Raw genomic sequence first — 113,643 nt, forward strand, 5'->3', positions numbered from 1 at the left:
CTCGTTGTTCTTCTTCATCGCTCGACGCCACTGCAGTCGCGGAGCCAGCGGAGATCCTAAGCAGGATGGTCGACGCGTCGATCGTCAGGGGTCAAGTCTTGCTTGACTCTTGGGGAAGCCCTTGTAGATCTAGCTGAGCCGCGAGCAGCGGCTGGGAACAGAGGGCCAGAATGAAATGACGGCCCGCAGAGGCCAGCCGTTGCGAGTCGACTCGGGCGCAGAGCTAGACAGAGCCATCGCTGACCTCATAGAACGACGAATCTCGGACCACCTGCGCCAGCACTGCGTCAATGACTACTGAAGTGAAGTCGGAGCCGATAGGTCTCTTGTCCTCTGGGAGTTCTTCGGACAGATGAAGTACATCGCGTCCATCCGTATACAGCCAATACCCGAAAGACCGAAAAGGCGGCCTTGGCCCCACCTGAAGGCCAACCACCGCCTCATAGAACGCGCGGACTTCCTCCATGAGCTGTCGCTGCAAGCGAAAGTTGTAGTGGGCGATTCCGTGTATTGGCATTGTGTTGTGCGACCTCGGCAGAATCAGCGCCCACCCGAAGACGAGCCCGGCAGCGGCGTGGCCACGACGATCTCGACGGCCTGCTGTTGCGTGAAGCCCTTCTTCAGCAGCGACTCGTAGAGGTTGTGCTTGAAGACGGCGATGCGTTCGGCAGTCTCGGGTTTCACCGCGGCAGCGAGTTGCGCCTCGACCATCGCGCTGGTCATCTGTGCCATTGCCGGAGCCATCGCGCCCATCGAGGCCTGCATCATCTGCTGCATGTGCTCGGGCGACATCGGCTTCGGTGCCGGCGGCGCAGGAGGGGCCATAGGAGCCGGTGGCGCGGGCGGCTGTGCGGCAGCGATCAGCGGGAGGGCGAATGCGGCGATCAGGACGAGACGCTTCATGTGACGCAACAGGACAAGTGGAAAGAGCCACAGCCTAGCCTGGCCATGTTGCTGAGATGCATGCATGACGCCCCATGAAAAAAGGCGGCCGGAGCCGCCTTTGTCGCGCTTCTTACTTGCTTACTTGCGTGCCGGCGGCACGTCCGTGCACGACCCATGCGCCACTTCCGCCGCCAGGCCGATCGACTCGCCGAGCGTCGGGTGCGGGTGGATGGTCTTGCCGATGTCTACGGCGTCAGCGCCCATCTCGATGGCCAGGGCGATCTCGCCGATCATGTCGCCAGCGTGCGTGCCGACGATGCCGCCGCCGACGATGCGGTGCGTCTCCTCGTCGAACAGCAGCTTGGTGAAGCCCTCGTCGCGGCCGTTGGCGATGGCGCGGCCGGAGGCGGACCACGGCAGCAGGCCCTTCTTGACCTTGATGCCCTTGGCCTTGGCTTCGTCTTCAGTCAGGCCCACCCAGGCCACTTCGGGGTCGGTGTAGGCCACGCTCGGGATCACGCGGGCGTCGAACTGGCTCTTGGCCAGCTTGTCGTCGCCCAGCAGTTCGCCGGCGATGACCTCGGCGGCCACGTGGCCCTCGTGCACCGCCTTGTGCGCCAGCATCGGCTGGCCCACCAGGTCGCCGATGGCGAAGATGTGGGGCACGTTGGTGCGCATCTGCACGTCGACCGGGATGAAGCCGCGGTCGGTGACGGCGACGCCGGCCTTGTCGGCGCCGATCTTCTTGCCGTTGGGCGTGCGGCCCACGGCCTGCAGCACCAGGTCGTAGAGCTGCGGTTCCTTCGGGGCACCCTCGCCTTCGAAGGTGACCTTGATGCCCTCGGGCGTCGCTTCGGCGGCCACCGTCTTCGTGTTCAACATGATGTTGTCGAAGCGCGGGGCGTTCATCTTCTGCCAGACCTTGACGAGGTCGCGGTCGGCGCCGGTCATCAGCGTGGGCAGCATTTCGACGACGTCCAGGCGCGCGCCCAAGGTCGAGTAGACGGTGCCCATCTCCAGGCCGATGATGCCGCCGCCAACGATCAGCATGCGTTTGGGCGCGGTGCTCAGTTCCAGCGCGCCGGTCGAGTCGATGACACGCGGGTCCTTGGGCATGAAGGGCAGGCTCACCGCCTGCGAACCGGCGGCGATGATCAGCTTCTTGAAGTTGACGGTCTGTGTCTTGCCCGTGCGCTCCTGGCCTGCGCCCGTGGTTTCCTCGACGCTCAGGTGGTTCGGATCGACCAGCGAGCCGTAGCCGCGGATCACCGTCACCTTGCGCATCTTGGCCATCATCGCGAGGCCGCCGGTGAGCTTGCCGACGACCTTCTGCTTGTGCTTGAGCAGCTTGGGCAGTTCGACGGTGGGCTCACCGAACTCGACGCCGAGGTCGGCGAAGTGCTTGACCTCGTCCATCACGGCCGCCACGTGCAGCAGCGCCTTCGACGGGATGCAGCCGACGTTGAGGCAGACGCCGCCGAGCGTCGTATAGCGCTCGACGATGGCGACCTTCAGGCCCAGGTCCGCAGCGCGGAAGGCGGCCGAGTAGCCGCCAGGGCCGCCGCCGAGCACGACCACGTCGAAGGACTGGTCGGCGCTGCCGGTGTAAGTGGCGGCCGCCGGGGCGGGAGCCGCCGCGACTGGCGCCGGAGCCTGGGCTGCAGGCGCGGCGGCTGCAGGAGCCGCTGCTGCAGCTTCGCCGCTGGCTTCCAGCGTCAGCACCACCGAGCCCTGCTTGACCTTGTCGCCGACCTTGACGCTGACTTCCTTGACCACACCGGCCGCGCTCGACGGGATCTCCATCGAGGCCTTGTCGCTCTCGACGGTGATCAGGCTCTGCTCGACCTTGACCGTGTCGCCGGCCTTCACCAGCACCTCGATCACGCCGACTTCATCGAAATCGCCGATGTCCGGCACCTTGACTTCAATCGTTGCCATGTCATCGGTCCTTTCAGAGGGCGATGCGGCGGAAGTCCGCCAGCAGCGACGCGAAGTAGACGTTGAAGCGTGCGGCGGCAGCGCCGTCGATCACGCGGTGGTCCCAGCTCAGCGACAGCGGCAGGATCAGGCGCGGCACGAACTGCTTGCCGTCCCAGACCGGCTGGGTGCTGCTCTTGCAGACGCCCATGATCGCCACCTCAGGCGCGTTGATGATCGGCGTGAAGTAGGTGCCGCCGATGCCGCCCAGCGACGAGATCGAGAAGCAGCCGCCGGTCATGTCGGCCGGGCCCAGCTTGCCGTCGCGCGCCTTCTTGGCCAGCTCGCTCATCTCCTGGCTGATCTGGAAGATGCCCTTCTTGTCGCAGTCACGGATGACCGGCACGACCAGGCCGTTCGGCGTGTCCGCTGCGAAGCCGATGTGGAAGTAGTTCTTCAGCACCAGCGTGCCGTCGCCGTCCAGCGAGGCATTGAACTCGGGGAACTTCTTGAGCGCGGCGACGGTGGCCTTGATCATGAAGGCCAGCATCGTGACCTTGATGCCGCTCTTCTCGTTCTCCTTGTTCAGCTGGACGCGGAAGGCTTCCAGCTCGGTGATGTCGGCGTCGTCGTGGTTGGTGACGTGCGGGATCGTGACCCAGTTGCGGTGCAGGTTGGCGCCGGAGATCTTCTTGATCCGCGACATCTCCTTGCGCTCGACCGGGCCGAACTTCTCGAAGTCCACCTTGGGCCAGGGCAGCAGGCCGGGGAAGGCACCGCCCGACGAAGCAGCCGCACCGGCTGCGGGCGCGGACGCCTTCTGCGCGGAGGTCTGGATGGCGCCGGCCATCACGCCCTTGACGAAGGATTGCAGGTCGCTCTCGACGATGCGGCCCTTGGCGCCGGAGCCCTTGACCTCGGCCAGCGGCACGCCCAGTTCGCGCGCCAGCTTGCGGATGCTGGGCGAGGCGTGGGGCAGCTTGCCGGTGGGAGCGGTCGGCTCATGGGCGGGCAGCGAGGCCGTCGGCGCAACGCGCTCGGCAGCCGGCGCGCTGGCAGGCACCGCCTGCGCGGGTGCGGGAGCCGGTGCCGCGGCAGCCGCGGCAGGCGCGCCGCCAGCCGCTTCGAGGACCGCCAGCAGCGAGCCCTTGCTGACCTTGTCGCCGACCTTGACCTTCAGCTCCTTGAGGACGCCGGCGTGCGAGGACGGGATCTCCATCGAGGCCTTGTCGCTCTCGACGGTGATCAGGCTCTGCTCGACCTTCACGGTGTCGCCGGGCTTGACCATCACCTCGATCACCGCGACCTCGTCGAAGTCGCCGATGTCCGGCACGACGATGTCGACCGTGCCGCCGCCGGCCACCGGTGCGGCCGGAGCAGCAACGGGCGCAGCAGCCACCGGAGCGGGTGCGGGCGCAGCCGCGGCGGGAGCCGGGGCAGCCGGTGCGGGGGCCGCAGCCTCGCCGGCCGTCTCCAGCACGAGCACCACGCTGCCTTCCTTGACCGTGTCGCCGACCTTGACCTTCAGCTCCTTGACCACGCCCGCCGCGCTGGACGGGATCTCCATCGAGGCCTTGTCGCTCTCGACGGTGATCAGGCTCTGTTCCACCTTCACCGTATCACCGGGCTTGACCAGCAGTTCGATGACGCCGACGCCATCGAAATCGCCGATGTCCGGCACCTTCACTTCAAGCAATGCCATGTTCTTGTCTCCGTAGAAACTCAGCGTTAGGCGCTGAACTTACGCGTAAAGCGGGTTGATCTTGTCGGCGTTGATGCCGTACTTGGCAATGGCGTCGGCCACCTTCTGCGCCGGCACCTTGCCTTCATCGGCCAGCGACTTGAGCGCGGCGACGACGATGTAGTGGCGGTTGATCTCGAAGTGCTCGCGCAGCTTGGAGCGGAAGTCCGAGCGGCCAAAGCCGTCGGTGCCCAGCACCTTGTAGGTGCGGCCGGCCGGGATGAAGGCGCGGATCTGCTCCGCGTAGTTCTTCATGTAGTCGGTGGACGCGATCACCGGACCCTGGACCTTGCTCAGTTGCTGCGTCACGTAAGGCACGCAGGCGAGTTCGGTCGGGTGCAGCAGGTTCCAGCGCTCGGCGTTCTGGCCGTCGCGGGCCAGTTCGTTGAAGCTCGGGCAGCTCCAGACGTTGGCGCCCACGCCCCACTCCTCTTCCAGCAGCTTCTTGGCCGCCTGGCTTTCGCGCAGGATCGTGCCGGAGCCCAGCAGGTTGACCGTGACGGCCGAGCCTTGCTGCGCCTCTTCCAGCAGGTACATGCCCTTGAGGATCTGCTCCTCGGTGCCGGCCTTCAGGCCCGGCATCGGGTAGTTCTCGTTCAGCAGGGTCAGGTAGAAGTAGACGTTCTCCTGGTTCTCGACCATGCGCTTCAGGCCCGAGTGCAGGATCACCGCCACTTCGTGCGCGAAGGTCGGGTCGTAGCTGATGCAGTTCGGGATGGTGGCGGCCAGGATGTGGCTGTGGCCGTCCTCGTGCTGCAGGCCTTCGCCGTTCAGCGTCGTACGGCCCGACGTGCCGCCCAGCAGGAAGCCGCGGGCCTGCATGTCGCCCGCCGCCCAGGCCAGGTCGCCGATGCGCTGGAAGCCGAACATCGAGTAGTAGACGAAGAACGGGATCATCACGCGGTTGTTCGTCGAGTACGACGTCGCCGCGGCGATCCACGAGGCCATGCCGCCGGCCTCGTTGATGCCTTCCTGCAGGACCTGGCCGGCCTTGTCCTCGCGGTAGTACATCACCTGGTCCTTGTCGACCGGGGTGTAGTTCTGGCCCGCAGGGTTGTAGATGCCGATCTGGCGGAACAGGCCTTCCATGCCGAAGGTGCGCGCCTCGTCGACGAGGATGGGCACCGTGCGCGGGCCGAGGTCCTTGTCGCGCAGCAGCTGCGTGAGGAAGCGGCCGAAGGCCTGGGTCGTCGAGATCTCGCGGCCCTCGGCGGTCGGGTCGAGCACGGCCTGGAAGGCGGCCAGCTCGGGCACCTTCAGGCTCTCGTCGGTCTTCGGGCGGCGCTTGGGCAGATAGCCGCCCAGTGCATTGCGGCGCTCGTGCAGGTACTTCAGTTCCTGCGAGCCCTCGGGCGGCTGGTAGAACGGCACGTTCGGCAGGTCCGCGTCGCTGACCGGGATGTTGAAGCGGTCGCGCATCTCGCGGATGTCGTCGTCCTGCAGCTTCTTGGTCTGGTGGGCGGTGTTCTTGCCTTCACCGATCTTGCCCATGCCGTAGCCCTTGACGGTCTTGATCAGCATGACGGTCGGCTGGCCGACGGTGTTCACCGCGCGGTGGTAGGCGGCGTAGACCTTCTGCGGATCGTGGCCGCCGCGCTGCAGGCGCCAGATGTCCTCGTCGCTCATCTTCGCGACCATCTCCAGCAGCTTGGGGTGGCGGCCGAAGAAGTTCTTGCGGACGAAGGCGCCGTCATTGGCCTTGAAGGCCTGGTAGTCGCCGTCGACCGTGTCCATCATGACCTTGCGCAGGATGCCGTCCTTGTCGCGAGCCAGCAGCGGATCCCAGTAGGAACCCCAGACGAGCTTGATGACGTTCCAGCCGGCGCCGCGGAACTCGCCTTCCAGTTCCTGGATGATCTTGCCGTTGCCGCGCACCGGGCCGTCCAGGCGCTGCAGGTTGCAGTTGACGACGAAGATCAGGTTGTCCAGCTTTTCGCGCGCGGCCAGGCCGATGGCGCCCAGCGATTCCGGCTCGTCCATCTCGCCGTCGCCCAGGAAGACCCACACCTTGCGCTTGCTCGTGTCGGCGATGCCGCGGGCGTGCAGGTACTTCAGGAAGCGCGCCTGGTAGATCGCCATCAAGGGGCCCAGGCCCATCGAGACGGTGGGGAACTGCCAGAACTCGGGCATCAGCTTCGGGTGCGGGTAGCTGGACAGGCCCTTGCCGTCCACTTCCTGGCGGAAGTTCAGCAGCTGTTCCTCGGTGATGCGACCTTCCATGAAGGCGCGGGCGTAGATGCCGGGCGCGCTGTGGCCCTGGATGTAGAGCAGGTCGCCGCCGTGCACGCCATCGTCGCCGTGCCAGAAGTGGTTGAAGCCGCAGCCCAGCATGGTCGCCAGCGAGGCGAAGCTGGAGATGTGGCCGCCGAGGTCGCCGCCGTCGTCCGGGTGCAGGCGATTGGCCTTCACGACCATCGCCATCGCGTTCCAGCGCATGATCGCGCGCAGGCGTTCCTCGATCTCGATATTGCCGGGGAAGCGCTCTTCCTGGTCCGTCGGGATCGTGTTGACGTAGGCGGTGGTGGCGCTGAACGGCACGTCAATGCCGGCCTGGCGCGCGTGATCGATCAGGGTATTCAGCAGGAAGTGGCCGCGGTCGCCGCCTTCCTCGCCGATGACGGCGGACAGCGCGTCCAGCCATTCACGGGTTTCTTGCGGATCGGCGTCGTTCGGGGCGGCGCCAAGGAACTCTGTCGGTTGGGCGGACATGGGTCGTCTCCTGCTTTTGGAAGGGCTCTCGGAAAGGTGCGCGGGAGTGTCTCACAAGTCTTCAGCACTTCCAAATGGCGCAAGTGATTTTCAAATTGTGAAATGAGGGAAGGTCCGCAGCGGGGTCTCCTCCATGCCGCTCGATAATTCAGTTATGCCTTTGTCGATCGATTTCCGCGGCGTCGCCCGCCGTCAACTGCTTCCCTTGCAGCGCATCGTCGCCGGCTGGTGGCGGCGCCAGTCCCCCGCGCGCCAGGACCGCTTCGCGACGCTGGGCCCGCTGATCTCCGTGCTGCTGTTCCTGGCGGCGATCATTTCCGCCTTCTGGTACCTGCGCAACGAGGAAATCGAACGCGAGACCGAGGCCGTCAAGCGCGACACCGAGATCGCCCAGCAGCAGATCCGCCTGCGCCTGATCGAGAACCAGGAACAACTGGTGCGGCTCGCCCGCGAGATCGGCACCCGCACCGTCGACACGCGCGAGTTCGCCGCCCAGGCCCGCGCGCTCGTCCGCGAGCGGCCCGAGCTGACCGAGGTCGACTGGATCGGCAACCACCGCGACCGCCGTGCCTACGTCAGCGCCGGCGGCTACCAGGACGACAGCCTGGTGCCCAACGAGAACAGCAGCGACCCCTCGCTGCCGCTGGCCAACCAGTCGAGCCCCCCCGAACTGGCCTTCCTGGCCGCCCGCGAGCGCCGCCAGCCGGTCTATTCGCTGCCCTTCGCCGACACCAGCGGCACGACGGTGTTCCAGATCCACGTGCCGCTGGTGGACCGCAGCGGCTTCTCCGGCGTGCTGATCGCGGAGTACAGCGTCGAGGCGCTGCTGCGCCATGCGGTGCCTTCGGAGGTGGCGACGCGGCATGCGATCGTCGTGCTCGACGGCCGCGAGCAGGTCGTCTCCAGCACCGTCACGCCGATGCCGGGCCAGCGCATCCAGCGCGCCTCGATCATCCACGACGTGCCGCTGGCACCAGCGCTGAACGGCCTGGTGCTGCGCGGCCAGGGCTACCGCACCTCGATCGGCCTGATCTCCAACACGCTGTTCTGGATGGTCGTCGCGCTGTCGGTGCTCACCGTCTGGATGCTGCTGGGCACCTGGCGCCACATGCGCCGGCGCCTGCAGATCCAGACCGCGCTGGCCAGCGAGACCAACTTCCGCCGCGCGATGGAGAATTCCATGCTGACCGGCATGCGGGCGATGGACATGGAGTCGCGTATCTCCTACGTGAACCCGGCCTTCTGTGCGATGACCGGTTTCTCCGAGGCCGAGCTGATCGGGCGCAAGCCGCCCTTCCCCTATTGGCCGACCGACCGCTACGAGGAGAACGCCCGCCTGCAGCAGCAGGAAGTGCAGGGCCGCAGCCCGGCCGGCGGTGCCGAGGTGCGCGTGATGCGCAAGGACGGCACGATCTTCGACGCGCGCATGTATGTCTCGCCGCTGGTCGACAGCAAGGGCAAGCAGAGCGGCTGGATGGCCTCGATCACCAACATCACCGAGGCCAAGCGCGTGCGCGACCAGTTGAGCGCCTCGCACGAGCGCTTCACGACGGTGCTGGAAGGCTTGGACGCCGCCGTGTCGGTGCTTTCGGTACAGCAGGGCGAGCTGCTGTTCGCCAACCGCTCCTACCGGCTCTGGTTCGGCGCCGATCCGGCCGGCCACGCCTTGCTGGCCGGCGGCCCGCTGGCGGCCCGCGCCAACATCCCCGCGGAGATCGACGAAGAGATCGACGACTACACCGGCCTGCCCACGCAGGCGCTGACCGAGGCCGGCTCCGACCCGCGCGAGGTCTACGTCGAATCGCTGGAGATGTGGTTCGACGTCCGCTCCCGCTACCTGCAGTGGACCGACGGGCGCCTGGCGCAGATGCTGATCGCCACCGACATCACCGTGCGCCGCCGCGCCGAGGCGCTGGCCGCCCAGCAGGCCGAGAAGGCCCAGGTCACCAGCCGCCTGATGACGATGGGCGAGATGGCCTCCTCGGTCGCCCACGAGCTGAACCAGCCGCTGACCGCGATCACCAACTACTGCAACGGCATGGTCAGCCGCGTGCGCGGCGACAGCATCCAGAAGGACGACCTGCTCTCCGCGCTGGAGAAAACCGCCAAGCAGGCGCAGCGGGCGGGCCAGATCATTCACCGCATCCGCAACTTCGTGAAGCGCAGCGAGCCGCAGCGCCAGGCCGCGCAGGCCGCCGACATCGTCGAGGACGCGGTGGAACTCGCCGGCATCGAGCTGCGCCGGCGCAGCGTGGCGATCCACACCTATGTGGCGCAGCGCCTGCCGCAGCTGATGGTCGACCCGATCCTGATCGAGCAGGTGCTGATGAACCTGCTGAAGAACGCCGCCGAGGCCATCGACAACGCCTCGCTGCCGGCCAGCCGCCGGCACATCGAGCTGCGTGTGGTGCCCAAGCACACCCCCGAGTTGGGCGGGCACATCGAATTCAGCGTCACCGACATGGGCCCCGGCCTGCCCGAGGAAGTGATCTCCCGGATGTACGAGGCCTTTTTCTCGACCAAGGCCGACGGCATGGGCATCGGCCTAGGGTTATGCCGGTCCATCGTCGAGTCCCACCAGGGCCGGATCCGGGCGGAGAACTTATACAATGCTTCCGCTATCGTGGGATGTCGGTTCGCCTTCACCATCCCGGTAGACATCTCCCGCGCCGACCCGGGCGGGGGCGCCCCCGCAGTGAACTTACAAGCGACACCATGAGCCTGATTCCGAAGAAGGGTAACGTCTACGTCGTCGATGACGACGAGGCCGTCCGAGACTCCCTGCAATGGTTGCTCGAGGGCAAGGACTACCGGGTCAAGTGCTTCGACTCGGCCGAATCCTTCCTCAGCCGCTACGACCCTCGCGAAGTCGCCTGTCTGATCGCCGACATCCGCATGGACGGCATGAGCGGCCTGGAGCTGCAGGATCGCCTGATCGAGCGCCGCAGCCCGCTGCCGGTCGTCTTCATCACCGGCCATGGCGACGTGCCGATGGCCGTGCAGACGATGAAGAAGGGCGCGATGGACTTCATCGAGAAGCCCTTCAAGGAAGACGAACTGCTCGCGCTGGTGGAGCGCATGCTGGACCAGGCCCGCAACGCCTTCAGCACGCACCAGGAAGCCGCCAGCCGCGACGCCCTGCTGTCGCGCCTGACGACCCGCGAGGCGCAGGTGCTGGAGCGCATCGTCGCCGGCCGCCTGAACAAGCAGATCGCCGACGACCTCGGCATCAGCATCAAGACGGTGGAGGCGCACCGCGCCAACATCATGGAAAAGCTCAACGCCAACACGGTGGCCGATCTGCTGAAGATCGCGCTGGGTGCCCCGGCGAAAGTCTGAATCTGAATCGTCCCCACGAGGCCGCTGAATGCGGCCTCGTTGCATTTCTGGAGTAGCTCTGATGACCGCACAACTGATCGACGGCAACGCCCTCAGCAAACAAGTCCGCGCCGAAGTCGCACAACGCGCCGCCGCGCTGACGGCCAAGGGCGTCAAGCCGGGCCTCGCGGTCGTCCTCGTCGGCGACAACCCGGCCAGCCAGGTCTACGTCCGCAACAAGGTCAAGGCCTGCGAGGAAGCGGGCATGCACTCGGTGCTGGAGAAGTACGAGGCGACGATGACCGAGGCCGAACTGCTGGCCCGCGTCGAGGCGCTGAACAACGATCCCGCCATCCACGGCGTCCTGGTCCAGCTGCCGCTGCCCAAGCACATCGACGACCACAAGGTCATCGAGGCGATCTCGCCGGCCAAGGACGTGGACGGCTTCCACGTCTCCAGCGCCGGCGCGCTGATGGTGGGCGAGCCGGGTTTCAAGGCCTGCACGCCCTACGGCTGCATGAAGATGCTGGAAAGCATCGGCATGAAGAACCTGCGCGGCAAGCACGCGGTCGTGATCGGCCGCAGCAACATCGTCGGCAAGCCGATGGCGATGATGCTCTTGCAGGCGGACGCCACCGTCACCATCTGCCACAGTGGCACCGCGGACCTGGGCGCCATCACCCGCCAGGCCGACGTGATCGTGGCCGCCGTCGGCAAGCGCAATGTGCTGACGGCGGACATGGTCAAGCCCGGTGCCGTCGTGATCGACGTGGGCATGAACCGCAACGACGAAGGCAAGCTCTGCGGCGACGTGGACTTCGACGGCGTCAAAGAGGTCGCCGGCTACATCACCCCGGTGCCTGGCGGCGTCGGCCCGATGACGATCACGATGCTCCTGGTGAACACGATGGAATCCGCCGAACGCACCGTCCGCTGAACGAGGAAGTTATGAGCCTGACCGACAACCCCCTGCTGTCCACCGCCCCGCTGCCGCTGTTCGGCTCGATCAAGCCCGAGCACGTCGCCCCGGCGATCACCGAACTGCTGGCCGCCGCCGACCAGGCGCTGACGGCCGCCACCTCGGCCGCGGTGCCGGCCGATTACGACGCCATGCAAGCCGCGCTGGACGTGCCCTGCGAGCGGCTTGGCGTGGCCTGGGGTGCCGTCGGCCACATGAACGCCGTGGCAGACACGCCCGAGCTGCGCGAGGCCTACAACTCGATGCTGCCGGCCGTCACCGAGTTCTACACGCGGCTGGGCGCCAGCGAAGATCTTTACGCCAAGTACAAGGCCATCGATGCCAAGCCGCTGAACGCCGCGCGCCAGCAGGCGCTGCGCCACGCGCTGCGCGACTTCGTGCTCGGCGGCGCCGAGCTGCAGGGCGAGGCCAAGGCGCGCTTCGCCGCGATCCAGGAGCGCAGCGCCGAGCTGAGCCAGAAGTTCTCCGAGCATGTGATGGACGCCACCGACGGCTTCGCCTACTACGCGACGCTGGAGGAACTGGCCGGCGTGCCGGCCGATGCCGTCGAGGCCGCGCGCGCTGCCGCCCAGGCCGAGGGCAAGGACGGCCACAAGATCACGCTGCACTTCCCCAGCTATTTCCCGGTGATGCAGTACGGTACCGACCGCAAGCTGCGCGAGACGCTCTACACCGCCTACGTCACCCGCGCCAGCGAGATCGGCGCCAAGCCCGAGCTGGACAACTCCGCGCTGATGCAGGAGTTGCTGATGCTGCGCCAGGAAGAGGCGCAGCTGCTGGGCCTGAAGAACTTTGCCGAGGCCTCGCTGGTCGCCAAGATGGCCAGCTCGCCCGAGCAGGTGCTGAGCTTCCTGCGCGACCTGGCCGCCCGCGCGCGGCCTTTTGCCGAGAAGGACCTGGCCGAACTGCGCGAGTTCGCCGCAGCCGAATTGGGTTTGAGCGACATGCAGTCCTGGGATGTGAGCTACGCCTCCGAGAAGCTGAAGGAGGCCCGCTACGCCTTCAGCGACCAGGAGGTGCGCCAGTACTTCACCGCGCCGCGCGTGCTGCAAGGCCTGTTCGACATCATCGAGCGCCTGTTCGACGTGAAGATCGTCGAGCAAGCCAATGCCGAGTTGTGGCACGAGTCGGTCAAGTTCTACCGTCTGGAGCGCAAGGGGCAACTGGTCGCCCAGTTCTACCTCGACCTCTACGCCCGCAACGGCAAGCGCCCCGGCGCCTGGATGGACGACGTGCGCGGCCGCTGGGCCAAGCCGGACGGCACGCAACAGACGCCCGTCGCCCAGCTGGTCTGCAACTTCACCTCGCCGGTCGGTGACAAGCCGGCGCTGCTGACGCACGACGACGTCACCACCCTCTTTCACGAATTCGGCCACGGCCTGCATCACATGCTGACCCAGGTCAGCGAGCGCGGCGTCGCGGGCATCAGCGGCGTGGAGTGGGATGCCGTCGAGCTACCCAGCCAGTTCATGGAGAACTTCTGCTGGGAGTGGGAGGTGCTGCAGCAGCTCACCGCCCACGTCGACACCGGCGCCCCGCTGCCGCGCGAGCTGTTCGACAAGATGACCGCCGCTAAGAACTTCCAGAGCGGCCTGATGACCCTGCGCCAGATCGAGTTCGCGCTGTTCGACATGCGCCTGCACGCCGAGCCCGGGACCGAGGCGCAGATCCAGGACGTGATCGACGAAGTCCGCCAGGAAGTCGCCGTGATGGTCCCGCCGGCCTTCAACCGCATGCAGCACAGCTTCAGCCACATCTTCGCGGGCGGCTACGCGGCGGGCTATTACAGCTACAAGTGGGCGGAGCTGCTGAGTGCCGACGCGTGGAGCGCCTTCGAGGAAGAAGGCGTGTTCAACGCCGCCACCGGCCAGCGCTACCTGCACAACATCCTCGAAGTCGGCGGCTCGCGCGACGCGATCGACAACTTCAAGGCCTTCCGCGGACGCGAGCCGACGATCGACGCGCTGCTGCGGCATCAGGGCATGGCCTGATCAGGCCAGGCGGGTGAAATCCATCCGCCAGTTGTTCTCCCAGCTGCGGCCGCCGTCGATCGAGTAGGCCTGGGTCCAGCGCGCCGCGTCCGTGCCCAGGCGCTCCCAGACGAAGCGCACCAGCGCCGTGTGCCCGCTGTCTTCCTCGATGCCGTAGAACTCGCCGCGGTCACCGCACCAGCCGCCGTGCACCGGCGGGTACAGCTTGCCGGTGCGGCTGTTGACCCAGTAGATCGCCCACTGCTTCGTCGCCATGTCCAGCGTGCGCATCGTCGCGCCGGCGAAGCCCTCGGACTCGCAACTGAGTTCGTCGAAGCTGATCTGCCCGCCCATGTGCGACCAGGCTTGCTGGACGCCGTGGAATTCGCGCCAATCGGTCGTGTTGCCCTGTAAGCGCGTCATCAGCCGGGTATTGCGCACCGCCCAGCGGCCGACGAGGAAATCGAAATCGCCAGGACGGCCGACGAAGGCGCGCGGTGCTGCATCGAGTTGCAAGGCCGAGCGCGTGGTGGGCTGCAGCCGCAGTACCTGCGGCGTCCAAGGCGCCAACATCGCCGCATCGAAGTCACCACGCACGCGCAGCAGCCAGACCGCATGCCGCTCGCCCTCGCGGACCGGCAGGCGCGGGAAGTTGTTCGGTGTCGGGTCGGTGATCCAGCGGCCGACCAGTTCGCCGTCCAGGTTCGCCGTCAGCACCGCGTCGATCGCGGTGGCGTCGGCCTCGGTCTGGATCACGCAATCGACGCAGACGAACATTCGCCCGGCTCCGCTCGCTTTCGGCACGGGCGCGCCGAAGGGCTTGAGCAGCAGCACGTCGTCCGAATTGATCATCGTCGCGTTGGCCGCGGTGCGATGCTGTTGCCACACCGGGCCGGTGTAGAAGCGCGCCAGCGCCTCGGGCCGCGCGGCCATGTCGAAAAAGCCGCGCAGCCAGACGAAGCGGTCGGGCCGGTCCATGTCGGTGAACAGGCCTGGCAGCGTGATGCCGCAGTCCTGCTGGGCCTCGATGAACTCGCGCTCGAACAGCGCGATCAGCTCGTCGCGGCGACCGGGGTGCAAGGTGTAGTTGCGCAGCTCGAAGACGGTGGGGGTGAAGCTCATGGCGGATCTCCTGGAAAAGTGGCCATGCTGATCTCCAAACCCTGACAAGGCCTGTCACCCTTTCCCGGCAGAATCGAGGAACGATGCAAGCCAGCCGCCTCCTCTCGATCCTGATGCTGCTGCAGGGCCGCGGCCGCGTGTCGGCCCAGGCGCTGGCGCGCGAGCTGGAAGTCTCGGTGCGGACGATCTACCGCGACGTCGATCGTCTCAGCGCCTCCGGCGTGCCGATCTGGGCCGACACCGGCCGCAACGGCGGCTTCCAGCTGCGCGAGGGCTGGCGCACCAAGCTCGACGGCCTGACCGCGCCCGAGGCGCAGGCGATGTTCCTCGCCGGCCTGCCCGGGCCAGCTGCGGACCTCGGCCTCGGCGAGGCGCTGGCTTCCGCCCAGCTGAAGCTGCGCGCGGCGCTGCCGCCCGAATGGCAGGACGATGCGCAGCGCGTCGGCACGCGCTTCCACCTCGATCCGGTCGACTGGTACCGCGACGCGCCGCCGGTCGACCACCTGGGCGTGATCGCCCGCGCCGTGTGGCAGGCCGAGCGCATCGCCATCCGCTACGACAGCTGGCAGGGCGAGACACCACGCCGCGAGCTGGAGCCGCTGGGCCTGGTGCTGAAGGCGGGCATCTGGTACGTGATCGCGCGCAGCTCGGCCGCCAGGCCGGCGCGCACCTATCGGCTGCAGAGCATCCTGGAACTGCAGGCCCTGGGCGAGCCGTTCAAGCGCCCGCGCAGCTTCGACCTGGCCGGCTACTGGCGCGAATCGACCCGCCGCTTCGAGGCCGAGCTGTACCGGGGCGAGGCGCGTCTCTCGGTCAGCGCGCGCGGGCTGAGATTGCTGACGCATGACTTCAGCAGCGCCGTCGCCGAGGCAGCACGGCGCAGCGCGAAGCCCGATCCCGAGCGCGAGGGCTGGTCGCAGCTGCGCATCCCCATCGAATCCGCCGAGCACGCGGCCGGCCAGTTGCTGCGGCTCGGCCCGGATGCGCTGGTGCTCGGCCCGAAGGACCTGCGCGAGCGCATGGTCGGCCTGGCGGCGCGGCTGGCCGCGCTGTACGCGTGAATCAGGCGCGCGAATCCTGCGGCGAGCGCGCCCGGAACCAGTCGGCGATGCCTGTCATGTGCGGCTCGAACGGCCCCGGCACGCTGAGGTTCAGCACACCGGCGCGCTGCGCGCCACGGTTCTCGAAATCGTGCGGCACGCCACCGGGCACCAGCACGAAGGCGCCCTTCGGGCAGTCGAACCACTGCACGTCGACGCGCAGGCTCATCACGCCCTCGATCACGTAGAACACGTCGTCCTCCGGGTGCTGGTGCGTGCCGGGCCCGCGCGTGTGCGGCTCCAGCCACCATTCGGAGATCGAGTACTTCGAAGCGGTCTCCGCCTCATCGGCCTTGAACACGGCCGCAAGCGGGCCCATCGGCCAGGCCCGGCCCTCGCCGGGCATCAGCACGATGGGACGGCGCGGCGGCGCATCCGGCGGCTGGCCGATCTGCGCCGCATAACGACCCAGCGAGCGCTGGTAGCGCGGCAGCAGCGGTGCCAGCGCGCCGATCGCCAGAGCCGCGGCTTCGCGCTCACGGCCGAGGTCGATCCAGGCCAGCGCGAGGAATCCGCGCAGCGCGGCGCTCAGCTCGTCGTCGGGCTGCTCGCGCAGTTCGGCCTCCAGCGCGTCCGCGGCGCGCTGCGGCTCGCCGAGGCTGCGCAGCGAACTGGCCCGCTGGATCACCGTGCGGCGGCGGCGCAGGCCCGTCACGCCGGCGGCCAGCGCGGCTTCGTACAAGGGCACGGCTTCGGCGGGGCGACCGGTGGAATCGAGTGCAGCACCCCGCTCGAACAGCGCGGCCGGATGACTGGCGCCCAGCTCGGCCAGCAGCACATCGAGGCCGACGATGAAGTCGCCCGGCGGCTGCGCGTCCAGCGTGGCCCAATGCGCTGCCAGGCGAGCTTCCCACGCGGGGTCAGGTGTTGCGATGTCGCCCATCAATCGCTCCTCGATCGATCCTCACAGGTCCAGCGCCGGCCGATGCTCCTCGCGCGACACGAACTGCCAGCGGCCGATGAACACCGCCGCCAGCAGCGCGCCGGCCATGATGCCCAGCACCACCTTCAGCGCCGACACCCATTCGGCCCCGAAGGCGCCGAACATGCTCGCCCGCACACCCTTGACGACCCAGGTGAAGGGCAGCCACGGGCTGATGCTGCGGAAGAAGGGGCCGTTCAGCTCCACCGGGAAGACGCCGCCGGCGGACGAGAGCTGCAGGATCAGCAGGATCAGCGCCAGCGCCTTGCCGGCGTCGCCGAAGGCGCGCGTCAGCACGACGATGATCAGCATGAAGGTGATCGAGGCCGCGCCGGTCATCAGCGCCAGCGCCGGCAGGTTCGCGACGTGGATGTGCAGCACCTGCATCAGCATGGCCAGCACGACCGCGCTCTGCATCAGCACGATCACGCCCGGCAGCGCCAGCTTGCCCAGCACCTGCGCCAGCGGCGAGGCGCCGCGCGCGCTCTCGGGCAGGCGCCGCATGTGGAAGACGAAGGCGGTCATCACGGCGCCCAGCCACAGCGTGATCGGCAGGATGTTGGGCGTAAAGCCGGTGCCGTTGTTGGGCACCGGCGCGTCGATCTCCACATGCGGCGTCACCGACGCCGCCAGGCCCTTCGGGTCGCCTTCGAGCCCGGGGGTGTCGGGCAGGGATTCGGCCAGCAGGTCGAGCCCGGCGACGAGCTGGTGGGCGCCGGTGCGCAGCTTGTCCAGGCCGCCATCCAGGCCCCGGGCGCCGCTGGCCAGTGCGGTGCCACCGGCCGACAGTTCGTTCAGCCGCCCGTCGGCCGGCAGCCGCGCGGTGATGGTGCCGAGCGCGCCGCCCAGGCTGTTCACGCCGTCGACCAGCGCCGTCACGCCGATGCCCATCTTCTGGCCGCCCTCGGCCAGCTTCACTTCCGCGGCGTGGGCCTGCTGCAGGCCCTGGCTCAGCAGCAGCCCGCCATCGGCCAGCTGCGAGGCGCCGGCCGAGACACGTTCGCCGACGAAAAGGATGTCCTTGCTCTCGTCGCGCATCTGCACGGCGCCCTCGGTCAGGCGCACGGCGCCCTTGTGCAACTCGTCCAGCCCGCGCACCAGCTCGGCACGGCCGGCGGCCAGCTGCGCGCTGCCGTTCTTCAAGGCCTGCAGGTCCTGCGCCGGCGGGCGGCGACTCTCGATCTCGCGCAGCGCGGCGCCGAGTTGCTTGACACCCTCGCCCAGCTGCGCCACGGCCGAGGCGTACTGGCCGCTGCCGCCGGCGACCTTGGCCGAGCCGTCCTTGGCCGTGGCGATCCCCTTGTCCAGCTCCAGCGCGCCGCTGCGCAGCCGGGCCACGCCCTCACGCAGCCGGCCGAGGCTCTGGCGCGCGCTCTCGCTGCTGCCGAGCACCAGCGACCAGCGCTTCTCGTTCAGGGTCTCGTTGACCTGGTGGCCCAGCTCGGCCGCGAAGCGCTTGGCCAGGCCCGCGCCGGTGTAGTTGTTGCCCTCGGAAGCGAACACGATCAGTTGCCCGCCGCCGCTGCGCAAACCCGGCACCGCGTTGGCGCTGAAGTCGCGCGGGATGATCAGCGCGAAGGCCGTGCCGCCGGCGCGCACCGCATCGCGCGCGGCGTCCTCGTCGCGCGAAACGACGAAGCCGAAGGTGCGCTTGGCCACCAGGCTGTCGGCCAGCTCCCGACCCAGGTTGACCTGCTGGCCCGCGTAGTCGAAACCTTCATCAAGATTGACGATGGCCACCGGCAGCGCGCTGGCGCGGCCGTAGGGATCCCAGACGCTGGACAGGTAGATGAACGCGTACAGCGAAGGGATCAGCAGGATGCCCAGCACCGAGATGCCGAGCTTCGGGAAGCGCAGGAACAGGCCTGCCTCCGCGCCAGCGATCGCCGTTGCATCCCGAAACAAGCGCATGGATCCCCATCAGAAAGAAGGCAAAACCGGCTTATCGCACAAATGGCGCAAGTCAGCAGGCCGACAGAATGGGGAAAAGGAACAGGGTCAGGTCTTGCCAGGTCGGATCAATGCCCGCCGCCAAGGTAGGCGGCCTTCACGGCCGGATCGTCGCGCAGCTTGGCTGCGGGCCCGTGGACCGAGATGCGACCGTTCTCCAGCACGTAGCCGTAGTCGGCCACGGCCAGCGCCGCGGCGGCGAACTGTTCCACCAGCAGCATGGTCACGCCCTGCTCCTTCAGCCGGCCGATGATCTTGAAGACCTCGTCGACGAGGATGGGCGCGAGGCCCATCGAGGGCTCGTCCAGCAGCACCAGCTCGGGGTTCAGCATCACCGCGCGGGCCATCGCAAGCATCTGCTGCTCACCGCCGGAGAGCGTGCCCGCCAGCTGTGTGCGGCGCTCCTTCAGGCGGGGAAACAGCTCCATCGCCTTTTCCAGGTCGGCATCGACGTCGCCCTTGGGCCGCGCGCCGGTGTAGCGCGGGAAGGCGCCCAGGCGCAGGTTGTCGACCACGCTCATCGTCGCGAACACGCGCCGGCCCTCGGGCGAATGCGCAAGGCCCAGGCGGGCTATTGTGTAGCTCTCCAGCCCGTCGATGCGCTTGCCGTTCAGCGTGATCTCGCCCGCGGTGGGGCGGATCATGCCGCTGACCGCGCGCATCGTCGTCGTCTTGCCGGCGCCGTTGGAGCCGATCAGCGTCACCACCTGGCCCTTGGGCACCTCGATGCCGATGCCGTGCAGGACCTGGACCTTGCCGTAGCCGGCGCTGAGATTCTTGATCGTCAACATAACTCGTTATCCCAGCGTCAAGCGGCCTGGCCGCCGAGGTAGGCCTCGATGACCTTCTCGTTGGCCTGCACCGCGGCGGGTTCGCCTTCCGCGATCTTCTGGCCGAAATCCAGCACCGAGACGGTGTCGCACAGGCTCATCACGACGTCCATGTGGTGCTCGATCAGGATCACGGTGACGCCGGTCTCGCGGATCTTCTTGATGATGGCCAGCAGCTCGGCGATGTCCGGCGCGGTGAGGCCGGCAGCGGGTTCGTCCAGCAGCAGCAGCTCCGGGTCCAGCGCCAGCGCGCGGGCGATCTCCAGCAGGCGCTGGCGACCGTAGGGCAGGTTGCGCGCCTCCTCGCCGGCCACGTCGGCCAGGCCTACGAACTCCAGCAGCGCCAGCGCGCGGGCAGCGTTCGCACGGCGCTCGCGCTTGAAGCCGGGCAGCGACAGCGCGACCTGCAGCAGGTTGGACTTGTACGCATGGTGCAGGCCGACCTGGACGTTCTGCAGCGCGGTCATCTCGCCGAACAGCTGCACGTTCTGGAAGGTCCGCGCGATGCCCGACAGCGCGATCTGCGAGGAACTGCGGCCGTTGACCTCGCGGCCCTTGAACGCGACGGTGCCGGCCGTGGGCATGTAGATGCCGGTCAGCACATTCATCATCGTGCTCTTGCCCGAGCCGTTGGGGCCGATCAGGCCGTGGATGGTGCCGCGCTTCACGTTCAGGTCGACCTGGTTCAGCGCCTTCAGGCCGCCGAACTGCATCAGCACCTGCTTCGCGTCGAGCAGGGTCTCGCCGCTGCCGGCCGCCTGCACGGTGAGCGCCTGGGCCTGCAGGCCGTCGGCCGCGGCCGCGCGGGCCTCGGCGGCGGCAGCCGCGGCGCCGGTGCGCAGGTTCAGCGCCACGCGCAGGAAGCCGACGATGCCGTCCTGCAGGTAGTAGACGATGAACAGCGTGATCAGGCCGTAGATCGTCAGCCGCCAGTCGGCCAGGCCGCTCAGCGTGAAGGACACCAGCGCCAGCGCGATGCTTCCGACCACCGGCACGGCCGCGGCCTTCACCGTCATCTTGCCGCGCCGGATCGCCACGCCCACCGACACCAGCACCAGCAGCGCCAGCACCGAGGCGACGACGCGGAACTGGCCGATGTCGTCCAGCAGGTTGGGCAGCATCACGAGGATGGTGGCGCCGATCAGCGAGCCCGCGCGGGACTTGCGCCCGCCCATGATTACCGCCAGCAGGAACAGCACCGTCAGCTCGAAGTTGTAGGTGTTCGGCGAGATGTACTGCTCCGAGTAGGCATAGAGCCCGCCCGCCAGGCCCGCCAGGCCCGCGCTGATGACGAAGGCATAGACCTTGTAGCGGTAGACCGAGACGCCCATGCAGTCCGAAGCCACCGGGCTGCCGCGCAGCGCCTCGAAGGTGCGGCCCAGGTGCGAGTGCAGCACCCGGTCGACGAAGACCAGCGAGGCCAGCATCAGCACCGCGACGAGCCAGAAGAACTCGCGCTCGTCGAGCTGGTGCGTCAGCAGCATCGGCCGGCTCAGCGTGATGCCCATCGGACCGGAGGTCAGGAAGTCCATCTCGTTGATCAGGATCTGAATGATGGTGCCGAAGGCCAGGGTCACCATCGCCAGATAAGGCCCTGTGACCCGCAGCGCCGGCAGCGCCAGCAGCGCGCCGAAGATCGCCGTGATGGCGATGGCCGCGGCCAGGCACACCAGCACCGGCGCACCGAGGTGCATCGTCAAGGTGCCGATCACGTAGGCGCCGACGCCGAACAGGCCGGCATGGCCCAGCGACACCTGCCCGGTGTAGCCGACGACGATGTCCAGCCCGAACAGCACGATCGCGTAGATCATGATCGTGACGAGCAGGTGGATGTAGTACGGGTTCGTGACCGCCAGCGGGAAGGCAGCCAGCAGCGCGACGCCCGCGACCGCTGCGATGAGGTTCTTCGTCTTCATGGGGCGTCTTAAACCTTCTTGATCGCGGTCTTGCCGAACAGGCCGGCCGGCTTGACGGCCAGCACGATCAGCAGCAGCACGAGGCCGGGAACGTCCTGGTAGCCGGTGGAGATGTAGAAGCCCGACAGCTTCTCGACGACGCCGAGGATGATGCCGCCCACGATGATGCCCATGCCGCTGGTCAGGCCGCCGATGATGGCCACCGCGAAGGCCTTCAGGCCCAGCGTGCCACCCATCTGCGCGCCGGCCAGCGTGATCGGTGCGACCAGCACGCCGGCCACCGCCGCCGTCATCGACGACAGCGCGTACGAGAAGGTGATGACGAACCCGGTGTTGATGCCCATCAGCTTGGCGGCGTCGCGGTCATTGAAGGTGGCCACCACCGCCTTGCCGTAGATCGAGCGGCGGTTGAACACTTCCACCGCCAGCATCATCAGGAGCGCGCCGAAGACGATCAGCAGCTCGCGCGGCAGCACGTTGGCGCCGAGGAAGCGCAGCGGTGCGTCGGGCAGCGGCGAGGGGAAGGGCATCTGGTCGCGGCCCCAGACGTTCTCAGCCACGTTCTTGAAGATGATGCCCAGCGCGATCGTGGACATGATCCAGCCGAACTCGCTCTTGATCTTGATCGCCGGCCGCACGCCGATGAACTCGACCACCATGCCCTGCAGCGCGCCGAACACGCACACGAGCGGCAGCACCAGCCAGTAGCTGACGCCGGCCGTGGTGAGCGAGAGCCCCACCAGCGCGCCGAGCATCAGCGCCTCGCCCTGGCCGAAGTTCAAGGTGTCGGAGGTGGCGAAGGTCAGCTGATAGCCGAACGCGATCACCGCGTAGATCATCCCCAGCGCGATGCCGCTGAAGATCAGTTGGGTCAGGATCTGGAGGTCCATGAGGCTCCTGGAATCAAAGCAAGTCCCGCCGAGCCTCGATGCGGGCTGGGCGGGACTTCATGTCAAAGCTCGCGAGCCTTACTTTTTGCCTTCGGCAGCGGCCTTTTGCTGGTCCTTGTCGTACGCGTAGACCACGCGGGCGCCCTTGACCTCGCCGAACACCGGGATGCTCGTGTCGATGGCGTCATGGTTGGTCTTCGTGAACGGCTTCTTGTACGTCGTCACGACGCCTTCCACCGGTGCCTTCAGGTCTTCCAGCGCAGCCTTGATCTTCGGGCCGTCGGTCGAGTTGGCCTGCTTGATCGCGGCGGCCAGCAGGTAGATCGAGTCGTAGCCCTGCGCGGCCGAGACCGGCGAATCCATGCGGCCGCCCTTCGGGTTGAAGGTCTTCAGGAAGGAGATGATGAAGCTCTGGCGCTTGGCGTTGGTCGGCTCCTGGATGAAGGTCTGCGGCATGCGCGCGCCTTCGCCGCCGGGGCCGGCGTTGTCGATGTAGTTGGCCATCGAGAGGGTCCACGAACCGACGATGGGCACCTTCCAGCCGATCTTGGTCATGCCGTTAGCCAGCTGGGCCAGCTCGGGGCCGATGCCGTAGGTCAGCACCGAGTCGGCGCCGGCGGCCTTGGCCTTCAGCAGCTGCGCGGTCATGTCGACGTCGCCGATGTTGAACTTCTCGTTGGCCACGGGCGTGATGCCCTTCTTCTCGAGCGCGGCGACCAGGTCCTTCTGGCCGAGCTGGCCGTAGTTGGTCGAGTCGGCCATGATCGCGACCTTCTTGAAGCCGCGGCGCGCGACTTCCTCGACGATCATCGGCGCCTGGATGCTGTCGTTGGCCGCGTTGCGGAACACGTAGTTCTCGGGTTCCTTGTCGAACTGGTGCGTGATCACGGAGCCGGTGGCGACGTTGTTCATCACCGGGATCTTGGCCTGCTGGTAGAAGCGCTGCGAGGCCAGCGCGACGCCGGTGTTGATGTAGCCGACGGTGGCGACGACCTTCTCGCGGTTGATCAGCTCCTGGGCGATCTGCACGCCGCGCTCGTTCTTGGCTTCGTCGTCGCGCTCGACCAGCTGGATCTGGCGACCCAGCACACCGCCGGCCGCATTGATCTCCTGCGCGGCCAGGCGCACGCCATCACGCATCGAGACGCCCATCGACGAGGAACCGCCGGTGTAGGGGCCGCTGACACCGATCTTGATCGGATCGGCGGCCAGCGCACCGGCGCTGAACGCAACGCCCAGTGCCAGGGCGGCCAGGGCAGCCACGGGGGAAAGCTTGAGAGCGGGGTGCTTGGTCGTCATCATTTGCCTCTTGAATTAATGCTTGTGTCTGATGTCTGGCCGGCGTCCGGACCGGCGCGGCCGATCAACGATGCCAGAGCACATCCTGCACGCAGTTCGGGCCTCTACGTACAGGTAAATCCCAGGGGTTGCCGCAGCCGCCTGCCCTCACGGGAGGCCTGGGGCCGATGCACCAGCAGCGGGCGCCGCGCTGTCGCAAAAGCGCACGGCTGTTGGCCTCGTGTCAGGTTTGCATGCTGGACTGCCGCTCCTGGGCGATTCCCGCCCGTGGCGGCGCGGCGAACAGGGCCTGCGCCTGATCCACCGGCAGCGCCTTCGCGAACAGCCAGCCCTGGCCGATGTGCACGCCCAGCTCCTGCAGCAGCTGCGCCTGCGACTCCTCCTCGACGCCTTCGGCCAGCACCTGCTTGTCCAGCGCCAGCGCGAGGCCGACGATGGTCCGCACGATCTCCACCGCCTCGCGGCCCGAGGCCAGGCGCATCACGAAGGAGCGGTCGATCTTCAAGGTGTCGAAGGGGAAGCGGTGCAAGTAGGCGAGCGACGAATAGCCGGTGCCGAAATCGTCGATCGAGATCTTGAAGCCCAGGGTGGCCAGCGTCTGCAGAACCAGCGCCGTGCGCTGCGGGTTGGACATCGCCATGCTCTCGGTCACCTCGAGCTTGATGCGGTGCGGGTCGATGCCGCCCAGCACGGCCAGCATCGCGCGCGCGTCGGCCTCCAGGTCGCCCTCGGTGAACTGCATGCCCGACAGGTTGACGGCGATCTCGCCGGTGAAGCCCAGCGCGTCCCAGCGCACGAGCTGGCGCGCCACCTCCTGCAAGGTCCAGCGGCCGAGCTCGACGATCTGCCCGCTCTCCTCGGCGAAGGGGATGAAGTCGCCCGGCATCACCATGCCGCGCGTCGGGTGAGGCCAGCGGATCAGCGCCTCGAAGCCCAGCAACTGCCGGTCCTTCAACCGCACCAGCGGCTGGTAGTAAAGGCGGAACTCGTCGCGCTCCAGCGCCAGCGCGATGTTCTCCTTCAGCCAGCGGCGCGAGTTCTCGACCAGCATCTCGGCCGGGTCGAACACGTGGATGTGGCCGCGCCGGTGCGCCTTGGCATGCGCCAGAGCCATCTCGGCGGCGCTCATCAGTTCCTCGGGCGACGTCAGCCCCTGCGAGGCGTGCGCCCAGCCGATGCTGCAGGTCAGCACCTGGCTGGTGAGGCCGACCTGGAAGGGCTGACGCATCTGCGCGAGCACCCAGTTCGCCAGCCGCGTCTCGTCGACGCCGCCGGCACCCAGCGGCACGGTGAACAGCAGGCCGAAGCGGTCGGCGCCGAGCCGCGCCACGTTCAGCGGCTGGCCGTCGCGGGTGCGCAGCCGGCGGCCGAGCTCGTGCAGCACCGAATCACCGGCGGCCGTGCCCTGCCCTTCGTTGAGCGCGCGGAAGGCGTCGATGTCCACCAGCACGACACCGGCCTGAGGCACCGCCGCGCTGCTGCCGGTGAATACCTGCGCCAGCCGCTCCAGGAAGGCGGCGCGGTTGGGCAGGCCGGTCAGGCGGTCGTGCAGCGCATCGAAGGTGATCTGGTGCTGGAGCTGGCGCTCCTGGCTGATGTCGGTGAGCGAGCCGGCCATGCGCAGCGGCTTGGCGGCGGAGTCGCGCGTGGCCACGCCACGCACCAGCAGCCAGACCTCGCCGCCGCCCTGGCGGAAGTTCAGCACATGGTTCAGCTGCTGGCTGCGCCCGGCCAGGTGCTCGGCCAGCGCGTCCTCGAACTGCTGGCGGCCGGCGATGTCCAGCTGCAGTGTCCAGGCGTTCATGTCGCGCGCCTGATCGTCGGACAGCCGCATCAGCCGCATCCAGCGGTCGGAGAAGTAGACCTCGCCGGAGGCGATGTCCCAGTCCCACATGCCGTCCTTGGCGCCCTGCAGCGCCAGCGCATAGCGCTGCTCGCTGGCGCGCAGCGCGTTCATCGCGCGGCGCCGGCGGGCCTGTTCGGCGCTGTTGCGCAGCATCAGCGCGCCCAGCGTCGCCATCGCCAGCGCCAGCAGCGGGAAGGTGGGCGAGAGGAACTGCTGTTGCGCGACGAGCAGCCACTGCAGGCCGCTGGCGATCAGCGCGACGATGCCGGCCAGCAGCAGCAGCGAGACCAGCGGGCGCAGCATCGCCACCAGGCACACCGCCAGCAGCGACAGCACCAGCAGCGCGATCAGCTCGGCCACCTGGCCCCAGGCCGGATGCTCCAGTACGCGGAAGCCCAGGATGTTGTCCACCACGGTGGCCAGCCGCTCGACGCCGGGCAAGCGCGCGTCGAAGGGCGAGGGCACCGTGTCGCCGCTGCCCAGGGCCACGGTGCCGATCAGCACGATGCGGTTCTTGAAACGCGCGCCCGGGATCTTGCCCTGCAGCACGTCGAGGAAGGAGATCGTGTCGATCGTCCCGCCCGGTCCGTAGTAGTCCAGCCACTGGCGCGACTGCAGATCCAGCGGAATGTGCAGCGGGCCCGCCACCACCTGGCGGCCGGCCTCGAACTGCACGTCTTTCCAGTCCACCCCCTGCGCCAGCGCGGCGATGCGCAGCGCCATCGACGGATACAGCTCACCGTCCAGCACCAGACCGGGCAGGTCGAAGCGGACAGCGCCGTCCGGCTCCGGCTTCACGGTGACGTGACCCAGCGCCACCGCCGCACGCGCCAGCTTCTCGATCGGCGGGACGGCGCGTTGCGGCTTCAACGGCGCGTTGGGCCCGCCCGCATCGCCCTTGATGCGGGTGAAGGTCTCGTCGAGCATCCAGCCCGGCACCTCGGTGCTCGCACCACGGACGTCGCTCTCCGGCAGGGCGAACGGGATCAGCACATTGCCGGCACGGTGCATCGCCGCGGCCAGCACGTCGTCGGAGGCCGGCGAGGGCCGCGCCGGCTGCAGGAACAAGGTGTCCATCGCGATCACTCGCGCGCCACCGGCCGACAGCCGCTCGATCACCTTCGCCACCTGCGCGCGATCCGGCGCGATCGTGCCGAGCGACTGCAGCGTGGCGTCGTCGATCGAGACGATCAGCATCGGGGCGGCCTGGCGGATCGGCCCGCGCCAGCCGAACTGGCTGTCCAGCGTCAGCCGCTCCAGGCGCTGCAGTCCCGGCACACGCTCGCGGTTGGCCCACATCACGAAGGCCAGCGCGCTGGCCAGCAGCGCCACGCAGAGGTACGCGGCCTGCAGCCGACGCTCGCGCTGGAGGCTGAGCGGGCTGTTCATCGAGCCGCGGTCAGTCGAAGCTCAGGCGGTCCTGTGTGCTCTTGATCCGCTCGGCGCTCCAGGCCGCGGACTCGGTGCAGCCGGTGAACTGGTTGCACTTCGTGCCGGCCTTCGGGCTGTCCAGCGACACGCGGCTGGGCTTGCGCGGATGCAGCGCACGCGTGGGCACCAGCAGCGCCTCGACGTCGACCTGGCCGGACTGCACGTTGACCTCGGTCTGCTGCTCGTTGTTGATCTCGACGACGAACTCGGTGCCGCGCACGGCCGTCACGGCGGTCGGCGTGCGGACCTCCCAGGAACCGGCGGTGGACGGCGCCACCTTCTGGCCCAGCAGGCCGGTTTCCAGCAGCAGCTTGGCGGCGATGCGCTTGTCGTCGGGCCCGACCTCGAACTTCTCGATCGTCAGGCTGGAGTTGTCGCCCAGCACCAGGGTGGAACCGTCACCGCAACGCAGGCGCACCCGGCCCTGCGCGCCGGTCTTCAGCACCGTGCCTTCGTCGAGCTTGTCGCCCTGCGCCAGTTCACGCCCCGCCGCGCTGGCCTGGCCGCGCACGGCCATGACCTCGCAGACCGGCGCCGCTGACGCCGAGAGGCAGGCCATCAGCGCCGCCAGACAAACCGAATGACCGACTACCGTTCCCATTGCCCGCTCCACTCTTACGTCTGATTACATGCTAGGGCGACCCTCGAACTAGGGCCCTAGGGCGAACCCTTCCTATCGGGTCGGCACATCATCTGCGCTACTGATTTGCGGGGGGTGGGCTGCGGTGCGCGCGACTCTCAGTTCTTGAAATCACCCACCGTGGAGATGACAAAACCGTCAGCCTTGACATGCCGCTTCCAGGCCGCGTTCGCCTGCTCCAAGGTCACCGCCTGCATGGCGGCGTCGCGGCGCGCCACGTCGGCCCAGGTCTCCTTCTCGTCGGACAGGTTCAGCAGCGCGCCGGCCAGCGCGCTGTCGCGTGCGCGGCTCTGGCGGTTGCCTTCGGCGATGTCGTGCTTGGCGCGGGCCAGTTCCTCGGCGGTGATGCCCTGGTCGGCCATGCGCTGCAGTTGTTCCTGCACGACGGCAATGACCTTGTCACGGTTCTGTGGAGCGAAGCTGCCGCCGATCACCAGCAGCGACTGCGTGCCGAAGCGCGGCACCGACAGCGAGCTGCCCACGCCGTAGCTCAGGCCCTCTTCGCGGCGCACGCGGGTGGAGATGCGGCTTTCCATCCCGCCGCCGCCGAACACGTGGTTGGCCAGCAGCAGCGCGAGGTAGTCCGGATCCTTGCGGTTCAGCGGGAATTCCAGCTGCATGCGCATCTGGGCGTTGGCCTTGTCGCGGGCGACGGCATCGAAGCGCTTGGCCGGGATGTCGGTCGCCTTGGATTCGTAGCGGACGAAGGGCGCGGCGGCCGGCTTCTTCCAGGCGCCGAAGAGCTGCTCGATCTGCGTGTCCAGCCCGTCCGGCAGCGCGCCCACCGCCGACACGCGCACGTCGTTGGCGGACACGTAGTCGGCGTAGAAGCGCTTGACGTCGTCCAAGGTCGTCGCCTTCAGGTCGTCCACCTGCTCGTCGACGCTGCGGATGTAGTCCGGGCTGTCGCGGCCGACGCCGCGGGTCGTGTTGTAGTAGCCGCGCACGGCCTCGCGGCGCAAGGTCTCCAGGTCCTGGCGCGAACCCTCCAGCCCGGCCAGGCCCGCGTTCTTCATTCGGTCGAAGGCGGCCTGCGGCAGCAGCGGCTGCTGCAGCACGTCGGCGGCGATCTTCAGCACCTCGGGCAGGGTGTCCTTCTCGGCATCGATGTTGACGGTGAGGCCCTGGTCGCTGCTGCTGATGTTCATCGAGGCCTTCAGGCGCTGCAGCGCGTCGGCCAGCTGCTGCTTGTCGTAGTGCGCGCTGCCCTCGGGCATCAGGTCGCCGACGAAATTGGTGCCGTGGCGCTTGAAGGTTTCGTTGCGCTCGCCCCAGCGCAGGGTGATGTCCAGGTCCACCGTGTTGCCGCGCGTCTGCTTGCGCAGCGTCGACAGCTCGATGCCGCTGGGCAGCTTCTGCACCTTGGTGCGCTCGGCCAGGTGTTCGGGCGTCGGGTCGAAGCGCTCGCCCTGCTCCACCTTGGGCGGGCCCTTCAGGTCGGCCAGGCGCTGCGCCAGCGGCGGCGCCGGCGGGATCTCGACGCGCTCGACAGACGTGGCCGGCAGGTAGCGGCCGAGCGTCCGGTTGGCCGGGCGCAGGTAGGCCTGGCGCACTCGGTCGACGTCGGCCAGCGTGACCTTGGGCAGGTCTTCCATCAGCTGGAACAGCAGGCGCCAGTCGCCGGCGCCCAGGCCCGAGATCTGCTGGATCAGCGCCTGCGGATTCTTCATCTGGTCGCGGTAGGACAGCAACGCCAGCTCGCGCACGCGGGCCAGTTCCTCCTCGGTGAAGGGCTTCGTGCCGCGGCCCTCGATCAGGTCGAGGAACTTCTTCTCGACGGCGGGCTCGTCCGCATCCGGCGGCAGCACCGCGAAGGCACGCATCAGGCCCGGCTCGATGCCGCCCAGGCCGCCCAGGCTGGCGCTGAGCGCGAGCTTGGGCTCCACCAGCTCCTTGTAGAGCTGGCCGCTGGGCTCCAGCGACATCAGCAGGCCCAGCACCAGCAGCGGCGCCGTGTCCTGCTGCGCCATCGCCGGGATGTGATACGCCGCCAGCAGCGCCGGCTGGCCGCCGACGCGACGCACGACGACCGTGCGCTCGCCGTCCTGCGCCGGCTCTACCGTGTAGGGCTGCGGCACCGGCTGCTTGGGATTGGGCAGCTTGGCGAACAGCGCCTGGATGCGCTTCAAGGTGGCGGCCTTGTCGAAGCGGCCGGCCACCATCAGCGTCGCGTTGTCGGGGCGGTAGTACAGGTGATAGAAGGCCTGGAGCTTCTCGATCGGCACGTTCTCGATATCGCTCTTCGGGCCGATCGTTGCGTGGCCGTAGGCGTTCCAGTCATAGGCCACCGCCTGCACGCGCTTGCTGAGCACCTGGAAGGGTTCGTTCTCGCCGCGCTCGAACTCGTTGCGCACGACGGTCATCTCCTTGTCCAGGTCGGCCTTGGCGATGAAGCTGTTCAGCATCCGGTCAGCCTCCAGCGACAGCGCGAAGTCCAGGGTGGCCGGATCGGCATTGAAGCTGGCGAAGTAGTTCGTGCGGTCGGCCGTCGTCGTGCCGTTGAAGCGCATGCCCTTCTGCGCGAACTCGGTGGCCACGTCCTTGTGCTTGGGCGTGCCCTTGAACATCAGATGCTCCAGCAGGTGGGCCATGCCGTACTCGCCCTGCGCCTCCTGGCGGCTGCCGACGCGGTAGGTGATGTTGACGGTGGTCGTGCTCTGCGCCTCGTCGGGGAACAGCAGCACCTGCAGGCCGTTGGCGAGGCGATATTCCTCGATGCCGCCCATCTCGCGGACGAAGGCGGGCGCGGTGGCCGCCGCCTTGGCGACCGCGGCCGGCGGCTGGGCAGGTTCCTTGGCGAAGCTCGGGCCGAAGGCCAGCGACAGGGCCAGCGCGATCAGGGTCAGGCGGTTCGGATGCATGGGTTCTCCGGAAAGGGATCGCGCATTCTGAGGCCGGCAGGCTGAGCCCTGCCTGAAGTCACCGGGCCAGGGCGTCCCGCACTCGATGGGCCGGCCATTGCGCCGCCAGCGCCAGCCCAGCCATCAGCCACAGCGGCGCGAAGGCCACCGTGCTGCTGGCCAGCAGGCCGAAGCCCAGCGGCATCGTCATGCTCATGCCGCTGGAGACCAGCATGCGCAGGCCCAGCGCCTGGCCGTGCCGGTCGGGCGGCGTGACCTGGTGCAGCGCCGACAGGATCATCGGCTGGTAGGAGCCCAGCGCCAGGCCCAGCACGGTGGAACCCACGAGCAGGCCCGGCGTGCCCGGCAGCCAGGCATAGACCAGCAGCACCGTCGCGACAATGGCCATCGCGCTGCGCAGCACCACCATCTCGTCCAGCCGCGCCGCCCAGCGGGCGATCACCAGCCGCACGACCACGGCCGCCGTCGCGAACGCGCCCAGCACCAGGCCGATGCTGGACGCCGACAGGCCCTTGGCATGGCCCACCACCGGCACGACGAAGCTGTGCGCGTCCCAGCAGGCGGTCAGCACGACGTTCAGCATCAGCAGGTTACGCAGGCCGTCGAGCCGCAGCAGGGCCCAGGCGGCGCGGGGCTTGCCGCCGGCCCCGGCCGGGTGGCCGCGCCTGGGCCGCCGCGGCACGAGCCGGCCCAGGCGCCAGGCGACGAAAGGGAGCAGCGCAGCGAAGGCGAAGGCAGCGCGCTCGCCGGCCGCGTCGATCAGCAGCCCGGCGATGACCGGCGCCGTCGCGTTCGAGAAGGCCGGGCCCAGCGCCACCCAGCTGAACACGCGCTTCAGCTCACCGGCGTCCTCGCCCATCAGACCCGCTTCGCGCTGGATCGCCACGGCCATGATGCCCACCGCACTGCCGCACAGCAGCGCCGCAGGGGCCAAGGTCCAGGGCGACGGCCAGGCCAGCGCGAGCAGCGCGCCGGCCAGGCCCATGCCCGCGCCGATCGACAGCGGCCGGTGCAGGCCGTGCGCATCGGCCTGCCGCCCGGCCCACAGCGAGAGCAGCACCGGCCCGGCCGCACCGAGGCTCATCAGCACGCCGACGGTCCATTCGCCATAGCCGTGATGCAGCAGCCACAGCGCGGCGCTGACGCGGGTGACCGCCATGCAGGCGTGTACGCCGACGAGGCTCAGAATCAGCCAGTGAAACCCGCGCTCGATCAGCGGGTGGGGCTGCCGGGTCATTCCTCGGTATCCGCCGCGCCGACGCCCAACTTCAGCAGCGCCAGTTCCTCCGGCAGCGACTCGACGTTCTTCAGCCGCCGGGACATCGCCCGCGTGCGCACCTCGGCCGCATCGATCGTGTTGCTGGCTTCCTCCAGCTTCTTCTTCGTCTTCGCCAGCACCTCGCCGAACTTGCCGAACTCGGTCTTCACCGCGCCCAGCACCTCCCAGACCTCGGACGAGCGTTTCTCCAGCGCCAGTGTGCGGAAGCCCATCTGCAGGCTGGTCAGCGTCGCCAGCAGGGTGGTCGGGCCGACCAGCATCACCTTGTGCTCGCGCTGCAGCGCCTCGACGAGGCCGGGCCGGCGCAGCGCCTCGGCGTAAAGCCCCTCGGTGGGCAGAAACAGAATGCCGAAGTCGGTCGTGTGCGGCGGGGCGACGTATTTCTCGCGGATCGTGCGCGCTTCCAGCCGCAGCCGCGCCTCGATCGCCCGGGCCGAGGCTTCGACCCCGGTCGCATCGGCGCGCTCCTGCGCATCCAGCAGGCGCTCGTAGTCCTCGCGCGGGAACTTGGCGTCGATCGGCAGCCACAGCGGCAGGCCGTCGTCGCGCTGGCCCGGCAGCGAGATGGCGAACTCGACCCGCTCGCTGCTGCCCGGAATCGTCGCCACATTGGCCGCGTACTGCTCGCGCGTGAATACCTGCTCCAGCAGCGCCGCCAGTTGCACCTCGCCGAACACGCCGCGCGTCTTCACGTTCGTCAGCACCCGGTTCAGCGAGCCCACGTCGCGCGCCAGGTTCTGCATCTCGCCCAGGCCCTTGTGCACCTGCTCCAGCCGGTCGGCCACCTGCTTGAAGCTCTCGCCCAGGCGCTGCTCCAAGGTGGCGTGCAGCTTTTCGTCGACGGTGGCGCGCATCTGCTCCAGCTTGGCCTCGTTGGCCTGCTGGATCGCCCCGAGCCGCTGCTCGACCGATTCGCTGAGCCGCCGCGCCGCCGCATCCTGCGCCTCGCGCGCCGCCAAGGATTGCGCAGCCAGAGACTGGTTGCTCGCCTGCAGGCCCCGGCTCAAAGTCTGCTGGAACTGGGCCAGGCTCTGCTGGACTTCCTGCCGGGTCGTGCTGGCACTGCGGGTCAGCTCGTCGCGCAGTTCGCGTTCGAGTCGTTCGAGGCCGTCGGCCGGGTCGCGCTGGCGGAGCAGCAGCACGACGATCAGGACAAGAACCAGGGCAAGACCGGCAAGGATCAGGATGTCAGCAAGGGTCATCCGCCGATTGTCTCAGTGGTGCCCGCCGGCTTTCTCGTAGCGGCGATCGCCCGTCCGCGGGTCATACCAGACCTCCATCGACTCGCCGGACGTCGGGTCGACGAAGCGCTCGTCGGTGCGCACCCAGCCCGGATCAATCGCGCCGCGACGGCTGCGGTAGCGCCAGTTCTCCAAGAGCACCGCCAGCAGCAAACCGCCGCCCCACAGCGCCAACGGATGACCCGCCGCATCGCCTGCCACGGTCAGCCACAGGCCCGCGGCGAACAGCAGCGCCGCGACGCCGAGCAAGGCCTTGCGCAGCATGGCGCTCAGGCCTTCTCGATGACGACCGCCGTGCCGTAGGCGACGATCTCGCTCATCGACTGGCCCATCTCCGACGAGTCGAAACGCATCATCACGACGGCGTTGGCGCCCATCAACTGCGCGTTGCGCACCATGCGGTCGACCGCATGGCGCCGCGCTTCTTCCAGCAGCTGCGTGTACTCGGTGATCTCGCCGCCGATGATCGAGCGCAGGCCCGCCATCACGTTGCCGGCAAGGCCCCGACTGCGCACGACGACGCCGAAAACCTGACCCTTGACCTCGGCCACGCGGTGGCCGGCGACGTTCTCTGTAGTGACGATCAGCATGAGGGGCTGTCCTTCCTGTGAGCTCAGCTTGCTTGGGCAATGGCTTCCGGATTGACCGGCGTCAGCGGCTTGCCGCCGCTCAGCACCGCGATCAGGTTGTCCACCGCCAGCGAGGCCATCGCGCGGCGCGTCGGGATCGAGGCGCTGGCGATGTGCGGGGTCAGCACGACGTTAGGCACGGTCAGCAGCTCGGGGTGGACCGAGGGCTCGCCCTCGAACACGTCCAGGCCGGCGGCGGCGATCGTGCCGGCCTTCAGCGCACGGGCCAGCGCGGCGTCGTCGACGATGCCGCCGCGGGCCACGTTGGTGAGCGTCGCGGTGGGCTTCATCAGCTTCAGCTCGCGCTCGCCGATCGCATGGTGCGAGCTGGGCGAGTAGGGCAACACCAGCACCAGGTGGTCGGCCTGCTGCAGCAGTTCGTCCTTCTCGACCCAGCGGGCGCCCAGCGGCGCTTCCTGCTCGGCGGCGAGGCGGCTGCGGTTGTGATAGATCACCTTCATGCCGAAGCCCAGCGCGCCGCGCCTGGCGATGGCCTGGCCGATGCGGCCCATGCCGAGGATGCCCAGGGTGGCGCCGTGCACGTCGGCACCGGCGAACATCGTGACGGACCAGCTCTTCCACTCGCCGCGGCGCAGGAAGTGTTCGCTCTCGGTGATGCGCCGCGCGGTGGCCATCATCAGCGCGAAGCCGAAGTCGGCCGTGGTCTCGGTCAGCACGTCGGGCGCGTTGGTCAGCAGCACGCCGCGCTGGGTGCAGGCGGGCACGTCCACGTTGTTGTAGCCCACCGCCATCGAGCAGACGACGCGCAGTTCCGGGCAGGCGTCGAGCAGCTTCGCGTCGATCTTTTCGGTGCCGGTGATGTAGACGCCGGCCTTGCCCTGCAGGCGCGCGATCAGTTCGTCCTGCGTCCAGGCGCCCTCGCCTTCGTTGCACTCGACGTCGAAATGCGGCCGCAGCCGGTCGACGATGTCGTCGAAGGTCTTGCGGGCCACCAATACCTTGGGCTTGTTGCTCATCACGTTCTCTTTCAGCGGAACCAGAGGAAGGTCATCAAGGCGAACAGCGGCAGCAGCACCGCGCCCGACCACAGCAGGTAGCCGAAGAAGCTCGGCATCTTCACGCCCCGCTCCTCGGCGATCGCCTTGACCATGAAGTTCGGCGCGTTGCCGATGTAGCTCATCGCGCCCATGAACACCGCGCCGCCGGAGATCGCAGCCAGCGTATGGTCCAGCGTCGTCATCAGCACCTGCGGATCGCCGCCGGCGAGGTTGAAGAAGACCAGGTAGGTCGGCGCGTTGTCGAGGAAGGAGGACAGCAGGCCGGTCAGCCAGAAATAGGCCCAGGGCAGCGGCTGGCCGTCCGCGCCGGTGACGGCGTGGGTGACGGCGGCGAAGGGGCCGTTCACGCCGGCCTTCAGCATCTCCAGCACCGGCACCATGGTCAGGAAGATGCCGATGAAGAGCTTGGCCACCTCCTGCATCGGCGCCCACGAGAACTCGTTCTTCGCACGCACCGCGGCCGGCGTCAGCCATAGCGAGGCGGCGATCACGCCGAGCAGGCCCAGGTCGCGCAGCAGCGAGGGCAGCTCCAGCGGCGTGCCGTAGACCTCGATCGCGACGCCCGGCTTCCACAGCCCGCTCATCAGCACCAGGCCGACGACGGCGGCCAGCGGCAGGAAGTTGATCGCGCCTTCGATGCCGAGCCGCGGCGAATCGGGGGTCGGGTCTTGCCTGGTGATGCCTTCCTTGCGATACAGGTGGCGGTCGATCAGCCAGAAGACGGCCAGCAGCGCCGCGACCAGGAAGGCCGTCTCCGGCAGCAGGTGGCCGACGGTCCAGAAGAAGCTGACGCCCTTCAGGAAGCCGAGGAACAGCGGCGGGTCGCCCAGCGGGGTCAGCGAACCGCCGGCATTGCTGACGATGAAGATGAAGAACACGACGACGTGGGCGTTGTGCCGTCGGTTGTCGTTGGCCCGCAGCAGCGGGCGAATCAACAGCATCGAGGCGCCAGTCGTGCCCATCACGCTGGCGAGCAGCGCGCCGATCAGCATCAGCCCGGCATTGAGCCCGGGGCTGCCGTGCAGGTTGCCGCGCAGGTAGATGCCGCCGGCCGCGGTGAACAGCGCGCACAGCAGCACGATGAAGGGCACGTACTCGGTGAGCAGCGTGTGGGCGAGCACGTGCGTCGTCTCGCCCAGGCCCTGGTTCAGCGTGAACGGGACGAGGAAGGCCAGCGCCCAGGCCGCGGCGATCTTGCCGAAGTGGTGATGCCAGAAGGCGGGTGCTGCCAGCGGCAGGATCGCGATCGATAGCAGCATCCCCGCGAAGGGGATCGCCGACGCCAGCCCGAGGCCCGCCGCCATCAGTCGGCCAGGAAGCGGGTGAACTCGGCGACCGGCGCGCGCTCGGTCACCAGCGAGTTCTCGATGGCGGCCGGATCCGCATAGCCCAGCGCCATGCCGCAGACGACCATCTGGTTCGGCGCCAGTTGCAGTTCCTCGGCGATCAGCCGGTGGAACTGCGTGAAGGCGGCCTGCGGGCAGGTGTGCAGGCCGCGCGCGCGTGCGGCCACCATCACGTTCTGAAGGAACATGCCGTAGTCCAGCCAGGAGCCCTGCTGCATCACGCGGTCGATCGTGAACATCAGGCCCACCGGGGCGTCGAAGAATGTGTAGTTGCGGCCATGCTGGTCATGCATGCGCGACTTGTCGCCCTTGGTGATGCCCAGCAGGCCGTACAGGTCCCAGCCCACCTTGCGGCGGCGGTCGATGAAGGGCGAGGTCCACTCGCGCGGGTAGTAGGCGTACTCCTCGCTGTGGGTGGACAGCTCCTCCGGGTCGTCGTAGGCGGCGACGAGGCGGTCCGACAGGCGTTTCTTGGCCGCGCCGGTCAGCACGTGCACCTGCCAGGGCTGGGTGTTCGTGCCCGAGGGCGCGCGGGCTGCCACCTGCAGCAGCTCCTCGATCAGCGCACGCGGCACCTCGGTGGGCAGGAAGGCGCGCATCGAGTGCCGGGTGGTGATGGCCGTGTCCACGGCGGCGGTCTGCTCGGGCGTCGGCTGGTCGAAGGTCTTGTTGCTCATGCGCTCAGTTTCCTCAAGGCTTGCAGATAGGTTTCGGGCAGCGCCTGCACCGGCCGGCGCGTCTCGCGGTCCACGTACACATGAACGAAATGGCCGCGCGCCGCGCACAGCTCCTGCCCTTCCGCGAACAGGCCGATCTCGTAGCGCACGCTGGAGCGGCCCTGGTTCGCCACGCGGATGCCGGCGTCGATCCGTTGCGGGAAGGCCAGCGAGCCGAAGAAGTTGCAGTGCGTCTCCACCACCAGGCCGATCACCGCGCCGCCGTGGATGTCCAGCGCGCCGGCCTCGATCAGGTAGCGGTTCACCGCCGTGTCGAACAGGCTGTAGTAGACGACGTTGTTCAGGTGGCCGTAGATGTCGTTGTCCATCCAGCGGGTGGACAGCACTTCGAAGTGGCGGAAGGCGCTGCGCGCTTCGGCTTGGGGGCGATCGCTGCTCATCGGTCCATTCTTCCATGGCAAGCCCTAGAATTTTCTGATGGACGCGACGACAAGCACGACCCTCGCGCTGAACCTGCTGCTGCGGGGCGGGGCGGTCGGCGCGCTCGTGCTGCTGGCCCTGTCGTTGTGGCGCGACCATCCGGGCCGCATGGCCGCGCGGCTGGGCGCCGCGGCCGCGCTGTCGATCGCCACGGCCACGCTGGCGGCGATGCCGGGCCTGGCCTCGCCGGTGCTGGCCGCACCGGCCGCGGGCGCCATGTTCGTGTTCTGGCTGTTCACCTGCGCGCTGTTCGACGATGCGTTCCGGCTGCAGCCGCGGCATGCGCTCGCCTGGATAGCGCTGGCCTCGCTCGGCGCGCTGCATTGCGCCGGCCTCGGCGCGCCGCTGGCCGGTCCGCTGATGGCGCTGCAGCCGGTCGTGTTCGCGCTGCTGGCGGTCACGCAGTCGATGGCGGGCTGGCGCGAGGACTTGATCGAAGGCCGGCGCCGCCTGCGTTCGCTGGTCGTGCTGCTCACCGCCGGCTACACGGTCGCGCAGCTGGGTGTGGCGTTGCTCGCGGGGCTGGACATGCAGGCCGTCGTCGGCAGCGCCGCCAATGCGGCCGGCACCGCCGCGCTGAGCCTCTTCGTGGCCTGGCGCATGCTCCGCTCGGGAGGGTCCGACCTGCTGTTCGAAGCGCCGACGGCGCCCGCCCCGATCCCACCGATGCCGGAACCCGAGGCCGCGCCACCCGATCCGCAGCAGATCGCCGCGCTGGAGGCGCTGATGAGCATCGAGCGCGTCTACCGCGAGCCGAACCTGACCATCGGTGCGCTGGCCGAACGGATGGCGCTGCCGGAGCACAAGCTGCGCCGGCTGATCAACCAGGGCCTGGGCCATCGCAACTTCAATGCCTTCCTGAACGGCTACCGCCTTGCCGACGCCCGCCGCTGGCTGGCCGACTCGGCGCAGCCCGACACGCCGATCCTGACGATCGCGATGGATGCCGGCTTCCAGTCGCTCGGCCCCTTCAATCGTGCCTTCAAGGCCGAGACGGGCATGACGCCCAGCGAATTCCGGCGCCGCGCCGCCGGGGCATCGCTCGCCGAATCCGAAATCGGCTAGCCGGGCCCGGGATCCGGCGAGACGGCCGGTGCCTGCCGGCGGGACAGTGGGCCTGCCGATCCTGGCTGCCATCCCCCGCCCCTCATGAAACGCCGAACCCCGATCCTCTTGCTGGGTACGCTGTCGCTCGCCGCCTGCGGTCACCTGTCCCCGCAGCGCGCCGCCGCGGTGTCCACCGGCTACGTGAGCCATCAGCTGTGTACCGCCGTCTTCGTCGGCGGCCGTGACCCGCAGACTTACTACCGCGACGCCGTCGGGCCCCTGGCCGGGCCGCTGGCCGCGCTGGTGGACTACACGGTGGACACCGAGCGGCACGAAGTACGGGCGCGCATCGCCGGAATGGTGGAAAGCCGCGCCGTGTTCCGGCCACCTTACGGCTGCAGCTTCGGCCGCGCGCCGGGTCCGGACCTGCCGGCGCCGGAGCCATCGCCCCTGCCCGCGGCGCCCTCCGAAGCGCTGGTGCAGACCAGCGATCCGGCACTCGCCACCGCGCTGGACCATGCGTTCGAGGAGAACGCGGAACCGCCCTACCGGCACACCGAGGCCGTCGTCGTCATGCACCGCGGCAGGATCGTCGCCGAGCGCTACGCGTCAGACGTCGGGGTGGACACGCCGCTGGCCGGCTGGTCGGCGACCAAGTCGGTGACGAACGCGCTGATCGGCATCCTGGTGCACCAAGGCCGGCTGGCCCTGCACGGGCCGGCACCGATCGCGGCCTGGGCCGATCCGGCCGACCCGCGCCATGCGATCAGCGTGGACGAGCTGCTGCGGATGAACAGCGGGCTGGACATGGGCCAGTCGATCCGCGCCGGCCTGTCCACCGCCTTCGACCCGACAGCGCAGATGATCTTCGTGGATGCCGACACCGCCGCCGACGCCGAGCGCGCCGGCCTCGCCAACGCGCCGGGGACGGCCTGGAACTACACGAACGCGAACACGCAGTTGTTGTCGCGCATCGTGCGCGACCAAGCTGGCGGCACGGCCGCCGCCACCTTGGCCTTCGCCCGCCGCGAACTGTTCGACAAGCTGGGCATGCGCCACGTCACGCTGGAGTTCGACGGCGCCGGCACGCCGATCGGCGCCAGCCACATGTGGGCGCCGGCGCGCGACTGGGCGCGCTTCGGCCAGCTCTACCTGCACGACGGCGTCATCGACGGCGAGCGCCTGCTGCCGGCCGGCTGGGTCGACGACTCGGCCACGCCGACACCCGGCGCCGAGGACTACGGTTACGGCGCCGGCTTCTGGACCAACCGCGGCGCCGGCAGCGGCGCCCGCTACCGCATCGAGCACGGCATGCCGGCCGAGTCCTTCATGGCACGCGGTAGCCACGGCCAGTACGTGGTGATCGTGCCTTCAAAGGAGCTGGTCATCGCCCGCCTCGGCCCGGCCTGGACGCCGCGAGACGATATGGACCGCGTGGCCCAGCTGACGCGCGAGGTGATCGCCGCACTCAATCCTGAGCGCGCCACAGCGCCCACTGGCGCGCCGCCTCATTGAGCGTGTTGACCTGGCAGGCCACGGTACTGGCGAGATCGCGGCCATAGCCGCCGGCCATGCTCAGCGCCACCGGGATGCGGCGCTCGCGCAGCGCCGTCAGCACGCGGCGGTCGCGCTCCAGCAGGCCGGCGGTCGTCAGCTTCAGGCGGCCGAGGCGGTCGCCCTCGTGCGGGTCGGCGCCGGCCAGGTAGAAAGCGAGGCCGGGCGGGGGCAACTGCCACAGCCGCTCCAGCGCCGTGTCCAGCGCGGCCAGGTATTCGTCGTCGGCGCAGCCGTCGGGCAGTTCGACGTCGAGGTCGCTGGGCTCCTTGCGGAAGGGGAAGTTCTTCGCGCCATGCATCGAGAAGGTGAAGACGCTGTCGTCGTCGCGGAAGATCGCCGCCGTGCCGTTGCCCTGGTGGACGTCCAGGTCGATCACCAGCACGCGCAGCAGTTGCCGGCGCGCGCGGTGCCACTCGGCCTGCATCAGCCGCGCGGCGACCGCGACGTCGTTGAACACGCAGTAGCCGCTGCCCTTGTCCGCATACGCGTGGTGCGTGCCGCCGGCCATATTGGCCGCCACGCCCTCGGCCAGCGCCGCACGGGCCGCCATGATCGACGCGCCGACCGAATGGACCGAGCGCGCCGCCATCGACGGCGACCAGGGGAAGCCGATCTCGCGCTGCTGCGCGGCCGTCAGCCGGCCCAGCAGCACCGCTTCCACGTAGTCGGGCGTGTGCGCCAGCGCCAGCTCGCCCTCGGTGGCGGGCGCGGCCGCCTCCATCCGCAGCAGGCCCGGATGCGCCTCGAAATGCTCGCGCAGCAAGCGGTACTTGGACTGCGGAAAGCGGTGGCCCGGCGGCAGCAGCAGGCTGTGGGCGTCGGAGTGGAAGGCAAGCATCGGAAAGGACGATACCCGACCCGCTGCGCGGTCATCGGAACGTCACGCACCGGTTCCACACTGCGGGACGGAACAGAAATTTGCTGCGCCGCAACAAAAAGTGCTTGCAATGTGCGGGAGCGGGCCTATACTAAGTTCCATGTTGCAGTGCAGCAAATGCTGCGACACCACTGACATAGTGATCAACCCGGGGCAGTCGCCCCACCAAGGAGTGCCACCCATGCTGACCGCTGAACAAGTCTTCGCCGCTCAAAAAGCCAATCTGGAAACCCTGTTCGGTCTGACGAACAAGGCCTTCGAAGGCGTCGAGAAGCTCGTCGAGCTGAACATCCAGGTCGCCAAGACCGCCATGAGCGAAGCCCAGGCCAATGCCGAAGCCGCCCTGTCGGTGAAGGACGTGCAAGAGCTGGTGAACCTGCAAGCCGCCCTGCTGCAGCCCACCGCCGAGAAGGCCGCTTCCTACAGCCGCCACCTGTACGACATCGCTTCGTCGACGAACGCCGAAGTGGTCAAGGTTGCTGAAGCTCAGCTGGCCGAAGCGCAAGCCAAGTTCGCCGCCGTCGTCGACAGCGCCGCCAAGAACGCCCCGGCCGGCACCGAGAACGCCGTTGCCCTGGTGAAGTCGGCCGTCGCCGCCGCCAACAACGCTTTCGAATCGGTGCAGAAGGCCACCAAGCAGGCCGTCGACGTTGCCGAAGCCAATTTCACCGCCGCCACGCAGTCGGCCGTGAAGGCCACGCAAACGGCCAGCCGCACCAGCCGCAAGGCCGCTGCCTAAGTTTTTCGTTTGTCTCCTCGGTACCGCACGACGCCCCGCGCGCCCTAACGTACCGTTTCAAGCCCGGCCCCGGCCGGGCTTTTTTGCGTCCTGCAGGGATTTCAGGATGTCCTGCACGACGTGTTCGTGCAACTCGTCGCGCGCCTGCAGGTCATAGCGCGCGAGGCCCAGCGCCAGCTGCAAGTAACCCAGCATCTTCAGCGCGACGAGGTCCACCTGAAGATCGCGCTGCGCCTCGGCAAGCCTGGCGTCCAGGCAGGCGTGGACCCGCTGGCGGGTCAGCTGCCGCATCCGCTCATAGGCGGGCTGGTGCTCGATGTCGATGTGGCCGGCCGCGGGCGTGGCGCTCATGTAGATCAGCCGGTACAGATCCGGCCGCTCCAGCCAGAAGGCCATGAAGCTGCGCACATGGGCCTCCAGCCGCCGCAGCGCGGTGCCGCCCTCGCCGTCCACCCGCAGCAGCTGTGCGTTCAAGGTCTCGAAGACCTCCACCCACAGCCCTTCCAGCAAGGCATTCTTGTTGGCGAAGTAGCTGTACAGCGCCATCGTCGACAGGCCGAACTCCTCGGCCATGCGGCGCATCGACAGCGCCTCCAGCCCTTCGTCGCGGTGGATCGCGCGGGCCCGCTCCAGCATGCGCAGCCGCAGCCGCTGCATCGCGTCCGGGCTGCGGCGCACGCGGGCCGCGGCAGGCCCGGCGGGCGCCTTCTTCTTCGTTGCCATCGCCGCTCTCCCTGAAATTCGCGGACTTATCGTACGCGTACGTCAATAAGCACCGAAACGCGTAAAAGTGTCACGGAAGCCCGTAGTCATCATGGTTTCTACTAACGTACACGTACAACAATGGCACCGCCATCCACCACGATCAATCCAGGACCTGCCATGCTCCAACGCATCTCGGTCGGGGCCAAGCTGGGCCTCGCCTTCTTCGTCGTACTGCTGATCACCGCCGTGCTTGGCGGTCTGTCCATTGTGCAGTTGGGCCGCGTCAACGATACGGCCACCGCGATGGCCAAGGACTGGCTGCCCTCGACCCGCGTCGCGCTGCAGATGGGTCAGCTAGCGAGCCGCTACCGCACCCGCGAATACCGCTACAGCACCAGCGAGGCCGCCGTACGGCCGACCGAACTGACCGCGGTGAAGAAGGGACAGGAATCGCTCGAAGCCTCGATCGCCGCCTACGACAAGCTGGTCAGCTCCGACGAGGAGGCCGCCAAATACAAGGAATTCAAGGCCGCATGGGCGGACTACCTCGACAACAGCCGCGCCATGCAGGCCGCGCTGGATGGCGGCGATGAAGAGAACGCACGCAAGCTGCTGACCGTCAGCGGCGCCGCCAAGTTCGACGTGATGAACAAGGCGATCGACGCCTTGGTCGAGATCAACGTTGCGGGCGCCGATGCCGCCAACGACCTGGGCGACCAGATCTTCTCCCGCAGCCGCTGGCTGATCATCGGCATGACGGCGGCGGCCATCGCGCTGGGCGCGAGCCTGGCCTGGCTGATCACGCGGCGCATCACGAAGCCGCTGTCGGAATCGGTGGCACTGGCTCAGGCGGTGGCCCAGGGCGATCTCACGCGCGAGCTGAAGCTCGCCGGCGACGACGAGCTGGCGCAGATGCAGCGCGCGCTGATGGAGATGGTCGGCCAGTTGCGCTCGGTCGTCTCGGAGGTGCGCAGCGGCGTCGATTCGGTATCCAGCGCCTCGTCGCAGATCGCCACCGGCAACCATGACCTGTCCGCCCGGACCGAGCAGACGGCTTCGAACCTGGAGGAGACCGCCTCCAGCATGGAACAGCTGACGGGCGCCGTGTCGCAGTCCGCTGATACCGCTCGCCAGGCCAACCAGCTGGCCAGCGCGGCCGCCGTTTCGGCGCAGCGCGGCGGCGAGGTGGTGGACGGCGTGGTCCAGCGGATGGCGCAGATCAGCGAGTCCTCGCAGCGCATCGCCGACATCATCGGCACGATCGACGGCATCGCCTTCCAGACCAACATCCTGGCGCTGAACGCCGCGGTGGAAGCGGCGCGCGCCGGTGAGCAGGGCCGCGGCTTCGCCGTCGTGGCCAGCGAGGTGCGCGCGCTGGCACAGCGCTCGGCCGAGGCGGCGAAGGAGATCAAGACGCTGATCCACCGCTCGGTGGAAACCGTCGAGGCCGGCACGAACGACGTCAGCGAGGCGCGCCGGGCGATGGACGAGATCGTCGGCGGCGTGCGTCGCGTGACCGACCTGATGGGCGAGATCGCCGCCGCCGCCACCGAGCAGCGCGACGGCATCGGCCAGGTGAACCAGGCGGTGGCCACGCTGGATCAGATGACGCAGCAGAACGCCGCACTGGTCGAGGAATCGAGCGCCGCGTCGGCCTCGCTGAAGGATCAGGCGCAGCGCCTGTCCGAAGTCGTCGCGGTCTTCAAGCTACGCGGCTGAACGTTCAGCGAACGTCCAGCCGTTCGAGCTGGTCGGCCACCAGCTCCAGCCGCAGCAGCGGGTTGTCCAGCTGCATCAGGCGCTGGCGCTCGTCCTCGGGCAACGGCAGCAGTTCGCACCAGCGGTTGGCCAGCCAGCCGCAATCGTCCCAGCGGTAGGGCGGCTGGATCGGCAGCTCGGCCGCGCCGGCGCCCTGCTCCAGGGTGTGCAGCAGGCCCTGCAGCAGGCGGGATGTGCGCTGCAGGTCGGGCGGCACGGGCACGGCAGCATCGGCTTCGAGCAGTTCGGCATCACCCACCCACAGGCCGTGCGGCAGGCACTCGCTGCGGCTCAGGCTGAAGCGCCGGCCGCCGCGGCAGCGGATCTCGATCAGGCCCGGCTGCGTGCGCTCGAAGGCTTCGATATGGGCCAGCGTGCCGACGGGCTGGAAGCTCTCGCGCAGGAAACGCCCCTCGCTGGACGCCGGATCGCGCCGGCGCACCTCGCCGCCGTCGATCAACCGGACGACGCCGAACGGCTGCTGCTCGGCATGGCAGCGCGCGATCATGTCCAGGTAGCGCGGCTCGAAGATCCGCAGCGGCAGCCGGCCGTCGGGGAACAGCACGGACTGCAAGGGAAACAGCGGGATGCTCTGGGCCATGCGGCGATTGTGACCGTCTGACCTGACCGTCAGCGGGTCTTGGCTTCGATGCGCTGGCGGATCTGCGGCAGCATCTGCAGCGCCATCTCACGGCCGGCCTGGATGCTGCGCTTGCGGGCGGCGAAGTCGGCACTGCCGATGCCGTCCAGCCGTGGGCGGATCACGACGTCGGCTTCCTTCAGCTCGAAGCCGTTGATGCTGCGACCCATGATCGCGACCGTCTGCAGCAGCATGTGCAGCGCATCCGGCGCCGGGTGGTCCACCGGCGGCGAAGAGATGTCCACCGCGATGATCAGCTCCGCGCCCATCTGGCGTGCGAAGCGCACCGGCACCGGCGAGACGAGGCCACCGTCGACGTACTCGCGCGGCCCGATGTTGACCGACTGGAAGATCGTCGGCACGGCGCTGGACGCGCGCACCGCGGTGCCGGTGTCGCCGGTGCGGAACATCACCGCCTCGCCGCTGGACAGGTCGGTCGCGACGATGCCCAGCGGCAGCGCCATCTTCTCGATCGTCTTGTTGCCGGTCTTCTCGCGCACGTAGCGAGCGAGGGCCTCGCCGCGGATCAGTCCGCGCGTTGGGAAGGCCCAGTCGGTGATCGCACCCTCGTCCATGCCCTCGGCCAAGGTCGCCAGCTCCTTGCCGTGCAGGCCCGAGGCGTACAGCGCCGCCACCAGGCTGCCGGCCGAGGTGCCGGCCACCAGGTCGACCTTGATGCCGTTCTCCTCCAGCACCTGGATCACGCCGATGTGGGCGAAGCCGCGCGCGGCGCCACCGCCCAGCGCCAGGCCGATGCGCGGCGGCTTGGGTGCGGGTTTCGGGCCGGGCGGCGTGGCGTCCACCGGCGGTACCGGCACAGTCGGCGGCGGCGTCGGCGAGCCGCTCATCGGGAGGCTGGAACAGGCCGCGAGGGCCACGGTGAGCGTCAGCACGCTCAGGCGGCGCAGCAAGCGTGCTGCGCGGTCGGGGAACCAAGTCATGCGGCGGATTCTATGGAGGCCATCATGCGAGCTTGTAACGCTGCAGATGAATGCTCGTCTCCGTGTTGCCGATGCCCTTGATCAGCCGCACCCGCTCCAGCACATTGGCCAGCTCGCCCAGGTTCGGCGAACGCAGCTCGGCCAGCAGGTCCCAGCGGCCGTTGGTGTCGAACAGGCTGGCCACACCCGGCTCGCCCAGCAGCATGCTGATCACCTCGCGCGTGCGGTTGCCTTCGACGGCGATGCTCATCCAGGCCACGATCTCGTCCGGCACCACGTCGGGCCGCAGCTTGACCGTATAGCCGTTGATCACGCCGCCGTCTTCCAGCTTGGCGATCCGGTTCGTCACGGTGCCGCGCGACACGCCCAGCTTGCCGGCCAAGGTCGCCACGCTGGCCCGGGCATCGACGCGCAGCAAGGCCAGGAGTTTCTGATCCAGTTCGTCCATTTCGGCAATTTACCCTGCCGTTTTGCCAAAACCCAAGCAGTTTCTTGGCGTTTCATGCGCTTCTGAATGGCATGAGGGCTGAGAACAATCGATCGGGACGATATTTCCAGCCGAGTCCGATCATGAGCACCACCGTCCTGCGCACCCAAGACATCGCCCGCATCGTCCATGCCACTGGCCTGCGCCCCTTCCTCGAACGGCTGCTGGCCACCATGGAAGCCGACTTCCGCCGCTGGCCCGAATTCGACAAAAGCCCGCGCAGCGCCGCCCATTCCGCCAGCGGCGTGATCGAGCTGATGCCGATCGCCGACGCGACGCTCTATGCCTTCAAGTACGTCAACGGTCACCCGCTGAACCATCTGCGCCAGTTGCCCACGGTGATGGCCTTCGGCGTGCTGGCCGAGGTGGCCACCGGCCTGCCGCTGCTGCTCAGCGAGATGACCTTGACGACCGCGCTGCGCACCGCCGTGGCCTCGGTGATGGCGGCGCGCCGGCTGGCGCGGCCGGGCAGCCGCACGATGGCGCTGATCGGCAACGGCGCGCAGGGCGAGTTCCAGGCGCTGGCCTTCCACCTGCTGATGGGCATCGACGAGATCCGGCTGTACGACCTGGACGCCGAGGCCAACGCCAAACTGATCCGCAACCTGCGCGCCTGCCCGGCGCTGAAGTTGCGCGCCTGCGCGAGCACGGCCGAGGCCGTGCGCGGCGCCGACATCGTCACCACCGCCACCGCCGACAAGACGCTGGCGACCATCATCACGCCGGAGATGCTGGAGCCCGGCATGCATGTCAACGGCGTGGGCGGCGACTGCCCCGGCAAGACCGAGCTGCATCGCGGCGTGCTGGAGCGGGCCGCGCGGGTATTCGTCGAATACGCGCCGCAGACGCGCATCGAGGGCGACATCCAGCAGATGCCGGCCGACTTCCCGGTGACCGAGCTGTGGCGCGTGCTGCGCGGCGAGGCGCCGGGCCGATCGGACGAGCGCGAGATCACCGTCTTCGATTCCGTCGGCTTCGCGCTGGAGGACTTCTCCGCGCTGCGTCTGCTGCGCGACTGTGCGCTGGAGCTGGGTCTGGGCGAGCCGCTGGCCCTGGTCCCCGAACTGGACGACCCGAAGAACCTGTTCGGTCAACTGAGCGCCGAGCCGCTCAGGCCGGCGAAGGCGCCAGTGACACCTCGTCCATCTGTTCAGGCCGCATGAAGCGCTTCGCGTAGTCCAGGTAGACGCCGGAGCGCAGGAACAGGTCGAACAGCGCCGGGTCGATGTGCCCGCCTTCGCTCATGCGGACCATGATCGCGACCGCCTCGGACAGCGTCTTGCCGTTCTTGTACGGACGGTCGTCGGCGGTCAGCGCCTCGAACACGTCGGCGATCGCCATCATCCGTGCCTCGATGCTCATCTGCTCGGCCGTGAGACCGCGCGGGTAGCCCTTGCCGTCCATCCGCTCGTGGTGGCCGCCGGCGATCTCGGGCACGCGCCGCAGGTGGCGCGGGAACGGCAGCTCCTCCAGCATGCGGATCGTCTGCACGATGTGGTCGTTGATCTTGTAGCGCTCTTCCTCGGTCAGGGTGCCGCGCTCGATCGACAGGTTGTAGAGCTCGCCGCGGTCGTAGAGGTGCTCCGGCTGGCGCACGGTGAAGCCACCGTGCGAGGGCGGCAGCTCGCCGCGCGGGCGCTCCAGCACGTGCTCCGGGCGATCCGACAGCAAGGTTTCCTCGGCCGGCAGCGGCGAGTCCGGCGCGGCATCCATCCGGCGGCGCTCCTGGTGCGAGACGCCCAGGCGCCGGTCCAGGGTGCGCAGCCAGCGGCGCGCGCCGATCTCGCGTAGCCGCTCGACCTTCTCAGGCGCCATGAACTCGCTGCCCACGTTGCAGCCGGCGACGAAGGCGAAGTCATCGTCCAGCCGGGCATGCACCGGGGCCAGATCTTGCCTCGCGCGTTCGATCGTGGCCGGATCCAGCGCCTGCTCGTAGCGGGCGATCGTCGCGTCGCGCTTGAGCACCTCGAAGCGGGTGCGGATCTCGTGGATGCGGTCGTAGATCGTCTCCAGCTTGGTCGCCTTGTCGACGACGAACTCCGGCGTCGTGACCTTGCCGCAGTCGTGCAGCCAGGAGGCGATGTGCAGCGCCTCCCACTGGTCCTCGTCGAGCTGGAAGTCGGCAAAGGGCCCCGTCTTCGCGTCGCAGGCGGCGCGGGCCAGCATCTTGGTCAGTTCGGGCACGCGCTGGCAGTGCGAGCCGGTGTAGGGGCTCTTCGCGTCGATCGCGCCGGCAACTAGCCGGATGAAGCTCTCCAGCAGATCCTTCTGCGCGCGCAGCAGCTGCTGGTTGTCGATCGCCACGGCCGCCGTGCCGGATAGCGCCTCGACGAAGGCCACGCGTGCCGGCGCCAGCTTGCCGCGCCGCCCGCCCGGCGATTCGAAACTCAGCGACAAGGTGCCGACCAGTTCGTTGCGGCGGTTCTTCAGCGGCAGCGCCAGCAGGTGGAAGTGCGAGGTCTGCAGGCGGTCGAACACATTGCCGTAGACGGCCATGTGCTGCGGGTTGTTCCAGTCCAGGTCCACCTCGACCGTCTGCTCGCTGTGCAACGCCCGCACGGCGGCCGAGGCGTCGTTCGCGTCGTCGACCCGCCAGGCCTGCAGCAGGCCGATGTCGCCCACCGCGTCGCGCAGGCGCAGGGCCGCCGGCTCCAGCAGCGTGCCGTCGGGGCTCAGCAGGTGCAGCGCACCGCCGGTGGCCTGCGAGGCGGTGATCGTCTCCTCCAGGATGCGATCCAGCAGCGTCGGGAAATGACGCTCCGCCGAGAGCGCGCTGGAGATCTCGAGGAAGCGCTGCAGCGACTGCTTCATGTGGGTCATCGACATCGCGAGCTGGTCGACCTCCCAGATCACGCTGCGTGCCGGATCGGGCCCGCTGAAGTCGAAGCGGCGGATGGTCTCGGCTTCCTGGCTCAGCTGCTTCAAGGGCTTGGAGACGAGGTTGGCCGCCCAGTGCACCAGCGGCAGCATCAGCAGCAGGATGCCGATGGTGATGGCCAGGCTGACGCGGCGGGAGCGCAACGCATCGGCCTGCAGTTCGTCGCGCGGCGCGGCGATCGCCAGGCGCAGGCCGGTGCTGCCACCCGGTGCGGCTGCATCGGGCAGCGCCTCCATCCGCACGACCCATTCGCGGTCCTCGACCTCGATGATCGGCGCCAGCGCCGCCGCGGGCGACTGCCGCACCGCGTTCCAGAGCTGCTGCAGCACCGGCACGCCGAGTTCCTCCACCGTCGGCAGCCGGCGTGCATTGCCGGCGGGCCGCGGATGCGAGGACGCGAGCACCGCGCCGTGCGCGTCGACGATCATCAGCTCCGACGAGGGCGTGATCCGCTGGCGCGCCAAGGTCTCGGACAGCGCGCGCAGGCTGACGTCCACCGCCGCCACAGCACGGCCCTGCGCCGCCGCCAAGGTCAGCCCGACGTCGTTGGTGGTGAAGAACAGATAGGGCGCGGTCTGCACGACGCCGCCGTCGTGCCGCTCCAGCGCCAGCTCGAACCACGGGCGCACGCGTGGGTCGAAGTCGTAGTCGGCCCGCTCGTCCGTCTGCAGCAGGCTCAGGTCGGCGGCGTAGAAGCGGTAGCGGCCGAGCACCTCATCGCGACCCCGCCGGTCGACGGACTGGAGCAGGTAGGCCGCAGCCGCAGGCGCCTGCACCTGGCGGCGGGTCTCGTCGTTGTCGAGCCGGCGCAGCAGCAGGAAGGAGCCCTCGGCCGTGCCGCCATAGACCGCCGCCAACGAGGGATTCGCCTGCAGCGCGCCGGCCAGCAGCGGCAGTTCCGCCAGGCGCTGGGCGGGCTCGCCGTCGGCCAGTAGCGGGGTGCGCGCGAGCAGCTGGGTGGTCGTGCGCGCGGGGCGCAGTTCGCCCTCGATAGAACCGAGCACCTCGCGGCCGACGCGCTCGAAGGTATCGGCCGCCTGCGCCAGCATGCGCCGCTTGTTGACCTGGAGCTGGTACGTCGCCAGTGCCGCATACAGCAGCACCACCAGTCCGATCATGATGACGGACAGCGTCACATAGATGGACCGCGGCTGGAAATTCGGCGTCTTCATCATCGGACCCATGAGGCCGAGCGCCGTCCGGCCCGTCAAGAAGGCCTCCCCCGGCGATCCGCTCGTTTTTGTGAGTTATTTCACCGGGAGCCTCTTCGCGGCTTCTGTCACGGCTTCTTCTTGCTCCGGTCCGGTACGACCGTCGTGATCGGCACCGGCGCGCCCGACAGCGGCTTGACCGGCGCGTCCTTCTTCGCCTTCTTCTTTTCCTTCTGCTTGTGCTGTCCCTTTTCGGCCATGGCCGCTCTCCAGAAAGTTGAAGCTGGCGATCATCGCTCAGAAACGTTAAGCCTAAACTTTCCCCATGGACTACGCCCCGCTCATCAAGGAAATCGGCCGCGGCACCAAGGGTGCGCGCGACATGGACGGCCCCACCGCCGAGGCATTGTTCGGCGCCGTGCTCGACGGCCGCGTGCCGGACATGGAGCTCGGCGCGATCCTGCTGTCCATGCGCATCAAGGGCGAGAGCGCCACGGAGTTGAACGCCTTCGTCCGCGCGATGCAGCAGCGCACCGCGCGCGTCGAGGTGCCCGCCGATGGCCCGCGCTGCGTGCTGCTGCCCACCTTCAACGGCGCCCGCAAGCAGGCCAACCTGATGCCGCTGGTGGCCTTGCTGCTGGCGCGCCGCGGCGTGCCGGCGCTGATCTTCGGCCGCCACGACTTCGACAGCCGCGAGAGCCCGTTCGAGCTGCTGGAAGCGCTGGGCCTGCCGCTGGCCGCCTCCACCGACGAGGCTGCGCGACAACTGCGCGAGGCCCGCATCGCAGCGCTGCCGCTGCACCTGCTGAACCCCGGCCTGGACACGCTGATGGCGCTGCGCCCCCGGCTGGGCGTGCGCAACAGCGGCCACAGCGTCGCCAAGCTGCTGGACGCGGCGCCGGGCCGCAGCGTGCGCGTGGTGGCGGTAACGCATCCGGAATACCTGGACAGCATGGGCCAGGCCCTGCTGGCCGAAACCGCCGGCGGCGGCCGCGCGCTGCTGATGCGTGCCAGCGAAGGCGAGGCCTACGCCCACCTGCGCCGCCGCGCCCAGCTCTACGGCTTCATCGACGGTGCCCGCCATGACCTGCACCCGGCGGATACCGAAGACATCGACTGGCCGCTCAACGATTGCTGCGAAGCGAGCGCTAACGCAGCGTTGATCCGCGAGATGATGGAAGGCCGCGCGCCGGTGCCGCCGCGGATCGAGGAACAGGTGGCCGCACTGGCCCGGCTGGCCACCGATCTGCGCTGAGCGCATGTTCTTATATTCTTCTCAGATATATATAGAGGCGTAAAAAGTAGTTCCGTTTCATATAAAGCATCCCTAGAGTGCAAAGCTCGGCACTCAACAGGGAGCGTTCTCTTGGACTGGACGGCAGTCATCAGCGGTTTCGGCGTCGGCGCCATCATCGGCATCACCGGCGTCGGCGGTGGCTCCTTGATGACGCCGCTACTGCTGTCGGTGTTCAAGCTGAACCCGGCCATCGCCATCGGCACGGACCTCTGGTTCGCTGCGGTCACCAAGGTGTCCGGCTCCATTGCCCACGCGCGCCACGGCCATGTGAAGTGGCGCATCACCGCGCTGCTGCTGGCCGGCTCGATCCCGGCCTCGATCGCCACCGTGGCGGTGATGCACCAGACCGGCATCACCAAGGCCTGGGCCCACACGCTGACCTTCTCGCTGGGCATCGCCCTGCTGCTGACGGCCGTGGTCGTCGCGTTCAAGCAGTCGTGGATGGCCGTCGGCCTGAAGCTCGAACGCTGGATCACGCCGGCGCGCCAGCCGATGCTGACCGTGCTGGCCGGCCTCGTGCTGGGCGTGCTGGTGTCGCTGTCCTCGATCGGCGCCGGCGCGATCGGCGCGACCTTGATCCTGCTGATCTATCCCCGGCTGGAAGCCCGCTACATCGTCGGCAGCGACATCGCCCACGCGGTGCCGCTGACCCTGGTGGCGGGCATCGGCCACGCCAGCCTGGGCCACGTCGACTGGTCCCTGCTGCTGCCGCTGCTGATGGGCTCGCTGCCGGGCATCTGGCTCGGCGCGCAGCTGACGCGGCGCCTGCCCGACGGCGTGATCCGCGCCCTGCTCTGCATCTCCCTCATCACGGCCGGCTGGAAGGTCCTGGCCTGATCCGGAACAAGTAAACGAATAGCCATCCATGTACGCCTATACCGACTTCGACCGCCAATTCGTCCACGCCCGCGCCGCGCAGTACCGCGACCAGTTGGCCCGCAACCTCGCCGGCACCTTGAGCGACGACGAGTTCCGCCCGCTGCGCCTGCAGAACGGCTGGTACGTCCAGCGCCATGCGCCGATGCTGCGCGTGGCCGTGCCCTACGGCGCGCTGTCCTCGCGCCAGCTGCGCCAGATGGCCAAGATCGCCCGCGAGCACGACCGCGGCTACGGTCACTTCACGACCCGCCAGAACCTGCAATACAACTGGATCCCGCTGACCCAGTCGGCCGACGTGATGGACCTGCTGGCCGATGCCGACCTGCACGGCATCCAGACCAGCGGCAACTGCATCCGCAACACCACCAGCGATGCCTTCGCCGGCGTGGCGCCGGACGAGATCGTCGACCCGCGTCCCTACGCCGAGGTGCTGCGCCAGTGGAGCACCCTGCATCCGGAATTCGCCTTCCTGCCGCGCAAGTTCAAGATCGCCATCTCCGGCGCGAAGGAAGACCGTGCCGCCATCGGCTGGCACGACATCGGCCTGCAACTCGTGAAGAACGAGGCCGGCGAGATCGGCTTCCAGGTCTTCGTCGGTGGCGGCATGGGCCGCACGCCCATCGTCGGCCAGGAGGCCACGCCCTTCCTGCCCTGGAACCAGATCCTCGTGTACATCGAGGCGATCGTGCGCGTCTACAACCGCTACGGCCGCCGCGACAACATGTACAAGGCGCGCATCAAGATCCTCGTGAAGGCCGAGGGCCAGAAGTTCTTCGACGCCGTCAACGAGGAATACCGCAACATCCTGCAGCATGACCGCGACGGCGCGGCCCATGTGATCCCGCAGGCCGAGCTGGACCGCGTGGCAGCCACGTTCACGACGCCGGCCGGCGTCGAAGCGGTGCCCGCTACCGACATCGCCCTCAACGCCAGCGGCGCCTACAAGCGCTGGATCGAGCGCAATGTGCACGCGCACAAGGTCAGCGGCTACCGCGCCGTGACGCTCTCGCTGAAGGCCACCGGCCAGCCTCCGGGCGACGCGACCGACTCTCAGATGGACGCCGCCGCCGACCTGGCCGACCAGTACAGCCACGGCGAGCTGCGCGTCAGCCACGACCAGAACCTGGTGCTGCCCTGGGTGCGCGAGGCCGACCTGCCGGCGCTGTTCGAAGCGGCCAAGGCCAACGGCTTCGCCACGCCCAACATCGGCCTGTTGACCGACATGATCGCCTGCCCCGGCGGCGACTTCTGCGCGCTGGCCAATGCCCGCTCGATCCCCGTGGCCGCCGCCATCACCGAGCGCTTCGAAGACCTCGACGAGCTCTACGACATCGGCGACATCGACCTGCACATCAGCGGCTGCATCAACTCCTGCGGCCACCATCACAGCGGCCACATCGGCATCCTCGGCGTCGACAAGGACGGCAGCGAGTGGTACCAGATCACGCTGGGCGGCGCGGACGGCTCGACCCTGTCGGGCAAGGCCGTGGCCGGCAAGGTGATCGGCCCCTCGTTCGCGGCCGACGAAGTGCCGGACGTGATCGAGTCCATCGTTCAGACCTACCGCAGCGAGCGCTCCTCCGGCGAGCGCTTCATCGACACCGTCAAGCGCATCGGCATCGAGCCGTTCAAGGCGCCGGCCAATGCGGTCCGCACGCTGACCGGCAAGCCCGAAACCGTTGCCGCCTGAGCTGGAGCCAAGAATCATGAAGTTCATCGACATCCACAACGATCCCTGGCACCGCGTCTGCGGCGAAGACGGCCCCAAGCCCGATCCCGATCCGGCCCCGCACCGGCTGCTGACGATCGAGCAATGGCACGCGGTGCGCGACCACTGGCCCGCCGGCTTGCCGACCGCCGTCGAGGTGCCCAACGACTTCGACATCGAAGGCCTGGAAGCCGACCTGCCGCGGCTCGCGCTGCTCGTGCTGCAGTTCCCGAAGTGGGTGGACGGTCGTGCCTACAGCCAGGCCCGCCTGCTGCGCTCGCGCTACCGCTATGAAGGCGAGATCCGCGCCACCGGCGAGGTGCTCGTGGACATGGCGCCGCTGCTCGCCCGCACCGGCTTCAGCGCCGCGCTGCTGCGCGCCGGCGAGAGCGTGGACGCGGCCCAGCGCGCGCTGGGCTTCTTCCCGCAGTTCTACCAGGGCGACGTGTCGGCCACCAAGCCGCACTTCGCCGCCGCCTGAGTCCGTCATCATGAGCGGCGAAGTTTCCTCCCTCCCCTTCGGCGACGCGCCGACACACGCCTCGGCGATCGAGCTGTACGCGCGCAAGTCGGCCGGCTTCGACGAGCGCCTGGCGCAGACGGTCGAGCTGCTGAAGCAGGCCGTCGCCGAGCACGGCGCCGGCCTGATCCAGTCCACCAGCCTCGGCGCCGAAGACATGGTGATCACCGACCTGATCGCCCGCCACGCGCTGCCGATCGACATCGCCACGCTGGACACCGGCGCGCTGCACGACGAGACGCTGGCCCTGGTGCCGGCCATCGAGGCACGCTACGGCCTCAAGGTCGAGGTATTCACGCCGGTGCAGCAGGCCGTGATCCAGTTCGTGAAGACGAATGGCGAGCGCGCGATGTACGAGAGCCTGGACCTGCGCAAGGCCTGCTGTGCCGTGCGCAAGCTGGAGCCCCTGTCGCGCATGCTGGCCGGCCGCAGCGCCTGGATCACCGGCCTGCGCCGCGAGCAGTCCAGCAATCGCGCCGAAGTGCCCTTCGCCGAGGACGACGGCAAAGGCCGCATCAAGCTGAACGTGCTGGCCGCCTGGAGCTGGGCCGACGTCTGGCACTACATCGCCGCCAACGACGTGCCCTTCAACGCGCTGCACGACCAGTTCATGCCCAGCATCGGCTGCGCGCCCTGCACACGGGCGATTGCCGTGGGCGAGGACTTCCGCGCCGGCCGCTGGTGGTGGGAGGACGAGGCCGCGAAGGAATGCGGTCTGCACGCCACCAAGGACAAGACTGGAGTACCGGCATGAATGCCCCTTTGAACCTGCAACAACTGCTGCCCACCGTGGACCACCGCCACCTCGATCACCTCGAAGAAGAAGCGATCTTCATCCTGCGCGAAGTCGCGGCCTCGTTCGAGCGGCCGGGCCTGCTGTTTTCCAGCGGCAAGGACTCCTGCGTCGTGCTGCGCCTGGCCGAGAAGGCCTTCAAGAAGCGCATCGCCGGCAACGAGTTCTCCGGCAAGCTGCCCTTCCCGTTGCTGCACGTGGACACCGGCCACAACTTCCCCGAGGTGATCGAGTTCCGCGACCGCCGCATCGCCGAGATGGGCGAGCAGCTGATCGTCGCGCACATGGACGACTCGATTGCCAAGGGCACCGTGCGCCTGGCCCATCCGCTGGAATCTCGCAACGGCCACCAGACCGTGACCTTGCTGGAAGCGATCGAGGAACACCGCTTCGACGTGCTGATCGGCGGCGCCCGCCGCGACGAGGAGAAGGCCCGCGCCAAGGAGCGCATCTTCAGCCACCGCGACGCCTTCGGCCAATGGCAGCCCAAGGAGCAGCGCCCCGAGCTGTGGAACCTGTTCAACACGCGCATCCGCCCGGGCGAACACTTCCGCGCCTTCCCGATCTCGAACTGGACCGAGCTGGACGTGTGGCTCTACATCGCCCGCGAGAACATTCCGCTGCCCAGCCTGTACTACGCGCATGAGCGCCAGGTGATCCGCCGCAAGGGCCTGCTGGTGCCGCTGACCGAGGTGACCCCGCCGGAAGCGGGCGAGCAGGTCGAGACCGAGACCGTGCGCTTCCGCACCGTCGGCGACATGACCTGCACCTGCCCGGTGGAGAGCGACGCCGCCAGCGCCGCCGACATCGTGGCCGAGACGCTGACCGTCACCGTCAGCGAACGCGGTGCCACCCGCATGGACGACCGCACCTCCGAGGCCTCGATGGAGCGCCGCAAGAAGGAAGGCTATTTCTGATCATGAGCGCTGTCTTGAGCAACAACACCATCGTCCACGAGTCGGAAGTCGACACCCACCACCGCGCGCTGCGCTTCCTCACCGCAGGCAGCGTCGACGACGGCAAGAGCACGCTGATCGGCCGCCTGCTGTTCGACAGCCGCGCGATCCTGGCCGACCAGCTGGACACCTTGGAGAAGCGCGGCGCCAAGCTGGGCCAGCCGATCGACCTGAGCCTGCTGACCGACGGCCTGGAGGCCGAGCGCGAGCAGGGCATCACGATCGACGTGGCCTACCGCTACTTCGCGACCAAGAGCCGCAAGTTCATCATTGCCGACGCGCCGGGCCACGAGCAGTACACGCGCAACATGGTCACTGCCGCGGCGGGCTCGGACGCTGCCGTGGTGCTGGTGGACATCACCAAGCTGGACACGGCCAAGGACGACGTCGAGCTGCTGCCGCAGACCCGCCGCCACAGCCTGCTGGCCCACCTGCTGCGCGTGCCGAGCATCGTGTTCGCGGTGAACAAGCTCGATGCGGTGGAGCAGCCCGGCCCGGCCTTTGCCGCGGTGAGCAAGGCACTGAACAAGTTCGCCGAACAGGCCGGCATCGAACTGACCGCCATCGTGCCGGTTTCCGCGCTGCGCGGCGACAACGTGACGCAGCCGCTGGATGCGGACTGGTACGACGGCCCCTCGCTGCTGCAGGTGCTGGAAGGCCTGCCGAGCGTGCAGGAGCGCGTGGAAGGCCAGTTGCTGATCCCGGTGCAGTACGTCGCCAAGGATGGTGAAGGCGTCGGCCACAACATGCGCACGATCTGGGGCCGCATCGCCCACGGCCAGGTGCAGGCCGGCGACGAGATCCAGGTCTTGCCCAGCGGCCAGACGGCCGTCGTCACCGAAGTCCGCCGCGCCGGCGAGACCGTGGCCCACAGCGTGGCCGGCGAATCGGCCGGCCTCGTGCTGGACCGCCAGCTCGATGTGAGCCGCGGCGACTGGATCGTCACGCCCGGCTCGGCCCAGCCGACGCAGAGCTTCGAGGCCACGCTGGCCTGGCTCGACACCGAGCCGGCCGTGCCGGGCCGCAAGTACTGGGTGCGCCACGGCAACCGCTGGGTGCAGGCGCGCATCAGCGCGATCGAGCACCGGCTGGACATCCACAGCCTGCAGCCGACGGAGGCCGAGCGGCTGAACGTCAACGAGATCGGCCATGTGCGGATCGAGGTGCAGGCCGCGTTGCCGGTGGAGCCCTACGCGAAGAACCGCATCGGCGGCAGCCTGATCGTCGTCGACCCGCAGAGCAACCGCACCTCCGGCGCGCTGCTGGTGCGCTGAAAGGCGAGGCCATGGGACAAGTCATCTTCGTCAGCGCAGGCCCCGGTGCCGCCGACCTGATCACCGTGCGCGGTGCCCGCGCGCTGGCCCGGGCCGACGTGGTGCTGTTCGATGCGCTGACTGATCCGGCCCTGCGCGAGCTGGCGCCGGACGCGCAGTGGATCGACGTGGGCAAGCGCGGCTTCTGCCACTCGACCAAGCAGACGGCGATCAACGCGGCGCTGGTGAAGCAGGCGCAGCAGCACGGGCTCGTCGTGCGGCTGAAGGGCGGCGATGCCAGCGTGTTCGGCCGGCTCGAAGAGGAGCTGCTGGCGCTGGCCGAGGCGGGCATCGAATCGGAGGTTGTCCCTGGCGTCACCGCGGCCATCGCCGCCGCGGCGCAGACCCGGCGCCCGCTGACCCGCCGCGGCACGGGCCGCAGCGTCAGCCTGACGACGGCGATGACCAAGGACGGCGAACTGGTCGCCCAGCGCACGGCCGACACCGAGGTCTTCTACATGGCCGGCCAGCAGCTGCCCGCCCTGTCGCGCAAGCTGATCGAGGCGGGCTGGCCGGCGGACACGCCGGTGAGCGTGGTGTCCAAGGCCGGCTGCGCGGACGCGCTGGCGAGCGACCATGCGGTCGCCAGCCTGGGCGCCGCCTCGATGCTGCACAAGGGTCGGCCCACCGTCGTCACCGTCGGTGCCGGCGCCCGGCCGCTGGCCAATAACACCGAATTCGAGCGGATGCCCGCACCGCTGGCCCTGGTAGAAGCCCTGAGCGATTAAAATCCGCGGCTTCGCGCGCTCGCCCGCGCACCGACCGCAACACTCCACAAGAACCACCGAGCCATGACACACGTCGTTATCGAATCGTGCATCCGCTGCAAGTACACCGACTGCGTCGATGTCTGCCCCGTCGACTGCTTCCGCGAAGGCGCCAACTTCCTGGCCATCGACCCGGACGAATGCATCGACTGCGCGGTCTGCATCCCCGAGTGCCCGGTCAACGCGATCATGCCGGAGGAAGACGTGCCCGGCGACATGCAGCACATGATCAAGCTGAACGCCGACCTCTCCAAGAAATGGCCCAGCATCACCAAGCGCAAGCCTTCGATGCCCGATGCCGAGGAGTGGAAGGACAAGACGGGCAAGCTGCCCGAACTGATCCGCTGACCCTCTTTTTTCATATCCTTTTTGACTCCCGGCTCAGTCCCCGGGCTCAACCCAGATGGAACCTCAAGTGAACGCAGAAGTCCTGAAAACAGCCGGTGAACATGCGGGCCCGATCGAAACCGATGCCGTGATCGTCGGCGCGGGCCCGGTCGGCCTGTTCCAGGTCTTCGAACTCGGCCTGCTCGAGATCAAGGCCCACATCATCGATTCGCTGCCGCACCCCGGCGGCCAGTGCGTCGAGCTGTATCCGGACAAGCCGATCTACGACATCCCGGCCGTGCCCGTCTGCACCGGCCAGGAACTGACCGACAACTTGCTCAAGCAGATCGAGCCCTTCGGCGCGACCTTCCACCTGGGCCAGGAAGTGACCACCGTCCAGAAGCAGGACGACGGCCGCTTCTTCGTCGCCACCAGCAAGGGCACGACCTTCGTGACCAAGACGATCTTCATCGCCGGCGGCGTGGGCTCGTTCCAGCCGCGCACGCTGAAGGTCGAAGGCGTGGAGAAGTACGAAGGCGACTCGATTCACTACCGCGTCAAGAGCCCCGCGCAGTTCGCCGGCAAGAACCTGCTGGTCGTCGGCGGTGGTGACTCGGCGCTGGACTGGGCGCTGAACTTCTGCGAAGGCAACAAGGACGGCAACCCGCACAAGGCCGAGAGCGTGATCCTGCTGCATCGCCGCGATGGCTTCCGCGCCGCGCCGGCTTCGGTCGCCAAGATGCACGAGCTGTGCGAGCAGCACGAGATGCAGTTCCTGGTCGGCCAGGTGAGCGACATCGTCGAGAACGACGGCGTGCTGACCGGCGTCAAGGTCGCCGGCGCCGACGGCGTGACCCGCGTGGTGCCCTGCGATGCAGTGCTGGCCTTCTTCGGCCTGTCGCCCAAGCTCGGCCCGATCGCCGAATGGGGCCTGGCACTGGAACGCAAGCAGATCGTCGTGGACACCGAGAAGTTCCAGACCAACGTGCCGGGCATCTTCGCCGTCGGCGACGTGAACACCTACCCGGGCAAGAAGAAGCTGATCCTGTCGGGCTTCCACGAGTGCGCGCTGGCCGCCTTCGGCGCCGCGCCCTACATCTTCCCGGAGAAGCGCGTGCACCTGCAGTACACGACGACGAGCCCGAAGCTGCACAAGGTGCTGGGCGTGGAGTCGCCTGTGTTCGACTGACGGCACCGTCGATCTGACGTTTTGACCCGACAAGCCGCTCATCGAGCGGCTTGTTCTCTTTCGGGTCGCCGATAGAATTCGCCTCGTGCCGCAGCAATGCGGCGCATTCGCTAGGGGTGTTGGCTGGCAAGCCGACTGAGAGAGTCCCTTTGAACCTGATTGAGGTAATCCTCGCGCAGGGAAGCAAGCAGCATCAGCCGCCGTCGCACCAGCCTCTTTCTCGCTGACGGTTCCGGCCTCATGACTTGCCGACCTGCCATCGCTTTTCGTCACGATGGCAACTCGATTCACACGTACCGCACTCGCTGCCGCCCTGCTCGCCGCCATGGCCGCCCAGGCACAACAGGAGCAGCAGCAGGCCCTGCCGGCCATCACCGTCACCGGCCGCTCGGCCGACACCACGCCGGTGCAGCTCGGCGGCTTCGGCGACGTGCCGCTGGCCAAGCTGCCGATGCAGGCCACCGCGCTGTCCAGTGACCGGCTGAAGGACCTCGGCGTCGATGCGCTCGCCGGCCTCGCGTCCATCGACGCCAGCGTCGGCGATTCGTACAACGCCGAGGGCTACATCAGCTACCTGAGCATCCGCGGCTTCACGATCGACAACCGCTTCAACTACCGGCGCGACGGCCTGCCGATCAACGCCGAGACCGCGCTGCCGCTGGACAACAAGTCCTCGGTCGAGATCCTCAAGGGCACCAGCGGCATGCAGGCCGGCACCAGTGCGCCGGGCGGGCTGGTGAATCTGGTCGTCAAGCGGCCGCAGGCGGTGGACAGCACGGTGTTGAGCCTCGGCTACACCCAGCCCGGCACCGTCGAGGCCTCGATCGACTGGAACAAGCGTCTGAGCAGCGACCTGGGCCTGCGCGTCAACGCTAGCGCCGCGCACCTCGATCCGCAGCTGCGCGATGCCGAGGGCCATCGCCAGATGCTCGCCGCCGCGATCGAATGGAAGGCAAGACCTGGCACCCTGGTCGAGGCCGAGTTCGAGCTGAGCCATCAGAGCCAGCCGGACCAGGCCGCGTTCAGCATGCTCGGCGACCGCGTGCCCGACCCGAAGTCCGTCGACCCGCGCCTGAACCTGAACAACCAGTCATGGACGCAGCCCACCGTGTTCGACGGCCGCACCGGCTCGCTGCGCATCACCCAACAGCTGAACGAAGACTGGCGCGCGCAGGTGCATGCCGGCGTGCAACGCCTGCGCACCGACGACCACCTCGCCTTCCCCTTCGGCTGCTTAGCCGCCGACGGCACCTACTACGCCGACCGCTACTGTCCCAACGGCGACTTCGACCTCTACGACTTCCGCAGCGACGGCGAGCGCCGCGACAGCAGCGCGCTCGACCTGTCGCTGAGCGGCAAGTTCAACACGGCAGGCATGCGGCACGAGCTGACGGCGGGCGTGCTGTTCAGCCGCTTCAAGAGCCGCTTCGGCGACGAGGTCTACACCCTGGTCGGCACCGGCAACGTGAGCGGCCAGGTGCAGCTGCCCGATGCTATCGAGCCCTATGCCGGGAACACCAACCGCGACGAGCGCAGCACCGAGCTCTACCTGCGCGACTCGATCCAGCTGGGCGCTGACTGGCAGGCCTGGCTGGGCCTGCGCCACACGTCGCTGCACCGCGAGAGCGCCCTCACCGACGGCTCCGAGCGGACCAGCTATCCGCAGTCCTTCACCACGCCGTGGCTGGGCCTCAGCTACGCGATCTCGCACGAGCTGATGGCCTATGCGAGCTGGGGCGAAGGCATCGAATCGAACGTTGTGCCGAACCGGCCGATCTACTCCAACCGGGGCCAGGCGCTGCCCGCGATGAAGAGCCGGCAGGTCGAAGCCGGGCTGAAGGCAGGCACGCGTGCCGTGGACTGGTCGCTGGCCGTGTTCGACATCCGCCAGCCAGCCTGGCGCGACAACTGCGATGGCACCGGCGACGCAGGCTCCTGCACCACCGTGGCCGATGGCCGCGCCCACCACCGCGGCATCGAGGCCTCCGCCGACCTGAAGTGGCGCGGCGGCGGCGTGCTCGGCAGCGTCATGCGCCTGCGCGCGCGCAACGAAGACGGCGCCGTCGACCCGACACTCAACGGCCAGCAGCCCGTCAACGTGCCGCAGACGATGCTCAAGCTGCAGGCCCGACAAGACCTGCTCCCCGGCGTGCAACTGCAAGGTGGCCTCGTCTACGAAGGTCGGCGCGCCGTGCTGCCCGACAACAGCGTCTTCATCCCCGGCTGGACGCGGCTCGACCTCGGCGCGCGCATCGAGCAGAACTGGGGCAGCCAGTTGCTGGTCTGGCGCGCCGGCATCGACAACCTAGCCGACCGCCGCGCCTGGCGCGAGTCGCCCTACCAGTACGACCACGTCTACCTCTACCCGCTGGCCCCGCGTACCTTCCGCGCCAGTTTGGAGATCCGCTTGTAAACGCCTAAAAATTCAGGCTACAATGCAAGGCTCTGTTCCTCGATAGCTCAGTCGGTAGAGCGCCGGACTGTTAATCCGTAGGTCCCTGGTTCGAGCCCAGGTCGAGGAGCCACAGAACTCAAAAGAGAACCCGCCCGCGGGTTCTCTTTTTATCGGCAAGTAGACGTGCCGATCAATTCCTCGATAGCTCAGTCGGTAGAGCGCCGGACTGTTAATCCGTAGGTCCCTGGTTCGAGCCCAGGTCGAGGAGCCAAATTGAAGCCCTGCAGGTGCAAGCCTGTGGGGCTTTTTCTTTGTCGCTCGCCGCCGGTGACCGGGCCAATGAACTACGCGGATCCGGCGCAACGACAAGCCTGATGGCGAAGCGCGGCCATCGGGCTCTCCCCCTAACGGCGCCGTCAACCACCGCCACCGCCATTCGTTGTAGCGATTCCTACACACCCTCAGGAACGAGATCCCCATGAAGAAAGTATTCCTCTTGCTGACCGTCGCGCTGCTCGCCAGCACCGCCCAGGCCGCCGACATCGGGGTATCCGTCCAGGTCGGCCAACCCGGCTTCTACGGTCGCATCGACATCGGGAACACCGCGCCGCCACCGGTCGTGGTGGCTCAGCCGGTGTGGGTGCAGCGCGCACCCGTGCGGCCCCAGCCCATCTATATGCGCGTCCCGCCGGGCCACCAGAAGCACTGGGACAAGCACTGCCGCGAATACAACGCGTGCGGCGTGCCGGTCTACTTCGTTCGCGAAGATTGGTACCAGGAGCGCTACAACCATCACGACGACCATCGGGGCGACGACCACGACCACGACCACGACCACGGCAAGGGCCATGGCAAGGGTCACGGTAAGGGCAAGGACAAGGACCGCGACTGACCCCCCCTGCGGCGCCATTCCGCCCCAACGACCATCGCCACGACGTCAAGGACTTCGCTCCAACGATACTCAAGCCTTCTCCCCGCCCCCAACAGCAGCCATGCCGTTCAACTACGCACGCCGCCTCACCGGCCGGGACCGGACGGCACTTGCCAACCAGCACCTGGGCTGCGTGCTGGCCTTCGTTGCGGGAGCGGCGAACGCGGGTGGGTTCCTGGCCGTCAGGCAGTACACCTCGCACATGACGGGCATCGTGTCGGCGGTGGCGGATGACCTGGTGCTCGGCGATCTCGATCTCGCGCTGGACGGGCTGGGCGCCCTGCTTTGTTTCGTGCTGGGTGCGGCCTGTTCCGCCGTGATGATCAACTTCGCGCGGCGGCGTCGGCTACAGAGCGAGTACGCGATGCCTCTGCTGCTGGAGGCCGCGCTGCTGATCGGCTTCGGCCTGCTGGGCGCCAGGCTCTCGCAGGTGCAGGGCTTATTCGTGCCAGCCACGGTGATGATGCTCTGCTTCATCATGGGCCTGCAGAACGCGGTCATCACCAAGCTGTCGCATGCGGAGATCCGCACCACGCACCTGACCGGCATGGTCACCGATGTCGGCATCGAGATCGGGAAGGCGCTGTACTGGAACCGATCCGATCGGCCCGATCTACCGGCCGTACAGGCCAATGGTCCGCGGCTGCGCGTGCTGGCAATGCTTGTTGGGTTTTTCTTCGTCGGCGGCGTGGCGGGCGCCTTTGGCTTCAAGCATGTGGGCTACGCGGCGACGATTCCGCTCGCCGTGCTTCTTGTGGCCATTGCCAGCATTCCTGCAATAGACGACTTGGCGGTGCGCGCTCGGGAGCAATAGCGGTCGCCGTTGCATCACCGTGGTCTTGCGAGCCCCACTTGTCCGGTGATGTCCTGCATGACGGGGGACAGGCCTCGCTCGATGAGCCCACAGGCCAAGGCGTCACGAACATCCCAGTAGTGCCTGCCCGGAATCAGAAGCTGCAGACGATTGGCCCCTATCTTGCCGAGGTCTTCGGTCGCGAATGCGTCCAGTGCAGTTCGCACTTCCTCCAGATCCTCGTCGCTGTAGCGCTTGGGAATGTAGTCCATCGCCGCTTGCTGCTTGAACCGAAAGACATGCCCTGGCGCGGACAACACGATCTTGCGCGCATCGCCGGGCGCCCTCGACTGCCCGTTCAGTTGCCGCTCCTTGTCGATCGCGCCCAACAATATGTTGGACGTAACGCAGTAGGTTCGAGACTCGCTGGCGAGTTCGTTGATTACCGTAACGCGTACGTAGGGTGGTGAACTTGACATCACCTGGAAGGCCGCAGCGAACGACTCGTCCGACTGCTCGCTGGCCTTCGACACGGGCGAGACAGCCATCGGGACCACGAATACGCAAAGCCACATCGCACCACGCATGTTGTTGACCATTCCCTTCAATGACAAATGCCCCGCAGACTCCTGGCCTGCGGGGCATTCTCATCGGTCATCGCGGGAGTGGTCGATACCGCTCAAGTGGGTCCGCGGGTGAATCGATCCTCAGCGCTTGGCACCACGCGAGCGTCGTGCGCCCAGGCCAACGCCCATCAAGCCCGCCAGCATCAGCGCAGCCGAAGCCGGTTCCGGCACGGCGGCCGCAACCGAGCTGATCGAGATGTTGTCCACCGCGACGTCATAGGCCATTGCGCTGCCCTGCTTGGTGCCGGGGATGCGGAAAGCGATCTCGTCGACGCCGGACAGCAGTTGCGCGAAGGTGAGGCCGGCGGCCATCGTCGAGTTGCCGCTCGAGTCGACGGCGGTCCAGCCGGCCGGCAGGCTTGCGGAGCCCGTCGAGGTCAGCGTGACGGACAGATGCTGCCAGTCGGTGCCTTCGGTCAGCGTGCCGAGCTTGAAGCTGACGAAAGAGGAGTCATAGCCGTCCGCCGGATGGTCGTAGTCGATCAGGTCGACGTAGATGTCCTTCGCGACTGACGAGTCTCCGTTCACGGTGGGGACTGCCATGCGAATCGGATCGACGTCCAGGCCGATCGTGACGGACTGGGCCTTGGTGTAGTCGCCCGTGAAGGCGCTGCCGTCGGTGTAGTAGCGCAGGCCGACCTTCAGGAAATCGTTGTAGACCGTGTGCAGCGACGGCGCATCGTTGCCCAGCGAGGTATCCCAGGTGGTACCCCCGGCGACGGGAGGGCCGACACGGCCGATCCAGCCGTCCGCGCCATCGGAGAAGTCGACCAGCGTGGAGCCGCCGGGGGTGATCGCCAGGGCATTGCACGAGAGAACGGCACCGGCGATGCCGGCGAGCACATACGAAAGCTTCATGAAATGGAACTCCGATTGAGGATGAGGACTGCGAGGACTCCATGCTAGGAATGCTCACTCACCGAGGACTCACGGATACCCAACCCGGCAGGGGCGGGTCTACCCGAGTTCGTGTTCAGCGCAGCGGGCTCAGCCGCGTCGCAAGCTCGCGCAGCTCGGTGCCGGAGGCCGAATTCAAGTCGATGCCCAGCACGTCTTCGCACCGTTGAAGGGCACGGCGGGCCTCGCCTTCACGGCCCAGTGCGAGCAGGCACCGGATCAGTGCCAGGTGCAGCGATTCGGCCATCAGATCCTGCTCCAGGCTGGCTTCGTAGAGGCTCAGGGCCTCGCTCCAGTTCTGCATCGTTTCCAGGTGCTTTCCGGCGTCGCGCACGAGGCGCGTGAAGCGCAGCACATGGCGCTCGCGCGCCTGCACGAGCCAGGGCTCCAGCACCGCATTGCCGAACAGCCGGCCGCGGTAGAGCTCGTTCATCTGCTGCAGCAGCGTGGGCAGCGCTGCGGCATCGGCATGGGGACGCAGCGTCTGCTGCAGCGCGACGCAGGTGCGCTCGAAGGCATCCGCGTCGCACCACACGAGGCGCGAGTTCAGCGACAGCCTGCCGTTGCTGAGCCTCAGCGCCTGCTCGACGCCCAGCCATTTGCGCAGCCGCGACAAGGTCATCTCGAACGAGGCCTTGGGCGAGGCTGCGTCCAGATCGGGCCACAGCAGTTCGACCAGGTGGGCCACGTCGACGGCGCTGCCTTCGTTGAACGCCCCCAGCGCCACCAGCGCCTGCAGCAGCGCCAGGGGCTTGCGCTGGGCCTTGCCCTCGGCCGCCAGCAGCTCATCGTTGCGCCAGACCGCGAAGCCGCCGAAGGCCTGGATGCGCAGGGGCCAGGGCCAGCTGGGCGGAGCGCTGTCGGGCGCGGCCAGCTCGCACTTGCTGATGAAGCTGCGCACGAAATCGGTCTCGATGCCGCGATCCAGCGCCAGCACGCACAGGCGCGCGCAGAACTCGGGCAGATGGTCGAAGAAGTCGTAGCTGCGGCGGCGGCGCAGGCCGGCCCAGAGAGCTTCGATGCGTCGGTTGGCATCGGGTAGTCCGTCGCACACGGCGAGGTAGGCATCGATCCCCTGCAGCATCGCGTCGACCTCCTGCGCATAGCCCGCCGGCGTGGAGCCCGCCAAGGCCTGCAAGCTGGCGCGGCCGCCTTCGTAGTCTTCGCCAAGCAGTTGGGCGAAGGCCTCGTTGACGGCATAGGGCCAGCGCATCGCAGCAGGCATGCGGACCTCGTCGGAGAGCCAGCGAGCGCGTGACGCATGGTGCAACGCCGAGGCGACCTCGCGGCGCATGAAGGCCAGCCGCGTCTTCTCCAGTTCGAGCAGCACCAGCTCGCCGAGCTGGGTCGAATCGACCAGCGCTTCGGCGCGCTCGATGGCCGCCCGCGCGGTCGGGATGTCGCCGTGCGGCAGCGCGTTCTGCGCCTCGATCAGCACGGCCAGGTATTCCACGTCTCGCATGCTGTGCTGGCGCGCCAGCGCGGACATCTGTTCGAGGGCCTCCATCGCCAGATGCGGCTGCCGGCCGTAGTGCGCGCAGATGCGCCACATGTGCAGCCAGCGCGCCTTGCGATAGGGCGTCGCCTCCGGCTCGGCCATGCGCGGGCCGATCAAGGCGTGCACGCGCAGCGCCGGCTCGCGGAGGTTGCGGGGCTCGAAGTAGAAGGTCAGCGTGCGCCCGGCCGCCAGGGTCAGGTTGACGTCCAGTTGCTGCTCGATCAGCAGTTGCAGTCGCGCGGCGCAGGCATCGATGGAAGGATCGAGCGGCCGGCACAGCATCAGGGCCAGCAGGAAGGCGTTCAGGACCAGCAGTTCCTGCGTCGCATCGAGCCCGGCCGCGTCAACACGTACGGGCTCCAGCTCGGCCAGCCCTTCCTCGAAGCGCTCGAATCGGCGGAAGTGCTGGCCTGTGAGCATCAGGCCGGCGGTGGCCTGCCAAGACAGGATCTGGTCGCCTTCGCGGCAAGCCTGGTCATGCAGTTCGGCGAACTCGGCCCAGGCTCGCCATTCGCCACGATGGGAGCGATCCAGTGCGCTCCGCAGGCTTGTTTGCGCTGCCTCTGCTTGATCGAACGAAGAACCCAATTTGCCTGCCATCCCGCCCACTTCGGGAGGGAATCATATTGGGTTGCGGAGGCCTCCGCTGTGTGCTTGCCTCTTACCGGATCCGCCGCCGCCCGCCCACATACGCGAACAGGGCCAGGCCGCTCAGCATCAGCAGCGCCGTGCCGGCCTCGGGCACCGGCGCTGCCTCGATCTGGACGCTCAGCGGCGTGCTGCCGAACAGGAAGCTGCCGTTGTTGCCGACCGCGAAATCGATGTGCGCGCCAGCGGCGAGCGTCACCGTCAGCGGGGTGAAGAGGGAGGTGTCGGTCGTGTTCGCGAACGACTGCAGCGGATGGGCGGCATCGTCGTTCAGGATGATCAGGCCCGACATGCTGCCGCTGTCGCCGGCGAAGAACTGGCCCGTGACGAGGTAGCTGCCCGCCGCCGGGGCGGTGAAGCGCAGGATGGCCAGATCGCCGTTGGCCGCAGGGCCGGGATGCAGCGCCAGTTGCCCCGTGGCGACGCCGTTCGCCGTAGGGCCGGTGTTCATGAATGCAGCCGGGGTGCCCAGGTTGCTGTAGTTGCTCATGGACCACTTGTCCGTGCCAGGCAGGTCGAACAAGGTCATGGCGTAGCCGGCGCCGTCCAGCGGCGAATAGCCGTAGCTCCAGACGCTGCCCGGGTTGCTGAGGGTCTGGAAGTCGGCAGTGGCGTCGTAGCCGGCGGCGTGCGCGGCCGGCATGCTGAGCGCGCCGGCAAGCGAGAAGGCCATCAGGGCACGTTGGATCGTCGTCGTCATGTCGGTCAGCTCCTGTTCGTGTTCGAGGTGCGCGGGCCAGCCGCATTGGAACGTGAAAGCCGCAGCAGCGGCAAGGCCAGCAGCCCCAACACCCACAGCGCGGCCGATGCAGGCTCGGGTACGGCGCCCACATAAGCCCCCATGTAATCGAAGCCGCTATCGGACGAGACGCTCAACGCCGAGAGCGACAGCGCCTCGTCACCCAGGTGCAGGCCGGTCACGCCGTTCCAGGCCAGCGTGTGGCCGAGATCGGCGAAGCTCAAGGCGCTGGCACCGTGGGCGAATTCATCACAGGGAAAGCCCCAGAACGTGGAACACAGGATGCCGGCGTTCGCCCCCGCGCCGACGGAACCGTAGAGCGAGAGCGTCACCGGTGCGCCCGTCGTCACCTGAGCGGAGAAGCTGAAGGTCCCGAAGTCATTGGCTTGGTCCGAGTTGACGACGGCGTGGTAACCGACGGTCGCGAAGCGAACGTCCCAGTCGTAGATGCGATAGCCGCTGGCCGTGCCGCCCTGCAGCAGGGACGTGTTGATGCCGGTCAGACCATCAACGCGAATCTGGAAGTCCACTGTGACCAGGGTGCCGGGGGCGACGCCGGCGACGTTCCACACCATGGTCTCGCTGAAGCTGCCACTAGCATAGCCGTAGCCCGAGGCACCACCCTGATCGTAGGACTCCCGATCGCCCTGCACGTTGGCACTGCCGATGGCCGACAGATGGATGCCACCGGGCTGAACAGAAGCCGAGCCACTGCCACCCCCACTCTCCATCAGCGGAAAGCCTGGGGAGGTGACCGCGGCCTGGTTGCTGATCAACAAGGGTTGATTTGAATTCGTGGTGCTGGCGGTCACGTTGGCCGGCGCATCGACAACCGTGCCGGAATGCGTGCTGGCAGAAGCGCCTGCGGTGACATTGGCCGAGTAGCCCGCATACGTCGAGCTTGCTCCGAGGGCCAGGGCCAGGGCCGCGATCCGGTTCAGACCATGCATGTCCGCCTCCCATTGCGAAGTTGTGTCAATGGATATTGCCAGTCTCCCCTGGCAGCGGATCACGGCCGAGTACCGCATACGCGGCACGCACTCCCCCACAATCGAGCGGATGAAAAAAGCCCCACACGCTCGCGCGTGCGGGGCATCAGTTCATGTGGCTGGTGTCGTGCGACTCAGGCGCGACGACGCTTGCTCAGGGTGGCGCCCACCAGACCCAGGCCGCCGAGCATCAGAGCCCAGCTTTCGGGTTCCGGCACTGCAGCAGCGACGGGGGTGAAGTTGGTGTCGTCCAGCACGGTGCCGGTGATCGTGCCGGCGGCGCTGGCCGTGCCGGTGATGGTGTACAGCAGGAAGCTGCCGGATTGGTCGTGCGCAGCGGTGCTGATGTTGGAAGCCGTCACCGACGAGCTGAACAGAGACACGGGGTTGTACACCGTGTTGCCCTGTTCATCGCCGGACATGAGCGTCACCGACAGACTGCTGAAGGACACGCCCGTACCGGCCGTGGCCCTGAAGATCTGGTCGAACTCCGTCGCGCCTTCGGCCCAGACCGTCAGCGAGAAGGTGCCAGCACTGACCGCTGCGCTGAAGCTGCCGCCGAGTTGCGTGCCGGTCGTGGGCTGGACGAAAGCAAAAACATCGTCAGCATGAGCAGCGGTGGCGAAGCCGGCGCTCAGGGTCAGCGAGGCAGCCAGTTGGACGGCCAGACGAGTAGCAGAAAACTTCATGAGATGTGTTCCTAGGTTCTGAGTAATGGCGCCGCCGGACCGAGGCCCGGCGGCTCATGCGCATTAGTTGAAGATGGCGGACATGTTGGCGGCGTCGATCGTGCCGAGGCCAGTCGCCGGGTTGTAGCTATTGGTCGCCGGGTAGTACAGGTTGGTACCCGCCGTGACCGGGCGGAACGGCGAGCCGCTGCCATAGCCCTGGGTGCGGAAGGCACCGTAGAGCTGCGGGTGCAGCCAGCCCAGGCGGTGGCCGGCCTTCTGCGCCAGCACGGTGAAGATGCCGTTGAGCTGCGGCGCGACGAAGCTGGTACCGCCGCTGCCGGTGCCCCAGGTGCCGGTGCCGGTGCCGTTGCCGCTGCTGGTGCTGAAGACGGCATAGCCGCTCTCCGGGTCAGCATTCATCGAGATGTCCGGCACGTTGCGGCCGGCGAAGCCTGCGGGCAGCGGCGAGATCACGATGTCACCCACATTGCAGCCTTGCACGCCAGTGCTGGTGTTCGTCGTGGTCTTGATCATGCAGACCATCATTTGACCGGCAACGCTGGTGCGCGTGCCCGGCAGGTTCTTCTGATAGTCAGGCAGTGCGTACTGGACGCTCACGCCACCGCCTGCACCAACCGGGAAGTAGTTGGCGTAGTAGGAAGCCGCGCCGACGTAGCTCTGCAGGTAGTCCCAACCCCAGGGACGCTCTTGCGTCACCGTGATCGCGCCGCTGGCCAGCGACAGCGGCAAGGTCGTGCCGCCGGCGCCGATCACGTATGGGCTGCTGGCCGGGAAATCGACGGCCAAGGTGTTCGAGTAGTTGGGATACGGATAGCCCGCACCCGCCACGTCGTAGGCACCGCCGTCCGCCGAGGCTGCCATGACAGGCACACCTTGCGAAGCGGCTTGCAGGAACAGCGTATCGTACGGAGCGAGATCGTCCGGGCCATAGGCCAGTTCGGTCAGACCCCAGCTGATGGACAGCGTGTCTGCCACATTGGCGGTGATCGCCTTCGTGTAGAGCGCGAGCGAACCAGCGTCGGTGTTGGGCGCTTCATAGACGATGACGTTTGCAGCAGGGGCCAAGCCGCCGGACTGCTCGATGTCCAGCGCGGTTTCACCCGAGCCGGCCGTACCGATCGTGCAGCTACCGGTGCTGGGGCAGGCGGTCACGACGGTCACGGAGCCCGTGTGGTTGACGCCGACGGCGCTCCAGTAGCTGGTCGGCCACGCGGTGTTGAACGCAGCGAAGGTCATGATGCCGATCGTCTTGCCGGCGCCGTTGTAGCCAGCGGCATACAGCGGATCGAGGTTGTAGCGAGTGGCAACCTGCTTCACTCCATAGCTCTGCGGGTTGGTGAAGACCGGCGTTGCTTCAGGCGATGCGACAGCGGAGATGGCCGTCTTGGAGATCGCCGTCGAACGCGTCGCAGTAACCGTGCTCACAGCCGGTGCGGACAGGGCAGCCAGTTCAGCCGGCAGTTGACGGTTGTGCGGGCGGAAACGCGGCTCGGTGCTGATGCCGCTGACGCCAGAAACGATGCCTTGCAGGGCTGCCGGAACCATCGGCTTGTTCATGGCACGCTGGAAGGTGCCGCCGGAAACCGACGTGAAGCTGTGCTGCGTGGTGCCGAACAGGGCGCTCAGTTGCGCGTTGGTGCCGCTGGCGGTGATCAGCAGGTTGTTGCTGTAGACCTGGTTCACGGTCAGGCCGTTGGCTTCCAGGTAGGACTTGACTGCCAGCACGTTGGAGATGCTCTGGCCGTAGCGGGCCGCGAACTGTGCCGGGGTGATGAACTGGTGGTAGTTCGGGCTGCTGGGGTCCACGGTCGAGGCAACGAAGGCCTTCAGGTCGTCCAGGTTGTTGGCCTTCAGCGAGATCGCCACGTCGATCACGTCGGTGCTGGCGGCAAGACCGTTGTCCACGGCCAGCGCTTGCGGGGCCACGGCCTTGGTCAGGTTACCGGCTTGCGCGCCAACGGCGACGAGGGCCAGAGCGGCAGCCAATGCGAGGGAATTCTTCGAAAACTTCACATGAACCTCCAAATTGATGGTGGCTGCATGTTTGTTTAGATGTATCAGTCGATAGGTCCGGGGATTCCCCCTCCTCCCCCGAGGCGGGGGAAGCGAAACCTGCGGAAACATTCAGACATCCGATGAACACGGGAAACGGCTACACCTGAGGGCATCGACAAACGAGTCAGGTTGCAGTCAGTAGAACAACTTTCTACTCCGCTTTATCTGCATCTCGAGTCGACATGCGTGAGCATGTGTTCAATTGATTCGAGAGTCAGTTCATTCTCGAAGTTAGGGCCAGCGGAGTCTGAGCGCCATCCCACCAAAGAGGCGGATGCGATTCCGAAATTCTCGCGGGCCTACGTGACCCGGTCGTGTCAGTGGGCTTGCGCCAATGCAGCCCTGACCTTTGCCAGCTTTGCGGTCCAGTCGCTCGTCGGATCCGCCTCGGCCAGCGGTCCGGGCTGCAGGCCTTCCACCAGCTTCGCGGCCTCGGCGAATCCCGTGCGCAGCGCGAGCAGGCTGTCGGCCAACTCGAACCGCAGCATCTGCACCAGCGGCTGTTCTTCGGCGGCAGCACCGAAGGTCTTGCGCGCATCGCCGAGCGCGCGGCGCAGCAGCGGTTCGGCGGCCTTGGCATCGCCGGCACGCAGTAGCGCGCCACCTTGGCCTTCGAGCATGTTGATCGCGTTGGGACTGGCCTCGCCATCGCGTTGCGCGAACTGCCGGTGCAGCGTCGCAAAGCGCTCGGCGGCGGCCTGGTACTGGCCGCGCTGCAGCTCGACGCCGGCCTGCACGCTGCGCGCCATCAGCGTGCGCGTGGCCAGCGGGCCCAGGGCCTTGTCGAGTCCGTCGGCCGCCGGCTCGATCAGCTTGGCGGCGTCGTCGACACGTTGCTGCCGCAGCAGAGCGTGCGACAGCAGCACCTCGGTGTAGAGCGTGTGCTCGTGCGCGGCGCCGAGCCGCTGCGTCTGCCGGGCCAGCAGTTCGCGCAGATCGGCTTCGGCCTTGTCGGGCTGGCCCAGCTGGATCAGCGAGGCCGCCAGGTTGAATTGCAGTTGGTCCAGCAGGCCGGGCCGCAGCCCGGGCAGTTTGCGCGCCAGGTCGACGGCCTTGCGGTCGAATACGGCCGCGTCGCGGTTGCGTCCGCCCATGCCCAGCGTGATCGCCTGGGCCTGGTAGTAGCGCAGCGCGATCTCGGGCGCATCGACCAGCAGCCGCGGCTCCAGCGCGGCAAGCGCATGCAGTTGTTCATCGGCCCCGTCCAGCTCGCCTAGCTGGGCGAAATCGCTGGCCAGCCAGGCGCGGATCTCGCCTTCGGCCGCCGGCTCGACAGGCTGGCCAGTCTGCGCCAGCGCCGCCAGCGCGAGCCGCCCCTGCGCCACCGAGCCCTTGCGATCGCTCAGCTCCGCCAGCGTGATCTGCAGCGTCTTGCGCAGGCCCGCCATCACCGCCGGAGGCAGGTCGCGCCGCGCATCGACGCGGGCCACGGCCGCGCGCGCGGCATCGATCATCGTCACGCCGGCGCGCCCGCTGGCCGAGGGCTGCGCGGAACTGATCAGGTCTTCGGTGACGAAGCGGTTGATCGCCGCGGCCACCTCCGCCTGCTGCGTCGCGCGGCGTGCCGATTGCTCGGCGCGCCGGTACTGCCACAGGCTCGTGCCGAGGCCTCCGGCCAGCAGCACGACGACGGCGATCAGCCAGGGCCGGCGGGCCCGCGCGCCGGCCAGTTGCTGCTGCGCATCGCGTGCCGCGGCGGCATCCCGCACGCGCTGCTCGACTTCGGCGCGCCGTGCATCGAGCGTACGCAGGCGCTCGACGAGCTGGTCCGCGCCGGCCAGCCGCTTGGCTGGATCGCGCTCGGCCGCAGCGGCAATGTCCTCGCGCAGCAGCGCGTCGCCGACGTCGCGCTCCCAGCCCGGCAAGAGCGGTCGCCGCAGGTCACCTGCCAGCAGTTGGTACAGCATCAGGCCCAGTGCATAGACGTCGCTGCGGGTCGTCGGCGCCTGCCCAGCCAGCACCTCGGGCGCCAGGTAGGCGAGCGTGCCGCTGCTGTCGCTCGCCGCCGCCACATCGGTCAAGGTCATGCCCTGCGCGGTGATGCCCAGCGCAGCCAGGCGATCAGGATCGAGCAGCCGGCCACTGCCGAAATCGCCGAGCCGCGCCCGCGGAAGGCCCTCGGCATCAGCGATCAGCACGTTCGACGGCTTCAGGTCCTTGTGCAGCACCCCGACCCGATGCGCCGCGGCCACCGCCTCGGCAATGCCCAGCAGCAGCGCCACCCGCGCCGCCGTGTCCAGCGCGGCCAGATGCGCGGCGGCCCACTGCGACAGGTTCGGGCCGGCGTCCTCCGCCTCCAGAAAGTATGGCGCCTCGTCGAAGTTCCAATCGATCAGGCGCACGAAGTCGTCGCGCTCGCCGAGGCTTTCGCGCAGCAACCGGTACAGCGTCACCTCGCGTTTCAGCAGCGCGAGCTGCTCACCGTCGGCGGCGAACTTGAAGATGCGCGTCTCGCCGGTCTTGGCATGGCGGGCGCGCCACACCTCGGCCTGCGGATGCAAGGAACTTCCGTTGCTGCTGCCACCGCCAAGCCGCTCCGCCAGGCACCAGTGCGGCCGGCCCGCCACCGCCGCACCGGCCTCCAGCCGCAACGTCGAGCGAGCCAGACGCCCGAGCGCCACCCGCTCGACCGGGCCCGCCAGCCGGTAGCCGACCCGCGGCACCGTCTGCAGCCGTTCGGCATCCGTCTCGCCGAGCGCGCGGCGCAGCTTGGTCATCGCATTGGCCAGCACGTTCTCGACAGTCGGCCGCCCAGCCCAGACGGTCTCGAACAGCTCCTCGCGCGTCACCGCCTCGCCCGGCGTCTGCAGCAGGCGCTCCAGAACTTGCAGCGGCCGTTGCTCTACATCGACGATCTCGCCACCGACCGACAGCACCCGCGCCGCCTGGTCGTACTCGACCTCGCCGAAGCGGTAACGGTACTGGGTCCGTCCGGATTCGCCCTCGATCGTGCTGGCTTCGGTGTTCATCCGGCCGATTCTGCATGAGTGCGAATTCCCGTCGAGATGACGTCTCCATGGCGTCCAGGTGCGGCGTTATCACTTCGTGATCTGCGCGTGATCGCCGCGCAGCCCCGCCGCGGTCAGCATCGGCGCATCGCCAACCACCGCTCCGCCACCGATGATGAAGACGCTCCTCGCCGCCGCCCTCCTGTTCCCGCTCACGGCGCTGGCCGCCGACACGATCGTGCTCGGCCAGGCCGACATCGTCGGCATCAAGCTCGGCATGAAGCTGGACGAAGCGATGGCCAAGCTGAAGGCAGCCAACCCGGGCTTCGAGATCAAGGCGCAGCAGCTCAACGTGGCGCCCGGCAAGCCGGCCTTCACCCACGCGCTGCATGTCGACACCAGCAAGGAGCCGCGCGAGCAGATCCACGTCGGCATCACGATGCCGCCCGGTGAGCAGCGCGTGTGGAGCGTCTACCGCCAGGTGTCGTTCCAGGGCCAGGAGCAGGAGATGGGCCAGTTGCTGGCCGCCCTGCGTGGCAAATACGGCACCGAGATGTACCTGCGCCGCGACCAGAGCTACCCGGTGCTGCAGTGGGCGCATGACCAGGCCGGCAATGCGCTGCCGGTGCAGGTCATCCAGCAATGCGGCGGCTGGTTCGGCGACATGCGCATCGGCAGCTACCAGCAGCTCTACCGCCCGCCCGGCGGCGGCGCGTTGTCCAAGCAGCTGATCCCCTGCTACACGGCCGAGTACCTCACCATCGCGCTGTTCCCGGCGGACCAGAACAAGCAACTGGTGCGGACGATGTCGGTGCAGGTCGAAAGCGGCGGGCTGTACGCGGCGGAGATGACCAAGACCCGCGAATGGCTGCAGCAACTGCAGCAGCAGGGCAGCGAGGCCGACGTGCAGCGCGCCAAGGCCCAGGCCAAGCCCAAGCTCTGAGGACTGCCATGTTCATCCACACCGGCAACATCCATTCCCTCGGCAACTACACCGAGATCACGACCCAGGTCGTCCACGAGGACGGCTATGGCAACCGCCGCAGCGGCATGTTCGACACGCAGAAGGAGCGCTTCATCGACGGGCTCCAGATCGGCACGCGCACCTTCGGCCGGCTCAGTTGCCCGATCAATCTGTACGGCGAACTCGAACAGGGCAAGGAGGCGGTGCTGTACACCTGGGCTCACCCCTTCCTCGGCTTCCCGCCGCTGCGCATCGGCCTGGTCGGCGTGGCCTATCCCGAAGAGGGCCGCGCCTACGTCATGGGCGCCGGGCAGGTCGTGCTGTCGCTGGTGGCCCTGGCGCTGCTGCCGCTGCTGTGGTTCATTCCTGCCTTCGTGCTGGGCGGCATCGCCGGCTCGATCCTGCCCTGGCTGCTGTCCGTGCTGGTCTTCGTGCTCGTCTGCTTCGCGCCGTGGTTCGCCGGCCTCCTGATGGTGGTGAGCTACCTGCGGATGAAGGCCCGCTTTCCGAACGCGACGACGACGCCCTGGCGCTGAAGCTCAGACCACGCTCAGACCAGCGATCGCCAGGCCGCTTCCGCCAGCACCTGCGCGCACTGGCTCGGCGGAATCTTCCGCCGGCCGGACAGCCAGCCGCGGCAATAGGACTCGGCGGGGCCGAGGATCAGCGGCGGGATCAGGTCGTCCGGCACCGGCCGCATCTCGCCGCTGCGCATGGCCTGCGCCAGCAGGTCGTCCAGCGGGCCGTAGCGCGCGCGCAGCCGCTCGCTCAGCTGCTGCGCGTAGGCGCCCTTGTCCACCACCTCGCGGGCGAGGATCAGGTACAGCGCCATCTCGGGCAGGCGCTCGGTCCAGTCGAGCCAGGCGCCGATCAGCGCGGCGATCATCTGGCGCGGCGTGCCGTCGGCCTGGGCCAGCGCCGCGGCGATGGCCTGGCTCTGGTCGTCGAAGCCGAGGAAGAACAGCGCCGCCGCCACCCCTTCCTTGTTGCCGAAGTGGTGGTAGATCGCACCGACGCTCTGGCCGCTGCGCCGCCGCAGGTCGTCGATCGTGCTGGCCTCGATGCCCTTGTCGTTGAAGCACTGCAGCGCCTGCACAAGCACCGCGCGCTTGGCGGCGCCGCGCAGGCCCGGGTGCGAGGACTCGATCAAGGTTTGCGTGGCGGAAACAGTGCTGCGGCCGAACTTCATAAGTCGATTCTAGAATTTTGTTCTAATTCGAAAACTGAACTCGGCCCAGGATATCCCCGCAATGCCGGACAAAGATCACGCTCCGCTGCCGGCACAGACGATCGTCGTCAACGCCCTCGGCACCTTGGACAACCCGAACCTGCTGCTGGCGCCCGGCGGCATCGACCGCAGCAAGCTCGCCTACGGCAACAGCGCCGGCGCCGTCGATGAGCGCTCGCTGGCCGATGCGCGCGCCGCCGGCCTCAGCGCGGTCAACGTCACGCTGGGCCACGTGGCCGGCAGTGACGACCCCTTCGAGGCCACCGTGCGTGACATCGCCACCTGGGACGCGCTGATTCGCCAGAACCCCGCCGCGCTGCGCAAGGTCTTCACGGCCACCGACATCCTCGATGCCCAGGCCCAGGGCCAGGTCGGCGTGATCTACGGCTTCCAGAACACCGAGATGCTGGGCGGCGACCTCGATCGCATCCGCCTGTTCGCCGACCTCGGCGTGCGCATCATCCAGCTCACCTACAACGGCCGCAACCACGTGGCCGACGGCGCCACCGTGGCCGACGACCGCGGCCTCAGCCCCTTCGGCGTCGACGTCATCACGCGGCTGCAGCGCGAGGGCGTGCTGGTGGACCTCAGCCACAGCAGCACCGCCACCTGCCTGGAGGCGCTGGACATCGCCACCCGGCCGCTCGCCATCACCCACAGCGGCTGCCGCGCGCGGGCCGACCATCCGCGCAACAAGAGCGATGCCGAGCTGCGCCGGCTGGCCGAGAACGGCGGCGTGATCGGCATCTACTCGATGCCCTACCTGCGCACCCAGGGCCAGCCGCAGGCCGCCGACCTGATCTCCCACATCGAGCATGCGCTGGAGGTCTGCGGCGAGGACCACGTCGGCATCGGCACCGACGGTTGCGTCAGCGCCATCGACGACATGCCCGCCTACCGCCGCCACCTCGCCGCGGAAATCGAGACCCGCCGCCAGCTCGGCATCGGCGCGCCCGGCGAGACGGCGGAGGTCGTGCTCTTCCTGCCCGACCTCTGCGGCGTGAGCCAGTTCGCGCGCCTGGCCGAGCTGCTGGCCGCGCGCGGCCACGGCGACGCACGCATCGCCAAGATCCTCGGCGGCAACTTCGTCCGCCTGTTCAACGAAACGCTGACGCCCCGCTTCCCCGCATGAACGCCAACAACACCCTGAAGCTGCCGCTGCTCACCCTGTGCCTGATGGCCGCCGCCATTGCTGCGCAGGCCCGTGAGGACAAGGTCCAGATCCACGGCCAGGAGGTCGGCGCGCAGACGCTGGAAGCTGGCGCCGCCAAGGGTCAGTTCCGCGCCCACTACCGCTACAGCGAGCGCGGCCGCGGCGACGACATCAGCGCGGCCTGGACGCTGGACGCCAACGGCATCCCGACCCATTACGAGGCCAGCGGCGTCGACTACTGGAAGGCGCCGGTCGAGGAACGCTTCGACGCCACCGCCGACCGCGCCGCCTGGCACAACCGCGTGGACCAGGGCGACGAAGCCCGCACGGCACCCGCCTTCTACCTGCCCGCCAACCCGCCGCCCGAGTACCAGGCCGTGCTGGCCCGCGCGCTGCTGAAAGCCCCGGGCCGCACCCTGCCGCTGCTGCCGGGCGGCACGGCCACGCTCGCCAAGATCCGCACGCTGAAGGTCAACGGGTATGACCTGACCCTCTATCACATCACCGGCCTGGACTTCCTGCCCACGCCCGTCTGGCTGAACGCCGACGGCAGCACCGCCGCCGTGCTGAGCGACTGGCTTGGCACCTTGCCCGCCGCGCTGATGCCGCAGCGCGAGAAGCTGATGGACGCGCAGAACGCTGCCGCTCACGCCTGGCATGCGGAGCTGGCCAGGCGCTTCGCCCGCCGGCCCGCGCAGGACGCACTGCTGATCCGCAACGCCCGCCTGTTCGACCCGCGCGACCTCAGCGTGCGCGAGCACATGAGCGTGCGCATCGCCGGCGACCGCATCGTGCAGCTGGGCCCGGACGAGGGCAGCGGCGCTTTCCCCTCGCCCGCCGGCATCGAGACCATCGACGCCGCCGGCCGCTTCCTGATGCCGGGCCTGTGGGACGTGCACCAGCACTTCGCCGAGGTGGACGGCGTGTTCGACCTGATCGCCGGCGTCACCAGCGCACGCGACATGGCCAACGACAACGTGCCGATGCTGGCCCGCGTCAAGCGCTTCGACGAAGGCACCGAACTCGGCCCGCGCGTCACCTTGGCCGGCATCGTCGAAGGCACCGGCCCGCTGGCCGGGCCCACCGACGTGCGCGTGGACAGCCGCGAGAAGGCACAGGCCGCCGTCGATTGGTACGCCGCCCACGGCTACGAGCAGATCAAGATCTACTCCTCTTTCCCGAAAGAACTGATCCAGCCGATCGCCGAGATGGCCCATGCCCGCGGCATGCGCGTCAGCGGCCACGTGCCGGCCTTCACCGTCGCGCACGAGTTCATCGACTTCGGCGCCGACGAGATCCAGCACCTGAACTTCATCCTGCTGAACTTCTTCCCGGAGTTCGGCGAAACGCGCGGCAAGGACCGCTACACCTTCGCCGCAGAGAAGGTCGCGGCCTTCGACCTGGACGACCCGCGCTTCACCGCCTTCGTCGATTTCATGCGCCAACACCACACGGTGTTGGACCCGACCCTGGTGACCCTGGAAGGCCTGTTCTACGGCGAGCCGGCCAAGGCGCCGCCCGCGCTGCAGCCGGTCATCGCGCGCTTCCCGGTCGTCGCGCGGCGGCAGATGCTGTCGGGCGCCGTGGCGGTGCCGGCGGGCCATGAGGACGCCTACGCCAAGGCCTTCCCGGCCTTCCAGAAGATGGCCAAGCGCCTCTACGACGCCGGCATCACGCTGATGCCCGGCACCGACGCCTTCTCCGGCTACAGCCTGCACCGCGACCTGGAGCTCTATGCGCAGGCCGGCATCCCCAAGGCCGAGGTGCTGCGCATGGCCACCCTGGTGCCGGCCCGCGTGCTCGGCGCCGAGTTCGACCGCGGCGTGATCGCACCGGGCAAGCTTGCCGACATGATCCTCGTCGACGGTGACCCGACGCGGGACATCAGCGACATCCGCCGCGTCTGGCGCACGATCAAGGGCGGGCGCATCATCGACCCGGTCGCCCTTGAACAAGCCCTCGGGATCGCCAAGCCATGAGCCAAGACAACACCATCGAACGATTCAACTCCGGCAAGCTGCTGCCCGCCGGCGTGCCCTTCCCCGAGGGCGTGCGCGTCGGCAACATGCTCTACCTGTCCGGCGCGCTGGGCAACCTGCCGGGCAAGATGGAACTGGTGCCCGGCGGCATCGAAGCCGAGGCCCGGCAGACGCTGGAGAACATCCGCGCCGTGCTGCGCGCGCAGGGCCTGGACCTGCAGCACCTGGTGCGCTGCACCGTGATGCTGGCCGACATGGGCGAATGGCCGCGCTTCAACGCCGTCTACAAGGACTTCTTCGGCGAGGTGCCGCTGCCGGCGCGCAGCGCGCTCGGCTGCAACGGCCTGGCGCTCGGCGCGCGCGTCGAGATCGAGTGCATCGCCGCGGCGCCATCCGCTACTTGAGTTTGCGGTCTTCGCGCTTGGCCTCTTCCATCGCCTCGGGCTCGAGTTCCTCCGCATAGCGGTTGAGCCGGATGAACAGGCCCCAGCCGGCCAGCAGCACGCCGACGGCCACCACCATTGCCGCGGCATGCAGCATCTGCTCGGCGTCCTCGTGAGCGGCGCGGAAGGTCGCCACCAGACCCTCGATCGCCAGCGCCACCACGACCACCACGAGGAAGCGCGACAGGAAGCGCCGCACCCGCGTCGGTCCGCTGACGTGGGCATCGCGCACCACCTCTTCCTCGGCGATCGTCTGCGAGATCTGCAGCGCGACGACAGCGGCGGCCAGGATGCCCATCGCCTCGATGATCCCCTGCGCGGCCGAGCGATCGAGGCCGCCGGCCAGCGCGACGAAGCCCATCTGCGCCGCCACGACGATCAACACCAGCGCCGCCAGCGCGAACAGGGCAGCCATCGCCGCATGGACGGCCGCAATGGCGCGCAGGACCAGCCGCATGGCGCAGGCCTCGGGCGTCAGCTTCAGGACTTGCCGGTCTTGGCCTGCAGCTCGCGGGCCATCTCCAGGTGGTGCTGCAAGGTCGGCAAAGTCTTGGCGGCGAAGGCCTTGACGTCGGCGTCCTTGGCGTCGGTGGAGGCCTTGGTGAACAGCTTCACCGCGTCCTCGTGCGCCTTGACGCCGACGCTCTTTGCGTAGTCCGCATCGAACTTCGCGCCCTCATGCGTGCCCAGCAGCTTCAGCTTCGCCTTCTGCGTGATCGACGGGCCCTCGGGCAGCTTCACGCCCTTGGACGAAGCCAGCGCCGAGAGGTCCTGCGCGGCCTTGGTGTGGTCGTCGATCATCTGCTGCGCGAAGCTCTTCACGTCGGCCGAGCTCGCCTTGTTCAGCGCGAGCTGGCTCCCTTCGACCTCCATGCTGCCGGCCTCGGCCGCGTTCTTCAGGAAGGACGCATCCCCGTGGGCAACGCTGTCGGCATAGGCCACGCCTGTGGTGGCAACGGCGGCAGCGCCGACGCAGGTGGCAAGAAGAAGGTTTCGCATCATGGTCTTCATGAAAGGCTCCAGTTGGCGGCACGAGCGTGCCGAGACGCTGGGCCGAGGCAATCGGTGTGCCTGTCAGGGCCCGGCCAGCGAAGGCCGCGGCCCCATCGCCGGTGCGGGCGGCGGCTGGCGCCGGCCGTCCTGCCAGGCCTGTTCAAACTCGGCCAGCGGCACCGGGCCATCAAGCGCACGCACGAGGCAGGCCGCGGCGGCACCAGTGGCCGCGCAGCTGCGCACCTGCGCGGGCGTCAGCAGGCCGCCGATGGCGACGACCGGCCGGCCCGCGTGCGCCACCCACCAGGCCAGGTTGTGCAGGCCCTGCGGGCGCCAGGGCATGTCCTTGGTCGTCGTCGGATGGATCGGGCCGCAGGCGATGTAGGTCGGCGCCAGGCCGCGGGCACGCGCCAGCTCCCAGAGGCTGTGGCTGGACAGGCCCAGCGCGATGTCCTCACCGGCCAGCAGGGCCTGCCGCTGCGCCGGCAGCAGGCGCGCCCAATCCTCCTGGCCCAGGTGCAGCGCCCGCGCGCCTGCCTGCAGCGCAGCCTGCCAGTGATCGTTGATCCAGAGGCGGCTGCGCGTGCCGGCCACGGCCCGCAGCGCGGCGGCGATCTCGACTTCTATATCACCAGATGGTGACTTGATGCGCAGCTGAATCTCGGCCACGCCTCGCGCGGCCCAGCGTCCGACATCTTCGGCACTGGCGCAGATGGCGTAGAGGCCCAGCGCCTCGCCAGGCCGGCCGCGCTCGTGCAGCACGCGCTGCCAGCGCGAGAGCGTGACCGGATCGGGCGCTGCGTCTTCGTCGTCGAAGCCCATCACCGGCATCGCGCCGGCCAGCTGCGTGCGCGCCAGGATCACCGCATCGGGCACGACGAAGCCCAGGGCCTGCGCCGCCTCCACGCGCGGGGCGAGTTCGCCCGCAGCCGGGTGCGAGGCGATCAAGCCGCGGGCGAGCGGGCTGTCGAGCCAGTCCAGCACCAGATCCTCGCCGCCGGGGCAGTCGGTAAGACAGACCGCACCGGCACGTCCGCGCAGGCTGCGCGCCAGCAGCGGTGCCGGGGCAGGGCCGAAGCGGCGGCTGGCTTCGGCGTACGAGATCACCAGGGTCGGGTCTTGCGTCATGCCGCATCCCCCAGCAGGAAGGCGTGGCCGCTGACCGGTGTGGAGGCGACGGCGAAGTCCTGCGTGGCGATCAGGCCCGCCCGCCAGGCAGCGCGGCCGGCGACGATCGCATCGCGGAAGGCGGCGGCCATGCGCACCGGCTCGCGTGCCTTGGCCACGGCGGTGTTCAGCAGCACGGCGTCGATGCCCATCTCCAGCGCCTGGGCCGCCTGCGAGGGCGCGCCCAGGCCGGCATCGACGACCAGCGTCGCCTCCGGCAGCCGCTCGCGCAAGGTGCGCAAGGCGCGCGGGTGAGCCAGGCCCTGGCCCGAGCCGATCGGCGCGCCCCAGGGCATCAGCACCGCGCAGCCGGCCTCGTCGAGCAGGCGGCGGCACAGCACCAGGTCTTCGGTGCAGTAGGGGAAGACGGTGAAGCCGAGCTTCACCAGCTCGGTGGCAGCGGCGAGCAGCTCGAAGGGGTCGGGCTGCAGCGTCAGTTCGTCGCCGACGACCTCCAGCTTGATCCAGTGCGTGCCGTACAGCTCGCGCGCCATGCAGGCCAGGGCCACGGCCTCGTGGGCGCTGCGGCAGCCGGCCGTGTTGGGCAGCAGGCGCGCGCCGCGAGCCTGTGCCGCGTCGAGCGCCAGCGCCAAGGCGCCGTTGTCGCCGGCCTGCAAGGTGCGCTTGAGGCCCAGGGTGATGAGCTGCGTGCCGGAGGCCTCGATCGCCTCGGCCAGCGCCGCAGGGCTCGGGTAGCCGGCGGTGCCGAGGAAGAAGCGGCTGGCGAGCGCCGCGCCGTCGATGATCAGTGGATCGTCATTCATCGCTTCAGCCTCCGACGATGGGTTTGAAGAGCAGCACCTGGTCGCCCGCGCCAAGCACGGTGGCGGCGCGGCGCTCGCGCGGGATGAAGCTGCCGTTGATGGCGGTGGCAACGCTGGCGGGCGGGCGCTCGAGCGATTCCAGCAGCGCGGCCAGGGTGGTGCCGGCAGGGAGCTGCCGGGCTTCGTCGTCGAGTCGGATCTCGATCATGCGTGGGTCTCCTCGGGCAATGCGCCCAGTCCGCTTTCGCGCAGCAGCTGCTGCACCAGCGCCGGGGCCAGCAGCCAGCCATGGCGGTATAGGCCGTTCAGCGTCAGCAGGCCGGGTTCGCAATGCGCCAGCGGCCGGTTGTCAGGCAGGGCCGGGCGCAGGTTGACATCGAGCAGCGCGATGCGGGCTTCGGCCAGCGCGGGCAGCACGCTGTGCGCCGCAGCCATCAGCTCGACGGCCGAGCGCAGGCTCATCGCGCTGCGGTCCTCGCTCTCGATCTCGCTGGCGCCGACCAGCAGGCGCTCCGGCCCGCGCGGCACCAGGTAGACCGGCTGGCGCGGATGCAGCAGGCGGAGCGGCCGCTGCAGGCCGTGGCCGCCGGGCAGGTCCAGCGTGACGATCTCGCCGCGCACGCCGCGCAGCGGCCAGCTCGCGCCCAGGCCCCGCGCGTCGATGGCCCAGTCGGCCACGACCGTGCGGCCATCGGCCAGATGCAGGCGGCCCGGCTCGATCGATTCGACGCGCTGGCCCCAGCACCATTCGGCCGGCGCCCTGGCGAGATGCGCCAGCGCCGCGGGCGCGTCGATGCTGCCCTCGCCGGGCAGGTGCCAGCCGAGCAGCCCAGGCGCCAATGCCGGCTCCAGCGCCTGCAGCGCGGCGCGGTCCAGCATCTCGAAGCGGCCGATGCGCGCCAGCACGCGCTGTGCCGCACCGAGATCGCTGCGGTGCGCCAGCAGCAGGCTGCCATCGCGCCGCAACTGTTCCGGCGCGATGGCCGGCCACAGGCGCAGCGAGGTCCATCCCAGCGCGGCCACGTCCGCATCGGTGGACTCCAGCTCGGCCAGCGGGCTCAGCATGCCGGCGGCCGTGAACGCCGCCGCGCCGCGGGCCCCCGCATCCGGGGCGGGATCGAAGACGCTGACGCTGTGACCCTCGCGCGCCAGCGCCCAGGCGAACAGGCGGCCGGTGAGGCCGGCGCCTGCGATGGCAACGCGGGCCATCAAGCCACCTTGATCGGCACGTACAGCTCGCTGCCCTGCGCGCGGAACTCCGCGCTCTTCGCCTCCATCGCCGCGCTGTACTCGCGCACGTCCTGCGTGATCTTCATCGAGCAGAACTTCGGCCCGCACATCGAGCAGAAGTGCGCGACCTTGGCGCTGTCCTTGGGCAGGGTCTCGTCGTGGAACTCGCGCGCCGTGTCGGGATCAAGGCCCAGGTTGAACTGGTCGGTCCAGCGGAACTCGAAGCGGGCTTTGGAGAGCGCGTCGTCGCGCGCCCGCGCGCCGGGGTGACCCTTGGCGACGTCGGCCGCGTGGGCGGCGATGCGGTAGGCGATCAGGCCGGCCTTGACGTCGTCGCGGTCAGGCAGGCCCAGGTGTTCCTTGGGCGTCACGTAGCAGAGCATCGCGCAGCCGAACCAGCCGATCATCGCGGCGCCGATGCCGCTGGTGATGTGGTCGTAGCCGGGCGCAATGTCGGTGGTCAGCGGGCCGAGTGTGTAGAACGGCGCCTCGTCGCAGTGCTTCAGCTGCTCGGTCATGTTGGCCTGGATCATGTGCATCGGCACGTGGCCCGGGCCTTCGATCATCGTCTGCACATCGTGCTTCCACGCGGTCTTGGTGAGCTCGCCCAGGGTGCGCAGCTCGGCGAACTGGGCCTCGTCGTTGGCATCGGCCAGCGAGCCGGGGCGCAGGCCGTCGCCCAGCGAGAAGCTGACGTCGTAGGCCTTCATGATTTCGCAGATCTCTTCGAAGTGTTCGTAGAGGAAGTTCTCGCGGTGGTGGGCGATGCACCACTTGGCGAGGATGGAGCCGCCGCGCGAGACGATGCCGGTGCGGCGCTTCACCGTCATCGGGATGAAGGGCAGGCGCACGCCGGCGTGGATGGTGAAGTAGTCGACGCCCTGCTCCGCCTGCTCGATCAGCGTGTCGCGGAACAGCGGCCAGCTCAGCTCCTCGGCCACGCCGCCGACCTTCTCCAGCGCCTGGTAGATCGGCACGGTGCCGATGGGCACGCTGGCATTGCGGACGATCCAGTCGCGCGTGGTGTGGATGTTGCGGCCGGTGCTGAGGTCCATCACCGTGTCCGCTCCCCAGCGGGTGGCCCAGACCAGCTTGTCCACCTCTTCCTCGATCGACGAGGTCACGGCCGAGTTGCCGATGTTGGCGTTGACCTTGACGAGGAAGTTGCGGCCGATCGCCATCGGCTCCAGCTCGGGATGGTTGATGTTGGCCGGGATGATCGCGCGGCCGCGGGCCACCTCCTCGCGCACGAACTCGGGCGTGATGATGGCCGGGATGCTGGCGCCCATCGCGTTGCCGCGCAGGCGGGCCTCGCGTTCGGCATCGGCCTCGTACTCGCGCATCCATTCGAGCCGCTGGTTCTCGCGCATCGCCACGTATTCCATCTCGGCGGTGATGAGGCCGCGGCGCGCGTAGTGCATCTGCGTGACGTTGGCGCCGGCCCTGGCGCGGCGCGGTTGGCGCTGCAGGCCCGCGCTCACCTCGCGCAGCTTCAGCTGCTGTTCCTGGTCGCGCAGGCCGTCGTCGATCAGCTGGATCGCGCGGCCCGTGTAGGCCTCGGTATCGCCGCGCTGCTCGACCCACTCGGCGCGCGGCGCGGGCAGGCCGCGGCGCACGTCGATCTGCGCGGCGGCATCGGTGTAGGGGCCGGTGGCGTCGTAGACGGCGATGCGCTCGCCGTTGGTCAGCGCGATCTCGCGCATCGGCACGCGCAGCTGTGGGTGCAGCATGCCGGGCAGGTGGATCTTGGTGGATGCGGGCAGCGGCCCGGTCTGGAGTTGCGGCGTAGTCGTCATCGTGGCTTCCGGTTCGTCTGGGGAAACGAATGAATCCGGAGCCTGCACCGCACCGGCGGATTGCGGCGTGGGCGGAGGTCGCGCTGGGGCGGGGGTGTGGTGCGGACGCGGGCAGCGTCCGCTGCCCTGCCAAGGACGACGGCTCTTCTTACGCCGGTATCAACCGGATCAAGTTCAGCGGGTCCGCGGCTTCTGCCGCGTCTCAGCCCTTCGCAAGGGCACCCCGGAGCGAAGCAGCAGTATACGCAGCGGCGTTGCGCGCTTCGTTGACGGCGGTCAAGCGGCCAAGCCGGTCCAGAAGCTGCCCAGTTCGCCCTTCAGCACTTCGAGGATCTCCTCGGACAGCTGCGGCGCGCTGCCCTGCGTCGCGCGCGCCAGCACCATGCCGCCAACCAGCGCCGACAGGGTCAGGATCGCGCGGGCCTTGTCGGCCGCGCCGGGCTCGTCGGTGACGCTGCCGTCGGGCCGGTGCTCCGCGAAGGCCTTCAGGTAGCCGCCGATGCCATGCGTGATCGCCTCGGCCACCGGCGGCGCGGCACGCGCGGCGTCCACGGCCAGCGTGGGCATCGCGCAACCGAGGCCCGGCGCGTCACGGTGTTCGGCGCGCAGGTAGTGCTCGAAGTAGGAACGCGCATCGCCCTGCTCGCGATCGAGCCGGGCGCGCAGGCGTGCCAGCGGCGCCGCCAGCGCGTGGGCCACGGCTTCGGCAGCGAGCGCATCCTTGGAGTCGAAGTGGCCGTAGAAACCGCCGTGCGTGAAGCCGGCCTCGCGCATGATCTCGGCCACGCCCACGCCCTCCAGCCCGCGCTCGCGGTACAGGCGCGAGGCGGCTTCGACGATGGCCTGGCGGTTGGCCTGCGACTGTTCCTTGGTGACTTTCATGGCGCTGCTTCTCGGGGTGACGCATCGATGCGATGCCCACATTTTAATTGTGATCATCATCAAAATTGCTATCATGACGGCAATCATCAAAACTTTCTGAGGCCATCAGCATGACCGTCAGCGCTCCGCCCTTGAGCTTCCCGCACCGCCTCGCGCCCTGGCTGGAACGCCGCAACATCCACTTCGCCTGGGTGATTGCCGGCGTCACCTTCCTGACGATGCTGTTCATGTCCGCCGCGCTGGGCCTGCCCGGGGCGATGTTGCAGCCGCTGGCCAGCGAGTTCGGCTGGAGCACCAGCCAGATCTCGTCGGCACTGGCGCTGCGCTTCGCGCTGTTCGGCCTGATGGGCCCGTTCGCCGCCGTGCTGATGGACCGTTTCGGGATGCGCGCGGTGATGTGCACGGCGCTGACCCTGGTCGGCGGCGGCATGCTGATGGCGGCCGGCATCACGCAGCTGTGGCAGCTCTGGCTGCTGTGGGGCGTGATGCTGGGCGTGGGCAGCGGCATGACGGCGCTGGTGCTCGGCGCCGTCGTCTCCAGCCGCTGGTTCGCGACCCGCCGCGGCCTCGTGATGGGCCTGCTGACGGCCAGCGCCGCCACCGGCCAGCTCGCCTGCCTGCCGATCGCCGCCTGGATGATCGAGCACTGGGGCTGGCGCGCGCCGCTGGCCCCGCTGGGCTTCATCTGCCTGGGCGTGATGGCCCTGGTGTGGCTGCTGATGCGCAACCGGCCGTCCGACATCGGCGTCCATCCCTTCGGCGCCGAGCCGGGCGCACCGGCACCCGCGGTCGCGCCGAAGATGACGATGGCCACGCCCTTCATCGCGCTGCGCGAGGCCAGCACGAAGCCGGCCTTCTGGCTGCTGGCCGGCACCTTCTTCATCTGCGGCCTGTCGACCAACGGCCTGGTGCAAACGCACTTCATCTCGCTGTGCGGCGACCGCGGCCTGGGCCCGGTGCCGGCGGCCTCGGTGCTGGCGATGATGGGCGCGTTCGACTTCGTCGGCACGATCGCCTCCGGCTGGCTCAGCGACCGCTACGACAGCCGCAAGCTGCTGTTCTGGTACTACGGTCTGCGCGGGCTCTCGCTGATGTGGCTGCCGCATGCGGACTATTCGCTGTACGGCCTGTCGCTGTTCGCGATGTTCTACGGCCTGGACTGGATCGCCACCGTGCCGCCCACCGTGCGCCTCACCGCGCAGACCTTCGGCACCGAGAAGGTGGGCCTGGTGTTCGGCTGGATCTTCGCCTCGCATCAGATCGGCGCGGCGGTGGCGGCCTGGGGCGCGGGCATGAGCCGCACCCTGCTGCTGACCTATTCGCCGGCGCTGTACACGGCCGGCGCGGCCTGCCTCGTCGCTGCGCTGATGGCGATGGCAGTTCGTAAAAAATCACCGGTCGCGCAGGGGTAAGCCCTCAAGGTTTCGTCATGGCGGCGTAACACGCAGGCCGCATACTGCAAGGCATCCAAGGCGACAAACCGGCTGCAGATTGGGCAGATTCCTGGAACCCGTCACCAGCGCTTTGGGTTCCTCATTTCGAAGGGCCGCTCGCCACCAGGCAGCGGCCCTTTCTCTTTGCGGTCCGCGCAACGCCGGCGGGTAAAGAATCTGAAAAATTGGGAGACCCGTTCTCGCACTGTGAGATGCTCCCGCGCCAGCCGACGCCAGCTCCTCAGCCCGCCCCGGGTCCTCATACCTTCGAGCACGGATGCCCCTCGAGCGTCCGCCCTTGTCATGACCGCCGTGTTTCCCCGCCTGCTGCTGACCGCCTGCGCCATTGCCTGTGCCTCCGCCTGGAGCCAGCAACAGTCCCCTCAGCAAGACTCCGACAACCCCGCCAAGCCCGCGCCGGCGCCCGTACACAAACAGCCGGCCGCTGACAGCAAGGCCGCACCGGCCAGCCAGCTGGAACGCGTGGAGGTCGACGGGCGCCCCACCGACGAAGCCGTGCGCCGCGCCTCCACCGCATCGAAGATCATCATCTCGCGCGAGGAGATCGAGCGCTACGGCGACAGCACCGTCGGCGAGGTGCTCAAGCGCCTGCCCGGCGTGACCACCGGCGGCCGGCCCGGTCGCGGCGGCGAGGTGCGGATGCGCGGCATGGGCAGCGGCTACACGCAGATCCTCGTCAACGGCGAACGGATGCCGCCCGGCTTCTCGCTGGACCAGTTGCCGCCGGACCAGATCGAACGCATCGAGGTGATGCGCGCGCCCACCGCCGAGTTCGGCGCCCGCGCCATCGCCGGCACGATCAACATCGTGCTGCGTGAGGCGCTGCAGAAGCGCTCCAACGACCTGCGCCTGGCCGTCTCCGAGGAGCGCGGCCAGTTGCGCCCGAACATCGGCTGGTCGCGCAACGACAAGCTCAACGACGAGGGCGGCGCCTACAACATCAGCGTCAACGCGATGCGCAACGAGCGCTACGACGATTCGCGGCCGAACTCGGACACCGTCGTGCCCAGCCGCGGCGTCAGCAGCCATGTCGAGACCGTTGGCCAGAACAACGCGACCAACGAGTCGATCAACGCGAACGCGCGCCTGCAGTGGCGCCTCGGCCCCGGCGGCGACCAGTTCTCGCTGCAACCCTTCTTCGTCGTGTCGAAGAACAACACGGCCAACGAGGTCCGCCAGACGCAGAGCTACTGCGACACCACGGCGCCGGAGGCGGACGTCGACCCGGGCGAGCTGATCCAGTGCCAGCAGTACGACCATGCGGTGACGAACTCCGACTCGCGCTTCGCCACCTTGCGCCTGCATTCGCAATGGACGCAGCACCTGGACACGGACACGAAGTTCGAGCTGCGCACCGCCATCGGCGGCGCCCGCGGCTCGGGCCATTCGTTCCGCCAGGAGTACCTGGACGGCGCCCCCTCGCGCGACCAGGACGACACGACCAAGAGCCGCGACAGCTCCTGGAGCCTGACCGGCAAGCTCTCGCACCAGCTGGCCAACGAGCACAGCCTCGTCGGCGGCATCGAGGCCGAAGGCACGGGCCGCAACACCAGCCGCGTGACCCTGCAGGACGGCCTGCCGCGCCCGCAGCTCGCCGACTTCGGCGACAACCTCGCCGCCGACACGCTGCGCTTCGCCTGGTACGGGCAGGACGAGTGGAGCGTCGGCAAGCAGTGGTCCTTCTACGCCGGCCTGCGCGGCGAATCGATCGCCACGCACAGCACCGCGGCCAGCTACGAGGTGCGCAACAAGTCCGTCGTGTGGACCCCGCTGCTGCACGGCGTGTGGAAGTTCGACGAAAACAGCCGCGACCAGATCCGCGCCAGCCTCACGCGCAGCTACCGCGCGCCGCAGTTGAACGACCTGACCGCCCCGCCCTCGATCAACTCGCAGTACCCCTGCCTCGGCACGGCGCTGTGCGGCCCCAATGAGGCCAACGCGGCCGACCGCATGGGCAACCCGAACCTGAAGCCCGAGCTGGCGCGCGGCGTGGAGGTGGGCTATGAAAACTACCTGAGCAAGGGCGGCATCGTCAGCGCCAATGTGTTTTACCGCCACATCGACAACCTGATCCGCAACGTCACGGAGCTGGAGACAGTGTCGTGGGCCTCCACCGAACGCTGGGTCGCGCGGCCGCGCAACATCGGCACGGCCAAGACCTACGGCATCGAGCTGGAGGCCAAGTTCCGGCTCGACCAGTTCTTCGAAGACGCGCTGCCGATCAATGTGCGCAGCAACCTGAGCCTCTTCCGCTCGTCGGTAGATGGCATCGTCGGCCCCTACAACCGCCTCGACCAGCAACCGCGCTACACCGGCAACCTGGGTGGCGACTACAAGCTGCGCAGCCTGCCGCTGACGCTGGGCGCCAGCCTCAACTACACGCCGGCGAACCAGGTGCAGGAAACGCCGCTGCAGCTGACCAGCAGTTCGAAGAAGTCCGTGCTGGACGCCTTCGCGCTGTGGAACTTCAACATGAACACCGCGCTGCGCCTGTCGGCCACCAACCTGACCGCGCTGGACTACGCCACCGGCAGCGTGATCAACACGCAGTACAAGACGATCAACAGCAACAGCAACGGCCGCACCTTCGTGCTGTGGGCGGCGAGGCTGGAGATGAAGCTGTAACGCCGGTCAGCGGCGGGAGCCGAGGATGCGGGCGGGCAGGAAGAGGATGGCGCGCAGCAGTTCGAACAGCGCCTCGAAGGTGATGCCCACCAGCCGGAAGGGCAGGCACAGCAGCCAGACGATGGGCCACATCACCAGCGCGAGCAGCGCCAGCGGCCAGCACAGCACGAACAGCAGGCACCAGAGCAGGAATCCGAACATCGCAGCATCTCCGTGAGGTCGATGAGCGGACTCTAGGCGGCCACAAGCTCGCGTCCAAGCGCCGTGCGACGAACTGCACCAGGGCGTGAACAGACGGCGAGTCGCAAACGCCAGCATGGCGCGATCCGATGCGTATTGGCGCGATCGGATTTTCCGGATCGGTCCGCCTTGTAGAAGATGGCGGTGCTTCGACAAACACTCATGGACATGAAAAACAAACCCGTCGCCCTGATCACCGGTGCCTCCTCCGGCATGGGCAAAGACTTCGCGCTGCGCCTGATCGCGGAGGGCTACACGGTCTACGCCGCGGCGCGGCGACTCGAGCGGATGCAGGACATCGGCGAGGCGGGCGGACTGCCCTTGGCGATGGACGTCACGGACGATGCCTCCATGGTGAACGCCGTGTCCCGGATCCTCGATGAACAGGGGCGGATCGATGTCCTGATCAACAACGCGGGCTACGGCCAGTACGGCGCGCTGGAAGACGTTCCCGTGGCGGAAGGCCGGCGCCAGATGGAGACAAACCTGATCGGCCTGGCCCGCCTGACCCAGTTGTGCCTGCCCACGATGAGGGCGCAAGGGCGCGGCCGGATCTTCAATATCTCGTCGATCGGTGGCAAGCTGGCCACGCCGCTGGGCGGCTGGTACCACGCATCGAAGTTCGCGCTGGAGGGCTACTCGGATGCGCTGCGCAACGAGGTGCGCCGCTTCGGCATCGACGTGATCGTGATCGAACCGGGCGGCATTGCTTCGGAGTGGTCCGGGATCGCGACGGACGAGGCGGAGAAGCACTCGGGTGCGGGCGCGTACGCACCGATGGTGAAGAAGTTCAGCACCATGCAGAAGGACATGCGCAAGCTCCCCGGCCCACGGGTGATCAGCGACCTGATCGTCAAGGCGCTCCGGTCCAGGCGACCCCGCGCTCGCTACCACGGCGGCTTCCTGGCCAGCCCCATGCTCTTCCTGCGCCGGCACCTGTCCGATCGCCTCTTCGATCTCGTCATCTCGTCGGCCTTCCGGTGAGCTAAGGTGCGGGCATGAGCGCGACCCGTATCCCGATGCTTGCCTCGACCTCGGCGCGGTTCACGGCGCTGGGGCTCGACTCCCGCAAGGTCTTGGCGCGTGCGGGGCTTTCACCGGCCGTCACGCAACGCGGCAGCCTCGATACGCCGCAGTTCTTCGCGGTCTGGCACGCGATCCTGGAGCTGTCCGGGGATCCGCTGATCGGCCTGCGGATCGGCAGCGAGACGGGCCCCGCCCAGCTCGAAGCAGCAGCGATTGCTGCCCTGCACTCCGCCACCTTCGGCGATGCGCTGGCCCGCCTGGCCCGGTACAAGCGCCTGTGCTGCCCGGAAGAGATCCGCGTCGAGCGCGAAGGGCCGCTGGCGCGCCTGAGCTTCCACTGGATCCTCGCCGACGAGATCACGCCGCACGCGATCAGCGATGCGGCCTTTGCCTCCGCGCACGCCATCGCTCGGCGAGGCGCGGGCCACACGATCACGCCGCGCAGGCTGGAACTGATGCGCACGCCGCCGAGCGTTGCGCCCTACGCCGCGCACTTCGGATGCGAGGTGCGCACCGGCTGCGCGGGAGATGCCCTCGTGTACGACGCCGCTGCGCTTGAGGTCCCCTTCGTCTCGCACAACGAAGACCTCCTCGCCGTGCTGGTGCCGGCGCTGGACGCCCAGGTCGAGGCACTGGGCGAGATCGCGATCGAGAAGCAGGCGCGCGCCGCGCTGACGCGGCTGATGCGCGGCGACCGTCCGAGCATCGAGACGCTGGCGCGCCAGCTCAATATGAGCACCCGCTCGCTGCAGCGGCGTCTCGGCGATGCGGGCACCAGCTACCAGGCCGTGCTGGACGGCGTGCGCCTGGAGACGGCACGACGGCTGCTGGCGGAGACGAGCTTCACGCCCGGCGAGATCGCGTTCTTCCTGGGCTTCGAGGAAGCCAATTCGTTCCAGCGCGCGTTCCGGCGCTGGGAGGGACGCACACCCATCCAATGGCGGGAGGAGCGGGCACCGCAAGTGCTCGGCCAGCCGGGCGGCAGGCGCAAAAAAGGCCCCCTGGATCGCTCCGCGGGGGCCGTCAAGATTTCGCGTTAGGACAGAGGTACGGATCCGAAAATCAGAAGTGGTACTCGGCGCGGACCATCGGGGTCTTCGCCGTGGCGCCGGGACCGGCGGCGCCGCCAGCGTCGTTGCCGAACTTGTTCTTCCAGTACTGGTACTCGACGCCGACCTTGAAGGTGTTCTTGCCGGTGATGTCGTACATCACCTGCATGTCGATGTCGGTCTCGGCCTTGGTGTTGCCGCCGAACTCATCCTTGCCCTTGCTGGCGATGAAGTTGGCGAAGCCCTCGAACGAGAAGCCGGCGCCCAGCGGAATGCCCCAGGCCAGCGCCAGCATCGGATGCGTCTTGTACGTGTAGCGCGAGACGCAGGTGCTGGTGTAGTCATTGCACGGCGCATTGCTCTCGCGCAGCAGCAGCAGGCTGGCATTCAGGAAGCCGGGCACGTCGAAGTTGACCGTGGGGCCCAGCACCAGCATGCGCTTCTTCGAGTTGTAGCCGGCGTCGCTCTTCGTGTTGTAGTCGAAGCCCCAGGTCAGGCCGTAGCCGCGGATGCCGGTGGACTTGAACGAGGTGCCGCTCATCTTCTCGAAGTCCAGCGTGTTGCGGTACACGATGTAGACCTCCTGCGCGCCGCTCTTCGCGTCGACGCCGGACGGGTCGTTCTTGTCGGACATCAACATGTCCAGCGTGAAGAAGTTCGTGCCGTACTTGAAGCCGCTGACGTGCGTCAGGCTGAGGATGTTCTTCTTGATGTCGTTGCCTTCGTACGGCTCGGCGAACTTGGTGCCGTAGCGGTAGCCGATCGAGGTGTCGCTCCAGTCGGCGGCGTGGGCCGCGGTGGCGGCGCACAGGGCGGCCGCGGTGCAGATCATGGAGATGGCGAGTTTCTTCATCATCACGTGTTCCCCTTTGAGGTTTGAAAAATCCGGTGGTGCCGAAGTCGCGCGGGCATGGCTCCGCCGCGACAGGCGGCGGGTGCGCTTGTCCCTTGGGTACTGCTGTCTACTTCTCGCGGGCCGCCGCGCGGGACGGCGGCGGCCGGGTGGCGGCGTCCTTACTTGCCGGACGGCACCTTGCCTTCCACGCCCTTGATGTAGAAGTTGATGCCGGACAGGAACTTGTCGTCCGCGACCTCATCCTTCTTCACCAGGACCTTGCCGGTCTGGTCGACGATCGGGCCCTTCCAGATCGCGAAGGAGCCGTCCTTCAGGCCGGCCTTGGCCTTCTCGACCGCGTCCTTGGCTTCCTGCGGCACGACCTCGGAGATCGAGACCAGGTCGATCGCGCCTTCCTTGACGCCCCACCACGAGTGCGCGCCGGCGCCGGCTTTCCATGTGCCGTCGAGCGCTTCCTTGACCGCGTGGATGTAGTACGGCGCCCAGTTGATCGTGGCCGAGGCCAGGTGGGCCTTGGGACCGTAGGCGGTCATGTCGGAGTCCCAGCCGAAGGCGTACTTGCCGTTCTTCTCGGCGGTCTGCAGCACGGCCGAGGAGTCGGTGTTCTGCATCAGCACGTCGGCGCCGCCGTTGATCAGCGATTGCGCGGCTTCGGTTTCCTTCGGCGGATCGAACCACTCGTTGACCCAGACGACCTTGACCTTGATCTTCGGGTTCATCGACTGCGCGCCCAGCGTGAAGCTGTTGATGTTGCGCAGCACTTCAGGGATGGGCACCGAGCCGACGACGCCCAGCGTGCCGGTCTTGCTCACCTTGCCGGCGACGATGCCGGCGAGGTACGCGCCCTCATAGGTGCGCGAGTCGTAGGTGCGCATGTTGTCGGCCTGCTTGTAGCCGGTGGCATGCTCGAACTTCACATCCGGCGTGTCGGCGGCGACCTTGAGCATCGGCTCCATGTAGCCGAAGGTGGTGCCGAAGATCAGCTTGTTGCCCTGGGCGGCCATGTCGCGGAACACACGCTCGGCGTCGGCACCCTCGGGCACCTTCTCGACGAAGCTGGTCTGGATTTTGTCGCCGTATTCCTTCTCGAGCGCCTTGCGGGCGTTGTCGTGCGCGAAGGTCCAGCCGCCATCGCCGACCGGGCCGACGTAGGCGAAGGCGATCTTCAGCGGCTCGGGCTTGGCCGGCGCTGCAGCCGAGGCCGGTGCCGACGGCGCCTCGGCCACCGGGGGTGCCGCTTCCTCCTTCTTGCCGCAGGCAGCCAGCGCCAGCGCAGCCGCGCTGACTGCCGCCAGTTTCAAAAAGTCCCGTGTCTTCATGGTCATGACATCTCCGTATGTGAGGATGGGCAGTGCTAGTGGTGAAAGTGGGCTCGCGATGGTCAGATCAGGAGCCCGGGAAAAACGGTTTGCCGAGCGATGCGGGCATGTTGGCGCGGATGAAATTGGCGTTGCTCGAGATCAGCACCAGCACGACGATCGTCGCCAGGTAGGGCAGCATGCTGAGGAACTGGCTCGCCACTTCGACGCCCTGCCCCTGCAGATGGAACTGCAGCATCGTGACGAAACCGAACAGGTATGCACCTAGCAACACCCGTGCCGGACGCCAGGTGGCGAAGGTCGTCAATGCCAGCGCAATCCAGCCCTTGCCGGCCACCATGCCCTCCACCCACAGCGGCGTGTAGATCACCGACATGTAAGACCCCGCCAAGCCGCACAGCGCGCCACCGGTGACCACCGCCGCCAGGCGGATCTTGCGCACCGGATAACCCAGCGCATGCGCCGACTCCGGCGATTCGCCCACCGCGCGCAGCACCAGGCCCGCACGCGAGCGGTACAGGAACCAGGTCAGGAACAGCATCAGCAGGATGCCGCCGTAGACCAGCGGATGCTGCTTGAACAATGCCGGGCCGACGAAGGGAATGTCCGCCAGGCCCGGGATCTCGAAGCTGGGCCGCGGGCCGAGCTTCTCCTGCGTGTAGCGCAGGCCCACGAAGGCCGAGAAGCCGGTGCCGAACAGGCTCAGCGCGAGGCCGGCCGCGTACTGGTTGGTGTTGAGCCAGATCACCAGCAGCCCGAAGGCCAGCGCCAGCAGCGCACCGGCGGCCATGCCGGCGGCGAAGGCCAGCCAGTCGTTGCCGGTGTGCACGGCGGTGGCGAAGCCGGCGATCGCGGCGACCAGCATCATGCCCTCGGCGCCGAGGTTGACGATGCCGGCGCGCTCGTTGATCAGCAGGCCCAGCGCGGCCAGCGCCAGCAAGGTGCCGGCGTTCATCGATGCTGCGATCAGCAGCGCAATCGAATCCATGTTCATGCCGCCACCGCCTTCCGCGCGTGACCCCAGCGAATGCGGTAGTTGATCAAGGTGTCCGAGGCCAGCAAGGTGAACAGCAGCAGGCCCTGGAACACGCCGGTGATGGACTTGGGCAGGCCCAGGCGCGACTGCGCCAGCTCGCCGCCGATGTAGAACATGCTCATCAGGATGCCCGAGAACACGATGCCCACCGGATGCAGGCGCCCGACGAAGGCGACGATGATGGCCGCGAAGCCGTAGCCGGCCGGCACGTAGGGCGTGAGCTGCCCCAGCGGCCCGGCCACCTCCAGCGCGCCGGCCAGGCCCGCCATGCCGCCGGACAGCAGCAGCGCCGTCCACAGCGCCCGCGTCGACGAGAAGCCCGCGTAGCGCGCCGCTGCCGGCGCCAGGCCGCCGACCTGCAGCGCGAAGCCCGCGTAGGTACGGAACAGCAGCACCCAGAAGCCCAGCACCGCGGCGATGGCGATCAGCACGCCGATGTTCATCCGCATGCCGGTGACCAGGCGCGGGATCTTGGTGACGGCCAGGAAGCTGATCGACTGCGGGAAGTTGTAGCCGTTCGGATCCTTCCAGGGGCCGAACACCGCATAGGTCAGCAGCAGGTTGGCCACGTAGACGAGCATCAGGCTGACCAGGATCTCGTTGGCGTTGAAGCGCGAGCGCAGGAAGGCCACGATGCCGGCCCAGGCCATGCCGCCGACGATGCCAGCCAAGAGGATCCACAGCACGATCAGCCCGCTGGTGTCGGGCCCGGCCTGCATCGCGACCCAGCCGCCGGCCATCGCGCCGATGATGAACTGCCCTTCGGCGCCGATGTTCCAGACGTTGGAGCGGAAGCACAGGGCCAGGCCCAGCGCGATCAGCACCAGCGGCGTGGCCTTGATGCTCAGCTCGGCCCAGGCGCGGCCGGTCTTGATCGGCTCCCAGAAGAACATCTGCAGGCCGCGCGCCGGGTCCTTGCCCAGCAGCACGAAGAGAACGATGCCCAGCAGCACGGTCACCGCCAGCGCCAGCAGCGGCGAGGCGAGCGACATCCACTTGGACGGTTGGGGGCGAGTCTCAAGCCGCAACAAGATGCGCTCCTTCACCGGTCCACAGGCCGCTCATCCATTCACCGATCTGCGTACGCGTGGCATCGGCGATCGGCACCGGCGGCGAGAGCCGCCCCTTGGCCATCACGACGAGGCGGTCCGAGATCTCGAACAGCTCGTCCAGTTCCTCGCTGACGACCAGCACCGCACAACCGGCATCGCGCAGCTTCAACAGCTCGCCGCGGATCTGCGCCGCGGCCCCCACGTCCACGCCCCAGGTGGGCTGCGAGATGATCAGCAGCTTCGGCTTCGCATCGATCTCGCGGCCGACGATGAACTTCTGCAGATTGCCGCCCGACAGGCTGCGCGCCGCTGCATCGGGGCCGCTGGCCTTGACCTTGTAGCGCGCGATCAGGTCCTCGGCCAGCGCCTGGACCCGGCCGACGCGGATCCAGCCGGCGCCCGTCACCGTCTCGGTGCGGGTCAGTAGCGTGTTCTGCGCCAGCGACAGCGTCGGCACCGCGCCGCGGCCCAGGCGTTCCTCCGGCACGAAGTTGAGCCCCATCCGTCTTCTTCGTCTCGCACTCGCCCGCGCGATGTCCTTGCCGAACAGCGCCACCGTGCCCGGCGTGCCGCGCGGGTCTTCGCCGGACAGCGCCGCCATCAGCTCCTGCTGGCCGTTGCCGGACACACCGGCCACGCCGACGATCTCGCCGGCGCGCACCTGCAGGTCCACGTCCACCAGGGTCGTGCCGAAGGGTGAGGACTTCGCCAGGCTCAGGCGCTTGAGTTCCAGTGCCACCGCGCCGGCCTTGCGCGGCTCGTGCTTCAACTGTGGAGGCTCGGCGCCGATCATCAGCGCCGAGAGCTGCGCGCTGGTCTGCGTGCGCGGATCCACCTCGCCGGTGACCTTGCCGCCGCGCAGCACCGTGCAATGCGTGCACAGCGCGCGGATCTCGTCGAGCTTGTGGCTGATGTAGAGGATCGAGCAGCCCTGGCTGCTGAGCGTGCGCAAGGTCTCGAACAGCTTCAGCGCGGCCTGCGGCGTCAGCACCGAGGTGGGTTCGTCGAGGATCAGCAGCTGCGGCTTGCACAGCAGCGCGCGGACGATCTCCACCCGCTGACGCTCGCCGACCGACAGCGTGTGCACCGGCCGATCGGGGTCCACCTCCAGCCCGTAGCTGGCCGCCACCTCACGTATCTGGGTGGTGACTTGCGCCAGGCTCAGCGTCTTCTCCAGCCCCAGCCAGACGTTCTCCGCCGCGGTCAGCGTGTCGAACAGCGAGAAGTGCTGGTAGACCATGCTGATGCCTAAAGCGCGGGCCTGGGCCGGGCTCTTGATGACGACCGGCTGGCCATTCCAGCGCAACTCACCCTCGTCGGGCTGCACCGCGCCGTAGATGATCTTCATCAGCGTGGACTTGCCGGCGCCGTTCTCCCCCAGCACCGCATGGATCTCGCCCGGCTTCACCCGCAGGCCGACACCGGTGTTGGCTTTGACGCTGGCGTATTGCTTGCTGATGCCGGTGGCTTCCAGGCGGAGTGGGGGCGTGGTCATGGCGCGGGATTATCCAACGGTGGGAAGGGCTGCCGAGCGGCCCGCCACGAAGCTGCGGACCAGGTTGCGTTCGTCTGAAAGGCTCATCCAGGCGAACACCTTTTCGTGCAATTCCCGGGCCACCGCATGGCGGGCCTGCGCCACCGGGCCGCGGGCCCAGTCCCAGACGCAGACGTCGGCCAGCAGACCGGTGTCGAAGGAGCCTATCTCGTCGCCCAGCTGCAAGGCCTCGGCCGCGCCGCGCGTGGCCGCATGCAGGGCCGCCCAGGCGCTCAGGCGGTGGCCGCCCATCGCCTGGACCTTGTAGCCGTCCAGCAGGTTGCGCTGGATCGACAGCGAGGTGCCGCCGCCGACGTCGCTGGCCACGCTGACCGCAAAGCCCGCACCGCGGGCGGCGGGCCAGTCGAACAGGCCGCTGCCGAGGAACAGATTGGACGAGGGGCAGAACGCCACCTGCGCGCCGGTGTTCGTCAGCGTGCGGCGGTCCTGCGCATCGAGCCAGATGCCGTGGGCCAGCACCGCGCGCGGGTGCAGCAGGCCCTCGCGGGCGTAGACGTCCAGGTAGCTGCGCGCCGTCGGGAACAGCTGGGCCACCCATTCGACCTCGCTGCGGTTCTCGGCCACGTGGGTCTGCATGTAGAGCGAGGCGTCGGCCTTACACAGGGCGCCGGCCATCGCGAGCTGCGCCGGCGTGCTGGTCGGGGCGAAGCGGACGGTGACGGCATAACTGAGACGATCGACGCCATGCCAGCGGTCGATCAGGTCGATGCAGTCGCGCTCAGCCTGGGCCACGTCGTCGCGCAAGCCGTCCGGCGCATGGCGGTCCATCAGCACCTTGCCGGCAATGAGCCGCATGCCGCGCTGGCGGGCGGCCTCGAACAGCGCCTCGGCCGAGACCTTGTGGACGGTCGGGAACACCACCGCCGTCGTCGTGCCGTGCGCCAACAGCGCATCGAGGAAGTGGCCGGCACCGGCCCGCGCGACGGCCGGGTCGGCATAGCGGCACTCGGCCGGGAATGTGTATTTGTTGAGCCAGTCCAGCAGCTCGGTGCCATAGGAGCCGATCACGTCGAGCTGCGGGCAGTGGACGTGGGTGTCGATGAAGCCCGGCAGGATCAGCTTGCCCGCATGGTCCTCGCGGCGGTACTCGGGGCCGGGCTCCTCCTTCTGCACGCCGGCGATGCGACCGTCGGGGCCGATCAGCAGCCAGTGGTCGGGGCGGTAGCGCACGGCAGGGTCTTCCAGGGCGGCCCAGCCGGGCTGCGCGCCGAAATCCAGCAGATCGCCGCGCAGGGCCAGGCCCTGCGGCGTCGGACTCACGGTCATTGACTTTCCTTGTTCTCGGGTTTGGGGGTATTCAATCGGGAGGCGATCTCGCGCACCTGCTCGCGCAGCCAGCGCATCGCCGGCGCCGCGTGGCTCTGCTCATGCCAGAGCTGGTAGTAGCTCATGCGCGGGAAGGCCACCGGGCACTTGACGATGGTCACCGGCAGCTCGTCCACATAGCGCGAGCAGAACAGCCGGCCGGTGGTCAGCACCAGGTGGCTGCGCGCCACCATCTGGGGCAGCTGCCCAAAATGGGCACTCCGCACCGCGATGGCGCGCGTGAGCCCCAAGGTGGCGAGGTGCTGGTCGATCACGCCGGGCATGCCCGGCGAGAGCGGCATCGGCGCCAGATGCCGGCAGCCGAGGTACTTGTCCACCGTGAAGCCGCCGCGCGTGGCGGCGGCGCGCGCCATCGGGTGGTCGCGGCTCATCAGGCAGACGACCTCGTCGCTGAGCAGTCGGCCCAAGTGCAGCTCGGAGGGCGGCTGCAGCCAGTTGCCGATCACCAGGTCCAGCTCGCCGCGCGCCAGGCCCCGGCGATAGTCGAAGTGGGCGTTCAGCGGCTGCAGGTCAAGATGGATGCCGGGTGCCAAGGTGTTCAGGTGAATTACCAGGTCGGGCAGGAAGTGCGGGTCGAGATAGTCGCTGGCGGCAATGCGCAGCTGCATCTCGGCGGTAGCGGGGTCGAAGGCCGTCTTGCGGCGGCGCTTGCCGAACAGCAGGTCCGCGTCTTGCAGAAGCCTGGCAGCCGGCTCGAGCAGCTCCAGCGCGGCGGCCGTGGGCGTCATGCCCGCGCCGCTGCGTACCAGCAGCGGATCGCCGGTCAGCGCGCGCAGCCGCTTCAGCTGCGCGCTGACCGCCGGCTGGGTGCTGTGCAGCCGCAGGGCGGCCCGGGAAACGCTGTGCTCGGTAATCACGGTGTGCAAGACCCGTACAAGTTGTAGCTCGATCTTGTCGAAATCCGTTCTCAGGCTCATACGTCATTCTGTATACACATCATGAGCTTGATCGTATATCTTCCAGGCATGAACGCAGTACCTTATGGGTAAACACCGAGACGGACTTTTGATGAACGAACAACGCCCCCTGCGCTTCTTCCACCGCGGCGAAATCCAGGAAGTGCAGAACCTGCCGACGACGACCACCGTCTTGCAATACCTGCGCCAGCACGCCCATTGCGCCGGCACCAAGGAAGGCTGCGCCGAAGGCGACTGCGGCGCCTGCACGGTGCTGGTCGGAGAACTGGACGAGGCAGGCCAGGTCCAGCTGCGCAACGTGAATGCCTGTACACAGTTCCTGCCGACCCTGGACGGCCGCGCGCTGCTGACCGTCGAAGACCTGGGCCACGCCGACGCGCTGAATCCGGTGCAGCAGGCGATGGTGGACTGCCACGGCTCACAGTGCGGCTTCTGCACCCCGGGCTTCATCACGAGCATGCAGGCCTGCTACGAACGCCACTGCGAGGCGGGCACACGGCCGACGCGCCAGCAGCTGGCCGACGACCTCGCCGGCAACCTGTGCCGCTGTACCGGCTACCGGCCGATCCTGGACGCCGGCCAGCAGATGTTCGAGGCGCCCGAGCAGCGCATCGACCGCGCGCCGATCGCAGCAGCACTGAAGACCTTGCAGTCCGATGAAGCGCTGCGTTATGCCGCGGCGAGCCCGGCCTTCGGCGGCCGCGTCGACGAGTTCCACGCACCGCGCACCGTCGAGCAACTGGCCGCTCTGCGCGAGGCCAAGCCGCAGGCGCGACTGCTGGCCGGCTCCACCGACGTGGGCTTGTGGGTCAACAAGATGTTCCGCGACCTCGGCGAGCTGATCTACACCGGCCAGGTGGCCGAGATGCGCGAGATCCGCCGCGAGGCGGACGCACTCTGGATCGGCGCCGCCGTCACGCTGGAGGACGCCTGGGGCGCGCTGGCCGCCGAGGTCCCCGCCCTGCGCGAGCTGTGGCTGCGCTTCGCCTCGCCGCCGGTGCGCCAGGCCGGCACGCTGGGCGGCAATATCGCCAACGGCTCGCCGATCGGCGACGGCCCGCCCGCGCTGATCGCGCTGGGCGCCGACATCATCCTGCGCAAGGGCGCCCAGCAGCGCCGCATGAAGCTGCAGGACTTCTACCTCGACTACATGAAGAACGCGATGCAGCCGGGCGAGTTCGTCGAGGCGCTGAGCGTGCCGATCCCCGCCGCCGGCTGGCAGTTCCGCGCCTACAAGATCAGCAAGCGCTATGACAGCGACATCTCCGCCGTCTGCGCCGCGCTGACCCTGCGGCTGGAGAACGGCGCGGTCGCCGAGGCGCGCTTCGCCTTCGGCGGCATGGCGGCCATCGTCAAGCGCGCCGCCGCGGCCGAGGCCGCCGTCGTCGGCCAGCCCTGGACCGAGGCCACCGCCCAGGCCGCCGCCACCGCGCTGGCGCAGGACTTCAAGCCCCTGTCGGACATGCGGGCGAGCGCCGCCTACCGGATGAAGGTGGCGCAGAATCTGTTCCGCCGGCTGTGGCTCGAAACCCGCGAGTCCGATCCCGTTCCCAGCCGCGATCTCAGCGTCTGGCAAGCCGTTTCTTTCGTCTAAGCGAGGAGCCGCCATGAACAAGCCGCTCGAATTCCAGGTTAGCGCCGAGGCGCTACCCCAAGTGGGCGTCAACAAGACGCACGAATCCGCCGCCCTGCACGTCAGCGGCGAAGCCACCTACATCGACGACATCGCGGAAGCTGCGAACACGCTGCACGCGGCGCTGGGCCTGTCGCCCGTCGCGCACGGCAAGCTGCTGTCGATCGACCTGGAGCTGCTGAAGAAGCAGCCCGGCGTCGTCGCCGTCTACACCGCCGCCGATTTCCCCGGCGAGAACAACTGCGGCCCGCTGCTGCACGACGACCCGATCCTCGCCGGCGAAACCCTGAGCTACCTCGGCCAGCCGGTCTTCGCCGTCATCGCCACCGACCGTGAACTGGCCCGCCGCGCCGCGCACATGGCCAAGCAGGCGATCAAGTACGAGGCGCTGCCCGCGATCCTGACGGCGAAGGAAGGCCACGCCGCCGGCCAGTACGTGCTGCCGGCGATGCACATGACGCGCGGCGAGCCCGCAGCCGAGATGGCCAAGGCGCCGCACAAGCTCGACGGCGAATGGTCCGTCAACGGCCAGGAGCAGTTCTACCTGGAAGGCCAGATCAGCTACGCGCTGCCGCAGGAAGGCAATGCGCTGCTGGTGCACTGCTCGACCCAGCACCCGAGCGAAATGCAGCAGCTGATCGCCCATGCGATGGACTGGCATTCGAACCAGGTGCAGGTCGTCTGCCGGCGCATGGGCGGTGGCTTCGGCGGCAAGGAATCGCAGTCGGCGCTGTTCGCCTGCGTGGCCGCGCTGGCCGCGACCCGGCTGCGCCGGCCGGTCAAGCTGCGCCTGGACCGCGACGACGACTTCATGATCACAGGCCGTCGCCATGGCTTCGACTACCGCTGGCAGGTCGGCTACGACGACGCCGGCCACATCCTCGCCGCCGAGATCGAGCTGATCTCCAACTGCGGCCACTCGGCCGACCTCTCCGCGCCGGTGATGGCCCGCGCGCTGTGCCACTTCGACAACGCCTACTGGCTGCCGCACGTGGCGATGCACGGCTACTGCGCGCGCACCAACACGCAGAGCAACACCGCCTTCCGCGGCTTCGGCGGCCCACAGGGCGCGCTGGCCATCGAGATGATCATCGACTCGGTGGCGCGCAAGCTGGGGCTCGACCCGCTGCTGGTGCGCCAGCGCAATTTCTACAGCGACGGCAAGGACGTCACGCCCTACGGCCAGAAGGTCGAGGACAACATCATCAAGCCGCTGACCGACCGCCTGGCCGAGCAGTGCGGCTACGCCGAGCGCCGCGCAGAGATCACCGCGTTCAACGCGCAGAGTCCGGTGCTGAAGAAGGGCCTGGCGCTGACGCCGGTGAAGTTCGGCATCAGCTTCAACGTGGTTCACCTGAACCAGGCCGGCGCGCTGGTGCACGTCTACACCGACGGTTCCATCCTCGTGAACCACGGCGGCACCGAGATGGGCCAGGGCATCAACACGAAGATCGCCCAGGTCGTCGCCCATGAGCTGGGCGTGAGCCTCAAGCACGTGCGCGCTACCGCCACGGACACGCAGAAGATCGCCAACACCTCGGCCACCGCCGCCTCCACCGGCGCCGACCTGAACGGCAAGGCCGCGCAGGATGCCGCGCGCAAGGTCAAGCTGCGCCTGGCCGCGCTGGCCGCCAAGCTGCTCGGTGGCACGGCGGAAGAGGTGCGCTTCGGCGGCGATCACGTGCGCTCGGGAGAGGCCGCGATGCCCTTCACCGAGCTGGTCGCCAAGGCCTATCTCGAACGTGTGCAGTTGTGGAGCGACGGCTTCTACGCCACGCCGGGCCTCAGCTGGGACCGCGTCAAGATGACCGGCAAGCCCTTCTTCTACTACGCCTATGGCGCGGCCGTGGCCGAGGTGCTGGTGGACACCCTGACCGGCGAGAGCCGCTGCGTGCGCGCCGACGTGATCCACGACGTGGGCCAGTCCTTGAACCCGGCCATCGACATCGGCCAGGTCGAGGGTGCCTTCGTCCAGGGCATGGGCTGGATGACCACCGAGGAACTGAAGTGGCATCCGCAGAGCGGCTTGCTGACGACCCACGCACCCAGTACCTACAAGATCCCCACGGCCAACGACAGCCCGGCGATCTTCAAGGTCAGCCTGTTCGACCAGCCCAACCGCAGCGACAGCATCCACCGCAGCAAGGCCGTCGGCGAACCGCCGCTGCTGCTGCCCTTCTCGGTGCTGCTGGCGATCAAGGACGCGGTGGCCGCCGCCGGCGGCGAGCGCTGCGATCCGAAGCTGCTGGCGCCGGCCACGGCCGAAGCGGTGCTGAACGCGCTGGAGACCTGCTGAGGCGGCGCGTCTAGGACGACCGCATGCCCACGACAGCGCCCGCTGCCCGCACCCTGGCCTCGCTGCCCGGGCCGCGGCCGGTGCCGCTGCTGGGCAATCTCGCGGGCGTGTCGATGGACAGCCTGCACCTGCATCTCGAAGGCCTGGTGCGCGAGTACGGGCCGCTGTACCGCTTCCATCTCGGGCCGGAGCCGGCGCTGGTCGTCGCGCGCAGCGACCTCAACGCGGAGATCCTGCGCGATCGGCCGGACGGCTGGAGCCGGCTGCTGAGCATGCAGCGCGTCATCAACGAGATCGGCGGCGAAGGCGTCTTCTCCGCCGAGGGCAGCGACTGGCGGCGCCAGCGCAAGCTGGTGATGTCTGCCTTCGACCCCGCTCATTTGAAGCGTTACTTCCCCACCCTGGTCCGGGTGACCGAGCAGTTGCGCCTGTGTCTCGACGAGGCCTCACGCAGCGGCGAGCCGCTCGACCTGCAGGCGCTGCTGACGCACTACACGGTGGACGTCACCGCGGGCCTGGCCTTCGGCATCGAGATGAACACGCTGCGCGAGCCCGACCAGGCCTTGCAGGGCCATCTCGACAAGGTGTTCCCGATGCTGATGCGGCGCATCTTCGCGCCCGTGCCCTGGTGGCGCTACATCCGCCTGCCCTCGGACCGCGAGTTCGATCGCCACCTAGCCAGGGTCCACGAGGCCGGCCACCGCTTCATCGCCGCGGCGCGCGAGCGCATGGCACAAGACCCGGCACTGCACGAGCAACCGCGCAACCTGCTGGAAGCGCTGCTGGCCGCTCGCGACGAAGCCGGCGGCGCCCTGGCCGACCGGGAACTGCTGGGCAATGTACTGACGGTGCTGCTCGCCGGCGAGGACACGACGGCCAACACGCTGGGCTGGACGCTGCACCTGCTGCATGCACACCGCGCCGAATGGGACCGTCTGGTGGCGCAGGTGGACGCCACGCTCGCGCCCGACCAGGACATGCCGCGCAGCTTCGACATCGCCCGCGGCTTCGGGGCGATCGAGGACTGCGTCAACGAGGCAATGCGGCTGAAGCCAGTGGCACCACTCGCGTTGTTCGAGGCGAACCGGGACGTCAGCGTCGGCGGAGTGGCGCTCGGCAAGGGCGCCAAGCTGATCATGCTGACCCGCCCCGGCGCCGTCAGCACCGACGTGGCCGACGACGCCGCACAGTTCCGCCCGCAACGCTGGCGCGCGCCAGCCAGCGAGGCCGACCACACACTCACCAAGGCCTCGATGCCCTTCGGCGCCGGCCCGCGCCTCTGCCCCGGCCGCTACCTGGCGATGCTGGAAATGAAGATGGTGCTGGCGACGATCGCCCGCAACTACGAGTTGCTTTCCGTCTCGACCGCCGACGGCACGCCGCCGCAGGAACGCACCGCCTTCACGATGTTCCCGGTGGGGCTCAGGATCCGGGTGGCGATGCGGCCAAAAGCCTGCTGACGCTAGCGTGCTCCCGCCAGCCGCGGCGCCGCACCCAGGTGCATGCCGGCGTCCAGCTGCAGCAACTCGCCGGTGACCGTGCGTGCGCCGTCGACCAGCCATACGATGGCCTCGGCCACGTCCTCGGCCGTGCAGGCGCGGCCCAGCGGCGTCGCGCCTTCGTACTGCGCCTTCATCTTCTCGAAGCCCTGCTGGCCGATGCCGTCGACGAACCAGCGCGTCGTGATCATGCCGGGGCAGACCGCGTTGACGCGTACCGTCGGCGCCAGCGTGCGCGCCAGGTGCAGGGTCATCGAGTTCATCGCGCCCTTGGAGGCGATGTAGGGCACCGACGAGCCGATGCCCAGCGATCCGGCGACCGAGGACACGTTGACGATGCAGCCCTCGCCGCCCGCCGCCTGCAGCAGCGGCAGGCAGGCGCGCACCATCTGGAAGCTGCCGATGACGTTGACGCCATAGATGCGCTGGAAGGCCTCGACGTCCAGCGCGTCCCAGGCGGCGTCGCCGGCGAAGACGCTGATGCCGGCGTTGTTGACCAGCGCGTCGAGCCGGCCGCCCCAGCGCTCGGCGGCGGCCGCAGCGAGGCGGCGGCAATCGGCGTCGTCGGCCACGCTGCCCTGCACCACCAGCACGTCCGCCCCGGCCTCGCGGCAGGCGGCCTCGATCTCACGCGCCTCGCGCTCGCTCTTCGAGTAGTTGACCAGCACGTCGTAGCCGCGCCGTGCCAGGCCCAGCGCCGTGGCCGCGCCGACGCCGGTGCCCGCGCCGGTGACCAGGGCCGTCTTCCTCGGATGGTTCGTCGTCATCGTCTGCATCTCCTCGTGCATCTCATCATTGAGGCCACCATTAGACTCGCCGTCATGCGATCCGTCCTGCTACTCCCCATCCTCATCGCCGCCGGCCTGCTAACGACCCATTTGAGCGCATCCGCCATCGAGGTGATGCCCGCCAGCACCTGGGGTGCCGTGCCCGATGCAGCGCCCGCGGAGCCACAGACCACGATCACCCACATCACGCTGCACCACCAGGGCGAGACCTGGGTGCCCGGCAGCGATGTGCCGACCTACCTGCGCAAGCTCCAGCACTGGTCACGCGAGACCAAGCACTGGGCCGACATTCCCTATCACTACGTGATCGATCCCGAGGGCAAGGTCTACGCCGCCCGGCCCGAGAACATCGCCGGCGACACCAACACCGAGTACAACCCGCGCGGTCACGTGCTGGTGATGGTGCTGGGCAATTTCGAGGAGGTGGAGCCGAATGCGGCGCAGCTACAGGCCACCGTCGAGCTGATGGCCCAACTCGCGCGCAAACACGGGCTGGACGCCGGCGCGATCGCCTCGCACCGCGACTACAGCAAGCAGACCGTCTGCCCCGGCAAGAACCTGTACCGCTATCTGGAGAACGGCTGGATCGCCAGGGCCGTCACTGCAAGGCTCGATGGCCAGCCGATGCCGGCTCTGCCCTGATCAGTCAGGCAACCGGATAGGTGCCGTCGCCGTGCGGCGCCGCCTTGAACGCGGGAAGCGCTTCGGCGACCTCTGAGAACGCGGCGATCGTCGGATAGTCGGCCGCCGGTGCCGAGTCCGGCACCAGGTCCTGGATGAACTTCCACACGACGGCGGTGCAGACACCAGCCTGCGTCAATTCGCCGCCATCCGCGCCCACCGCCAGCGGCGCCTCGGCCAATTCCTTCTCCAGCGCGGCGCAGGCGGCACGGAGCTGTTCGTGCACGCGGTCCATCCAGGGCTGGTGGACCTTCTCCGGCGGGCGGACGTTGTGCTCGTAGACGATCTGCACCGCCTTTTCGCAGGCCGCCAGCGCCAGGCCGGTCAGTCGCAGATCACGCCGCAGCGCCGCCGGCTCGGCGGGCAGCAGACTGCGCGCGGCCAGCTTCTCCGCGTACTGCAGGATCAGCATCGAATCCATCAGCACCTCGCCGTCGTCGAACAACAGCGTCGGCGCCTTCACGACCGGGTTGATCTCGCGGAACTGCGCGTAACCGCGGAACACAGACAACGACTGGTGCTTGAACGGCACGCCCATCAGTTGCAGGGCCACGGCGACGCGGCGCACGTATGGCGAGTCGAGCATGCCGATGAGTTTCATGGTTAGCACTCCGTGTCTGGTGGGAGGGACATGCTAGCGAATGAATGGGGCTGCCCGTTCGATCTGCGATCGAGAGATCTGCGTATCGCCACGGTGCCGGGACTCGCCCCGGCGGGCGAGTCCCGGCACCGTGGAGAAAGACAACAGCAGACGAACAGCTCTACTTAGCCAGGCTCTGGAACCACCGCCCCAAGGTCGCCCGCTCCTCGTCGGTGATGCCCGTCGCATTGTTCAACGGCATCGTCTTCTGCACCACCGCCTGCTGATACAGCGCCGCAGCGTTCTTCTCGATCAGCTCGGGCGTGTGCAGCATGATGCCCTTCTGGTTCAGCTGCGCGTTGTGGCACATCTGGCAGCGCTGGGCGACGATCGCTTCTACCTGGGCCATCGTCGGTGCAGGCGCCGCGGCCGGAGCCTCGGGCGCCTTGGCAGGCGCGAGCCACACGATCAGCGCGGCGAGCAGCACCAGCGCGGCGGGGATCAGCTTGATGTCGGCCTTGCCCTTGTGGCGTTGCACGAACCAGCTGCGGATCAGCACGCCGGCCAGCATCAGCAGGATCAGCACGCCCCAGTTGTGCGCGTGGCTGTAGAGCATGCCGTAGTGGTTGCTGAGCATCGCGATCAGCACCGGCAGCGTGAAATAGGTGTTGTGAACGCTGCGCTGCTTGCCGCGCTGGCCGAAGATCGGGTCGACCGGACGGCCGGCGCGCATGTCCTCGATCACCTTCTTCTGGCCCGGGATGATCCAGAAGAACACGTTGGCGCTCATCATCGTGGCGATCATCGCGCCGGCGATCAGGAAGGCCGCGCGGCCGGCGAACAGGTGGCACAGGCCCCAGATCGCCACGGCGATGTAGACGGCCTGCAGGCCCAGCACGAGGCCGTCGTTGCCGATCACCGTGCGTCCGTCGGCACCCTTGACCTGGCCGAAGCGGCGGCAGATCTGGTCATAGACCAGCCAGCCGACGACGAGGAAGGCGAGCGAGCCGGCGATGGCGCCGGCCGTGCCGCCGTGCTGCGACCAGTCGAACACATGGCGGTCGATCAGGAAGGTGTCGGCATTGAACAGGTAGAGCACGACGAACAGCGCGAAGCCGCTCATCCAGGTCCAGTAGCTCTCCCAGTAGAACCAGTGCAGATCCTGCGGCAGGCCCTTGGGCGCCACCATGTACTTCTGCGGGTTGTAGAACCCGCCGCCGTGCACGGCCCACAGCTCGCCGTCGACGCCACGAGCCAGCAGGTCATCGGCCTTGGGCTTGTGGAGGTGGTTGTCGAGCCAGACGAAGTAGAACGAGGCGCCGATCCAGGCGATGCCCACGATCACGTGCAGCCAGCGCAGCAGCAGGTTGGCCCAGTCGAGCAAATACGCTTCCATCCAGAGAACTCCGAAGCCGGCTCACCACTGCGGGCGCTGTAAGCCGGGGACGTGTCGCGCTCAGATGGAACTTCTGCCTGTTTGCCTGGCTACCGCCAGCTGCGCCGCTGCGACAAGTAGGCGAAGTGTATACAAAATCATGCGGCTCTTGTCGACATTCCGTGGGTCTTGAACACGGAAACAACTTCAAGCAGCTGGGCCGCCTGCTGCTTCAGGCTTTCGGCCGCTGCGGCGCTCTGCTCGACCAGCGCCGCATTTTGCTGCGTGCCCTGATCGATCGAGGCGACCGCCTGGTTGACCTGCTGGATCCCGCTGGTCTGCTCGCTGGACGAGGCATTGATCTCGGCCACCAGGTCGGTGACGCGCCGCACCTGCCGCACGACGTCGCTCATCGTGTTGCCCGCCTCGTTGACCAGCGCGCTGCCGGCCTCCACGCGTTCCACGCTGGCGCCGATCAGCGCCTTGATCTCGCGCGCCGCCTGGGCCGAGCGCTGCGCGAGGCTGCGAACCTCGCCGGCCACCACCGCGAAGCCACGGCCCTGCTCGCCCGCCCGGGCCGCTTCCACCGCTGCGTTCAGCGCGAGGATGTTGGTCTGGAAGGCGATGCCGTCGATCACGCCGATGATGTCGGCGATCCGGCGGCTGGACTCGGTGATCTCGCCCATCGTGCTGACCACCCGCTCCACGACCTGGCCGCCGCGCCCGGCCACCTCGGCCGCGGTCGTCGCGAGCTGGCTGGCCTGGCGGGAGGAGTCGGCGTTCTGCTGCACCGTCTGCGTCATCTGCTGCATCGACGCGGCCGTCTGCTGCAGCGCGCTGGCCTGCTGCTCGGTGCGGCTGGAGAGGTCCGTGTTGCCGGTCGCGATCTCGGCCGAGGCGGTGGCGATGCCGTCGGCCGACTGGCGCACGCGGTCCACCATCGTGACCAGGCTCTCGTTCATCCGCTTCAGCGCGGCGAGCAACTGGCCGGTCTCGTCGCCGCCGCGCACCTCGATGGCGGTGCTGAGGTCGCCGGAGGCCACCGCCTCGGCCAGCTTCACGGCGCGCTGCAGCGGCAAGGTCACCGCGCGGCTGAGGATCCAGCCCAGCACAATCGCCGCCGCCACGGCCAGCGTGCAGGAGACGAACATCAGCGTCAGGTCGCGCGAATAGTCGGCGGTCGCGACATCGGCCCAGGCCTGGGCGCGCTGCTTGTCGTGGGCGACGAGCTGCTCGATCGAAGCCATCAGCTCCACCAGCAGCGGCCGGCATTCCTTGACGATCTTGGTCATCGCCGCATCGCGCTCGCCGTTGCTGGCCTTGGCGACGATGTCCAGCGCCACCGGCCCGTAACGCGACTCGACGTTCTCGATCTTGGCGAACAGCTCGCGCTCGCGTTCGGTCACGCCGGGGCCGTCCGAGACGAGCGCCTTCTTCAGCGCGGCCAGCTTGTCCTGCATCTGCTGGTGGGCCAGCGCCACGGCGCTTTTTTCGATGCTGCGGTCGCCCTCTTCGGTCACCAGCACCAGGTTGCGCGCCGCGACCGCGCGCTGGTTGGCCGCATTGCGGACCTGCGTGGCCAGGGCCTCGCGTTCGCCGATGCCACGCAGGTAGTCCGTCAGCCGATCGTTCGAGCGACCGAGCGAGCGCAGCGACAGGCTCGACACGACCACCACGACGGCGGCCAGCACGGCAAAACCGAGCATGAGCTTGGTCTTGATCCGGGCGCTTTGGATCCAGTTCGACATTTTTCTGCTCCCTGATCGCCGTGTCGGGTGCGCGGCGTTGTCCTAGATTAGAGGGACAACGGAAGCAGTCAAGGACTTATTTCAAGCACGCGGATTCTCAGCTCGCCAGCAATTGCGCCACCACGGCGATGGCGATCACCTCGGGTTCCTTGCCGGTGATGCCCGGCAGGCCGATCGGGCAGGTGATATGCGCGATCTCCTGCTCGGTGAAGCCGCGCGCCTCCAGGCGGTGACGGAACGCGGCCCACTTGCTCTTGCTGCCGATCAGGCCGATGAAAGGCAGGTCGCGACGCTCGCGCTGGCGCTGCAGGCAGGCGGCGACGATGTCCAGGTCTTCGGCATGGCTGAAGCTCATGATCAGCACGCGTGAGCCTGGCGCCACGTCGCGCACCGCCGACTGCACGGGTTCGGAGTGCTCCGCACTGACGTTGTCCGGCAGCGCCGGCGGAAAGATCTCCTCCCGGCTGTCGACCCAGAACACGTCGGCCGGCAGCCGCCCCAGCAGCGTGACGATGGCCCGGCCCACATGGCCGCCGCCGAACAAGGCGACCGATACGCGCGCTTCGGCGCCCGCCAAGCGCTCGCGGATGCCGCCAGCACCCTCCTCCAGCCATTCGAAGCGCAGGTGGACGACGCCGCCGCAGCACTGGCCGAGGCTGGGTCCCAGCGCATAACGCGTCACTTCATCGCAAGGCACGGCCAGGTCCAGCAGTTCGTGCCCCCGGGCGATCGCATCGAATTCGAGCTGGCCGCCGCCGATCGTGCCGATCAGCCCGCCGGCGCAGGTGATCGCCATCCAGGCGCCGACCTCGCGCGGCCCGCTGCCCTGGACTTCATGGACGCTGACGAGCACAGCCGGCCCGCCTTGCAGCGCACGCTCGAGTTCGCGCCACGCCTTCATGACGGGCTCAGCTGCCCCGGTAGGTGGAATAGCTCCACGGGCTTGCCAGCAGCGGCACGTGGTAGTGGGAGCTGGTATCGGCGATGCCGAAGTCCAGCGGCACCTCGTCCAGGAACGGCGGCTCGGGCAGCAGCGCGCCGCGCGAGCGGAAGTAGGCCGCCACCGAGAACACCAGCCGGTAGTGGCCCGGCTCCAGCGTGGCGCCTTCCAGCAGCGGGCCATCGGCCCGGCCGTCGTGGTTCAGCGTGATCGCCTTGATCTCGTGGGCCTGACCCGAACGGTCGAGGCGGAACAGGCGCACGGCCATGCCGGCGGCGGGGGAGCCGTGCACGGTGTCGAGCACGTGGGTGG

General features: G+C 68.4%; 95 protein-coding genes, 2 tRNA genes, 1 pseudogene and 2 riboswitches (1 of these 100 only partly in view). Of the genes and pseudogenes, 38 read left to right on the top strand and 60 right to left on the bottom strand.

From position 1 onward, the window contains the following. Window positions 1–540: 540 nt before the first annotated feature. The 4 genes from SNE35_RS00005 to aceE form a co-directional block, all read right to left on the bottom strand. A complete protein-coding gene (locus SNE35_RS00005; protein ID WP_320420671.1) occupies window positions 541–903 on the bottom strand; it encodes a hypothetical protein in 363 nt (120 codons plus the stop codon). 120 nt (window positions 904–1,023) lie between these two features. Beyond that, a complete protein-coding gene (gene lpdA / locus SNE35_RS00010; RefSeq protein WP_320420672.1) occupies window positions 1,024–2,823 on the bottom strand; it encodes a dihydrolipoyl dehydrogenase in 1,800 nt (599 codons plus the stop codon). 13 nt (window positions 2,824–2,836) lie between these two features. Beyond that, on the bottom strand, window positions 2,837–4,504 hold the full coding sequence (gene aceF / locus SNE35_RS00015) for a dihydrolipoyllysine-residue acetyltransferase (RefSeq protein ID WP_320420673.1): 1,668 nt from the start codon (window positions 4,502–4,504) through the stop codon (window positions 2,837–2,839). Between the two features lie 39 nt (window positions 4,505–4,543). Continuing rightward, window positions 4,544–7,252 (bottom strand): pyruvate dehydrogenase (acetyl-transferring), homodimeric type, encoded by a 2,709-nt coding sequence (gene aceE, locus SNE35_RS00020; RefSeq protein WP_320420674.1) that lies wholly within the window; start codon window positions 7,250–7,252, stop codon window positions 4,544–4,546. A 154-nt stretch (window positions 7,253–7,406) separates the two neighbouring features. Between aceE and SNE35_RS00025 the strand changes: the two genes are divergently transcribed. The 4 genes from SNE35_RS00025 (at window position 7,407) to SNE35_RS00040 (ending at window position 13,540) form a co-directional block, all read left to right on the top strand. Then, the gene (locus tag SNE35_RS00025; RefSeq protein ID WP_320420675.1) at window positions 7,407–9,971 is read left to right on the top strand and encodes a PAS domain-containing sensor histidine kinase; all 2,565 of its coding nucleotides are present in this window, start codon (window positions 7,407–7,409) and stop codon (window positions 9,969–9,971) included. Continuing rightward, the gene (locus tag SNE35_RS00030; RefSeq protein WP_077037755.1) at window positions 9,968–10,591 is read left to right on the top strand and encodes a response regulator transcription factor; all 624 of its coding nucleotides are present in this window, start codon (window positions 9,968–9,970) and stop codon (window positions 10,589–10,591) included. The genes SNE35_RS00025 and SNE35_RS00030 overlap by 4 nt, the downstream gene beginning before the upstream one ends. A gap of 61 nt (window positions 10,592–10,652) precedes the next feature. After that, the gene (gene folD, locus SNE35_RS00035) at window positions 10,653–11,507 is read left to right on the top strand and encodes a bifunctional methylenetetrahydrofolate dehydrogenase/methenyltetrahydrofolate cyclohydrolase FolD (protein ID WP_320420676.1); all 855 of its coding nucleotides are present in this window, start codon (window positions 10,653–10,655) and stop codon (window positions 11,505–11,507) included. Window positions 11,508–11,518: 11 nt separating this feature from the next. Further along, window positions 11,519–13,540 carry a M3 family metallopeptidase gene (locus SNE35_RS00040; RefSeq protein WP_320420677.1) on the top strand — a complete coding sequence of 674 codons (2,022 nt, stop codon included), beginning with the start codon at window positions 11,519–11,521 and terminating at the stop codon, window positions 13,538–13,540. Here the strand turns inward: SNE35_RS00040 and SNE35_RS00045 are convergent, their stop codons facing one another. Next, window positions 13,541–14,641 carry an NIPSNAP family protein gene (locus SNE35_RS00045; RefSeq protein WP_320420678.1) on the bottom strand — a complete coding sequence of 367 codons (1,101 nt, stop codon included), beginning with the start codon at window positions 14,639–14,641 and terminating at the stop codon, window positions 13,541–13,543. An 83-nt stretch (window positions 14,642–14,724) separates the two neighbouring features. Here SNE35_RS00045 and SNE35_RS00050 point away from each other — a divergent pair, with 83 nt between their 5' ends. Then, complete coding sequence (locus SNE35_RS00050) at window positions 14,725–15,702, top strand: helix-turn-helix transcriptional regulator (RefSeq protein WP_320420679.1); 978 nt, start codon at window positions 14,725–14,727, stop codon at window positions 15,700–15,702. A 1-nt stretch (window position 15,703) separates the two neighbouring features. On the opposite strand, the gene SNE35_RS00055 is transcribed toward SNE35_RS00050, so the two are convergent. The 17 genes from SNE35_RS00055 to SNE35_RS00135 form a co-directional block, all read right to left on the bottom strand. Beyond that, complete coding sequence (locus SNE35_RS00055) at window positions 15,704–16,624, bottom strand: tetratricopeptide repeat protein (protein ID WP_320420680.1); 921 nt, start codon at window positions 16,622–16,624, stop codon at window positions 15,704–15,706. Window positions 16,625–16,645: 21 nt separating this feature from the next. Further along, window positions 16,646–18,568 (bottom strand): YhgE/Pip domain-containing protein, encoded by a 1,923-nt coding sequence (locus tag SNE35_RS00060; protein WP_320420681.1) that lies wholly within the window; start codon window positions 18,566–18,568, stop codon window positions 16,646–16,648. A gap of 113 nt (window positions 18,569–18,681) precedes the next feature. After that, the gene (locus tag SNE35_RS00065) at window positions 18,682–19,404 is read right to left on the bottom strand and encodes an ABC transporter ATP-binding protein (RefSeq protein WP_320420682.1); all 723 of its coding nucleotides are present in this window, start codon (window positions 19,402–19,404) and stop codon (window positions 18,682–18,684) included. A gap of 17 nt (window positions 19,405–19,421) precedes the next feature. Continuing rightward, the gene (locus SNE35_RS00070) at window positions 19,422–21,359 is read right to left on the bottom strand and encodes a branched-chain amino acid ABC transporter ATP-binding protein/permease (RefSeq protein WP_320420683.1); all 1,938 of its coding nucleotides are present in this window, start codon (window positions 21,357–21,359) and stop codon (window positions 19,422–19,424) included. An 8-nt stretch (window positions 21,360–21,367) separates the two neighbouring features. Beyond that, window positions 21,368–22,249: a branched-chain amino acid ABC transporter permease gene (locus SNE35_RS00075; RefSeq protein WP_320420684.1), complete on the bottom strand. Its 882-nt coding sequence runs from the start codon at window positions 22,247–22,249 to the stop codon at window positions 21,368–21,370. Between the two features lie 78 nt (window positions 22,250–22,327). Next, on the bottom strand, window positions 22,328–23,548 hold the full coding sequence (locus SNE35_RS00080) for an ABC transporter substrate-binding protein (protein WP_320420685.1): 1,221 nt from the start codon (window positions 23,546–23,548) through the stop codon (window positions 22,328–22,330). Window positions 23,549–23,771: 223 nt separating this feature from the next. Next, complete coding sequence (locus SNE35_RS00085) at window positions 23,772–26,783, bottom strand: EAL domain-containing protein (protein WP_320420686.1); 3,012 nt, start codon at window positions 26,781–26,783, stop codon at window positions 23,772–23,774. Between the two features lie 10 nt (window positions 26,784–26,793). After that, entirely contained in the window at window positions 26,794–27,426 is a 633-nt protein-coding gene (locus SNE35_RS00090; RefSeq protein WP_320420687.1) for a FecR family protein, read from the bottom strand. Between the two features lie 137 nt (window positions 27,427–27,563). Continuing rightward, entirely contained in the window at window positions 27,564–30,326 is a 2,763-nt protein-coding gene (locus SNE35_RS00095) for a M16 family metallopeptidase (protein WP_320420688.1), read from the bottom strand. Between the two features lie 58 nt (window positions 30,327–30,384). Beyond that, entirely contained in the window at window positions 30,385–31,563 is a 1,179-nt protein-coding gene (locus SNE35_RS00100; RefSeq protein ID WP_320420689.1) for an MFS transporter, read from the bottom strand. After that, entirely contained in the window at window positions 31,560–32,807 is a 1,248-nt protein-coding gene (locus SNE35_RS00105; protein ID WP_320420690.1) for a DNA recombination protein RmuC, read from the bottom strand. The genes SNE35_RS00100 and SNE35_RS00105 overlap by 4 nt, the downstream gene beginning before the upstream one ends. 12 nt (window positions 32,808–32,819) lie before the next feature. Then, complete coding sequence (locus SNE35_RS00110; protein WP_320420691.1) at window positions 32,820–33,110, bottom strand: hypothetical protein; 291 nt, start codon at window positions 33,108–33,110, stop codon at window positions 32,820–32,822. A gap of 5 nt (window positions 33,111–33,115) precedes the next feature. Continuing rightward, complete coding sequence (locus SNE35_RS00115) at window positions 33,116–33,436, bottom strand: YbjQ family protein (RefSeq protein WP_320420692.1); 321 nt, start codon at window positions 33,434–33,436, stop codon at window positions 33,116–33,118. Window positions 33,437–33,459: 23 nt separating this feature from the next. After that, complete coding sequence (locus tag SNE35_RS00120) at window positions 33,460–34,452, bottom strand: 2-hydroxyacid dehydrogenase (protein ID WP_320420693.1); 993 nt, start codon at window positions 34,450–34,452, stop codon at window positions 33,460–33,462. 11 nt (window positions 34,453–34,463) lie between these two features. Further along, entirely contained in the window at window positions 34,464–35,798 is a 1,335-nt protein-coding gene (locus SNE35_RS00125) for a sodium:proton antiporter (protein WP_320420694.1), read from the bottom strand. Beyond that, the gene (locus tag SNE35_RS00130; RefSeq protein WP_320420695.1) at window positions 35,798–36,517 is read right to left on the bottom strand and encodes a nitroreductase; all 720 of its coding nucleotides are present in this window, start codon (window positions 36,515–36,517) and stop codon (window positions 35,798–35,800) included. The genes SNE35_RS00125 and SNE35_RS00130 overlap by 1 nt, the downstream gene beginning before the upstream one ends. Beyond that, the gene (locus SNE35_RS00135; protein WP_320420696.1) at window positions 36,514–36,957 is read right to left on the bottom strand and encodes an acyl-CoA thioesterase; all 444 of its coding nucleotides are present in this window, start codon (window positions 36,955–36,957) and stop codon (window positions 36,514–36,516) included. The genes SNE35_RS00130 and SNE35_RS00135 overlap by 4 nt, the downstream gene beginning before the upstream one ends. A gap of 37 nt (window positions 36,958–36,994) precedes the next feature. Here SNE35_RS00135 and SNE35_RS00140 point away from each other — a divergent pair, with 37 nt between their 5' ends. Beyond that, the gene (locus SNE35_RS00140) at window positions 36,995–38,062 is read left to right on the top strand and encodes an AraC family transcriptional regulator (protein WP_320420697.1); all 1,068 of its coding nucleotides are present in this window, start codon (window positions 36,995–36,997) and stop codon (window positions 38,060–38,062) included. A gap of 84 nt (window positions 38,063–38,146) precedes the next feature. Beyond that, window positions 38,147–39,559, top strand: a complete 1,413-nt coding sequence (locus SNE35_RS00145; protein WP_320420698.1) for a serine hydrolase domain-containing protein — start codon at window positions 38,147–38,149, stop codon at window positions 39,557–39,559. Here the strand turns inward: SNE35_RS00145 and SNE35_RS00150 are convergent. Beyond that, complete coding sequence (locus SNE35_RS00150) at window positions 39,513–40,439, bottom strand: histone deacetylase family protein (RefSeq protein WP_320420699.1); 927 nt, start codon at window positions 40,437–40,439, stop codon at window positions 39,513–39,515. The genes SNE35_RS00145 and SNE35_RS00150 overlap by 47 nt on opposite strands. A 220-nt stretch (window positions 40,440–40,659) precedes the next feature. Here SNE35_RS00150 and SNE35_RS00155 point away from each other — a divergent pair, with 220 nt between their 5' ends. Further along, the gene (locus SNE35_RS00155) at window positions 40,660–41,217 is read left to right on the top strand and encodes a phasin family protein (protein ID WP_320420700.1); all 558 of its coding nucleotides are present in this window, start codon (window positions 40,660–40,662) and stop codon (window positions 41,215–41,217) included. Between the two features lie 57 nt (window positions 41,218–41,274). Here SNE35_RS00155 and SNE35_RS00160 read toward each other — a convergent pair whose 3' ends face one another. After that, window positions 41,275–41,940 carry a TetR/AcrR family transcriptional regulator gene (locus SNE35_RS00160; protein WP_320420701.1) on the bottom strand — a complete coding sequence of 222 codons (666 nt, stop codon included), beginning with the start codon at window positions 41,938–41,940 and terminating at the stop codon, window positions 41,275–41,277. A gap of 159 nt (window positions 41,941–42,099) precedes the next feature. Here SNE35_RS00160 and SNE35_RS00165 point away from each other — a divergent pair, with 159 nt between their 5' ends. Further along, window positions 42,100–43,641, top strand: coding sequence for a methyl-accepting chemotaxis protein (locus SNE35_RS00165; RefSeq protein WP_320420702.1), 1,542 nt, complete (start codon window positions 42,100–42,102; stop codon window positions 43,639–43,641). A 4-nt stretch (window positions 43,642–43,645) separates the two neighbouring features. Here SNE35_RS00165 and SNE35_RS00170 read toward each other — a convergent pair whose 3' ends face one another. The 3 genes from SNE35_RS00170 to SNE35_RS00180 are packed head-to-tail and all read right to left on the bottom strand — an operon-like array spanning window position 43,646 to window position 45,709. Beyond that, window positions 43,646–44,281 carry an LON peptidase substrate-binding domain-containing protein gene (locus tag SNE35_RS00170; RefSeq protein WP_320420703.1) on the bottom strand — a complete coding sequence of 212 codons (636 nt, stop codon included), beginning with the start codon at window positions 44,279–44,281 and terminating at the stop codon, window positions 43,646–43,648. A 29-nt stretch (window positions 44,282–44,310) separates the two neighbouring features. Then, entirely contained in the window at window positions 44,311–45,261 is a 951-nt protein-coding gene (locus tag SNE35_RS00175) for a patatin-like phospholipase family protein (protein WP_320420704.1), read from the bottom strand. A 22-nt stretch (window positions 45,262–45,283) separates the two neighbouring features. Further along, window positions 45,284–45,709, bottom strand: coding sequence for an Lrp/AsnC family transcriptional regulator (locus SNE35_RS00180; RefSeq protein ID WP_320420705.1), 426 nt, complete (start codon window positions 45,707–45,709; stop codon window positions 45,284–45,286). Between the two features lie 122 nt (window positions 45,710–45,831). Between SNE35_RS00180 and ocd the strand changes: the two genes are divergently transcribed. Further along, window positions 45,832–46,911, top strand: a complete 1,080-nt coding sequence (gene ocd, locus SNE35_RS00185; RefSeq protein WP_320420706.1) for an ornithine cyclodeaminase — start codon at window positions 45,832–45,834, stop codon at window positions 46,909–46,911. On the opposite strand, the gene SNE35_RS00190 is transcribed toward ocd, so the two are convergent. Both SNE35_RS00190 and SNE35_RS00195 read right to left on the bottom strand, forming a co-directional pair. Then, the gene (locus SNE35_RS00190) at window positions 46,859–49,798 is read right to left on the bottom strand and encodes an HD domain-containing phosphohydrolase (protein WP_320420707.1); all 2,940 of its coding nucleotides are present in this window, start codon (window positions 49,796–49,798) and stop codon (window positions 46,859–46,861) included. The genes ocd and SNE35_RS00190 overlap by 53 nt on opposite strands. 107 nt (window positions 49,799–49,905) lie before the next feature. After that, a complete protein-coding gene (locus SNE35_RS00195) occupies window positions 49,906–50,037 on the bottom strand; it encodes a hypothetical protein (RefSeq protein WP_320420708.1) in 132 nt (43 codons plus the stop codon). A 65-nt stretch (window positions 50,038–50,102) separates the two neighbouring features. Between SNE35_RS00195 and ybiB the strand changes: the two genes are divergently transcribed. The 15 genes and pseudogenes from ybiB to SNE35_RS00270 form a co-directional block, all read left to right on the top strand. Further along, window positions 50,103–51,032, top strand: coding sequence for a DNA-binding protein YbiB (gene ybiB, locus SNE35_RS00200; protein WP_320420709.1), 930 nt, complete (start codon window positions 50,103–50,105; stop codon window positions 51,030–51,032). Between the two features lie 111 nt (window positions 51,033–51,143). Continuing rightward, window positions 51,144–51,911, top strand: a complete 768-nt coding sequence (locus SNE35_RS00205) for a sulfite exporter TauE/SafE family protein (RefSeq protein ID WP_320420710.1) — start codon at window positions 51,144–51,146, stop codon at window positions 51,909–51,911. Between the two features lie 28 nt (window positions 51,912–51,939). After that, entirely contained in the window at window positions 51,940–53,643 is a 1,704-nt protein-coding gene (locus tag SNE35_RS00210; RefSeq protein WP_320420711.1) for a nitrite/sulfite reductase, read from the top strand. A 16-nt stretch (window positions 53,644–53,659) separates the two neighbouring features. Further along, a complete protein-coding gene (locus SNE35_RS00215; protein WP_320420712.1) occupies window positions 53,660–54,142 on the top strand; it encodes a DUF934 domain-containing protein in 483 nt (160 codons plus the stop codon). 10 nt (window positions 54,143–54,152) lie between these two features. Further along, window positions 54,153–54,935 carry a phosphoadenylyl-sulfate reductase gene (locus tag SNE35_RS00220; RefSeq protein WP_320420713.1) on the top strand — a complete coding sequence of 261 codons (783 nt, stop codon included), beginning with the start codon at window positions 54,153–54,155 and terminating at the stop codon, window positions 54,933–54,935. Then, window positions 54,932–55,891, top strand: coding sequence for a sulfate adenylyltransferase subunit CysD (gene cysD, locus SNE35_RS00225; RefSeq protein WP_320420714.1), 960 nt, complete (start codon window positions 54,932–54,934; stop codon window positions 55,889–55,891). The genes SNE35_RS00220 and cysD overlap by 4 nt, the downstream gene beginning before the upstream one ends. Window positions 55,892–55,893: 2 nt before the next feature. Beyond that, a complete protein-coding gene (locus SNE35_RS00230) occupies window positions 55,894–57,204 on the top strand; it encodes a sulfate adenylyltransferase subunit 1 (RefSeq protein ID WP_320420715.1) in 1,311 nt (436 codons plus the stop codon). 11 nt (window positions 57,205–57,215) lie between these two features. After that, on the top strand, window positions 57,216–57,971 hold the full coding sequence (cobA, locus tag SNE35_RS00235) for a uroporphyrinogen-III C-methyltransferase (RefSeq protein WP_320420716.1): 756 nt from the start codon (window positions 57,216–57,218) through the stop codon (window positions 57,969–57,971). A gap of 63 nt (window positions 57,972–58,034) precedes the next feature. Then, window positions 58,035–58,358, top strand: a complete 324-nt coding sequence (fdxA, locus tag SNE35_RS00240) for a ferredoxin FdxA (RefSeq protein ID WP_320420717.1) — start codon at window positions 58,035–58,037, stop codon at window positions 58,356–58,358. 55 nt (window positions 58,359–58,413) lie between these two features. Beyond that, window positions 58,414–59,526, top strand: a complete 1,113-nt coding sequence (locus SNE35_RS00245) for an NAD(P)/FAD-dependent oxidoreductase (RefSeq protein ID WP_320420718.1) — start codon at window positions 58,414–58,416, stop codon at window positions 59,524–59,526. A 102-nt stretch (window positions 59,527–59,628) separates the two neighbouring features. Next, window positions 59,629–59,725, top strand: a riboswitch (TPP riboswitch). Window positions 59,726–59,800: 75 nt separating this feature from the next. Beyond that, window positions 59,801–61,939, top strand: coding sequence for a TonB-dependent siderophore receptor (locus SNE35_RS00250; RefSeq protein WP_320420719.1), 2,139 nt, complete (start codon window positions 59,801–59,803; stop codon window positions 61,937–61,939). Window positions 61,940–61,975: 36 nt separating this feature from the next. After that, window positions 61,976–62,051, top strand: a tRNA-Asn gene (locus SNE35_RS00255). A gap of 65 nt (window positions 62,052–62,116) precedes the next feature. Next, window positions 62,117–62,192, top strand: a tRNA-Asn gene (locus SNE35_RS00260). A gap of 207 nt (window positions 62,193–62,399) precedes the next feature. After that, window positions 62,400–62,813 carry a hypothetical protein gene (locus SNE35_RS00265; protein WP_320420720.1) on the top strand — a complete coding sequence of 138 codons (414 nt, stop codon included), beginning with the start codon at window positions 62,400–62,402 and terminating at the stop codon, window positions 62,811–62,813. Window positions 62,814–62,913: 100 nt separating this feature from the next. After that, window positions 62,914–63,663, top strand: a pseudogene (locus SNE35_RS00270) (YoaK family protein); the annotation flags it as partial. 17 nt (window positions 63,664–63,680) lie between these two features. Here SNE35_RS00270 and SNE35_RS00275 read toward each other — a convergent pair. The 8 genes from SNE35_RS00275 to SNE35_RS00310 all read right to left on the bottom strand — a co-directional run bounded on the left by SNE35_RS00275 (window position 63,681) and on the right by SNE35_RS00310 (window position 74,758). Next, complete coding sequence (locus SNE35_RS00275) at window positions 63,681–64,244, bottom strand: hypothetical protein (protein WP_320420722.1); 564 nt, start codon at window positions 64,242–64,244, stop codon at window positions 63,681–63,683. A 108-nt stretch (window positions 64,245–64,352) separates the two neighbouring features. After that, complete coding sequence (locus tag SNE35_RS00280) at window positions 64,353–65,129, bottom strand: PEP-CTERM sorting domain-containing protein (protein ID WP_320420724.1); 777 nt, start codon at window positions 65,127–65,129, stop codon at window positions 64,353–64,355. A 115-nt stretch (window positions 65,130–65,244) separates the two neighbouring features. Further along, entirely contained in the window at window positions 65,245–67,266 is a 2,022-nt protein-coding gene (locus SNE35_RS00285) for an AfsR/SARP family transcriptional regulator (protein ID WP_320420725.1), read from the bottom strand. 61 nt (window positions 67,267–67,327) lie between these two features. Continuing rightward, window positions 67,328–68,014, bottom strand: a complete 687-nt coding sequence (locus SNE35_RS00290) for a PEP-CTERM sorting domain-containing protein (RefSeq protein WP_320420726.1) — start codon at window positions 68,012–68,014, stop codon at window positions 67,328–67,330. Between the two features lie 5 nt (window positions 68,015–68,019). Then, the gene (locus SNE35_RS00295) at window positions 68,020–69,003 is read right to left on the bottom strand and encodes a hypothetical protein (RefSeq protein ID WP_320420727.1); all 984 of its coding nucleotides are present in this window, start codon (window positions 69,001–69,003) and stop codon (window positions 68,020–68,022) included. 173 nt (window positions 69,004–69,176) lie between these two features. Next, the gene (locus SNE35_RS00300; protein WP_320420728.1) at window positions 69,177–69,731 is read right to left on the bottom strand and encodes a PEPxxWA-CTERM sorting domain-containing protein; all 555 of its coding nucleotides are present in this window, start codon (window positions 69,729–69,731) and stop codon (window positions 69,177–69,179) included. A 63-nt stretch (window positions 69,732–69,794) separates the two neighbouring features. Continuing rightward, on the bottom strand, window positions 69,795–71,720 hold the full coding sequence (locus SNE35_RS00305) for a S53 family peptidase (protein WP_320420729.1): 1,926 nt from the start codon (window positions 71,718–71,720) through the stop codon (window positions 69,795–69,797). Between the two features lie 386 nt (window positions 71,721–72,106). After that, window positions 72,107–74,758 carry a protein kinase domain-containing protein gene (locus tag SNE35_RS00310; RefSeq protein WP_320420730.1) on the bottom strand — a complete coding sequence of 884 codons (2,652 nt, stop codon included), beginning with the start codon at window positions 74,756–74,758 and terminating at the stop codon, window positions 72,107–72,109. A 151-nt stretch (window positions 74,759–74,909) separates the two neighbouring features. Here SNE35_RS00310 and SNE35_RS00315 point away from each other — a divergent pair, with 151 nt between their 5' ends. Beyond that, window positions 74,910–75,680, top strand: coding sequence for a hypothetical protein (locus SNE35_RS00315; RefSeq protein ID WP_320420731.1), 771 nt, complete (start codon window positions 74,910–74,912; stop codon window positions 75,678–75,680). 8 nt (window positions 75,681–75,688) lie between these two features. Further along, the gene (locus tag SNE35_RS00320; RefSeq protein WP_320420732.1) at window positions 75,689–76,237 is read left to right on the top strand and encodes a hypothetical protein; all 549 of its coding nucleotides are present in this window, start codon (window positions 75,689–75,691) and stop codon (window positions 76,235–76,237) included. Between the two features lie 14 nt (window positions 76,238–76,251). Here SNE35_RS00320 and SNE35_RS00325 read toward each other — a convergent pair whose 3' ends face one another. Continuing rightward, the gene (locus SNE35_RS00325; protein ID WP_320420733.1) at window positions 76,252–76,890 is read right to left on the bottom strand and encodes a TetR/AcrR family transcriptional regulator; all 639 of its coding nucleotides are present in this window, start codon (window positions 76,888–76,890) and stop codon (window positions 76,252–76,254) included. A 61-nt stretch (window positions 76,891–76,951) separates the two neighbouring features. On the opposite strand from SNE35_RS00325, the gene SNE35_RS00330 reads away from it, so the two are divergent. The 3 genes from SNE35_RS00330 to SNE35_RS00340 are packed head-to-tail and all read left to right on the top strand — an operon-like array spanning window position 76,952 to window position 80,465. Then, window positions 76,952–78,061, top strand: coding sequence for a dipeptidase (locus SNE35_RS00330; RefSeq protein ID WP_320420734.1), 1,110 nt, complete (start codon window positions 76,952–76,954; stop codon window positions 78,059–78,061). Beyond that, window positions 78,058–80,061 (top strand): amidohydrolase family protein, encoded by a 2,004-nt coding sequence (locus SNE35_RS00335; protein WP_320420735.1) that lies wholly within the window; start codon window positions 78,058–78,060, stop codon window positions 80,059–80,061. Before SNE35_RS00330 ends, SNE35_RS00335 begins: the two co-directional genes overlap by 4 nt. Then, complete coding sequence (locus SNE35_RS00340) at window positions 80,058–80,465, top strand: RidA family protein (RefSeq protein WP_320420736.1); 408 nt, start codon at window positions 80,058–80,060, stop codon at window positions 80,463–80,465. The genes SNE35_RS00335 and SNE35_RS00340 overlap by 4 nt, the downstream gene beginning before the upstream one ends. Here SNE35_RS00340 and SNE35_RS00345 read toward each other — a convergent pair. From SNE35_RS00345 to SNE35_RS00380, 8 genes are all read right to left on the bottom strand, one after another. Further along, window positions 80,458–80,961 (bottom strand): hypothetical protein, encoded by a 504-nt coding sequence (locus SNE35_RS00345; protein ID WP_320420737.1) that lies wholly within the window; start codon window positions 80,959–80,961, stop codon window positions 80,458–80,460. The genes SNE35_RS00340 and SNE35_RS00345 overlap by 8 nt on opposite strands. Window positions 80,962–80,984: 23 nt before the next feature. Continuing rightward, window positions 80,985–81,515, bottom strand: coding sequence for a DUF4142 domain-containing protein (locus tag SNE35_RS00350; protein ID WP_320420738.1), 531 nt, complete (start codon window positions 81,513–81,515; stop codon window positions 80,985–80,987). 63 nt (window positions 81,516–81,578) lie between these two features. Next, a complete protein-coding gene (locus SNE35_RS00355; RefSeq protein ID WP_320420739.1) occupies window positions 81,579–82,625 on the bottom strand; it encodes a thiamine phosphate synthase in 1,047 nt (348 codons plus the stop codon). Next, the gene (locus SNE35_RS00360) at window positions 82,622–83,428 is read right to left on the bottom strand and encodes a thiazole synthase (protein ID WP_320420740.1); all 807 of its coding nucleotides are present in this window, start codon (window positions 83,426–83,428) and stop codon (window positions 82,622–82,624) included. The genes SNE35_RS00355 and SNE35_RS00360 overlap by 4 nt, the downstream gene beginning before the upstream one ends. 4 nt (window positions 83,429–83,432) lie before the next feature. Beyond that, window positions 83,433–83,636, bottom strand: coding sequence for a sulfur carrier protein ThiS (gene thiS / locus SNE35_RS00365; protein WP_320420741.1), 204 nt, complete (start codon window positions 83,634–83,636; stop codon window positions 83,433–83,435). After that, window positions 83,633–84,637, bottom strand: coding sequence for an FAD-dependent oxidoreductase (locus SNE35_RS00370; protein WP_320420743.1), 1,005 nt, complete (start codon window positions 84,635–84,637; stop codon window positions 83,633–83,635). The genes thiS and SNE35_RS00370 overlap by 4 nt, the downstream gene beginning before the upstream one ends. Then, window positions 84,637–86,502, bottom strand: a complete 1,866-nt coding sequence (gene thiC / locus SNE35_RS00375) for a phosphomethylpyrimidine synthase ThiC (RefSeq protein WP_431312690.1) — start codon at window positions 86,500–86,502, stop codon at window positions 84,637–84,639. The genes SNE35_RS00370 and thiC overlap by 1 nt, the downstream gene beginning before the upstream one ends. An 80-nt stretch (window positions 86,503–86,582) precedes the next feature. Beyond that, window positions 86,583–86,690, bottom strand: a riboswitch (TPP riboswitch). A gap of 40 nt (window positions 86,691–86,730) precedes the next feature. Next, window positions 86,731–87,336, bottom strand: coding sequence for a TetR/AcrR family transcriptional regulator (locus tag SNE35_RS00380; protein WP_320420746.1), 606 nt, complete (start codon window positions 87,334–87,336; stop codon window positions 86,731–86,733). 110 nt (window positions 87,337–87,446) lie between these two features. Here SNE35_RS00380 and SNE35_RS00385 point away from each other — a divergent pair, with 110 nt between their 5' ends. Further along, a complete protein-coding gene (locus tag SNE35_RS00385) occupies window positions 87,447–88,748 on the top strand; it encodes an MFS transporter (protein ID WP_320420747.1) in 1,302 nt (433 codons plus the stop codon). Window positions 88,749–89,072: 324 nt separating this feature from the next. Further along, the gene (locus tag SNE35_RS00390) at window positions 89,073–91,415 is read left to right on the top strand and encodes a TonB-dependent receptor plug domain-containing protein (protein WP_320420748.1); all 2,343 of its coding nucleotides are present in this window, start codon (window positions 89,073–89,075) and stop codon (window positions 91,413–91,415) included. 6 nt (window positions 91,416–91,421) lie between these two features. On the opposite strand, the gene SNE35_RS00395 is transcribed toward SNE35_RS00390, so the two are convergent. Then, entirely contained in the window at window positions 91,422–91,616 is a 195-nt protein-coding gene (locus tag SNE35_RS00395; protein WP_320420749.1) for a hypothetical protein, read from the bottom strand. 201 nt (window positions 91,617–91,817) lie between these two features. Between SNE35_RS00395 and SNE35_RS00400 the strand changes: the two genes are divergently transcribed. Beyond that, on the top strand, window positions 91,818–92,639 hold the full coding sequence (locus SNE35_RS00400; RefSeq protein WP_320420750.1) for an oxidoreductase: 822 nt from the start codon (window positions 91,818–91,820) through the stop codon (window positions 92,637–92,639). 14 nt (window positions 92,640–92,653) lie between these two features. Next, window positions 92,654–93,721, top strand: coding sequence for an AraC family transcriptional regulator (locus SNE35_RS00405; RefSeq protein WP_320420751.1), 1,068 nt, complete (start codon window positions 92,654–92,656; stop codon window positions 93,719–93,721). A 22-nt stretch (window positions 93,722–93,743) separates the two neighbouring features. Here SNE35_RS00405 and SNE35_RS00410 read toward each other — a convergent pair whose 3' ends face one another. From SNE35_RS00410 to SNE35_RS00440, 7 genes are all read right to left on the bottom strand, one after another. Beyond that, window positions 93,744–94,583, bottom strand: coding sequence for an outer envelope protein (locus SNE35_RS00410; protein ID WP_320421586.1), 840 nt, complete (start codon window positions 94,581–94,583; stop codon window positions 93,744–93,746). A gap of 161 nt (window positions 94,584–94,744) precedes the next feature. Continuing rightward, a complete protein-coding gene (locus SNE35_RS00415; protein ID WP_320420752.1) occupies window positions 94,745–95,911 on the bottom strand; it encodes a BMP family ABC transporter substrate-binding protein in 1,167 nt (388 codons plus the stop codon). 61 nt (window positions 95,912–95,972) lie between these two features. Continuing rightward, window positions 95,973–96,893 carry an ABC transporter permease gene (locus tag SNE35_RS00420; protein WP_320421587.1) on the bottom strand — a complete coding sequence of 307 codons (921 nt, stop codon included), beginning with the start codon at window positions 96,891–96,893 and terminating at the stop codon, window positions 95,973–95,975. Window positions 96,894–96,895: 2 nt separating this feature from the next. Next, window positions 96,896–97,972 carry an ABC transporter permease gene (locus tag SNE35_RS00425; protein ID WP_320420753.1) on the bottom strand — a complete coding sequence of 359 codons (1,077 nt, stop codon included), beginning with the start codon at window positions 97,970–97,972 and terminating at the stop codon, window positions 96,896–96,898. Continuing rightward, window positions 97,959–99,488, bottom strand: coding sequence for an ABC transporter ATP-binding protein (locus SNE35_RS00430; RefSeq protein ID WP_320420754.1), 1,530 nt, complete (start codon window positions 99,486–99,488; stop codon window positions 97,959–97,961). The genes SNE35_RS00425 and SNE35_RS00430 overlap by 14 nt, the downstream gene beginning before the upstream one ends. A 9-nt stretch (window positions 99,489–99,497) precedes the next feature. Beyond that, window positions 99,498–100,814: a guanine deaminase gene (gene guaD, locus SNE35_RS00435; protein ID WP_320420755.1), complete on the bottom strand. Its 1,317-nt coding sequence runs from the start codon at window positions 100,812–100,814 to the stop codon at window positions 99,498–99,500. Continuing rightward, window positions 100,811–101,791, bottom strand: a complete 981-nt coding sequence (locus tag SNE35_RS00440) for a LysR family transcriptional regulator (RefSeq protein ID WP_320420756.1) — start codon at window positions 101,789–101,791, stop codon at window positions 100,811–100,813. Before SNE35_RS00440 ends, guaD begins: the two co-directional genes overlap by 4 nt. Before the next feature lie 91 nt (window positions 101,792–101,882). Here SNE35_RS00440 and xdhA point away from each other — a divergent pair, with 91 nt between their 5' ends. Genes xdhA through SNE35_RS00455 form a run of 3 tightly spaced genes read left to right on the top strand, consistent with a single transcriptional unit; the run spans window position 101,883 to window position 107,180 of the window. Next, window positions 101,883–103,385: a xanthine dehydrogenase small subunit gene (gene xdhA / locus SNE35_RS00445; protein WP_320420757.1), complete on the top strand. Its 1,503-nt coding sequence runs from the start codon at window positions 101,883–101,885 to the stop codon at window positions 103,383–103,385. A 13-nt stretch (window positions 103,386–103,398) separates the two neighbouring features. Continuing rightward, window positions 103,399–105,720: a xanthine dehydrogenase molybdopterin binding subunit gene (xdhB, locus tag SNE35_RS00450; RefSeq protein ID WP_320420758.1), complete on the top strand. Its 2,322-nt coding sequence runs from the start codon at window positions 103,399–103,401 to the stop codon at window positions 105,718–105,720. A 23-nt stretch (window positions 105,721–105,743) separates the two neighbouring features. After that, the gene (locus SNE35_RS00455; protein ID WP_320420759.1) at window positions 105,744–107,180 is read left to right on the top strand and encodes a cytochrome P450; all 1,437 of its coding nucleotides are present in this window, start codon (window positions 105,744–105,746) and stop codon (window positions 107,178–107,180) included. A 2-nt stretch (window positions 107,181–107,182) separates the two neighbouring features. On the opposite strand, the gene SNE35_RS00460 is transcribed toward SNE35_RS00455, so the two are convergent. Next, on the bottom strand, window positions 107,183–107,986 hold the full coding sequence (locus tag SNE35_RS00460) for an SDR family NAD(P)-dependent oxidoreductase (RefSeq protein ID WP_320420760.1): 804 nt from the start codon (window positions 107,984–107,986) through the stop codon (window positions 107,183–107,185). A gap of 54 nt (window positions 107,987–108,040) precedes the next feature. On the opposite strand from SNE35_RS00460, the gene SNE35_RS00465 reads away from it, so the two are divergent. Then, complete coding sequence (locus SNE35_RS00465; RefSeq protein WP_320420761.1) at window positions 108,041–108,649, top strand: peptidoglycan recognition protein family protein; 609 nt, start codon at window positions 108,041–108,043, stop codon at window positions 108,647–108,649. A gap of 4 nt (window positions 108,650–108,653) precedes the next feature. Here SNE35_RS00465 and SNE35_RS00470 read toward each other — a convergent pair whose 3' ends face one another. The 5 genes from SNE35_RS00470 to uraH form a co-directional block, all read right to left on the bottom strand. Continuing rightward, window positions 108,654–109,289, bottom strand: a complete 636-nt coding sequence (locus SNE35_RS00470; protein WP_320420762.1) for a glutathione S-transferase family protein — start codon at window positions 109,287–109,289, stop codon at window positions 108,654–108,656. 160 nt (window positions 109,290–109,449) lie between these two features. Next, window positions 109,450–110,664 carry a urate hydroxylase PuuD gene (locus tag SNE35_RS00475; RefSeq protein ID WP_320420763.1) on the bottom strand — a complete coding sequence of 405 codons (1,215 nt, stop codon included), beginning with the start codon at window positions 110,662–110,664 and terminating at the stop codon, window positions 109,450–109,452. Window positions 110,665–110,801: 137 nt separating this feature from the next. After that, window positions 110,802–112,391, bottom strand: coding sequence for a methyl-accepting chemotaxis protein (locus tag SNE35_RS00480; RefSeq protein WP_320420764.1), 1,590 nt, complete (start codon window positions 112,389–112,391; stop codon window positions 110,802–110,804). 97 nt (window positions 112,392–112,488) lie between these two features. Then, window positions 112,489–113,292 (bottom strand): xanthine dehydrogenase accessory protein XdhC, encoded by an 804-nt coding sequence (gene xdhC / locus SNE35_RS00485; RefSeq protein WP_320420765.1) that lies wholly within the window; start codon window positions 113,290–113,292, stop codon window positions 112,489–112,491. A 7-nt stretch (window positions 113,293–113,299) separates the two neighbouring features. Beyond that, window positions 113,300–113,643 carry the 3' portion of a hydroxyisourate hydrolase gene (uraH, locus tag SNE35_RS00490; RefSeq protein WP_320420766.1) on the bottom strand. Its footprint extends 13 nt past the window's final position, so only the last 344 of its 357 coding nucleotides appear in the window; its start codon lies off the right edge, out of view; it ends in the stop codon at window positions 113,300–113,302.

It is taken from the genome of Roseateles agri, from assembly GCF_034043675.1.
Classification (GTDB): Bacteria; Pseudomonadota; Gammaproteobacteria; order Burkholderiales; family Burkholderiaceae_C; genus KK5.

Excerpts from the sequence above, each read along its gene's own strand:
- SNE35_RS00110 (WP_320420691.1), bottom strand. The coding sequence starts at position 33,110 with ATGCTGCGCAAGGCCTTGCTCGGCGTCGCGGCGCTGCTGTTCGCCGCG.
- SNE35_RS00220 (WP_320420713.1), top strand. The coding sequence starts at position 54,153 with ATGAGCGGCGAAGTTTCCTCCCTCCCCTTCGGCGACGCGCCGACACAC.
- SNE35_RS00170 (WP_320420703.1), bottom strand. The coding sequence starts at position 44,281 with ATGGCCCAGAGCATCCCGCTGTTTCCCTTGCAGTCCGTGCTGTTCCCC.
- SNE35_RS00075 (WP_320420684.1), bottom strand. The coding sequence starts at position 22,249 with ATGGACCTCCAGATCCTGACCCAACTGATCTTCAGCGGCATCGCGCTG.
- SNE35_RS00070 (WP_320420683.1), bottom strand. The coding sequence starts at position 21,359 with ATGAAGACGAAGAACCTCATCGCAGCGGTCGCGGGCGTCGCGCTGCTG.
- xdhB (WP_320420758.1), top strand. The coding sequence starts at position 103,399 with ATGAACAAGCCGCTCGAATTCCAGGTTAGCGCCGAGGCGCTACCCCAA.
- SNE35_RS00120 (WP_320420693.1), bottom strand. The coding sequence starts at position 34,452 with ATGAGCAACAAGCCCAAGGTATTGGTGGCCCGCAAGACCTTCGACGAC.
- SNE35_RS00290 (WP_320420726.1), bottom strand. The coding sequence starts at position 68,014 with ATGACGACGACGATCCAACGTGCCCTGATGGCCTTCTCGCTTGCCGGC.
- folD (WP_320420676.1), top strand. The coding sequence starts at position 10,653 with ATGACCGCACAACTGATCGACGGCAACGCCCTCAGCAAACAAGTCCGC.
- SNE35_RS00330 (WP_320420734.1), top strand. The coding sequence starts at position 76,952 with ATGCCGGACAAAGATCACGCTCCGCTGCCGGCACAGACGATCGTCGTC.
- SNE35_RS00025 (WP_320420675.1), top strand. The coding sequence starts at position 7,407 with ATGCCTTTGTCGATCGATTTCCGCGGCGTCGCCCGCCGTCAACTGCTT.
- SNE35_RS00190 (WP_320420707.1), bottom strand. The coding sequence starts at position 49,798 with ATGAAGACGCCGAATTTCCAGCCGCGGTCCATCTATGTGACGCTGTCC.
- SNE35_RS00140 (WP_320420697.1), top strand. The coding sequence starts at position 36,995 with ATGGACGCGACGACAAGCACGACCCTCGCGCTGAACCTGCTGCTGCGG.
- SNE35_RS00360 (WP_320420740.1), bottom strand. The coding sequence starts at position 83,428 with ATGAATGACGATCCACTGATCATCGACGGCGCGGCGCTCGCCAGCCGC.
- SNE35_RS00165 (WP_320420702.1), top strand. The coding sequence starts at position 42,100 with ATGCTCCAACGCATCTCGGTCGGGGCCAAGCTGGGCCTCGCCTTCTTC.
- SNE35_RS00415 (WP_320420752.1), bottom strand. The coding sequence starts at position 95,911 with ATGACCATGAAGACACGGGACTTTTTGAAACTGGCGGCAGTCAGCGCG.
- SNE35_RS00455 (WP_320420759.1), top strand. The coding sequence starts at position 105,744 with ATGCCCACGACAGCGCCCGCTGCCCGCACCCTGGCCTCGCTGCCCGGG.
- fdxA (WP_320420717.1), top strand. The coding sequence starts at position 58,035 with ATGACACACGTCGTTATCGAATCGTGCATCCGCTGCAAGTACACCGAC.
- SNE35_RS00325 (WP_320420733.1), bottom strand. The coding sequence starts at position 76,890 with ATGAAGTTCGGCCGCAGCACTGTTTCCGCCACGCAAACCTTGATCGAG.
- lpdA (WP_320420672.1), bottom strand. The coding sequence starts at position 2,823 with ATGGCAACGATTGAAGTCAAGGTGCCGGACATCGGCGATTTCGATGAA.
- aceF (WP_320420673.1), bottom strand. The coding sequence starts at position 4,504 with ATGGCATTGCTTGAAGTGAAGGTGCCGGACATCGGCGATTTCGATGGC.
- SNE35_RS00340 (WP_320420736.1), top strand. The coding sequence starts at position 80,058 with ATGAGCCAAGACAACACCATCGAACGATTCAACTCCGGCAAGCTGCTG.
- xdhC (WP_320420765.1), bottom strand. The coding sequence starts at position 113,292 with ATGAAGGCGTGGCGCGAACTCGAGCGTGCGCTGCAAGGCGGGCCGGCT.
- SNE35_RS00465 (WP_320420761.1), top strand. The coding sequence starts at position 108,041 with ATGCGATCCGTCCTGCTACTCCCCATCCTCATCGCCGCCGGCCTGCTA.
- SNE35_RS00430 (WP_320420754.1), bottom strand. The coding sequence starts at position 99,488 with ATGACCACGCCCCCACTCCGCCTGGAAGCCACCGGCATCAGCAAGCAA.
- aceE (WP_320420674.1), bottom strand. The coding sequence starts at position 7,252 with ATGTCCGCCCAACCGACAGAGTTCCTTGGCGCCGCCCCGAACGACGCC.
- SNE35_RS00180 (WP_320420705.1), bottom strand. The coding sequence starts at position 45,709 with ATGGACGAACTGGATCAGAAACTCCTGGCCTTGCTGCGCGTCGATGCC.
- SNE35_RS00295 (WP_320420727.1), bottom strand. The coding sequence starts at position 69,003 with ATGCATGGTCTGAACCGGATCGCGGCCCTGGCCCTGGCCCTCGGAGCA.
- SNE35_RS00155 (WP_320420700.1), top strand. The coding sequence starts at position 40,660 with ATGCTGACCGCTGAACAAGTCTTCGCCGCTCAAAAAGCCAATCTGGAA.
- SNE35_RS00245 (WP_320420718.1), top strand. The coding sequence starts at position 58,414 with ATGGAACCTCAAGTGAACGCAGAAGTCCTGAAAACAGCCGGTGAACAT.
- SNE35_RS00065 (WP_320420682.1), bottom strand. The coding sequence starts at position 19,404 with ATGTTGACGATCAAGAATCTCAGCGCCGGCTACGGCAAGGTCCAGGTC.
- SNE35_RS00395 (WP_320420749.1), bottom strand. The coding sequence starts at position 91,616 with ATGTTCGGATTCCTGCTCTGGTGCCTGCTGTTCGTGCTGTGCTGGCCG.
- SNE35_RS00080 (WP_320420685.1), bottom strand. The coding sequence starts at position 23,548 with ATGACGACCAAGCACCCCGCTCTCAAGCTTTCCCCCGTGGCTGCCCTG.
- SNE35_RS00050 (WP_320420679.1), top strand. The coding sequence starts at position 14,725 with ATGCAAGCCAGCCGCCTCCTCTCGATCCTGATGCTGCTGCAGGGCCGC.
- SNE35_RS00210 (WP_320420711.1), top strand. The coding sequence starts at position 51,940 with ATGTACGCCTATACCGACTTCGACCGCCAATTCGTCCACGCCCGCGCC.
- guaD (WP_320420755.1), bottom strand. The coding sequence starts at position 100,814 with ATGACCGTGAGTCCGACGCCGCAGGGCCTGGCCCTGCGCGGCGATCTG.
- SNE35_RS00280 (WP_320420724.1), bottom strand. The coding sequence starts at position 65,129 with ATGAAGCTTTCGTATGTGCTCGCCGGCATCGCCGGTGCCGTTCTCTCG.
- SNE35_RS00085 (WP_320420686.1), bottom strand. The coding sequence starts at position 26,783 with ATGAACAGCCCGCTCAGCCTCCAGCGCGAGCGTCGGCTGCAGGCCGCG.
- SNE35_RS00355 (WP_320420739.1), bottom strand. The coding sequence starts at position 82,625 with ATGACGCAAGACCCGACCCTGGTGATCTCGTACGCCGAAGCCAGCCGC.
- SNE35_RS00320 (WP_320420732.1), top strand. The coding sequence starts at position 75,689 with ATGTTCATCCACACCGGCAACATCCATTCCCTCGGCAACTACACCGAG.
- SNE35_RS00250 (WP_320420719.1), top strand. The coding sequence starts at position 59,801 with ATGGCAACTCGATTCACACGTACCGCACTCGCTGCCGCCCTGCTCGCC.
- SNE35_RS00145 (WP_320420698.1), top strand. The coding sequence starts at position 38,147 with ATGAAACGCCGAACCCCGATCCTCTTGCTGGGTACGCTGTCGCTCGCC.
- SNE35_RS00150 (WP_320420699.1), bottom strand. The coding sequence starts at position 40,439 with ATGCTTGCCTTCCACTCCGACGCCCACAGCCTGCTGCTGCCGCCGGGC.
- SNE35_RS00095 (WP_320420688.1), bottom strand. The coding sequence starts at position 30,326 with ATGCATCCGAACCGCCTGACCCTGATCGCGCTGGCCCTGTCGCTGGCC.
- SNE35_RS00005 (WP_320420671.1), bottom strand. The coding sequence starts at position 903 with ATGAAGCGTCTCGTCCTGATCGCCGCATTCGCCCTCCCGCTGATCGCT.
- SNE35_RS00230 (WP_320420715.1), top strand. The coding sequence starts at position 55,894 with ATGAGCGCTGTCTTGAGCAACAACACCATCGTCCACGAGTCGGAAGTC.
- SNE35_RS00370 (WP_320420743.1), bottom strand. The coding sequence starts at position 84,637 with ATGGCCCGCGTTGCCATCGCAGGCGCCGGCCTCACCGGCCGCCTGTTC.
- SNE35_RS00420 (WP_320421587.1), bottom strand. The coding sequence starts at position 96,893 with ATGGATTCGATTGCGCTGCTGATCGCAGCATCGATGAACGCCGGCACC.
- SNE35_RS00440 (WP_320420756.1), bottom strand. The coding sequence starts at position 101,791 with ATGAGCCTGAGAACGGATTTCGACAAGATCGAGCTACAACTTGTACGG.
- SNE35_RS00335 (WP_320420735.1), top strand. The coding sequence starts at position 78,058 with ATGAACGCCAACAACACCCTGAAGCTGCCGCTGCTCACCCTGTGCCTG.
- SNE35_RS00460 (WP_320420760.1), bottom strand. The coding sequence starts at position 107,986 with ATGACGACGAACCATCCGAGGAAGACGGCCCTGGTCACCGGCGCGGGC.
- SNE35_RS00400 (WP_320420750.1), top strand. The coding sequence starts at position 91,818 with ATGGACATGAAAAACAAACCCGTCGCCCTGATCACCGGTGCCTCCTCC.
- SNE35_RS00115 (WP_320420692.1), bottom strand. The coding sequence starts at position 33,436 with ATGCTGATCGTCACTACAGAGAACGTCGCCGGCCACCGCGTGGCCGAG.
- SNE35_RS00195 (WP_320420708.1), bottom strand. The coding sequence starts at position 50,037 with ATGGCCGAAAAGGGACAGCACAAGCAGAAGGAAAAGAAGAAGGCGAAG.
- thiS (WP_320420741.1), bottom strand. The coding sequence starts at position 83,636 with ATGATCGAGATCCGACTCGACGACGAAGCCCGGCAGCTCCCTGCCGGC.
- SNE35_RS00300 (WP_320420728.1), bottom strand. The coding sequence starts at position 69,731 with ATGAAGTTTTCTGCTACTCGTCTGGCCGTCCAACTGGCTGCCTCGCTG.
- SNE35_RS00090 (WP_320420687.1), bottom strand. The coding sequence starts at position 27,426 with ATGGGAACGGTAGTCGGTCATTCGGTTTGTCTGGCGGCGCTGATGGCC.
- cysD (WP_320420714.1), top strand. The coding sequence starts at position 54,932 with ATGAATGCCCCTTTGAACCTGCAACAACTGCTGCCCACCGTGGACCAC.
- SNE35_RS00100 (WP_320420689.1), bottom strand. The coding sequence starts at position 31,563 with ATGACCCGGCAGCCCCACCCGCTGATCGAGCGCGGGTTTCACTGGCTG.
- SNE35_RS00160 (WP_320420701.1), bottom strand. The coding sequence starts at position 41,940 with ATGGCAACGAAGAAGAAGGCGCCCGCCGGGCCTGCCGCGGCCCGCGTG.
- SNE35_RS00040 (WP_320420677.1), top strand. The coding sequence starts at position 11,519 with ATGAGCCTGACCGACAACCCCCTGCTGTCCACCGCCCCGCTGCCGCTG.
- SNE35_RS00470 (WP_320420762.1), bottom strand. The coding sequence starts at position 109,289 with ATGAAACTCATCGGCATGCTCGACTCGCCATACGTGCGCCGCGTCGCC.
- SNE35_RS00215 (WP_320420712.1), top strand. The coding sequence starts at position 53,660 with ATGAAGTTCATCGACATCCACAACGATCCCTGGCACCGCGTCTGCGGC.
- SNE35_RS00045 (WP_320420678.1), bottom strand. The coding sequence starts at position 14,641 with ATGAGCTTCACCCCCACCGTCTTCGAGCTGCGCAACTACACCTTGCAC.
- ocd (WP_320420706.1), top strand. The coding sequence starts at position 45,832 with ATGAGCACCACCGTCCTGCGCACCCAAGACATCGCCCGCATCGTCCAT.
- SNE35_RS00475 (WP_320420763.1), bottom strand. The coding sequence starts at position 110,664 with ATGGAAGCGTATTTGCTCGACTGGGCCAACCTGCTGCTGCGCTGGCTG.
- SNE35_RS00285 (WP_320420725.1), bottom strand. The coding sequence starts at position 67,266 with ATGGCAGGCAAATTGGGTTCTTCGTTCGATCAAGCAGAGGCAGCGCAA.
- SNE35_RS00480 (WP_320420764.1), bottom strand. The coding sequence starts at position 112,391 with ATGTCGAACTGGATCCAAAGCGCCCGGATCAAGACCAAGCTCATGCTC.
- SNE35_RS00105 (WP_320420690.1), bottom strand. The coding sequence starts at position 32,807 with ATGACCCTTGCTGACATCCTGATCCTTGCCGGTCTTGCCCTGGTTCTT.
- SNE35_RS00350 (WP_320420738.1), bottom strand. The coding sequence starts at position 81,515 with ATGAAGACCATGATGCGAAACCTTCTTCTTGCCACCTGCGTCGGCGCT.
- SNE35_RS00030 (WP_077037755.1), top strand. The coding sequence starts at position 9,968 with ATGAGCCTGATTCCGAAGAAGGGTAACGTCTACGTCGTCGATGACGAC.
- SNE35_RS00385 (WP_320420747.1), top strand. The coding sequence starts at position 87,447 with ATGACCGTCAGCGCTCCGCCCTTGAGCTTCCCGCACCGCCTCGCGCCC.
- SNE35_RS00410 (WP_320421586.1), bottom strand. The coding sequence starts at position 94,583 with ATGAAGAAACTCGCCATCTCCATGATCTGCACCGCGGCCGCCCTGTGC.
- SNE35_RS00315 (WP_320420731.1), top strand. The coding sequence starts at position 74,910 with ATGATGAAGACGCTCCTCGCCGCCGCCCTCCTGTTCCCGCTCACGGCG.
- SNE35_RS00390 (WP_320420748.1), top strand. The coding sequence starts at position 89,073 with ATGACCGCCGTGTTTCCCCGCCTGCTGCTGACCGCCTGCGCCATTGCC.
- SNE35_RS00125 (WP_320420694.1), bottom strand. The coding sequence starts at position 35,798 with ATGGCGGCGGGCCTCGGGCTGGCGTCGGCGATCCCCTTCGCGGGGATG.
- SNE35_RS00135 (WP_320420696.1), bottom strand. The coding sequence starts at position 36,957 with ATGAGCAGCGATCGCCCCCAAGCCGAAGCGCGCAGCGCCTTCCGCCAC.
- SNE35_RS00175 (WP_320420704.1), bottom strand. The coding sequence starts at position 45,261 with ATGACTTGGTTCCCCGACCGCGCAGCACGCTTGCTGCGCCGCCTGAGC.
- ybiB (WP_320420709.1), top strand. The coding sequence starts at position 50,103 with ATGGACTACGCCCCGCTCATCAAGGAAATCGGCCGCGGCACCAAGGGT.
- cobA (WP_320420716.1), top strand. The coding sequence starts at position 57,216 with ATGGGACAAGTCATCTTCGTCAGCGCAGGCCCCGGTGCCGCCGACCTG.
- SNE35_RS00310 (WP_320420730.1), bottom strand. The coding sequence starts at position 74,758 with ATGAACACCGAAGCCAGCACGATCGAGGGCGAATCCGGACGGACCCAG.
- xdhA (WP_320420757.1), top strand. The coding sequence starts at position 101,883 with ATGAACGAACAACGCCCCCTGCGCTTCTTCCACCGCGGCGAAATCCAG.
- SNE35_RS00055 (WP_320420680.1), bottom strand. The coding sequence starts at position 16,624 with ATGGGCGACATCGCAACACCTGACCCCGCGTGGGAAGCTCGCCTGGCA.
- SNE35_RS00380 (WP_320420746.1), bottom strand. The coding sequence starts at position 87,336 with ATGAAAGTCACCAAGGAACAGTCGCAGGCCAACCGCCAGGCCATCGTC.
- SNE35_RS00130 (WP_320420695.1), bottom strand. The coding sequence starts at position 36,517 with ATGAGCAACAAGACCTTCGACCAGCCGACGCCCGAGCAGACCGCCGCC.
- SNE35_RS00275 (WP_320420722.1), bottom strand. The coding sequence starts at position 64,244 with ATGGTCAACAACATGCGTGGTGCGATGTGGCTTTGCGTATTCGTGGTC.
- SNE35_RS00405 (WP_320420751.1), top strand. The coding sequence starts at position 92,654 with ATGAGCGCGACCCGTATCCCGATGCTTGCCTCGACCTCGGCGCGGTTC.
- SNE35_RS00345 (WP_320420737.1), bottom strand. The coding sequence starts at position 80,961 with ATGCGGCTGGTCCTGCGCGCCATTGCGGCCGTCCATGCGGCGATGGCT.
- SNE35_RS00265 (WP_320420720.1), top strand. The coding sequence starts at position 62,400 with ATGAAGAAAGTATTCCTCTTGCTGACCGTCGCGCTGCTCGCCAGCACC.